Source organism: Micromonospora sp. CA-263727 (genome assembly GCF_050942455.1).
In the GTDB taxonomy this organism is placed as follows: domain Bacteria; phylum Actinomycetota; class Actinomycetes; order Mycobacteriales; family Micromonosporaceae; genus Micromonospora.
Map to the genome: position 1 here is coordinate 2004217 of NZ_CP192031.1, position 115343 is coordinate 2119559.

Annotated in this window: 95 protein-coding genes, 1 tRNA gene and 4 pseudogenes (1 of these 100 running past the window's edge); 60 read left to right on the plus strand and 40 right to left on the minus strand. The window is 70.2% G+C overall.

Annotation, left to right across the window (positions count from 1 at the left end; all coding sequences use genetic code 11):
- Positions 1-98 precede the first annotated feature (98 nt).
- Positions 99-737: a response regulator gene (locus tag ACQPYA_RS09145; protein ID WP_433532186.1), complete on the plus strand. Its 639-nt coding sequence runs from the start codon at positions 99-101 to the stop codon at positions 735-737.
- Between the two features lie 22 nt (positions 738-759).
- Here the strand turns inward: ACQPYA_RS09145 and ACQPYA_RS09150 are convergent, their stop codons facing one another.
- The 5 genes from ACQPYA_RS09150 to ACQPYA_RS09170 form a co-directional block, all read right to left on the minus strand.
- Positions 760-2433, minus strand: a complete 1674-nt coding sequence (locus ACQPYA_RS09150) for a GAF domain-containing protein (protein ID WP_433533438.1) — start codon at positions 2431-2433, stop codon at positions 760-762.
- 71 nt (positions 2434-2504) lie between these two features.
- Complete coding sequence (locus ACQPYA_RS09155) at positions 2505-3512, minus strand: Acg family FMN-binding oxidoreductase (RefSeq protein ID WP_433532187.1); 1008 nt, start codon at positions 3510-3512, stop codon at positions 2505-2507.
- Between the two features lie 18 nt (positions 3513-3530).
- Entirely contained in the window at positions 3531-4409 is an 879-nt protein-coding gene (locus ACQPYA_RS09160) for a universal stress protein (RefSeq protein WP_433532188.1), read from the minus strand.
- A gap of 10 nt (positions 4410-4419) precedes the next feature.
- On the minus strand, positions 4420-6813 hold the full coding sequence (locus ACQPYA_RS09165; RefSeq protein ID WP_433532189.1) for a phosphoketolase family protein: 2394 nt from the start codon (positions 6811-6813) through the stop codon (positions 4420-4422).
- A 117-nt stretch (positions 6814-6930) separates the two neighbouring features.
- Complete coding sequence (locus ACQPYA_RS09170; protein WP_433532190.1) at positions 6931-7758, minus strand: universal stress protein; 828 nt, start codon at positions 7756-7758, stop codon at positions 6931-6933.
- Positions 7759-7884: 126 nt separating this feature from the next.
- Here ACQPYA_RS09170 and ACQPYA_RS09175 point away from each other — a divergent pair, with 126 nt between their 5' ends.
- From ACQPYA_RS09175 to ACQPYA_RS09185, 3 genes are all read left to right on the plus strand, one after another.
- Positions 7885-8121, plus strand: a complete 237-nt coding sequence (locus ACQPYA_RS09175; RefSeq protein WP_111218248.1) for an HTH domain-containing protein — start codon at positions 7885-7887, stop codon at positions 8119-8121.
- On the plus strand, positions 8121-8699 hold the full coding sequence (locus ACQPYA_RS09180; protein ID WP_433533439.1) for a Clp protease N-terminal domain-containing protein: 579 nt from the start codon (positions 8121-8123) through the stop codon (positions 8697-8699). The genes ACQPYA_RS09175 and ACQPYA_RS09180 overlap by 1 nt, the downstream gene beginning before the upstream one ends.
- A 109-nt stretch (positions 8700-8808) precedes the next feature.
- On the plus strand, positions 8809-9756 hold the full coding sequence (locus tag ACQPYA_RS09185) for a diacylglycerol/lipid kinase family protein (protein WP_433532191.1): 948 nt from the start codon (positions 8809-8811) through the stop codon (positions 9754-9756).
- A 182-nt stretch (positions 9757-9938) separates the two neighbouring features.
- Here ACQPYA_RS09185 and ACQPYA_RS09190 read toward each other — a convergent pair whose 3' ends face one another.
- Positions 9939-10901 (minus strand): TIGR03557 family F420-dependent LLM class oxidoreductase, encoded by a 963-nt coding sequence (locus ACQPYA_RS09190; protein ID WP_433532192.1) that lies wholly within the window; start codon positions 10899-10901, stop codon positions 9939-9941.
- 364 nt (positions 10902-11265) lie between these two features.
- Between ACQPYA_RS09190 and ACQPYA_RS09195 the strand changes: the two genes are divergently transcribed.
- Positions 11266-12639 (plus strand): cellulase family glycosylhydrolase, encoded by a 1374-nt coding sequence (locus tag ACQPYA_RS09195; protein WP_433532193.1) that lies wholly within the window; start codon positions 11266-11268, stop codon positions 12637-12639.
- A gap of 123 nt (positions 12640-12762) precedes the next feature.
- Here ACQPYA_RS09195 and ACQPYA_RS09200 read toward each other — a convergent pair whose 3' ends face one another.
- Positions 12763-14004 (minus strand): RNA polymerase sigma factor, encoded by a 1242-nt coding sequence (locus ACQPYA_RS09200; RefSeq protein ID WP_433532194.1) that lies wholly within the window; start codon positions 14002-14004, stop codon positions 12763-12765.
- Positions 14001-14393, minus strand: a complete 393-nt coding sequence (locus ACQPYA_RS09205; RefSeq protein ID WP_433533440.1) for a YciI family protein — start codon at positions 14391-14393, stop codon at positions 14001-14003. The genes ACQPYA_RS09200 and ACQPYA_RS09205 overlap by 4 nt, the downstream gene beginning before the upstream one ends.
- Before the next feature lie 324 nt (positions 14394-14717).
- On the opposite strand from ACQPYA_RS09205, the gene ACQPYA_RS09210 reads away from it, so the two are divergent.
- Complete coding sequence (locus ACQPYA_RS09210; protein ID WP_433532195.1) at positions 14718-15821, plus strand: sporulation protein; 1104 nt, start codon at positions 14718-14720, stop codon at positions 15819-15821.
- Between the two features lie 66 nt (positions 15822-15887).
- Here ACQPYA_RS09210 and ACQPYA_RS09215 read toward each other — a convergent pair whose 3' ends face one another.
- On the minus strand, positions 15888-16268 hold the full coding sequence (locus ACQPYA_RS09215) for a hypothetical protein (RefSeq protein WP_433532196.1): 381 nt from the start codon (positions 16266-16268) through the stop codon (positions 15888-15890).
- 458 nt (positions 16269-16726) lie between these two features.
- On the opposite strand from ACQPYA_RS09215, the gene ACQPYA_RS09220 reads away from it, so the two are divergent.
- Positions 16727-17122, plus strand: coding sequence for a hypothetical protein (locus ACQPYA_RS09220; RefSeq protein WP_433532197.1), 396 nt, complete (start codon positions 16727-16729; stop codon positions 17120-17122).
- A gap of 60 nt (positions 17123-17182) precedes the next feature.
- Here the strand turns inward: ACQPYA_RS09220 and ACQPYA_RS09225 are convergent, their stop codons facing one another.
- From ACQPYA_RS09225 to ACQPYA_RS09240, 4 genes and pseudogenes are all read right to left on the minus strand, one after another.
- Positions 17183-19405, minus strand: coding sequence for a HelD family protein (locus tag ACQPYA_RS09225; RefSeq protein WP_433533441.1), 2223 nt, complete (start codon positions 19403-19405; stop codon positions 17183-17185).
- A gap of 220 nt (positions 19406-19625) precedes the next feature.
- Positions 19626-20231, minus strand: a complete 606-nt coding sequence (locus ACQPYA_RS09230) for a hypothetical protein (protein ID WP_433532198.1) — start codon at positions 20229-20231, stop codon at positions 19626-19628.
- A 317-nt stretch (positions 20232-20548) separates the two neighbouring features.
- A pseudogene (locus ACQPYA_RS09235) lies at positions 20549-21535 on the minus strand (tetratricopeptide repeat protein); the annotation flags it as partial.
- A gap of 68 nt (positions 21536-21603) precedes the next feature.
- Positions 21604-22065 carry a MarR family winged helix-turn-helix transcriptional regulator gene (locus ACQPYA_RS09240; RefSeq protein ID WP_433533442.1) on the minus strand — a complete coding sequence of 154 codons (462 nt, stop codon included), beginning with the start codon at positions 22063-22065 and terminating at the stop codon, positions 21604-21606.
- 50 nt (positions 22066-22115) lie between these two features.
- Here ACQPYA_RS09240 and ACQPYA_RS09245 point away from each other — a divergent pair, with 50 nt between their 5' ends.
- Both ACQPYA_RS09245 and ACQPYA_RS09250 read left to right on the plus strand, forming a co-directional pair.
- Positions 22116-22637: a VOC family protein gene (locus ACQPYA_RS09245; protein WP_433532199.1), complete on the plus strand. Its 522-nt coding sequence runs from the start codon at positions 22116-22118 to the stop codon at positions 22635-22637.
- A gap of 44 nt (positions 22638-22681) precedes the next feature.
- On the plus strand, positions 22682-23545 hold the full coding sequence (locus ACQPYA_RS09250; protein WP_433532200.1) for a hypothetical protein: 864 nt from the start codon (positions 22682-22684) through the stop codon (positions 23543-23545).
- 54 nt (positions 23546-23599) lie between these two features.
- Here ACQPYA_RS09250 and ACQPYA_RS09255 read toward each other — a convergent pair whose 3' ends face one another.
- Entirely contained in the window at positions 23600-23779 is a 180-nt protein-coding gene (locus ACQPYA_RS09255) for a DUF4236 domain-containing protein (RefSeq protein ID WP_433532201.1), read from the minus strand.
- Between the two features lie 219 nt (positions 23780-23998).
- Between ACQPYA_RS09255 and ACQPYA_RS09260 the strand changes: the two genes are divergently transcribed.
- From ACQPYA_RS09260 to ACQPYA_RS09270, 3 genes are all read left to right on the plus strand, one after another.
- Positions 23999-24076, plus strand: coding sequence for a putative leader peptide (locus ACQPYA_RS09260; protein WP_433533443.1), 78 nt, complete (start codon positions 23999-24001; stop codon positions 24074-24076).
- A 79-nt stretch (positions 24077-24155) separates the two neighbouring features.
- On the plus strand, positions 24156-25490 hold the full coding sequence (locus tag ACQPYA_RS09265; RefSeq protein WP_433532202.1) for an LLM class flavin-dependent oxidoreductase: 1335 nt from the start codon (positions 24156-24158) through the stop codon (positions 25488-25490).
- On the plus strand, positions 25487-26149 hold the full coding sequence (locus ACQPYA_RS09270) for a malonic semialdehyde reductase (RefSeq protein WP_433532203.1): 663 nt from the start codon (positions 25487-25489) through the stop codon (positions 26147-26149). The genes ACQPYA_RS09265 and ACQPYA_RS09270 overlap by 4 nt, the downstream gene beginning before the upstream one ends.
- Positions 26150-26185: 36 nt before the next feature.
- Here the strand turns inward: ACQPYA_RS09270 and ACQPYA_RS09275 are convergent, their stop codons facing one another.
- A complete protein-coding gene (locus ACQPYA_RS09275; protein ID WP_433532204.1) occupies positions 26186-26641 on the minus strand; it encodes an RrF2 family transcriptional regulator in 456 nt (151 codons plus the stop codon).
- 27 nt (positions 26642-26668) lie between these two features.
- On the minus strand, positions 26669-27568 hold the full coding sequence (locus ACQPYA_RS09280) for a helix-turn-helix domain-containing protein (protein WP_433532205.1): 900 nt from the start codon (positions 27566-27568) through the stop codon (positions 26669-26671).
- A 207-nt stretch (positions 27569-27775) separates the two neighbouring features.
- Between ACQPYA_RS09280 and ACQPYA_RS09285 the strand changes: the two genes are divergently transcribed.
- Positions 27776-28552, plus strand: a complete 777-nt coding sequence (locus ACQPYA_RS09285) for an SDR family oxidoreductase (protein WP_433532206.1) — start codon at positions 27776-27778, stop codon at positions 28550-28552.
- A 96-nt stretch (positions 28553-28648) separates the two neighbouring features.
- Here the strand turns inward: ACQPYA_RS09285 and ACQPYA_RS09290 are convergent, their stop codons facing one another.
- Complete coding sequence (locus ACQPYA_RS09290; RefSeq protein WP_007457244.1) at positions 28649-29080, minus strand: SsgA family sporulation/cell division regulator; 432 nt, start codon at positions 29078-29080, stop codon at positions 28649-28651.
- Between the two features lie 295 nt (positions 29081-29375).
- On the opposite strand from ACQPYA_RS09290, the gene ACQPYA_RS09295 reads away from it, so the two are divergent.
- Complete coding sequence (locus ACQPYA_RS09295) at positions 29376-30056, plus strand: TIGR02611 family protein (RefSeq protein ID WP_433532207.1); 681 nt, start codon at positions 29376-29378, stop codon at positions 30054-30056.
- 50 nt (positions 30057-30106) lie between these two features.
- Positions 30107-30181: transfer RNA gene (locus ACQPYA_RS09300), tRNA-Val, on the plus strand.
- A 232-nt stretch (positions 30182-30413) separates the two neighbouring features.
- Here ACQPYA_RS09300 and ACQPYA_RS09305 read toward each other — a convergent pair.
- Positions 30414-30779, minus strand: a complete 366-nt coding sequence (locus ACQPYA_RS09305; RefSeq protein WP_433532208.1) for a hypothetical protein — start codon at positions 30777-30779, stop codon at positions 30414-30416.
- A gap of 623 nt (positions 30780-31402) precedes the next feature.
- Here ACQPYA_RS09305 and ACQPYA_RS09310 point away from each other — a divergent pair.
- The gene (locus ACQPYA_RS09310; protein ID WP_433532209.1) at positions 31403-31864 is read left to right on the plus strand and encodes a hypothetical protein; all 462 of its coding nucleotides are present in this window, start codon (positions 31403-31405) and stop codon (positions 31862-31864) included.
- Positions 31865-32029: 165 nt separating this feature from the next.
- Positions 32030-32443, plus strand: coding sequence for an ankyrin repeat domain-containing protein (locus ACQPYA_RS09315; protein WP_433532210.1), 414 nt, complete (start codon positions 32030-32032; stop codon positions 32441-32443).
- A 210-nt stretch (positions 32444-32653) separates the two neighbouring features.
- On the opposite strand, the gene ACQPYA_RS09320 is transcribed toward ACQPYA_RS09315, so the two are convergent.
- The 3 genes from ACQPYA_RS09320 to ACQPYA_RS09330 form a co-directional block, all read right to left on the minus strand.
- Positions 32654-34054 (minus strand): IS4 family transposase, encoded by a 1401-nt coding sequence (locus ACQPYA_RS09320; protein WP_433528160.1) that lies wholly within the window; start codon positions 34052-34054, stop codon positions 32654-32656.
- Positions 34055-35024: 970 nt separating this feature from the next.
- Positions 35025-36149: a serine hydrolase domain-containing protein gene (locus ACQPYA_RS09325; RefSeq protein WP_433533444.1), complete on the minus strand. Its 1125-nt coding sequence runs from the start codon at positions 36147-36149 to the stop codon at positions 35025-35027.
- A 255-nt stretch (positions 36150-36404) separates the two neighbouring features.
- The gene (locus ACQPYA_RS09330) at positions 36405-36845 is read right to left on the minus strand and encodes a hypothetical protein (protein ID WP_433532211.1); all 441 of its coding nucleotides are present in this window, start codon (positions 36843-36845) and stop codon (positions 36405-36407) included.
- A 184-nt stretch (positions 36846-37029) separates the two neighbouring features.
- On the opposite strand from ACQPYA_RS09330, the pseudogene ACQPYA_RS09335 reads away from it, so the two are divergent.
- From ACQPYA_RS09335 to ACQPYA_RS09350, 4 genes and pseudogenes are all read left to right on the plus strand, one after another.
- Positions 37030-37544, plus strand: a pseudogene (locus ACQPYA_RS09335) (DUF6879 family protein).
- A 1045-nt stretch (positions 37545-38589) separates the two neighbouring features.
- Positions 38590-40392 carry a reverse transcriptase domain-containing protein gene (locus ACQPYA_RS09340; RefSeq protein WP_433528270.1) on the plus strand — a complete coding sequence of 601 codons (1803 nt, stop codon included), beginning with the start codon at positions 38590-38592 and terminating at the stop codon, positions 40390-40392.
- Between the two features lie 74 nt (positions 40393-40466).
- A complete protein-coding gene (locus ACQPYA_RS09345) occupies positions 40467-41612 on the plus strand; it encodes a transcriptional regulator (protein WP_433532212.1) in 1146 nt (381 codons plus the stop codon).
- 40 nt (positions 41613-41652) lie between these two features.
- Entirely contained in the window at positions 41653-41850 is a 198-nt protein-coding gene (locus ACQPYA_RS09350) for a hypothetical protein (RefSeq protein ID WP_433532213.1), read from the plus strand.
- Between the two features lie 278 nt (positions 41851-42128).
- Here ACQPYA_RS09350 and ACQPYA_RS09355 read toward each other — a convergent pair whose 3' ends face one another.
- The gene (locus ACQPYA_RS09355; RefSeq protein WP_433532214.1) at positions 42129-43019 is read right to left on the minus strand and encodes a phosphotransferase family protein; all 891 of its coding nucleotides are present in this window, start codon (positions 43017-43019) and stop codon (positions 42129-42131) included.
- Positions 43020-43183: 164 nt separating this feature from the next.
- On the opposite strand from ACQPYA_RS09355, the gene ACQPYA_RS09360 reads away from it, so the two are divergent.
- From ACQPYA_RS09360 to ACQPYA_RS09375, 4 genes are all read left to right on the plus strand, one after another.
- Positions 43184-43516 carry a hypothetical protein gene (locus ACQPYA_RS09360; protein ID WP_433532215.1) on the plus strand — a complete coding sequence of 111 codons (333 nt, stop codon included), beginning with the start codon at positions 43184-43186 and terminating at the stop codon, positions 43514-43516.
- Positions 43517-43673: 157 nt separating this feature from the next.
- A complete protein-coding gene (locus tag ACQPYA_RS09365) occupies positions 43674-44018 on the plus strand; it encodes a hypothetical protein (RefSeq protein WP_433532216.1) in 345 nt (114 codons plus the stop codon).
- 18 nt (positions 44019-44036) lie between these two features.
- On the plus strand, positions 44037-44972 hold the full coding sequence (locus ACQPYA_RS09370; RefSeq protein ID WP_433532217.1) for an inositol monophosphatase family protein: 936 nt from the start codon (positions 44037-44039) through the stop codon (positions 44970-44972).
- Positions 44973-45109: 137 nt separating this feature from the next.
- The gene (locus tag ACQPYA_RS09375) at positions 45110-45688 is read left to right on the plus strand and encodes a hypothetical protein (RefSeq protein ID WP_433532218.1); all 579 of its coding nucleotides are present in this window, start codon (positions 45110-45112) and stop codon (positions 45686-45688) included.
- On the opposite strand, the gene ACQPYA_RS09380 is transcribed toward ACQPYA_RS09375, so the two are convergent.
- Complete coding sequence (locus tag ACQPYA_RS09380) at positions 45588-46142, minus strand: tetratricopeptide repeat protein (RefSeq protein ID WP_433532219.1); 555 nt, start codon at positions 46140-46142, stop codon at positions 45588-45590. The genes ACQPYA_RS09375 and ACQPYA_RS09380 overlap by 101 nt on opposite strands.
- A gap of 190 nt (positions 46143-46332) precedes the next feature.
- On the opposite strand from ACQPYA_RS09380, the gene ACQPYA_RS09385 reads away from it, so the two are divergent.
- From ACQPYA_RS09385 to ACQPYA_RS09415, 7 genes and pseudogenes are all read left to right on the plus strand, one after another.
- On the plus strand, positions 46333-47730 hold the full coding sequence (locus tag ACQPYA_RS09385) for an IS1380 family transposase (RefSeq protein WP_433528891.1): 1398 nt from the start codon (positions 46333-46335) through the stop codon (positions 47728-47730).
- Between the two features lie 152 nt (positions 47731-47882).
- The gene (locus ACQPYA_RS09390) at positions 47883-48353 is read left to right on the plus strand and encodes an NUDIX domain-containing protein (protein WP_433532220.1); all 471 of its coding nucleotides are present in this window, start codon (positions 47883-47885) and stop codon (positions 48351-48353) included.
- Positions 48354-48474: 121 nt separating this feature from the next.
- A complete protein-coding gene (locus ACQPYA_RS09395; protein WP_433532221.1) occupies positions 48475-49257 on the plus strand; it encodes a transposase family protein in 783 nt (260 codons plus the stop codon).
- A 27-nt stretch (positions 49258-49284) separates the two neighbouring features.
- On the plus strand, positions 49285-49581 hold the full coding sequence (locus ACQPYA_RS09400; protein ID WP_433532222.1) for a DddA-like double-stranded DNA deaminase toxin: 297 nt from the start codon (positions 49285-49287) through the stop codon (positions 49579-49581).
- The gene (locus ACQPYA_RS09405) at positions 49578-49994 is read left to right on the plus strand and encodes an Imm1 family immunity protein (protein ID WP_433532223.1); all 417 of its coding nucleotides are present in this window, start codon (positions 49578-49580) and stop codon (positions 49992-49994) included. Before ACQPYA_RS09400 ends, ACQPYA_RS09405 begins: the two co-directional genes overlap by 4 nt.
- Positions 49995-50480: 486 nt before the next feature.
- Positions 50481-50651, plus strand: a pseudogene (locus tag ACQPYA_RS09410) (asparaginase); the annotation flags it as partial.
- Positions 50652-50767: 116 nt separating this feature from the next.
- Positions 50768-50914, plus strand: a pseudogene (locus tag ACQPYA_RS09415) (DUF296 domain-containing protein); the annotation flags it as partial.
- A gap of 198 nt (positions 50915-51112) precedes the next feature.
- Here ACQPYA_RS09415 and ACQPYA_RS09420 read toward each other — a convergent pair.
- Positions 51113-51493 (minus strand): PPOX class F420-dependent oxidoreductase, encoded by a 381-nt coding sequence (locus tag ACQPYA_RS09420; RefSeq protein ID WP_433532224.1) that lies wholly within the window; start codon positions 51491-51493, stop codon positions 51113-51115.
- Positions 51494-51853: 360 nt separating this feature from the next.
- Here ACQPYA_RS09420 and ACQPYA_RS09425 point away from each other — a divergent pair, with 360 nt between their 5' ends.
- Complete coding sequence (locus tag ACQPYA_RS09425) at positions 51854-52573, plus strand: VOC family protein (RefSeq protein WP_433532225.1); 720 nt, start codon at positions 51854-51856, stop codon at positions 52571-52573.
- A gap of 490 nt (positions 52574-53063) precedes the next feature.
- On the opposite strand, the gene ACQPYA_RS09430 is transcribed toward ACQPYA_RS09425, so the two are convergent.
- The 3 genes from ACQPYA_RS09430 to ACQPYA_RS09440 form a co-directional block, all read right to left on the minus strand.
- The gene (locus ACQPYA_RS09430; protein WP_433532226.1) at positions 53064-53906 is read right to left on the minus strand and encodes a hypothetical protein; all 843 of its coding nucleotides are present in this window, start codon (positions 53904-53906) and stop codon (positions 53064-53066) included.
- Positions 53907-53932: 26 nt separating this feature from the next.
- On the minus strand, positions 53933-54997 hold the full coding sequence (locus ACQPYA_RS09435; protein ID WP_433532227.1) for a hypothetical protein: 1065 nt from the start codon (positions 54995-54997) through the stop codon (positions 53933-53935).
- A gap of 74 nt (positions 54998-55071) precedes the next feature.
- Positions 55072-56874: a reverse transcriptase domain-containing protein gene (locus ACQPYA_RS09440; protein ID WP_433528270.1), complete on the minus strand. Its 1803-nt coding sequence runs from the start codon at positions 56872-56874 to the stop codon at positions 55072-55074.
- Between the two features lie 1038 nt (positions 56875-57912).
- On the opposite strand from ACQPYA_RS09440, the gene ACQPYA_RS09445 reads away from it, so the two are divergent.
- The 5 genes from ACQPYA_RS09445 (at position 57913) to ACQPYA_RS09465 (ending at position 63758) form a co-directional block, all read left to right on the plus strand.
- The gene (locus ACQPYA_RS09445) at positions 57913-59106 is read left to right on the plus strand and encodes an FAD-binding oxidoreductase (RefSeq protein ID WP_433532228.1); all 1194 of its coding nucleotides are present in this window, start codon (positions 57913-57915) and stop codon (positions 59104-59106) included.
- A gap of 1 nt (position 59107) precedes the next feature.
- Positions 59108-59809 carry an N-acetyltransferase gene (locus ACQPYA_RS09450; RefSeq protein WP_433532229.1) on the plus strand — a complete coding sequence of 234 codons (702 nt, stop codon included), beginning with the start codon at positions 59108-59110 and terminating at the stop codon, positions 59807-59809.
- 241 nt (positions 59810-60050) lie between these two features.
- Entirely contained in the window at positions 60051-61508 is a 1458-nt protein-coding gene (locus tag ACQPYA_RS09455) for an APC family permease (protein WP_433532230.1), read from the plus strand.
- Between the two features lie 325 nt (positions 61509-61833).
- Complete coding sequence (locus ACQPYA_RS09460) at positions 61834-62547, plus strand: hypothetical protein (RefSeq protein ID WP_433532231.1); 714 nt, start codon at positions 61834-61836, stop codon at positions 62545-62547.
- Positions 62548-62594: 47 nt separating this feature from the next.
- Entirely contained in the window at positions 62595-63758 is a 1164-nt protein-coding gene (locus ACQPYA_RS09465; protein WP_433533445.1) for a histidine decarboxylase, read from the plus strand.
- A gap of 303 nt (positions 63759-64061) precedes the next feature.
- On the opposite strand, the gene ACQPYA_RS09470 is transcribed toward ACQPYA_RS09465, so the two are convergent.
- Positions 64062-65093, minus strand: a complete 1032-nt coding sequence (locus tag ACQPYA_RS09470) for a LacI family DNA-binding transcriptional regulator (RefSeq protein WP_433532232.1) — start codon at positions 65091-65093, stop codon at positions 64062-64064.
- A gap of 314 nt (positions 65094-65407) precedes the next feature.
- Here ACQPYA_RS09470 and ACQPYA_RS09475 point away from each other — a divergent pair, with 314 nt between their 5' ends.
- From ACQPYA_RS09475 to ACQPYA_RS09495, 5 genes are all read left to right on the plus strand, one after another.
- Entirely contained in the window at positions 65408-66469 is a 1062-nt protein-coding gene (locus ACQPYA_RS09475; RefSeq protein WP_433532233.1) for a sugar ABC transporter substrate-binding protein, read from the plus strand.
- A gap of 96 nt (positions 66470-66565) precedes the next feature.
- Positions 66566-67606, plus strand: a complete 1041-nt coding sequence (locus ACQPYA_RS09480) for an ABC transporter permease (RefSeq protein WP_433532234.1) — start codon at positions 66566-66568, stop codon at positions 67604-67606.
- Between the two features lie 85 nt (positions 67607-67691).
- Positions 67692-68468 carry an ATP-binding cassette domain-containing protein gene (locus ACQPYA_RS09485; RefSeq protein ID WP_433532235.1) on the plus strand — a complete coding sequence of 259 codons (777 nt, stop codon included), beginning with the start codon at positions 67692-67694 and terminating at the stop codon, positions 68466-68468.
- A 12-nt stretch (positions 68469-68480) separates the two neighbouring features.
- Entirely contained in the window at positions 68481-69461 is a 981-nt protein-coding gene (locus ACQPYA_RS09490) for a carbohydrate kinase family protein (protein WP_433532236.1), read from the plus strand.
- A gap of 62 nt (positions 69462-69523) precedes the next feature.
- Positions 69524-70765, plus strand: coding sequence for a glycoside hydrolase family protein (locus ACQPYA_RS09495; RefSeq protein ID WP_433532237.1), 1242 nt, complete (start codon positions 69524-69526; stop codon positions 70763-70765).
- Here the strand turns inward: ACQPYA_RS09495 and ACQPYA_RS09500 are convergent.
- Entirely contained in the window at positions 70762-71433 is a 672-nt protein-coding gene (locus ACQPYA_RS09500) for a TMEM175 family protein (protein ID WP_433532238.1), read from the minus strand. The two genes, ACQPYA_RS09495 and ACQPYA_RS09500, sit on opposite strands and share 4 nt — an antisense overlap.
- 199 nt (positions 71434-71632) lie before the next feature.
- Between ACQPYA_RS09500 and ACQPYA_RS09505 the strand changes: the two genes are divergently transcribed.
- The 11 genes from ACQPYA_RS09505 to ACQPYA_RS09555 all read left to right on the plus strand — a co-directional run bounded on the left by ACQPYA_RS09505 (position 71633) and on the right by ACQPYA_RS09555 (position 91325).
- The gene (locus ACQPYA_RS09505) at positions 71633-73015 is read left to right on the plus strand and encodes a transaminase (RefSeq protein ID WP_433532239.1); all 1383 of its coding nucleotides are present in this window, start codon (positions 71633-71635) and stop codon (positions 73013-73015) included.
- 126 nt (positions 73016-73141) lie between these two features.
- Complete coding sequence (locus ACQPYA_RS09510; RefSeq protein WP_433532240.1) at positions 73142-73888, plus strand: FadR/GntR family transcriptional regulator; 747 nt, start codon at positions 73142-73144, stop codon at positions 73886-73888.
- Positions 73889-74267: 379 nt separating this feature from the next.
- Entirely contained in the window at positions 74268-75218 is a 951-nt protein-coding gene (locus ACQPYA_RS09515) for a LacI family DNA-binding transcriptional regulator (protein ID WP_433532241.1), read from the plus strand.
- A gap of 464 nt (positions 75219-75682) precedes the next feature.
- Complete coding sequence (gene araA, locus ACQPYA_RS09520) at positions 75683-77191, plus strand: L-arabinose isomerase (protein ID WP_433532242.1); 1509 nt, start codon at positions 75683-75685, stop codon at positions 77189-77191.
- A gap of 123 nt (positions 77192-77314) precedes the next feature.
- Positions 77315-78613, plus strand: coding sequence for an ABC transporter substrate-binding protein (locus ACQPYA_RS09525; protein WP_433532243.1), 1299 nt, complete (start codon positions 77315-77317; stop codon positions 78611-78613).
- Positions 78614-78722: 109 nt separating this feature from the next.
- Entirely contained in the window at positions 78723-79646 is a 924-nt protein-coding gene (locus ACQPYA_RS09530) for a carbohydrate ABC transporter permease (RefSeq protein WP_433532244.1), read from the plus strand.
- Between the two features lie 4 nt (positions 79647-79650).
- On the plus strand, positions 79651-80568 hold the full coding sequence (locus ACQPYA_RS09535; RefSeq protein ID WP_433532245.1) for a carbohydrate ABC transporter permease: 918 nt from the start codon (positions 79651-79653) through the stop codon (positions 80566-80568).
- A 2-nt stretch (positions 80569-80570) separates the two neighbouring features.
- The gene (locus ACQPYA_RS09540) at positions 80571-82493 is read left to right on the plus strand and encodes a glycoside hydrolase family 127 protein (RefSeq protein WP_433532246.1); all 1923 of its coding nucleotides are present in this window, start codon (positions 80571-80573) and stop codon (positions 82491-82493) included.
- A gap of 165 nt (positions 82494-82658) precedes the next feature.
- The gene (locus tag ACQPYA_RS09545) at positions 82659-87395 is read left to right on the plus strand and encodes a galactose-binding domain-containing protein (protein WP_433532247.1); all 4737 of its coding nucleotides are present in this window, start codon (positions 82659-82661) and stop codon (positions 87393-87395) included.
- A 68-nt stretch (positions 87396-87463) separates the two neighbouring features.
- On the plus strand, positions 87464-90667 hold the full coding sequence (locus ACQPYA_RS09550) for an OmpL47-type beta-barrel domain-containing protein (RefSeq protein ID WP_433533446.1): 3204 nt from the start codon (positions 87464-87466) through the stop codon (positions 90665-90667).
- 25 nt (positions 90668-90692) lie between these two features.
- Positions 90693-91325: a hypothetical protein gene (locus ACQPYA_RS09555; protein WP_433532248.1), complete on the plus strand. Its 633-nt coding sequence runs from the start codon at positions 90693-90695 to the stop codon at positions 91323-91325.
- A gap of 64 nt (positions 91326-91389) precedes the next feature.
- Here ACQPYA_RS09555 and ACQPYA_RS09560 read toward each other — a convergent pair whose 3' ends face one another.
- From ACQPYA_RS09560 to ACQPYA_RS09575, 4 genes are all read right to left on the minus strand, one after another.
- A complete protein-coding gene (locus ACQPYA_RS09560; RefSeq protein ID WP_433532249.1) occupies positions 91390-92070 on the minus strand; it encodes a GntR family transcriptional regulator in 681 nt (226 codons plus the stop codon).
- 87 nt (positions 92071-92157) lie between these two features.
- Positions 92158-93537: an aldehyde dehydrogenase family protein gene (locus tag ACQPYA_RS09565; RefSeq protein WP_433532250.1), complete on the minus strand. Its 1380-nt coding sequence runs from the start codon at positions 93535-93537 to the stop codon at positions 92158-92160.
- A 17-nt stretch (positions 93538-93554) separates the two neighbouring features.
- On the minus strand, positions 93555-94565 hold the full coding sequence (locus ACQPYA_RS09570; protein WP_433532251.1) for a proline racemase family protein: 1011 nt from the start codon (positions 94563-94565) through the stop codon (positions 93555-93557).
- 14 nt (positions 94566-94579) lie between these two features.
- Positions 94580-95476 carry a dihydrodipicolinate synthase family protein gene (locus ACQPYA_RS09575; protein WP_433532252.1) on the minus strand — a complete coding sequence of 299 codons (897 nt, stop codon included), beginning with the start codon at positions 95474-95476 and terminating at the stop codon, positions 94580-94582.
- Between the two features lie 78 nt (positions 95477-95554).
- Between ACQPYA_RS09575 and ACQPYA_RS09580 the strand changes: the two genes are divergently transcribed.
- From ACQPYA_RS09580 to ACQPYA_RS09590, 3 genes are all read left to right on the plus strand, one after another.
- Positions 95555-96811, plus strand: coding sequence for an NAD(P)/FAD-dependent oxidoreductase (locus ACQPYA_RS09580; protein WP_433532253.1), 1257 nt, complete (start codon positions 95555-95557; stop codon positions 96809-96811).
- Positions 96812-96887: 76 nt separating this feature from the next.
- Complete coding sequence (locus tag ACQPYA_RS09585) at positions 96888-97157, plus strand: (2Fe-2S)-binding protein (protein WP_433532254.1); 270 nt, start codon at positions 96888-96890, stop codon at positions 97155-97157.
- Entirely contained in the window at positions 97154-98638 is a 1485-nt protein-coding gene (locus ACQPYA_RS09590; protein WP_433532255.1) for an FAD-dependent oxidoreductase, read from the plus strand. The genes ACQPYA_RS09585 and ACQPYA_RS09590 overlap by 4 nt, the downstream gene beginning before the upstream one ends.
- On the opposite strand, the gene ACQPYA_RS09595 is transcribed toward ACQPYA_RS09590, so the two are convergent.
- Positions 98621-99811, minus strand: a complete 1191-nt coding sequence (locus ACQPYA_RS09595) for a cytochrome P450 (protein WP_433532256.1) — start codon at positions 99809-99811, stop codon at positions 98621-98623. The two genes, ACQPYA_RS09590 and ACQPYA_RS09595, sit on opposite strands and share 18 nt — an antisense overlap.
- A 313-nt stretch (positions 99812-100124) precedes the next feature.
- Here ACQPYA_RS09595 and ACQPYA_RS09600 point away from each other — a divergent pair, with 313 nt between their 5' ends.
- Together ACQPYA_RS09600 and ACQPYA_RS09605 are read left to right on the plus strand one after the other, a co-directional pair.
- Complete coding sequence (locus ACQPYA_RS09600; RefSeq protein ID WP_433532257.1) at positions 100125-103508, plus strand: beta-L-arabinofuranosidase domain-containing protein; 3384 nt, start codon at positions 100125-100127, stop codon at positions 103506-103508.
- A 374-nt stretch (positions 103509-103882) separates the two neighbouring features.
- Positions 103883-104914 carry a LacI family DNA-binding transcriptional regulator gene (locus ACQPYA_RS09605; protein ID WP_433532258.1) on the plus strand — a complete coding sequence of 344 codons (1032 nt, stop codon included), beginning with the start codon at positions 103883-103885 and terminating at the stop codon, positions 104912-104914.
- 10 nt (positions 104915-104924) lie between these two features.
- Here ACQPYA_RS09605 and ACQPYA_RS09610 read toward each other — a convergent pair whose 3' ends face one another.
- The 3 genes from ACQPYA_RS09610 to ACQPYA_RS09620 are packed head-to-tail and all read right to left on the minus strand — an operon-like array spanning position 104925 to position 109959.
- Positions 104925-108329 carry a discoidin domain-containing protein gene (locus ACQPYA_RS09610; protein WP_433532259.1) on the minus strand — a complete coding sequence of 1135 codons (3405 nt, stop codon included), beginning with the start codon at positions 108327-108329 and terminating at the stop codon, positions 104925-104927.
- Positions 108326-109768: a glycoside hydrolase family 43 protein gene (locus tag ACQPYA_RS09615; protein WP_433532260.1), complete on the minus strand. Its 1443-nt coding sequence runs from the start codon at positions 109766-109768 to the stop codon at positions 108326-108328. Before ACQPYA_RS09615 ends, ACQPYA_RS09610 begins: the two co-directional genes overlap by 4 nt.
- A 59-nt stretch (positions 109769-109827) precedes the next feature.
- A complete protein-coding gene (locus ACQPYA_RS09620) occupies positions 109828-109959 on the minus strand; it encodes a hypothetical protein (RefSeq protein ID WP_433532261.1) in 132 nt (43 codons plus the stop codon).
- Between the two features lie 210 nt (positions 109960-110169).
- Between ACQPYA_RS09620 and ACQPYA_RS09625 the strand changes: the two genes are divergently transcribed.
- The gene (locus ACQPYA_RS09625; RefSeq protein WP_433532262.1) at positions 110170-111219 is read left to right on the plus strand and encodes a LacI family DNA-binding transcriptional regulator; all 1050 of its coding nucleotides are present in this window, start codon (positions 110170-110172) and stop codon (positions 111217-111219) included.
- Here ACQPYA_RS09625 and ACQPYA_RS09630 read toward each other — a convergent pair.
- From ACQPYA_RS09630 to ACQPYA_RS09640, 3 genes are all read right to left on the minus strand, one after another.
- A complete protein-coding gene (locus ACQPYA_RS09630) occupies positions 111199-112221 on the minus strand; it encodes a LacI family DNA-binding transcriptional regulator (protein ID WP_433532263.1) in 1023 nt (340 codons plus the stop codon). The two genes, ACQPYA_RS09625 and ACQPYA_RS09630, sit on opposite strands and share 21 nt — an antisense overlap.
- Before the next feature lie 376 nt (positions 112222-112597).
- Complete coding sequence (locus tag ACQPYA_RS09635; protein ID WP_433532264.1) at positions 112598-114760, minus strand: DUF6055 domain-containing protein; 2163 nt, start codon at positions 114758-114760, stop codon at positions 112598-112600.
- A gap of 149 nt (positions 114761-114909) precedes the next feature.
- Positions 114910-115343: the 3' end of a cellulose binding domain-containing protein gene (locus ACQPYA_RS09640; RefSeq protein WP_433532265.1), read on the minus strand. 805 nt of this gene lie beyond the right edge of the window; only the last 434 of its 1239 coding nucleotides appear in the window; its start codon lies beyond the right edge, outside the window; the stop codon is at positions 114910-114912.

Consider the following 115343-nt stretch of genomic DNA (forward strand, 5'->3'; position numbering starts at 1 on the left):
CGGGATCGGGCCCGTTGGAGACGCAAACTTCTTGATCAACCGAGAGGAGGGACTTTCGGCCCGTGCGGGGGGTGGGTGGGAGGGGGTAGAAAAGGGGGATGATCCGGGTGTTCTTGCTCGACGACCATGAGGTCGTCCGTCGTGGCCTCGCCGACCTGTTGCACGCCAGCGGCGACATAGAGGTGGTCGGTGAGTCCGGCTCGGCCCAGGAGGCGGCCCGCCGGATCCCGGCGTTGCGGCCCGACGTGGCGATCCTCGACGCCCGGCTGCCCGACGGCAACGGCATCGACGTCTGCCGCGACGTGCGGGCGGTGGACTCCTCGATCAAGGGGCTGATCCTCACCTCGTACGAGGACGACGAGGCGCTCTTCGCGGCGATCATGGCCGGCGCCTCCGGGTACGTGCTCAAGCAGATCCGCGGCACCGACCTGGTCGACGCGGTCCGCCGGGTGGCGGCCGGCCAGTCGCTGCTCGACCCGGCGATCACCACCCGGGTCCTGGAGCGCATCCGCAGCGGCGTGGAACAGCCCCGCGAGCTACAGTCGCTCACCGAGCAGGAGCGGCGGATCCTGGAGTACGTCGCCGAGGGGCTGACCAACCGGGAGATCGCCGGCAAGATGTTCCTGGCCGAGAAGACCGTCAAGAACTACGTCTCCAGCGTGCTGGCCAAGCTCGGCCTGGAACGGCGCACCCAGGCCGCCGTCCTCGCCACCCGCCTGCTCGGCAAGGCCCACTGACGCACCGCCACCCCGCGAGGATTCAGTCCCGCAGCGGGACCGACCAGTGCAGTTCGGTGCCGTGCGGCTGGGCTGGGCGTACCTCGAAGGTGCCGCCGTGGCGCTCGGCGCGTTCGCGCAGGTTCACCAGCCCGCCCCGGGCGGCGGCCGGATCGCAGCCCACCCCGTCGTCGGTGACCACCACGGTGACCGTGGTGGCGTTGACGGTGATCGCCACCGACACCGCTGACGCCTCGGCGTGGCGTACGGCGTTGGAGAGCGCCTCGCGGAGCACCGCGGTGAGGTCGGGGCGGACCGGGTCCGGGACGGCGCTGTCGACCGGCCCGGTCAGCTCCAGCCGGGGCCGGAAACCGAGCGACTCCGCGGCCACCTCCACCGCCTCGCGGATCTCGGTGCGCAGCGCCGCGCTCACCGGGCTGCGCAGCTCGAAGATGGTGCGGCGGATGTCCTTGATGGTGGCGTCCAGGTCGTCGACCGCGGCGTTGACCCGCTTGGCCACCTCGGGCTTGCCGGCCAGCGGCACCGCGTTCTGCAACTGTAGGCCGGTGGCGAAGAGCCGCTGGATGACCACGTCGTGCAGGTCCCGGGCGATCCGTTCGCGGTCCTCCAGGACCACCAGCTGCTCCCGTTCCTCCTGCCCACGGGCCCGCTCCATGGCCAGCGCGGCCTGCCCGGCGAAACTGCCCAGCAGCACCACGTCGTCGTCGGTGGCCCCGCCATGCTCGGTCCCGTACGCGATGACCAGCACGCCGTGCAGCGTGTCGGCGGTGGCCAACGGCGAGATCACCGCCGGCCCGGTGTGCAGCACCGCCGGCCAGGGCGCGGCGTGGGCGAGGTCGTCCACCGAGTCGTGCCGGCCCTCGGCGATCGGGCCGGCGAAGCTGGTGTCCGCCGCCGGCAGCACCGTGCCGACCAGCGCGCGGGCCTGGCTGCCGGCGCCGTCCACGACCTCCACGGTGAAGTGGTCGGCCTCGTCGTCGTAGAGCAGCACCAGGGCCAGCTCGGCCTCGGCGACCTCCCGGGCCCGGCGGGCCACCAGCGTCAGCGCGTCGGTGCGCCGCACCTCGCCGAGCAGCAGCGAGGTGATCTCCGCGGTGGCGGCCAGCCAGAGTTCCCGCCGGTGGGCCAGCGCGTAGAGCCGGGCGTTCTCGATCGCCACGCCGGCGGCGGCCGCGAGCGCCACGACGATCTCCTCGTCGTCCTCGGTGAACTGGACGCCGCCCTGCTTCTCGGCCAGGTAGAGGTTGCCGAAGACCTGCTCGCGGATGCGCACCGGCACGCCGAGGAAGGTGTGCATCGGCGGGTGGTTCGGCGGGAACCCGTAGGAGCGCGGATGCTGGGTGATGTCCGGCATCCGCAGCGGCTTCGGGTCGTCGATCAGCAGGCCGAGCACGCCCCGGCCGTGCGGCAGGTCACCGATCTTCGCGTGCAGCTCCGGGGAGATGCCGTGGGTGATGAAGTCGTGCAGCATCCGGTCGGGACCGATCACGCCGAGCGCGCCGTACCGGGCGCCGGCCAGCTCGCAGGCCGACTGCACGATCCGTTGCAGGGTGCTGCGCAGATCCAGGTCGGTGCCGATCCCGACGACCGCGTCGAGCAGCGCCCGCAGCCGTTCCCGGCTGGTCATCACCTCGCCGACCCGGTCCAGCATCTCCTGAAGCAGCTCGTCCAGGCGGAGCCGGGACAGCGGACTCAGCCCGAGCGACGGTGGCTCGTGCCGGGGATTCGGTGCGCCGTCGGTCACCCGGCGATGTTATCCGGCGTCCGTCACGCGCCGCCGCCCTCCACCGCCGAGGTGTCCACCACCTGCTCGCGGGGCAGTCGCGGGGTGTGCGGCGGGCCGGCGTGGGCCGGGTCCGCGATCCCCAGGCGCAGCACGAGGTACGGGTGGCCGAGCCCGGCCAGCACCTGGCGCAGCGTCTGCCGGGTCGCCGGCACCTCCACCACTCCGCTCAGCGGCACCGCCGAGACACCCAGCCGGGTGGCGGTCAGCCAGGCGGCGGAGAGCGCCTCACCCGCGCGCAGCCAGCCGGCCGGCTCGTCCTGGTCGCCGTAGAGCAGCGCGTACGCCGCCGTCTGGTCGTGCCCCGGCCCGACCGGCAGGGTGCCGGGGCGGCCGAAGTCCCGGCCCGGGACGGTGGTCTGCGGCGGCTGCTCCGGCAGCACCTCCGAGGTCAGCCCCAGCCCACCGGCGCGGCTGGTCCAGTAGTCCAGCTCCTCGCGCAGCCGCGAATCCTCCGCCTCGACCGTGGCGGCCTGCGAGGCGGAGGCCGCCAGTTGCAGCACCTGGTCGCGGTCGAGAAGCTCCAGCCGGGCACCCTCCTGGCCGGCGGCCGACGCGATGGCGTTCAGCGTGTCGCCGGCGACCGGATCGTCGCTGACCGGTCGCCGGTCGGTGTGCCGCACCTGCATGCACTGCACCATCCGCATCGCGTCCGGGTCGACGCCGGTGGGCTGCGGGTCGGTCAGCCGGGCCAACAGGTCGGGGTCGGCCGGGTCGGGCATCCGGTGGACGGTCGTCGTCCAGCCCTCGGCGGCCAGCGCCAGCCGGGCGTGGTGCAGTGCCGCGCCGCAGCTGAGGGTGAGCAGCTCGCCCTCCGGGTCGGTCGCCGCCAGCTGGCGGTCGCGGGCCACCCGCAGCTCCAGCGCGTCGGGGAGCACCCGCCAACGCCACGGCTGGGTGTTGTGCACCGACGGCGCGTGACCGGCCATCGCGGCGGCCTCCGCCAGGGCGGTGGTCAGCGGGCGGTGCGTAGCCGGCGTCTGGTGGCTCATCGTCACGACCTTCCCGTTTCAGCGTTGCCGGATCACTGCCACGGGGCAGTGGGCGTGTTGGATGAGCTGCTGGCTCACCGAGCCGAGCAGCATACCGCGCAGCCCGCCGCGGCCCCGGGTGCCGACCACCATAAGTTGCGCGTTGCGGCTGGCGTCGATCAACAGGCCGGCGGGGGCGGCGGTGGCCGTCTCGACGGTCACCTCCACCTCGGGGAAGGTCTCCTGCCAGCGGCGCACCGGCTCGTCCAGCTCGGCGGTGTGCTCGGCGACGGCCGCGTCGCGGGCCCGCTCGCCGGTGAGGTGCCACTGCTCGCGGCGTGGCTGCCAGGCCCGTACCACGTGCAGCGGCACCCGGCGCAGGGCCGCCTGCTCGAAGGCGTAGCCGAGGGCGAGCAGGGACTGTTCCGAGCCGTCCACGCCGACCGCGATGTGCCCGGTCCGGGTAGCGCCGGCCGTTTCGCGGCGGACCACCACCACCGGGCAGTGCGCGTGCGCGGTGACGCTGACGGCGGTCGAGCCGGCGAGCAGACCGGTGAAGCCGCCCTGCCCGCGGCTGCCCAGCACGAGCAGTCCGGCCTGGGCCGAACCCTCCTCCAGCACCAGGGCGGGCGGGCCGTCCAGCACCTCACCCCGGACGGTCAGGTCGGGATGCGCGGCGGCGGCGTCGGCAGCCGCCTTGCCGACCAACTCCTCGACCTGCTGGCGGGCCTGCTCGTCGGGCCACATCCCCGGCATCACGCCGGGGCCGACCCAGCCGGCCACGGTGAGCCATTCGAAGACGTACGCCAGCCGGACCTCCCGGCCGTCACGGCGGGCCTGATCCAGCGCCCACTCCAGGGCCGCCGCCGCGTCCGGGGAGCCGTCGTAGCCCACCAGGATCTCCGCGTCAGTCGCCATCGGAACCTCCTCAGGGGTTGGTCTGGTCGGTCGGACGGACCCAACGCCACTCGGCCACCCGGGGGTCGTCCTCGCCGTACCGGCGGGTGTAGTCGCGGCTGGCCTGGCGGGCGTCGCTCATCTCCTGCCGCAGGTGCGCGGCGCGGGCGGCCAGCCCGGGCACCCGGTCGATCACGTCGATCACGAGGTGGAAGCGGTCCAGGTCGTTGAGCATCACCATGTCGAACGGCGTGGTGGTGGTGCCCTCCTCCTTGTAGCCGCGCACGTGCAGGTTGTCGTGGTTGGTGCGGCGGTAGGTGAGCCGGTGGATCAGCCACGGGTAGCCGTGGTACGCGAAGATGATCGGCTTGTCCCGGGTGAACAGCGTGTCGAACTCCGAGTCCGGCAGGCCGTGCGGGTGCTCGCTGGAGGGCTGGAGGCGCATCAGGTCGACCACGTTGATCACCCGCACCTTCAGCTCGGGCAGGTGCTGGCGCAGCAGCTCCGCCGCGGCGAGGGTCTCCAGCGTCGGTACGTCACCGGCGCAGGCGAGGACGACGTCCGGCTCGCTGCCGTCGTCGGTGCTGGCCCAGTCCCAGATGCCCAGGCCGCGCCGGCAGTGCTGGACGGCCTCGTCCATGGTCAGCCAGTTCGGTGCGGACTGCTTGCCGGCCACCACCACGTTGATGTAGTGCCGGCTGCGCAGGCAGTGGTCCATGGTGGAGAGCAGGGTGTTCGCGTCCGGGGGCAGGTAGACCCGGACGACCTCGGCCTTCTTGTTCATCACGTGGTCGATGAAGCCCGGGTCCTGGTGCGAGAAGCCGTTGTGGTCCTGCCGCCAGACGTGGCTGGAGAGCAGGTAGTTCAGCGACGCCACCGGCTGCCGCCAGGGGATGGCCCGGGTCACCTTCAGCCACTTGGCGTGCTGGTTGACCATCGAGTCGACGATGTGGATGAACGCCTCGTAGCTGGTGAAGATGCCGTGCCGACCGGTCAGCAGGTAACCCTCCAGCCAGCCCTGGCACAGGTGCTCGGAGAGGACCTCCATCACCCGCCCGTCGGGGGAGAGGTGGTCGTCGCCGGGGACCGTGCCGGCCGTCCAGGCCCGGTCGGTGACCTCGAAGGCCGCCTGGAGCCGGTTGGAGGCGACCTCGTCCGGGCCGAAGAGGCGGAAGGTCTGCGGGTTGGCGGCGATCACGTCGCGCATCCACTTGCCGAGTTCGCCGGTGGCGCTGGTGGCCGTCGCGCCGGGCCGGGGCACGTCGACGGCGTAGTCGCGGAAGTCCGGCAGGACCAGGTCGCGCAGCACCTGCCCACCGTTGGTGACCGGGTTGGCGCTCATCCGCCGGTCGCCGCGGGGCGGCAGCGCGGCCAGCTCGGCGACCGGGGCGCCGGTGGCGTCGAAGAGTTCCTCCGGCCGGTAGCTGCGCAGCCAGCGCTCCAGCTCGGCGAGGTGCGCCGGGTTGGTGCGCACCTCGGACAGCGGCACCTGGTGGGCGCGGTAGGTCCCCTCGACCTGCTTGCCGTCGACCTCGCGCGGGCCGGTCCAGCCCTTCGGCGTGCGCAGGATGATCATCGGCCAGCGGGGGCGCGTCACGGCCGCGCCCGAGCGGGCCTGACGCTGGATCTCGGCGATCTCGTCGAGCGCCCGGTCGAGGGTGGCGGCGAGCGTCTCGTGCACGGCGGCCGGCTCGTCACCGGCGACCACGTACGGCTGGTAGCCGTAGCCGCGCATGAGGTCGAGCAGGTCGGACTCGGGTATCCGGTCCAGCACGGTCGGGTTGGCGATCTTGTATCCGTTGAGGTGCAGGATGGGCAGCACCGCGCCGTCGCGGGCCGGGTTGAGGAACGCGTTGGACAGCCAGCTGCCGGCCAGCGGCCCGGTCTCCGCCTCCCCGTCGCCGATGACGCAGGCGACCAGCAGATCCGGGTTGTCGAAGGCGGCGCCGTAGGCGTGGCTCAGCGCGTACCCCAGCTCGCCGCCCTCGTGGATCGAGCCCGGCACCTCCGCCGCGACATGGCTCGGGATGCCGCCGGGGAAGGAGAACTGCCGGAACAGCCGGGCCATGCCGGTCTCGTCGCGGCCGATGCCGTGGTAACGGTCGCTCCAGGTGCCCTCCAGCCAGGTGTTCGCGACGACCGCCGGGCCGCCGTGACCGGGGCCGGCGATGAAGATGGCCGGCAGGTCGCGGGCGACGATGACCCGGTTCAGGTGGGCGTAGACCAGGTTCAGGCCGGGGGAGGTGCCCCAGTGGCCCAGCAGCCGGGGCTTGACGTGTTCGGGGGCGAGCGGTTCGCGCAACAGGGGATTGTCCAGCAGGTAGATCTGCCCGACGGTGAGGTAGTTGGCGGCCCGCCAGTAGGCGTCCAACCGGCGCAGTTCGTCATCGGTCAGGGTGCTTGGCAGGTCTACGGCGGTGTCCATACCGAATGAGCCTCTCGCGGGTCGGTGGATCCTGCATCCGCAACACGCGGTTTCCAGTTTCAGCTTTGCCGGAACGTCGGGCGTGGATCAGGGCCGTTGGTCCCGCCGTCGTGGGTGTCACGACCCGTCGGCCGGCGGGCCGGTGGCGCCGCGGACCACGATCACCGGCGCCGGTGAGTGGTAGAGCAACGACTGGCTGACCGCGCCGAGCATGCCGCGCCACGGCTCGTCGCCCCGGGCGGCGACCACCACCAGCTGCGCCGAACGCGACTGCTCGACCAGTACGTCACCCGGCTCGCCCCGAATGACATGACACTCGACGGCGATGTCGGAAAGCCCGGGGGTGTGGCCGGCGACCAGGTCGTGCAGCCGGCCGGTGGCCGACTCGATCGCCGCCTCCGTCTCGACCACCCAGATCGCCAGCAGCCGTGACCGGTGCCGGCTGGCGCAGGCCAGCGCCCAGCTCAGCGCGATCTCGGCGGACGCCGAGCCGTCGACCCCGACCAGCACCGGGCCCTGCGGTGGCGGGTCCTGCCGGGCGACCAGCACCGGGCACTCGGCGCGGGCGGCCACCTGGAGGGCGGGGCTGTCGGCCGGGATGCAGTCGTCGCAGTGGGCCATCCCGCCGTCGCCGATGGCCACCAGGAAGGCCGATTCGGACTTGCGGACGAGGGCCATGACCGGGGAGCCCTCGACGATCTCGGTGCTGACCGGGGCGTCCGGCTCGCTCTGGTTGGCCGCCGCGATGGCCTCGGAGAGCAGTCGCTCGGCGTCGGTCCGGGAAGCGGTGACCGCCGGCGCGTCGGGGGTGGCCCAGTTGAACGCGTGCAGCAGGTGCAGCCCGCGGCCGTGGGCGGCGGCCACCCGCGCGGCGAGCCGGGCCACCGGCAGGCCGCCTTCCGCACCGATGCCGACGAGCACCGGCGCGTCGCTGGCTGCGGCCATCCGACATCACCCCCGCAGTCGCGCCACGCTCTGAGGCTATCCCTGCTGCCGCGACCCCGGGGCGCGATCGTGGCACTCGTGTCAACAAAGGTTGACGGGCGGCGGCTGTCAATGTAAGTTGACAGCATGAGTCAGGCGACGGAACTCGCGGCCGCGGCCGGCAGCACCGACCCCCGGGTCGGCCTGCGCGCGGTCCGCGCCCTGCGCCGGCTGCTCGAACGACTTGAGGTGGTCCAGGTGGACAACGCCCGACGACAGGGCTGGTCCTGGCAGGAGATCGCCGATGCGCTTGAGGTCAGCCGGCAGGCAGTCCACAAGAAGCACGCCGGGCGACCGGCGGTCGGATCCTCCTGGGAGGCATGATGTTTGAACGGTTCACCGACCGCGCCCGCGCCGTGGTGCGGCGGGCACGCGACGAGGCCCGGGCCGAGGGGCGGCGCCCGGTCGGCACCGAGCACCTGCTGCTCGCCCTCCTCGCCGACGGCGACGGCCTGGCGGTCCGGGTGCTCCGCGACACCGGCGTCACCGCCGACGACCTGCGCGAGCGGATTCGTCGGCACACCGAGGCCGACGGCAGTGGCCTGGCCGAGGCCGACGCCGCCGCGTTGCGCGAGATCGGCATCGACCTGGCCGCCATCGTGGCCCGGATCGAGGACTCCTTCGGCCCGGACGCGCTGCGCGAGGCCGGGTCGGCGCCACGTCGCCGCTGGGGTCGCCGCCGGCAGCTGGGCGGCCCGTTCTCCGCCCGCGCCAAGAAGGTGCTGGAACTGTCCCTGCGCGAGGCGCTGCGGCTGCGCCACAAGCACATCGGCACCGAACACATCCTGCTCGGCCTGCTGCGCGAGGGCGACGGGCTCGCCGCCCTGGTGCTCACCGAGGCCGGAGCCGACCTGACCGACACGCGCCGCCGGGTGGAGGCCGCCCTGCGCGCCGCCGCCTGAGTGGGCGTCCGGAAACCCGGTGGGGTGGATACCCCCGCGGTGACGCTCGGGAGCCGGCCGTCGCCCTGGCCGAGTCGCTGAACCCCGCGCCGTGCCGCACACTGGCGGCGTGGAAGCTGGACCGCACGGTCGGCCGCTGCGCAGCGCGGTGGTGGTCAACCCGGCCAAGGTGGCCGACCTGGGCGTGGTGCGCCGCACCGTCGGCGACACGCTCGCCGCCGCCGGCTGGCCCGAGCCGTTGTGGTTCGAGACCACCGTCGACGACTCCGGGCGGGGTCAGACCGAGCAGGCCATCGCGGCCGGCGTCGAGGTGGTCTTCGCCTGCGGCGGCGACGGCACCGTGATGGCCTGCCTCGGCGCCCTGGCCGGCACCGAGGTGGCGCTGGCCGTCCTGCCGCAGGGCACCGGCAACCTGCTCGCGGCCAACCTCGGGCTGTCGAACGACCTGGCCGCCGGGTTGGCGGTGGCCGTCCAGCGCGGACGGCGGCTGCTCGACGTCGGCGAGGTGGACGGGCAGCACTTCGCGGTGATGGCCGGCATGGGGTTCGACGCCCACATGCTGGCCGCCACCAGCGAGACGACCAAACGGCGGATCGGCTGGCCGGCGTACCTCGCCGGGGCCGCCCGGCACCTGCGGGACCGGCCGATGACCGTGTGGATCCGGCTGGACGACCAGTCACCGCTCCGCCGCCGGGCCCGCTCGGTGCTGGTCGCCAACGTCGGCCGGCTCCAGGGCGGGGTACGCCTGCTCGCCGACGCCGAGCCCGACGACGGCTACCTCGACATCGCCGTGCTCACCCCGCGTACGCTGCGGCACTGGCTCGCCCTGGCGTGGGCCGTGGTACGCCGACGCGAACGCGTCCCCCGGATGGAGGTGTTCCGCGCCCGGCACGTCGAGATCACCAGCAACCGCGCCCAGCCGCGCGAACTCGACGGCGACCTGATCGAACCCGGCCACACCCTCCGGGTGCGGATCCGCCGCCGGGCACTCTGGCTCTGCGTACCCCGCCCCGCGGGATCCTCCGACCTGACGACCTCCACCACCCCGTCCCGTTGACCAGGAAGTCCCGGTCACGAGGTCGCGGTCGCGATGGCCGTCAGATGAGGAGGTTGAGCAGGACGGTGAGGACGATCGAGGCGACGATCGAGAAGAGGATCATCAGGAGGCAGCCGGGGCCGCCGCCGGCGGGCCGGATCTCCGTGTTGCCGATGCGCATCAGGAAATCACACCCCGTCCGCTCACAGCTCGCGTAGCCGGGGCAGCAGCTGCTCCTGTGCCCAGTCCAGGAACATCGGCTGGCGGTCGCCACCGATCTGGACCAGCGCCACATGGGTGAACCCGGCGTCGACGTACTTCTTGAACGCCGCCACGTGCCGGTCCACGTCCGGCCCGCAGGAGATCCCCTGCGCCACGTCCTCCTCGCGGACGGCCCGGGTGGCCGCCTCGAACGACTCCGGGCCGGGCAACTCGGCGTTGACCTTCCAGCCCAGCCCGAACCAGCGGAACTGGTCGTGCGCGATCTTGCGGCATTCGGCCTCGTCGGGGCCGTAGCAGATGGCCACCTGCCCGTATCGGGGCCGGCCGGCGCCGCCGGCCCGCTCGTAGAGCTCCACGATGTGCGGATCCGGCTCGGTGGAGACCAGGCCGTCGGCGTACTCGGCGGCGAGGGTGACCGACTGCCGGCCCGACGCGGCCACCGCCATCGGTACGGGAGAGTCCGGCCGGTCCCACACGTACGCGTCCGGCACGTCGAAGTGGTTGCCGGAGAAGGTCAGCGTCTCGCCGCCCAGCAGCGGCCGGATGATCTGCAACGCCTCCTCGAACATCTCGTGCCGCTGCTGCACGTGCGGCCAGCCGCCGACCACGTGCTCGTTGAGGTTCTCCCCGGCACCGAGGCCCAGGGTGAACCGGCCGTCGGAGAGGACCCCGATGGTGGCGGCCCGCTGCGCCACCACCGCCGGGTGGTAGCGGCGGATCGGGCAGGTCACGAAGGACATCAGCGCCGCGCGGGAGGTGGCGTGCGCGACCGCGCCGAGCACCGACCAGGCGTACGGTGAGTGACCCTGCGACTCCAGCCACGGGTAGTAGTGGTCGGAGATGACGAGCTGGTCGAAGCCGGCCGCCTCGGCCCGTACCGCGTGGTCGACGAGCTGCTTCGGGCCTGTCTGCTCGCAGAGCAGGCTGTAGCCGATGCTGACCATGACGCCTCCTTGGCCGGGCCCGGTGGACCGTTCCGGATACCCAGGTCGGGTCCGGTCAACCATCGACGATGCTTGACGCTTCCGGGCACCCTGCCTACCGTTGTCCTGAACCGGTTCAGATGCCGGCGTGATGCACATCCTGTGGTGGGGATGTCCGCCCCCGTGACGGCTCGGTTCTCACGGGCCGTCACGGGTCGGCGGCGCGCCCCGGTCGTACTGAACCGGTTGTTTTCGGAAGGCCATCGGCCTACGCTGATGCCTGCCTCGCCGGGCCCCGGGCAGCGGCTGTCGGGCTGCAGTCGCGACACCTGCCACTCACCGCACCCCCCTGGGCACGGGGGAGAAACCTCCTGCGAGGAATGCCATGAGAAAACTGTTCGCGGGCGTGGGCGCCGTGCTGCTGGCGACGGTCGCCGCAGTGTTCGCCTTCGGCCCGTCGGCGCACGCCGCCACCGGCTTCACGGTCAGCGGCGGCAAGCTCTACGACGCCAACGGCAACGAGTTCATCATGCGCGGGGTCAACCACGCGCACACCTGGTACACGAACCAGACCAGCTCCTTCGCCAACGTCAAGGCGCTCGGCGCGAACACCGTGCGGGTCGTGCTCTCCAGCGGCGACCGCTGGACCCGCAACAGCGCCGACGACGTGGCCAACGTGATCCAGCTGTGCCGGACCAACCGGCTGATCTGCGTGCTGGAGGTGCACGACACCACCGGCTACGGCGAGCAGAGCGGGGCCGTCACCCTGAACCGCGCGGTCGACTACTGGCTCAGCATCGCCAGCGCGCTCAACGGCCAGGAACGGTACGTGATCGTCAACATCGGCAACGAGCCGTACGGCAACCAGAACTACTCGTCCTGGGCCACCGACACCGCCAACGCGATCCGGCGGCTGCGCACCGGCGGCATCGGGCACACGATCATGGTGGACGGCCCCAACTGGGGTCAGGACTGGTCCTTCACCATGCGCGACAACGCCACGACGGTCTTCAACGCCGACACGGCCCGCAACACCGTCTTCTCCATCCACATGTACGGCGTCTTCAACACCGCCGCCAAGATCAGCGACTACCTGGGCCGCTTCCGCAGCGCCGGGCTGCCCATCGTGGTCGGCGAGTTCGGGCACTACCACTCCGACGGCGACCCCGACGAGGACGCCATCCTCTCCTACAGCCAGGCCAACGGCATCGGCTGGCTCGGCTGGTCGTGGAGCGGCAACGGCGGTGGCGTGGAGTACCTCGACATGGCGACCAACTTCAACCCGAACCAGCTGACCAGCTGGGGTCAGCGGCTGTTCAACGGCGCCAACGGCATCCGGCAGACCTCGCGCGAGGCCAGCGTCTTCGGCGGCACCCCGCCCACCACGCCCCCGCCGACGACCCCTCCGCCCACCACGCCCCCGCCGACGACTCCGCCGCCGACCACCCCGCCGCCGGGCGCCGGCTGCACGGCGACGTACGCGATCACCGGTCAGTGGCAGGGCGGCTTCCAGGGTGACGTCCGGGTGACCGCCGGCAGCAGCGCCATCACCGGCTGGACGGTGCGCTGGACCTTCGCCAACGGCCAGTCGGTGACCCAGTCCTGGAACACCACGATCACCAGCAGCGGGGCCACGGTGACCGCCCGCAACGTCGACTACAACGGCCGGCTCGGCGCCGGGGCCAGCACCAACTTCGGCTTCCTCGGCAGCTGGACCGGCACCAACTCGCCCCCCACCCCCACCTGCACCGCCAGCTGACCACCCCGGCCGTGTCGATCATGGAGTTGTGGTGCCCCGTAAAACGGGCGTAGGCATACCTTCTGCCCACCACAACTCCATGATCGGCCGGGGCGGGCGGCGGGTGGGGCCCGTGCGGGTGGGTCAGGTCAGGCGGGCGGCGCGCATCAGGAGGTAGCGCTGCTCGGGGAGGCTTGCGGTGAGGGCGGCGGCGGTCTGGTAGTGCGTCACTGCGCGGTCGTGGTCGCCGGCCATCTCGTGAAGGTGGGCGCGGGCGGCGTGGAGGCGGTGGTGACCGACCAGCCGGGCGTCGGCGTCGAGCTTGTCGAGGGCGGCCAGGCCGGCGGCCGGGCCGCGCGCCATGGCGAGGGCGACCGCCCGGTTCAGGGCCACCACCGGGCTCGCCGACAGGCCCGCCAGCACCTCGTAGAGGGCGAGGATCTGCGGCCAGTCGGTCTCCTCGGCGGTCGGCGCCTCGTCGTGCAGCGCGGCGATGGCGGCCTGCACCTGGTACGGCCCGACCGGGCCCCGGGGCAGCGCCCGGGTGACCAGCGCGACGCCCTCGGCGATCGCGGTCGCGTCCCACCGGCCGCGATCCTGTTCGGCCAGCGGAATCAGCTCGCCGGACGCCCCGGTGCGCGCCGCGCTGCGGGCCTCGGTGAGCAGCATCAGCGCCAACAGGCCGGCGACCTCGCTGTCGCCGGGTAGCCGGGCGTGCAGCGCGCGGGCCAGCCGGATCGCCTCGCGGGCCAGGTCGACCCGGTGCAGCCGGTCGCCCGAGCTGGCCACGTGACCCTCGGTGAAGACCAGATAGAGCACGTGCAGCACCGACGCCAACCGGACGGGCAGTTGCGCCGGCTCGGGCATCCGCAACGGCGTACCGGATGCTCTGATGCGTTGCTTGGCCCGGCTGATCCGCTGCGCCATGGTGGCCTCCGGCACCAGGAACGCGCGGGCGATCTCGGCCGTGGTCAGACCACCGACCGCCCGCAGGGTGAGCGCGATGGCCGAGGCGGGCGACAACGCCGGATGACAACAGAGCAGGAGCAGCACCAGGGTGTCGTCGCGGTCCGCGGTCAGCAGCGCGTCGACCGCCGGTACGCTGCGCCGGTCTGCCGGCTCCCGCCGGGCGGCCAGGTCCTCCCGGGCCCGACGGGCCTGCTCGGCCCGGACCATCTCGATCATCCGCCGGTACGCGACCTGGATCAGCCAGCCGCGCGGGTTCTCCGGCACCCCCTCCTGCGGCCACTGGGTGGCGGCGGCCAGCAGGGCCTCCTGCACCGCGTCCTCGGCGGTGGCGAAGTCGCCGAACCGGCGGGCGAGCACGCCGAGGACCTGCGGCGCGAGTTCACGCAGCAGGTCCTCGGTCAGCGGATGACCCGTCACACGTCCTGCGGCGGTGCGGACATCACCGGGTGCACCTCGATCGGCATGTTGAGCGGCCTGCCGCCCGGCCCGGGCGCGGCGGAGACCCACGCGGCGATCGCCACCGCCCGCTCGGGACTCTCGACGTCGACGATCCAGAAGCCGGCGAGGAACTCCTTCGTCTCGGCGAACGGCCCCTCGGTCACCACCGGCGCGCCGCCGGCCCCCGCACGTACGATCTTCGCCTGCGCCGGCCCGGCGAGCCCCTGCCCGTCGACCCACTCACCGTCGGCGACCAGCTTCGCGTTGACCTCGCCCATGAACCCGATGTGCGCGCTGATCTCCTCCGGCGTCCAGGTGTGGATCTGCGGGAAGTCGGTCCCGGCGGCGCTGAACTGCATCAGCAGCATGTACTTCACGGCTGTCTCCTCACGGCCACGCACCCATCATCGGTGCTCTCACCCCCAGGTAGAAGCCAACAACATCCTCCTCGACACCCGACCCCAAAAAACCCGAACCCGCGACCGCCGTCATCCCACCCCACCCCCGCCCGCCTGTTGGCACGATCCTCTACTCGTCTAAGGAGTGGACGGGGTTTCTGCGGGGCGTGAAGACGCTTTCCTTCGGCTGACCGCTGGCAGCTTTCAGCGATCTCACAGGCCCGCTCGATAGCGTGCGGCGGTCAGCGTCCGCTCCTATAGGGAGCCCGGGCACCAGACCCCGCAGGAGTACCGATGGTCTTCAAGAAGATGTTGAGCGCTTTGGGTGTGGGCGGTCCCAGTGTGGATACCGTCCTGTCCAACCCGAACACCCAGCCCGGTCAGACCCTCGGCGGTCAGGTCAACCTGCTCGGCGGAGAGGCCGCGGCGAGCATCGAGCAGATCGTCATCGGCCTCGTCAGCCGGGTCGAGGTCGGCGAGCAGGCCGGTGTGATGGAGTTCCACCGGCAGGTGGTCAGCGGTGCGTTCCAGCTCGCTCCCAAGCAGGCGCTGGCCATCCCGTTCCAGCTGCCGCTGCCGTGGGAGACCCCGATCACCGCGGTGTACGGCCAGCGGCTGCACGGCATGACGCTGGGGCTGCGTACCGAGCTGGCGGTGGCCCGCGCGGTCGACAAGGGCGACCTGGACGAGATCCACGTGCATCCGCTGCCGGTGCAGGAGCGGATCCTGGAGGCGTTCCTCCAGCTCGGCTTCCGGTTCAAGAAGGCCGACCTGGAGCGGGGCGTGATCCACGGCGTGCCGCAGACGCTGCCGTTCTACCAGGAGATCGAGTTCTTCGCCGCGCCGCAGTACGCGCAGACCGTGAACGAGCTTGAGCTGACCTTCGTGACCAACCCGCACGGCGTCGACGTGGTGCTGGAGTGCGACAAGCGCGGCGGCTTCCTCACCCCGGGGCACGACGTCTTCGGGCGTTACCAGGTGGCGCACACCGACGCCGAGCGGTCGGACTGGGTGCAGGTGGTCGACGGCTGGATCCAGGAGACGATCGGGCGGTTCGGCGCGTTGCGGGCCCAGGCGTTCGGCCCTCAGGGCTACGGCGCGCCCGGCTTCGGCCAGCAGGGCTACGGCGCCCCGCAGGGCTACGGCCAGCCCGGGTACGGCGCGCCGAACAGGTACGGCCACCCGCAGCAGCGCCGTGGTGGCGTCGGCATGGGGGGAGTCGTGGCCGGCGCGGCGCTCGGTGCCGCCGGTGGCATGCTGGCCGGTCACCTGATCGGCAACGCCTTCGAGGGCGGCGAGGAGCAGATCGCCGAGGCGGCCGGTGACCTCGGCGGCGCCGCCGAGGACTTCGGGGGCGACTTCGGTGGCGGGGACTTCGGCGGCTTCGAGGAGTTCTAGGCCGTCGCAACAGGACGTTGGCCCTCCGGGATGCTCCCGGAGGGCCAACGTGGTTACGCGCGGAGGTCAGCGCCCGCGCTGACGGCGCTCGGCGAAGGACCGCCGCTGGCTACCGGCCTTGGCCAGACCGCGGCTGACGAGGTAACCGATCGTCAGCAGGGTGATGAAGAACCACGACTGGGTCGGGTTGTTCAGGTTCAGCCCGTTCGCGGTCGTGCCCTTCCAGAAGGCGGAGATCACCACCAGGGCGACGGCTGCCGCGTAGATCCAGAATTCCGTGGTCAGGAACGACTGCTTGGTCTCCGTACCCGGCGACGGCATCTGTTCCCGGTGTCCGTCGTGCATTGCCGGCATCGGACGGGTCGGTGCCTCTTGCATGGCCTGGCGATGCTGCATGTCCTGCTGCGGACGGTTCGCCGGCCTGGTGGATGCAGCCTGCGTGCTCATCTGTCCTCCTCAGGATGTGATGAGTCGTAACCTGCGACCCTCGCCCCGCTACCGCGTGTCGGCCACGGCACGGTTCGCGCACTTGGCGGGGGCACCACGGGTCTACCCGTTGCCTCGGGGGCAGTAACACCGGCTCGCCCGACGGAATCTCGACGGCGGGCGGCGCCCTGGGTGGCCACCGCGCGTGGAGTAAGCAGGTAGCGAGCATCTTGCGGGGGCGTCGCGAGGGCGCGTTTCGTGAGAACTGGCCGGCCTGCGGCGGGCCCCAGCCGACGGCCGGCGGCGTTGCGCGCCCCAGACATCACCGGGGCCGGGAACGGACGCTTAAGGGTCGTACGTCTGGTTCGTAGCGGTATGCCGGGCTGGGTGCCGCTGCCGGGCCGGAGCGGCGGGCGCGGGTTTGGCCCACCGGCCACCGGGCACGCAGAGTGACCAACGCTTCTGCGAGGTGATGGATCGTGCGTGAGGACGACATCCGACAGGACGCCGCCCGCCGGGCCGAGGAGCGGATCGCCGGCGGCGTGTACGGCGAGGGCGCGGTGGACGAGGTGACCGTGCCGCCCACCGATGTGGAGAGCGCCATCCAGCGTGACGATGTGGACGATCCGGCGCACGTGCCGATCGATCCCACCGTGCTGCGCGACGGTGGACCCACCCGTGGTCAGGGCGCGATCACCACGACCGGCGGTACGGCCGGCCCGGCCAGTGTCCGCCGGCTGGCCCGCCAACCGGAGCGCCACCGGGGCAAGGTGGCCCCGACCACCACCGGTGACGCCACCACCGGCGGCCTCAGCACCCCCTCCGCCGGCAGCACCAGCGACCAGTCCACCCACCCGCCCCACCCACCCCGTTGATCATGAGGTTGGCGGCGGATTCGCAGATCGAGGTCGCCGCCAACCTCATGGCCAACCCGGTCAGGGGGTGGGGGCAAGGGTGGTCAGGCGTTGGGTGGCGCGGGTCAGGGCCACGTAGAGGTCGCTGCGGCCCCGGGGGGACTCGGTGATGATGCGGTCGGGGTCGACCACGATGACCGAGTCGAACTCCAGGCCCTTCGCCTCGGCGACGGTCAGCACCACGACCCGGCTCTCCAGGTCGGGCTGCTCGCCGACGGCCGCCTCGGGCAGCGCGGCGGTCAACGCGGCCCCGAGGTCGTCGACGTGGGCGGCCGGCACGATCACTCCGAGCCGGCCGTCGGCCAGCCCGGCCGCCTCCGCCGTGGCGACCTCGACCAACTCCGCCGCCAGCCGCTGCGCCGGCATGCTGCGGGAGACCGGCGGGAAACCGCTGGAGCGGACGGCGCGGGGTGGGCGCAGCGCCGGGTCGATCTCGGTCAGTACGCCGGCGGCCACCGCCATGATCTCGGCGGGGGTGCGGTAGCTGACGGTCAACTCGGCCAGCCGCCACCGGTCCGCCACGTACGGCGCGAGCGCATCGGCCCAGGACGGCGTGCCGGCCAGCGCCCCGGTCTGCGCCACGTCGCCCACGATGGTCATCGAGCGGCTCGGGCAGCGGCGCATCAGCAGCCGCCAGGCCATCGGCGACAACTCCTGCGCCTCGTCGACGATGACGTGGCCGAAGGCCCACGAACGGTCGGCCGCCGCCCGTTGCGCGGTGGTGAGCCGGTCCGCCTCCTCCTGCCGTTCCAGCAGCTGGTCGGCGTCGAGCAGGTCGGTCACGCCGAGGATCTCACCGCCGTCGGCCTCGTCCTCGACGTCGATCGAGCGGGAGCCGCGGGCGATCTCCAGCACGCCCTCGGCGTACTCGCGTTGCAGGGCGCGGATCCGCTCCCGGCGGGCGGCGGCGGCCCGGTCGTCCTCGCCGAGCAGCTCCGCCGCCTCGTCCAGCAGCGGCACGTCCGCCGGGGTCCAGCCGCCCGGTTCGCGGTGCAGCGCGGCCCGCTCGGCGGCGGTGAGCATCGGCGCGGCGGTGGCGATCCGGTCGGTCGAGGCGTACAGGTCGGCGAGCAGGCGTTGCGGGGTGAGCACCGGCCACAGCTCGTCCAGCGTCGCCCGGACCTCCGGCTCCTCGCGCAGCTCGCGGCGGATCTCGGCGATGTCCGCCTCGTCCAGCAGGTTCTCGCCGCCCAGCGGGTCGGCGCCGATCCGCTCGGCGACCTGGTCGGCGAGGGCGTGGACGATCTCGATGTCGAAGACCGCGCGGGCCAGGTTGTGCGGCCGTCCGCTGCGGCGGGCCTGGTCCCGGGCCGACCGCACGGTCGCCGGATCGAGGACCAGCAGCTCCCGCTGCGGCAACTCGATCTCCAGTGGCTGGTCGGGCACCCGCTGCCGGTCGCGTACCGCGTTGGCCAGCACCTCGACCAGCACGGACCGTCCCTTGAGGGCGGCGGTGGCGGCGGGCTCCGCGCGCCGGGCGTTCACCCCGGGGAAGAGATCGCCCTGGGTACGCAGCAGCACCCCCGTCTCGGCCAAGGTGGGCAGCACCTGCGAGATGTAGCGCAGGAAGGTGACGTTCGGCCCGACCAGCAGCACACCCCGGGTGGAGAGCTGCCGGCGGTGGGTGTAGAGCAGGTACGCGGCCCGGTGCAGCGCCACCGCGGTCTTGCCGGTGCCGGGGCCACCCTGCACCACCAGCACCCCGGGCAGGTCGGCCCGGATGATGTGGTCCTGTTCGGCCTGGATGGTCTCGACGATGTCGCGCATCCGGCCGGTGCGGCCCGCGTTGAGCGCGGCCAGCAGCGACGCCTCTCCGGTCAGCTCCTCGTGCGCGGTGGGCGAGGCGGCGGCCAGGTCGAGCACCTCGTCGTTGAGGGCGATCACCTTGCGTTGCCGGGTACGCAGGTGCCGACGCCGCCGGATGCCCTGCGGGTTGGCGGCGGTGGCGAGGTAGAAGGCGCGGGCGGCCGGGGCACGCCAGTCCATCAGCAGCGGGTCGTAGTCACCGTCGGTGTCGAAGATCCCGATCCGGCCGACGTAGTGGCGTTCGCCGTCGTCGGTGTCCAGCCGGCCGAAGCACAGGCCGTTCTCCACCGCCGAGAACTGTTCGACCTGGTCGGCGTACATGCGTACCGCGCTGTCGCGCTGGGAACGGGCCTGTAACGTGCCGCCGGTCGCCCGCAGCTCGTCGGTCAGCCGCCGGGACGCCTGCTCCCGCAGGTCGTCCAGGCGCTGGTAGAGCATCGAGACGTACTCCTGCTCGCGGCCGATCTCGTCGTCGGACGGCGAACCGCCGGAGTGCCTTGACAATCCGTCTCCCAATTGGTTAGAGTTCGGTTTCAGGACGGCTTTTCTGGGCCGTTCTTTTTTGTGCCTGAACTCGTAAAGATACCGCGTGGCGAACGGCGGAACCAGGCAGCATCGATCCCGTCACACCACCGTGCGCTGACCTTGCCGGTCACGGTCAGCGACGCTCGGTGCAGACCTCGCCGGAGCGGGCGACGGTGTCGGTGGACCAGGCGACGGCGACCGTGAAGCAGTAGTCGAGACTGCGGTTCAGGCCGTAGACGACGAAGCTCTCCGTGCCGGCGGGCAGGTCGGCGAAGGGGCCGGGCGGCTGGCCGGTCCGGCCGCCGGAGACGATCACCGGCCCCTCGCTGCCGGCCGGGTACCGCCAGCTCAGCGTCACGCTGTCGCGATTGTCCTGCAAGGCGACCCGGGCGGGTGGTGCGCCGGGGAAGGCGGAGGTCGTGCCGGGGGCGGAGGCCGTCGCGGCCGGCGGGCTGCTCGGGGCGTCGCTCGCGCTGGGCGGGGCCGGGCTGCCGCCCCCGCCGACCCGGGACACTCCGGCGATCACCGCGGCGGCACCGAGCAGCACCACCACGATGCCCGCGATGATGATCGGCGCCAGGCGGTTGGCCTGCTGGGGTGCGGTCGGGGTGATGCGGCGTACCGGCACCGGGAGCAGCCGCGACGGCTGCTCCGGCTGCTGCGGGTCGATCCGGCGCAGCCGGTACACCCCGGGGGCCTGCGGTGACGGGCCGGTCAGCCCGACCACGCTCGGCGGCACGGAGGTCGACTGGTCGGCGTGCGGATACCCGGTCGACTGGTCGGCGTGCGGGTGTGCGGCCGGCTGGTCGGCCTGTTGATACCCGGCCGGCTGGTGGGCCGGTGGGTGGGTGGCCGGGCGGTCGCCGGGGTGCGGATCCGGGGCGGGCTGCTCGTCGGCGGGCCGGGTCCACCAGTCCTCCGGTGGGCCGGCCGGGCCGTCCGCCGGCTGCCGGGGGTGGGCACCGGATGGGCCGCGCCGGCCGCCGGGTGGTAGCCGTGGCTGGGGTGGTAACCCTGCGCGGGATGCTCCTCGCCGACCGGATGCGACGACGCGAGCGGGTCGGTTTCCGCGTCGGCCGGGTGCGGCGGGTCCGACCAGGCGGGGTCCGGCCAGGCCGATGCCGGCGAAGCCGGGTCCGGTGGCCCGGAATCCGGCCAGGCCGGTGCGGGTGTGGCAGGGGCCGGCGGGGCCGGGTCCGGTGCGGGTGGGGCGGGATCCGGTGGCCCGGGGGCGGGCCAGGCCGGTGCGGCCGGGTCGGGCCAGGCGGGAGCCGGCGGGGCGTCGCCGGGGGGCGGGATCCGGGCGGCGGGCACGACCGGATCCTGCGCGCTCACCGGTGGCGCGTCGGCACAGAGGTGGTCCGGGTTGGCGGCGGCTCGGGCCAGCGCCGCGACCTGCGTGGTCAGCGGGTCGTCCGGGGCGAGGTGCTGGCGGGCCAGCTCCCGGGCCAGGGCCAGGGTGTCGTGCGCCTCGGCGAACTGCCCGCAGTCGCGCCGCATCGACCCGAGCCGGGCCAGCATCTTGATCCCGCTCGGGTGCCCGTCGCCGTAGACCTCGCGGTGCAGTTCCCAGGCGTCCAGGAGCCGGTCACGGGCCACCTGGCACTGGCCGCGGGCGTACTCCACGGTGGCCAGGTCGGCGTGGGCGGCGAGCACCCGCAGCGACTCCGGCCCGTCCGCCGCGGTCAGCTCGATGATCACTTCCTGGTACAGCCGGGCGGCCCGGGACCAGCTGCCCACCCGGTGCAGCACCGCCGCCAGGGTCGCCGCGGCGGCCACCGTACGCGGGTCGGAACGGCCGTGCAGCCGGCCGGCGGCGGCGTACGCGAAGGCGGCCCAGCCCCGCGCCGAGTGTGGTTCGCCGAGCGCGACCAGCACCCGCGCGTGCAGGCCGGCCGCCTCGGCCAACTCCGGTGTCGCGTTGGCCGGGCGCGGATCGGCGCCGTTCAGCGCGTCGGCGAGCAGCCGTTGGGCACCGGCGAGATCGCCGGCGGTAACCAGGTCGTGCGCCTGATCAGTCAGTTCACCGAAGCCGGAGGGCACGCCCCATCGTGCTCATCCGACGACGTTATGTACAAGACCCGCGCCGGAGTGGTTCGGTCAGGATCTGGTCAGCGCTGGGTCAGGTGTTCGGTCAATGCCTCGCTGATCCGGCGTAACTGGTCGACCTGGGCGGGGCTGAGCGCGTCGAACAGATGCCGGCGTACCCCCTCGACGTGGCCGGGTGCGGCGGCGGCCAGGGTGGCGAAGCCGTCGTCGGTGAGCAGGGCGAGCTGGCCGCGCCGGTCGGTCGGGCAGTCCTCGCGGCGGACCCAGCCGGCGGCTTCCAGCCGGGCCACCGCGTGCGAGAGCCGGCTGCGCGAGGAGCCGGTCGCGTCGGCCAGTTCGCTCATGCGCAGCCGGCGCTGCGGCGCCTCGGAGAGGCGTACCAGAAGCTCGTAGTAGGCGTGCGGCATCCCAGCGTCGCGTTGCAGCTCGCGGTCGAGGGTGTCCATCAACGCCCGGGAGGCGGCCAGGAACGCCCGCCAGGTGCGTTGTTCTTCCGGGTCGAGCCAGCGGGTCATGACGACCATCATAGCGGCAATAGTTGAACGCTCAACTAAAGCGGGCTAACCTCGACGGCATGGGAATCCATCGCCTCAACCACGCCGTCCTCTACGTCAGTGACCTCGACCGCAGCGTCGCGTTCTACCGCGACGTGCTGGGCTTCCGCCGCGTACCGATGACCCCGGAGGGGTTCCGGGGCGCGGCCTTCCTCCAGGCCCCCGGCTCCACCAACGACCACGACCTCGGCCTCTTCGAGATCGGCGGGTCGGCCGGCCGGTCGACCGCCGGCCGGGCCACCGTCGGCCTCTACCACCTGGCCTGGGAGGTGGACACCCTCGACGAGCTGGCGGCCACCGCCCGGCGGCTGACCGAGGCCGGCGCGCTGGTCGGCAGCTCCGACCACGGCACCACCAAGAGCCTCTACGGCCAGGACCCGGACGGGTTGGAGTTCGAGGTGGTCTGGCTGGTGCCGGCCGACCGGCTCGACGACGCCGCGCTCGCCGCCCGGACCAGGATCGGCCGGCTCGACCTGGCCGGCGAGATCCGCCGCTACGGCGGGGACACCCGCGGCGGCGTCGGCATCTCGGTGCCCGCCTGAGCGCCGCTCCCCGCCGGGGGCGGGGAATGAGGTAGAACGGCAGGATGTCTACCGATGCCGTGGGGCACATGCTGTTCGTGCGACACCTGGAGAGCTGGCTGCCGGCCGCGCTGCGCCGCGTCCGGCGGGCCACCGTCGCCCTCGGGTACGACGGCGTCGACCCCCGCCCGGCCGCGGAGACCCTGCGGGTGGCCGGCGAGCACGCCGGGCGGCTGCGCAACTGCCGGCTCACCGTGCTGGTGCTCGCCGACGGCAGCGAGGAGCTACCCACCCGGCTCGGTGCCGCCGAGGCGAGGTTGCCGCCCGAGGTGGCGGTGCACCTGATGCCCGGCCCGCCGAGCCGGCTGCCGGTGGCGCTGCGGGCGGCCGGGGCTGCCGGCGCGCCCGTGCTGTCCTACCTGGAGGCCGTCGACACCGTGGACCCGGTGGCGCTCTGCGCCGCCGCGGCCGGCCGGCACGCCGAGGCGCTGGTGCTCGCCGGTGCGGGCACGCCGCTGCGGCCGGCGCTGGCCGACGCCGGGTTCCCGCTGGCCACCGACGTCGAGCTGGCCGACGCCGGCCGGCGGATCGGCTTCGGCACCGGCTCGGACCGCAGCCTGGAAACGATGAAGGAGAGCCTGTGGGCGGCCGGGGTCCGGTACCGCGACCCGCACGGCGTGCCGCTGTCGCCGGCCCCGGAGGTGGATCCGGAGCCGCTGGGCCGGGCGCTGCTGGCCGAACTGGCCCGGCAGGGTCCGCGTACCGTCACCGAGCTGCGCCGGTACGCCGTGACCGGCACCGCGTACCGGGCCGTGGACGCGCTGCGGGCGCTGACCGTGCTGCTCGACGAGGGCCAGGTGACCCGCGAGCCGGAGCACGGCCGGCTCGGCGGCGACGTGCTGGTCACGGCCGCCCGGCGAGCTGTCTGACCAGTGTCGAGCGGGACGCCGGTGTGCTCCGGCGTCCCGCTCGGGCTCGGGCGCTCAGGCCCGGGACTTGTCCTGCTTCCAGGAGAGCGGGCCGGGCAGGTCCACCCGGTGCGCCCTGGCCCGCGAGTTCCAGGACCATCGACCGATCTTGATGCTCCAGGACGAGAAACCGTTCTCGGTGAAGTTCAGGATGAGCGGACCGAACCTCTTGCGCTTGCGGAACATCAGACCCATCGCGGGCCTCCCTTCGTCGCAGTCCCTGCGAGCATCGAAGATGCCCACCACGTCGCTGCGCCAAACCTGCGCCTCCGTCCGTCGGGTATCCCATCCACCAGATAGGCATTCCGGGCGGATCAACCCTGGTTGAAGCGATGGACGAAGAGTCGAGGCGCATGTATCTCATTCTTTGGAAGATCGTTGACCGGGTGGTCGGACGGCCGGCAGCATGAGCCCATGTCGCAGCGGGGCCCGCTTCTCCTCACCGCTCGCGTGCACGTCGACCTGGTCCGGCACGCCAGCGCCCTCTGTTGAGCCGACCCGCTCCTCCGGACGTCTTCCGGCGCCGCTTCTCCACCTGACGCGTCGATGTCACCGCCTGAGAGGAACCCCCATGCACCGGACCCTGCATCTCAACGCGTTCCTGATGGGCGTCGGCCACCACGAGGCCGCCTGGCGGCACCCGCGTACCGACCCGCGCCGGATCGGCGACGTGCGGCACTTCGTCGAACTGGCCCGCATCGCCGAGCGGGGCAGGCTCGACTCGGTCTTCCTCGCCGACGGTCTCGCCGTCGGGCCGGGCGTCCGGCACAACATCCAGGCCGTCTTCGAGCCGCTCACCCTGCTCGCCGCCCTGGTCACCGCGACCGAGCACATCGGATTGATCGCGACCGTCTCCACCACCTACAACGAACCGTTCAACGTGGCCCGCAAGTTCGCCTCGCTGGACCACCTCAGCGGCGGGCGGGCCGGCTGGAACGTCGTCACCTCGGCGCAGTCCCGGGAGGCGTGGAACTTTAACCTCGCCGAGCATCCGGCGCACGCCGACCGGTACCAGCGCGCCGCCGAGTTCGTCGAGGTGGCCGGCAAACTCTGGGACAGCTGGGAGGACGACGCCCTGCGCCTGGACGCCGCCGCCGGCATCTTCGCCGACACCGACCGGGTGCACGAGATCGACCACAGCGGGCCGCACTTCCAGGTGCGTGGCCCGCTGAACACACCCCGCCCGCCGCAGGGCCGGCCACTGCTGGTGCAGGCCGGCTCCTCGCCGGACGGCATCGCCTTCGCCGCCCGGTACGCCGAGGCCGTCTTCACCGCCCAGCAGACCCTCACCGACGGGCAGGACTTCTACGCCCGGCTCAAACAGGCCACCGCCGCCGCCGGGCGCGACCCCGCCCTGGTCAAGGTGCTGCCCGGGATCGCACCCGTGATCGGCGGTACGGAGGCCGAGGCGCGTACGCTGGCCGACGAACTGGAGGCGCTGATCGTGCCCGAGCACGCCCTGGCCCAACTCTCCGGGATGACCGGCGTCGACCTGACCGCCCTGCCGCTGGACGGCCCGTTGCCGGAGCTGCCCGAGGTCGCCACCGTGCAGGCCCACCAGAGCCGCTACCAACTCGTCGTGGAGCTGGCCCGCCGCGAGCGACTGACGCTGCGGCAACTGCTCGGCCGGCTCGGCGGCGGCCGGGGGCACCGGGTCGTCGCGGGTACGCCGGAACAGATCGCCGACCAGATCGAACTGTGGTTCACCGAGGGCGCCGCCGACGGCTTCAACATCATGCCGCCGCTGCTGCCCAGCGGGCTGGAGGTGTTCGTCGACGAGGTGGTGCCGCTGCTGCGTGCGCGCGGGCTGTTCCGGCACGAGTACACCGGCCGCACCCTGCGCGAGCACTACGGCCTGCCCCGCCCGGCCAGCGGCTACGCGACCGGCGCGCTGGCGACGGCATGAGCACCACGCACCGGTCCCACACCGCCGGGCCCCGGCAGCAGCCGCAGAGGGCGTCCGCCCCGCCCGGAGGGCCGCTCGCGCTCGACCGGGCCGCCCAGGACCTGCTGTTCCGGGCGGCCCGGACGGCGAACGCCTTCACCGACGAGCCGGTCGGCGACGAGCAGGTCGCGGCGATCCACGACCTGGTCCGGTACGCCCCGACCGCCTACAACGGGCAGCCGCTGCGGCTGCTGCTGGTCCGCTCGCCGGGGGCCCGTGACCGGCTGCTGCCGCACCTGTCGAGCGGCAACCGGGCGAAGACGGCCCGCGCGCCGCTGGTGGTGCTGGCCGCCGCGGACCTCGACTTCCACGAGCGCCTGCCGGAGCTGTACCCGCACCGCCCGCAGGCCCGGGACTGGTTGGCCGACCCGGCGAGCCGCGCCGCGCAGGCCCGGTTCAACGCCGCACTCCAGATCGGCTTCCTGCTGGTCGGCGTCCGCGCCGCCGGGTTGGCCGCCGGGCCGATGGCCGGGTTCGACGCGGCCGGCGTGACGCGCGAGTTCTTCCCCGACGGCCGGCACGAGGCGCTGCTGGTGATCAACGTCGGCCGGCCGGGCCCGCAGGCGTGGGGAGAGCGGCTGCCGCGGCTGCGCACCGAGGAGGTGATCCGGGAGATCTGACCGGCGGGCGCCAGCCGGTCTCCACGCGGGTGGGCCTCAGCGGGCTTCCCAGGCGTCGGGCAGGGCGGTCAACCGCCGGACGTGGGCCGGCAGCCGGCCGTTGACCACGTCCGCGAGGCTCACCTCGTCGACCACCCGCCGGAGCGAGGCGCGCACCGCGACCCAGAGCCCCGGCAGGTGCTGCGCCACCCCGTCGTAGTGGGTCTCCTCCGGACGCAGACCCCGTACGCCGGCCAGCGGCCCCTCCACCGCGCGCAGCACCGCCCCGATGGTCACCTCGCGTGGCGACTGGGCCAGGGCGTAGCCGCCCTCCGCGCCGCGCTGGGCGCGGACGATGCCGGCCCGGCGCAGGTCGGCCAGGATCGCCTCAAGGAACTTGCGAGGCATGTCCTGCTCCATGGCGATGGTCTGAGTGGACAACAGCGTCGGGTGCGCGGCGGCGAGGCTCAGCGCCGCCCGTACCGCGTAGTCGCCACGCGCGGAGATCTGCACCCTGACATCATGCCCAACGGGCGCCGGTCAGGCGCGACGCACCTGCGGGGCCGGGTCGGCGGGTGTGCGGGGCCGCACGACCGGAGGCGTTGCGGGCTGCTCGCGGGCGGCCCGGAACGCGCCGGGGCTGACCCCGACCTCGCGGGCGAAGAACCGGCCGAAGTTGGTCGGCTCGGAGAAGCCGAGCTGCCAGCCGATCCGGGCGATCGGTTGGTCGGTGGCGGCCAGCAACCGGCTGGCCTGGAGCGCGACCCGCTCGTCCACCACCTGCTTGGCGCTGCGCCCGGTCACCGCCAGACAGGCCCGGGTGAGCGTACGCACCGAGCAGCCCAGCCGGTCGGCGTAGTCTTCGACCCGGCGGGTGCGCTGGTAGTCGAGCTCCACCTCGCGGCAGAGCCGGCGGAAGGTGTCCTCTTCCGGGCCGGCCGCCCGCCGCGCGTCGGACCGGAGCATGCTCAGCCGCAGCAGCAGCACGGTCAGCTGATGGCGCAGCAGGCTGCGGGCGGCCGGGACGTCCCGGTGCCGACGGGAGTCCACGGTCAACTGGCTCACCTCGTTGATGATCGCGTCCTCGTCCTCGCCGGCGAGCTGCACCCAGGTGGGGGCCTCCTCGGCGTCGACGTCCAGCCCGTGCAGCGCCTCCGGATGCCAGCGGATCACGGTGGCGTCCAGCTGGGGCGGCGCGCAGCGCAGCACCTGCCCGGGCCGTACCCGCAGCAGCGTTCCGGGTCGGCAGGGCAGCGCGCGGAAGTCCACCTCGGCGAAGCCGTGTCCGCCCGTGGCCAGCATGATCAATTCTCGGTCCAGCAGCACCGGGCGTCGCCACCCAGGGTCGGGCGCAAGATCGCAGAGCGTGATCGTGTCGATCTCCACGGAGCCGGCGGCAGCGTCGGGCAGCGCCGCGGCGAGGTGACCGGAAGGGACCATCACCTGCGACGTTAACCCGGCGACCGGCCGGTACGCATCCTCCCCGGCCTGCGCGTTCGTCGCTCAGGCGGGCGGGCCGGGTTGTCGGGAAGGGGGCCGGCGGATAGGTTACCGATTGGTAGTGATCTGGTCACCGTGGCCAGTTGAGCGGTTTGTGTCGGCGTCCCGGCATCCGGCCGGTCCGGCCGGATTGGTGGGGGGATGGGCATGAACGATCTGTTCTCGGTCGACGGCAAGACGGTCCTGGTCACCGGCGGCTCGCGGGGAATCGGGCTGATGATCGCCCGTGGCTTCGTCGCGGCCGGTGCGCACGTGATCATCTCGTCCCGCAAGGCGGACGTCTGCGCGGCCGTGGCCGAGGAGCTGTCCGCGCAGGGCAGCTGCGAGGCGATCCCCGCCGACCTCAGCCACGACGAGGGCGCGCAGCTGCTGGCCACGGCCGTCCGGGACCGGGTCGACCAGCTCGACGTGCTGGTCAACAACGCCGGCGCCACCTGGGGCGCGCCGCTGGAGAGCTACCCGGAGAGCGCGTTCGACAAGCTCTGGGCGGTCAACGTCAAGGCGGTCTTCCGGCTGACCACCGAGCTGCTGCCCAGCCTGCGCGCCGCCGCCGGTGCCGACGACCCGGCCCGGGTGATCAACATTGGCTCCATCGACGGCATCCGAGTGCCGTTCATGGAGGTTTATGCGTATTCGGCCACCAAGGCGGCGCTGCACATGCTGACCCGCAGCCTGGCCCACCAACTGGCCGGCGAGCGGATCACCGTCAACGCGATCGCGCCGGGGCCGTTCGAGAGCAAGATGATGGCGTTCGCGCTGGACGACCCGGCGTCCCGGGCGGCCATCGAGGGGCAGGTGCCGCTGGGCCGGATCGGCCGCCCCGAGGACATGGCGGGCACGGCGATCTACCTGGCGTCCCGGGCCGGCGCCTACCTGACCGGCGCGGTGATCCCGGTCGACGGGGGCGTGACCACGCACGGTTGAGCGCGTGGCGCAGGGGTGGAGGCTGTCCGCGTACCTCCGGGACAGGCCGGGGCCGCGCGGACTCGGCAGATCCGCGCGGCCCCGGCGTCGTCGTGGTCAGCGCCCGGCGAGCAGCCGGTTCACCGCCGTGTCGACGTCCAGGTGCTCGGCCTCCCGGCCGCGCGGGACGACGACGTAGGTCCGCCGCAGGAAGCGCACCAGGACGCTGCGCGGCACCTCGAAGAGGGCGTTGCCGTCCGGCGACGACAGCGCCAGGGCGACGAAGTCGCCGCGCGGCGTGGCCCAGGGCCAGACCCGCACGTCGCCGATGCCGGCCGGCTCGTCGAGCCCGGTGACCAGCAGCTCGCGGGCGAAGGACCAACTCACCGCCTCGCCACCGGCCGATTCGGCGTGGAACAGGACATGGACCGCATACGGGTCAGCAGGGTCGTAGCGGAGACTGGCACGCACCGGCAAGGCGGTGGCGTCAGGCGCGACGAGCCTTAGCGACGTCTCGACCTCAACGGTCGTCGGTCGGATGACACTCATGGACGTTCTCCCCCCGGCACCGCGTGCGGAACGCGCGTGTCCCGCTTTTCCCATACTCAGCCGCTACTCCTGGCTACGCTCCGCCATACGCTGACTTCACCCAGTGGTGGGAAGGGGGTCGGAAAGGCCACGTGAATGTGAAAATTCATCTAGGATTTCCGGTCTGCCCAGTGCGTTGATCCGGCCCGGCATCGGGTGGTTCAGTCGTCGACTTACTCCGGTAACGTCCAGTCGGCCATTACAGTGACGGGCCCGCGCAACACTGGGGGGTGAAATGGTCAAGAAGCGATCCTCAGTGGATCAAGTGGCGGCGCCGGACCCGTCGAACGTCGCGGTCCGGGCAACCGAAAAGCGGGGGTACGGGGTGCCGAAGGAGCAAACAGGCCGGCCCGGTCGGTCGGTGGTCGACCGCGGTCCGTCCGCCGACCCTCGGGCCGGCCGCAACGGACATGATCCGGCCCGGGGGAACGGCGCCGCCGGCCGAGGCGGCCAGCCGGGGCACGGCGACGACGCCGAGAAGAACGGCGGCGCCACGGAGCGTGAGGGGGATGGTGCCGCCATGCCCGACCGGCGCGACCCACCGCGCTGGCGTCGACGGATATCCACCACCCTCGCCCTGATCCGGGCCAACCCCACCGGCCGCCTCGCCCTCAAGATCGTTATCGGGGCGCTCGGCGCCCTCGTGGTCTCCATCGGCATCGTCCTCATCCCGCTGCCCGGCCCCGGCTGGCTGATCGTCATCGCCGGCCTCGGCATCTGGGCCGTCGAGTTCCACTGGGCCAAACGACTGCTCGGCTTCACCCGCCGCCACGTCCAGGGCTGGGCCAACTGGGTGAAGAGACAGTCACTCGCCGTACGCTTCGTGATCGGCTCGGTCGGCATCCTCTTCGTCGGCGCCGTGGCCTGCCTCTCGATCAAGTACGGCCTCGGCATCGACGTGATCGCCCAGGTGCTGCGTCACCTCGCCACCAACTGACCCCGGGTTCGCGGTCCGGTCGCCCGATCGGGTAGAGTCATCCGCGCTGAGGGCGATTAGCTCAGCGGGAGAGCGCTTCGTTCACACCGAAGAGGTCACTGGTTCGATCCCAGTATCGCCCACCAATGAAACAGCAGGTCAGAGGCCGGACGGGACACCCCGACCGGCCTCTTCGCTACCCGCCACCGAAGATCATGAGTCACCCGTGAGTCGCGGCCGTCGAGTCGTCGACAGCGTGGGCACGCCGACGAGGACGCCTGAGCGTGTTTGCGGTTGATAGCAACCGTGACAGCAGCTAGGCAAGACGGCAGGGGCCAGCGACAGCGGTCCGCCCGACGTCGCCCAGCGTGTGAGGGGTTATGAGGCGTCGGGCCCTTGCCGCGACCGCCTCAGCCGACCCAGGTCGACACCGTAGGCGAGCGCGGTGGCGAAGGTCAAAGCCCCGCCGGCCGTGGCTGCCAGCCAGAACCAGATACCGCGCAGGTCGAGGCCGCGGCCGTTGGCGAGGGCAGGATCGTACGGCGGCGGAAAGAGTCGTTGAAATGCGGGAGCGCCGAAGAGAATGATCGCCCCGGACGTGACGGTGCCGCCGACCACGAGGAGCCACAGGGACCGTTTGCCGAAGTCTCGCTGCCGGATCAGATTGGCGACCAGGCTCAGGCTGATCGGTCCGCCGAGGAAGAAAGCCCCACAGCCGATGAGCGTTGCTGTTCCGTACGTCACGGGCCGATGCTACGTACAGCCGGCACCCTGCACCGCCCTTCGTCGGCCGGACGAGGCAGCCGGCCGAAGTACAGCAACTGTGCCAGCCGAACCCGACCGGGACGAGCGCCACCAGGCCGAATGACCTCGCATCGAGCCTGATCCGACCGGCCTCCCGGGAGTTCAGACCGAAGAGGTCACTCGTTCGATCCCAGTATGGTCCACCGATAGTCCCTGACCTGGGGATACGCGAGCCCGTGGTGGGCAGTGCGCGAACCGCCTCGGCCAGATGTGCGGCGGGCTGGGGAATCGTGTTTTGCGGTGCGGGTCCGCGTATCGGTCGCGTGGTTCAAAGTCGGTGCGGTGGCCGTCTGCCTCCTACTCGGCCAGCTTTGATCTCGCTGCTCTCTGTCTTCACGACGGACCCGAGTCCGGACGCGACCCAGGACGTCTGGTCTCGCCCGATCCGGCGTCAGCGGTAGTCTCGCCCGAGGCTGGCAACCGGAGCACAGAGTCGGCTGCACTGGCGGCCGGCACCCGCGCTTTGTCAGCGGCATGTGCGGATGTTCGGAAGCTTGCTCAACTGATCGACAAGACTTTACGTCTGGAGTTCGGGGTTTGCTCGGCTTTGCCACCCTGAGCGCGTGAAGCCGAACCTGGAGAGGATTCCCGGGGACCGCGACTGGGTTGCCCAGGCAATCCTGGCACGGGCACCGCAGTGCGTCGGTCAGGGTTTCCTCGACTCTCTTGACCCCTCCGCCTCGCTTGCCCTCGGGCGCTACGGCGTTCGCCTCGCGACGCTCGCACTGAGGAAGAACTCCACCGACCTGGTACGCCGTTCCTTGTTGGCAACGGGACTCTCCCGGTGTCTACGACACGATGATGACCGAGACGTGCTGGTCAGTCTGGCGTTGCCATGGATAGTGGCGCAGCAGATTGGAGCATCTCCGGCCACGATGTTCGCGGCGGTCGCGGATGGTCTCCCCGACGGCCCGATCCCCAGGTTGCTGAAGGATTTCGGTGCCCGATCAGATGTTAGTTTGGCCGCATTTGGTTGGGAGGCGGTGACCTCCGCCGACGGTCCGGACTTCCGCCCACTGTCCTGACCAGACACGAAAACTGTCAATATCAGCAGCCACCCTCGTGTGAGAACCCGCCCGCTACAGCTTGCATGAGGCGCGGCTGTAGCGCACACTGCGCGGCATGACCGGACGTCCAGGCGCTGTGCGCTGAACTGCTCCTGATGAACCGGACCGCCTATCCTGATGCTGGTGAACGTCCGACAGCGCAAGAAGCTCACCGCCCGCCTGATGGCGTCGCTGTTGCGTGACGATCTTCCGGCCGTGCGGGCGCTGTTGCGCGCAGGGGCAGACCCCAACGCGGCAGACCGTGACGGCACGACGCCCCTCTATCTGGCCGCGCTGCAGAACCAGCGCGCGGCGGTGCGGATCCTTATGGACGCCGGTGCGGATCCGAACATCGAGAGCGGGCGCGGCCAGGAGGGGACACCCTTGACGGGAGCAGCAGCGTGGGGGCACGCCGATCTCGTCAGTGAACTCCTTGCACGGGACGCAGATCCGAACCTCCGCGAAGACCACGGCAGCGGGCTATCGCCCCTCGAATGGGCCGTCCGCAACGACCACGCCGAGACGGAAGCATTACTCAGAGCCGCAGGCGCCACGTGAGTGACGAGGGCGCTGCGAGCCCATACGCCTGCAGCCCTTCGGCGCTGGGCTTGTAGCCCGCTACCAACGCACGGACGGCGGCAAAGGCGCGTATCGGATCAGCAAGTCTGATGCCGGGTCCATGTCCGGCTTCAAGATCGCACTGGATACCGGATCGAGGGGCTGTTTCTGCGCTTCGATGCCACTCGATCATGGACAACGTTGTTGCGTTTAGCGTTTTGTGCGGGGGTCAAGTCCTTTTTCGAAGATTGTGATGGTGGCGTGGAAGGTGTAGGTCTGTGTGGTTGCGGGGTGTTGGCCGGCGTTGGGGCCGTATTTGCTGGTGGGGTTTTTGCGGGTGCGGGCTTTGACGCGTCGGGGACGTCCGGTGGGTAGGAGATGGGTCAGTGCGGCGTGGCCGATCGGGCCGATCAGGGTGGTGGGGGTGGTGGGTAGGACTGCGGTGGCGGTGGTGATGGTGTCGGCGGCGGTGGTGAGCAGGGTGGTGAAGCTGATCCGGTCGGTGTCGAGTCCGGGTTGGGTGTAGACGGTGTCCGCGGCGGTGCGGATGAGCGTCTGGTAGACGGTGAGTAGGGCGTAGACCTCTTGTTCGATGCCGGGGATGCTGCGGGAGCGCAGGACACGGCCGTGGAGCATGGTGGCTTTGATGGAGTAGTAGGTGGTTTCGCTCTGCCAGCGTTCGTGGTAGAGGTCGATGAGTTCGTGGGCGGGGTAGCGGGTGTGGTCGGTCAGGCTGGTGATCAGCCGCCAGGGTTCGTGGCGGACGGTGCCGTCGGCGAGGGTGACGGTGACCTGCGCTTCGATGATCCGCACGAGCATGAGGGCGGGTAGTTTGCCGTAGCCGATGCGGGTCAGGTAGGAGCCGTCGGGTAGGCGTTGGCCGATGACGGGGCGGCGGCAGGCCGTCGAGCGGACCAGGAAGTGTGCGCCGTGTTCACCGACGGCGTGCAGGAATGCCGCGTCGTCGAAGTTGGCGTCGGCCAGCAGCAGCATCGGGGAGTCCAGAGCGTCCAGCAGCTGGCGTCCGTAGACCGGTTCGCCGTCGCTGTCGGGGCCGAACGCGCAGGCGAGCAACGCGCGGGTGCCGCACTCGATCAGCACGAGCAGCCGCAGCAGCGGATAGCCGGCCTCGCGCCGGCCTACCCGTTTGCGATAGCAGCGGGTGATCTGTTCCCGCTCGGGTATGTGCAGATACGTGCCGTCAACGGCCACGGTGCGTAGGCCCCGGTAGAACACGCCAGGCTGACCAGGCAGCCCCACGACACCGGCCAACGTCTCGAACAACCGACGCAACGGCGCCGGCCCGACCCGACGGCGGGCCCGCGCAAGCGCCGACACGCTCGGCCGGACAAGCCCCAACCCGGCCAGAGCAGCGGTCAACTTCCCCCACGTCGCCCGATACGAACAATCCTCGAACACCGCGAGCGCGAGCACGAAATACACCACCACCCGAGACGGCAACAGCCGCACCCGCTTCTCCCGCACCCCCGTCTCCTGCACCACCGCGTCCACCAGGTCGAAATCGATGACCTGCGTCAACTCACCCAGATGCCCCGGCGCGTACACACCCCCGGCCACCTCCACCAACCTGGTGATGACAGACTTCTCCATGACGGGACTCCCGATGATCGCCTTGCTCGACACAAGTTGATCTACCAGGAGTCCCGTTCCCGCTACCCGGCAGGGGTTGACCCACCGACCACACCGCTAACGCAACAACGTTGCGATCATGGATCGAGCGTGATCTTGCGCGGGCTGAGGCATGCGCTCTCATCGGCTACTTGTTTCATTGACCTGCGACCGTGGCCATGAGCGCGCGGCTTTCTGTTCTTCCGGAGGGCTGGGCACCTGCGCGCACTGTGATCTCGTCTGCAGGGCGGCCACCTGGTGATGGTGGATCGAGGTGGCTGCCCCCAGTCGTGACGACTGGGCGGATCAGACCTGCGCTTACGTATTGCTGTAACCGTTACGGTCGGTCCCTGAGCTGCGGGGATGTGGTTCGGATTCTGCCAGTATGGTCCACCGATGGCCTTGACCTGGGCAAACGCGAATCGGTGAGGGCCTGCCAGAGCAGCACGATGTCCAGCCATCGCGCCTCGGCCTGGGTCAGTGGCTGCACAGGCTGGTAGCCGGCGAGGAACTGGGTGTGGACCTCGACCGGTACCGCCGCCAGTTCGCCGCCTCCGAGATGACTGGCACGGCTGAGGGCGGGTGGCGAAAGACACGATGCTCGCGGCGCACAGTCACACCCTTGCTTACGCACGAGGCGGCCAGTTACCTCTGGATTGCGGCGGCATCCGAAAGTCAAGATCGCTTGTGTCGTCGGCGCACAGCCTGTCGGGGCCACGGCCGCGCCGCCCGGCGGCCGACCTGCACATCGCCCATTCTAGAGCGACCGGCACGAGGGCTGGCGGGGCTACGGCGTGCCCTGGCAGTTCGGTTGGCGGCGTCGTCGTCGGCCATGCAACACCGGCATGGCCTCCTGCTTCGCCTTGCCATCCTCGACCAGGACCCGCCTCGCCTCCACCGCCCTGTTGCCGGCCGCTCTTACTTGCATCCCCGCGGACTTTTGCCACCGACGCTAGGGCACCGCCACCGCCGCGTCGTTGCCCGGCATCCGGGTCACACTGGGCAGCAGCGGCACTGCCTTTGTTGAGCGGCTGTTCGTCTCGCTGGCCGGGCACATCGCGGTGAGCAGGAAGGTATGCCAGGCGATGTCGATCGGGTGCGGATCGGGCAGGCCGACCTGGTAGTGGCTGATGTTGATCCCGGACGATACCTGGCGAGCACCGTTCCGACTGTGCATCGAGAATGTCAGGTGACCGATCACCGCGCCGTCGTGGCCCCAGAACACGCCGCACGGGGTGGGCAGCGAGTAGATGCCGAGACCGTAGCCGCCGGCCTGGGGCATCTCCGGCAGCATCGGCACTGCGTTGAGCATCTCGTCGAGGGTGGCCGGGCTGAGCAGGTCGCCGCTGAGCAGCGCCCGGAAGAACGTGTTCAGGTCCGCCGTGGTGGCAATCATCTCGCCCGCCGTCCACGCCCAACTCATGTTGAACTCGCTGAGGTCGCGAATCCCGAACGGGGCGAAGTAGGCGCCACTGTGCGGGCTGCGGATCGTCGGATCGTTGCCGGGGAAGGACGTCCCGGTGAGCCTCAGTGGCCGCAGGATGCGCCGCTGCACCTCGGTTGCCGCACCGTTGCCGGTGACCGCTTCGATCAACAGTCCGGCCAGCACGTAGTTGGTGTTCGAGTAGTTGAACCTGGCGCCGGGGACGTTGGTCGGCGGCATGGCCAGGCCCATGGCGGCCAGGTCCGCCGGAGCGTACGTGGTGACCTGCATCTGGTTGATCGACGCGTACGAGTCGATCATCGTGTTGGTGTAGTTGCCGATACCGCTGGTGTGGTTCAGCAGCATCCGGATGGTGACCTGGGAGCCGAGTTCACCCGGCACGATGTCGGGCAGCCACTGCCCGATCGGGTCGTCGAGACCCAGCCGGTCCTCGTCGACGAGTTGCAGCACGGTGGTGGCGACGAACGTTTTGGTGATGCTGCCGATGCGGTGTCGCATCTGTGGCTGCATCGGTCGGGGCCTGGTCAGAAACGCCTGGCCGGCAGCGTCGCGCCAGTCATGCCGGCCGTCGCGCACGGCGGCCAGCACGCCTGGGACGCCGGCTTCGGGCACCGCGGCGAGCGCGGCGCGCAACTCGGCGCGAGGTAGCCCGCCGGCGGCAGGACCGTCGGAGGACGGTCCGCGGGCTGGCCCGGCCGACGGGCCGGGCTGCGCGGCGGCGGATCCGGGTACGACAGCGATCGAGACCACCAGTGCCGCGCTGGTCGTGACGATCTTCAGTGTCCGAAGAAGACTAGACATACTTACATGCTTGGTGTGTCCCAGGCTGAACTCATCCTGCTCAGGCGCGAGATTCGACTCCCACTGCGGAGGGAGGCGGAGTCAACATCAGTGGCTGCCACCGAAGGAAATGCCGCCGTGGATGTCGTGCGCCTGCACCATCGAGCCGCTGATGTCGCCGGAGACGGTGTTCGTGACGTGGTCTGGACTGGCCGCGATGATGGCCTGTATGTGCGTGAGTCGAGTCCGGAACTGATTGTCGAAGGTCGGGTCCCGTCGGGCTTCACGTTCGAGCAGTACGGCGAGGCGTCGGGCGGTGTCCGGGTCGGGTTTGCTCAGGGCGGCTTCGACCGTCTCCTGGGAGGATCGGTCGTGGCGGAACCGGTGCCGGAGAATCTTGGTCAGGTCGACGACGGCCGATCGGGCGCTCTCGGCAAGATTGGTGGTGGCCCAGGCGACCAGTGTGGTCGCCGCGGTCAGCATGAACGGGTCGTCCATCCGCACTCCCTGGTCGCCGCACTGTCCGATGCAGCTGTACTGCACCGTCATTCAACACCCTAAATGTTACTGCTAGTGTTCGACCCCGCACGCCTTCGGGGAGGTTGTCGTGAACACACGTCGCTGGGAAGCAGATCCGTCTGCCCAACTCCGCCGCCGTTGGGGCAAGTCGTCACATGAGCTGGGCAACACGTCCCTAATTCGACCATGATCGCGGCGAAGGTGGACATTCCTGATGCGTGAACTCCTCGGCGGAGATCCGGGCGAATTGTTGGACCTCGACGACTACTGGGTTGACTTCGACCAGCGGTTCTGGAAGACCGGCCCGCCTGGTTTCTGGAAGCTCGAACGGCAACAGTCGTTCAAGGAGCCCTCCGACGAGGGCTGGCAGGCGTTCGCTCAGGGCCGATCGGAGGAGTCGTTGAGGGTTCTCGACGCCCGGCGTCCCGAATTCGAGGACTATTACCGGCGCATCGCCGACAGCGGGTTCGCCACTCGTCGGGTGCGGGTGGTCCAGGAACCGCTGACGCCGTATCTGCAATGGGAGCGCACGTGTTGCGGCTCCGCCATGAGTACGGCGGCCTGACCCGGGTCATCGACACCGCCCGGGTCGCCGGCGCGGAGGTCGGCGGTCCGCTGCCGGAGATCTACACCCTCGGCACGGATGTGATGTACGAAGCGGTCTACGACGCCGACGGCGTGCTGGAGGCGGCCCGACGGTGGCGCAGCCCAGCGGTGGTGGCGCGGTGATCCGGTCCCCGCCGGGTGGTGCACCACCGCGCCGACCTGGACGTCTCCCGACGGTGATCAGGCCGGGTGTCTCGGAACGAACCGCACCCGCGATGAACTCTGGGGCAACCTGCTGATCGAGGAACGGCGCCTCACCGAGTACGCCTGAAACGATCACTCAAAGTGAACGCAGAGAAATACCGACCTGCGGTTCGACCTCACCGCCGGTCCGTGTCGCTTCCGGACGCCCCCGTACGAGAGGTGAATGATGTGCTTGGTCGGTGGCATAGTCGGCAGGGCCGACCTGGGTTGAGGGGAGGGGTAGTGCCTCGCCATCCGGATACCTTGATCAGTCCGAACACCGCGCTCAGGGCTGCTCGGCAGCGGCTGCGGTCACCGAGGCGTCCTGGTCAGTGCATGTCCCGCGCGGAGTTGGCCGATGCGGTCAACGTGGCGCTTGACGCCGTGTACCCGGGTCGCGACGTCAGCGCTCACTACGTCGATTTCCGTTGGGTGGGGAAGCTGGAACGCGGCCGTGCGCCACGAGGCGCCTGGTTGTATCCCCGGCGCAGCCGGGAGGAACTCGGAGGGAGGTTCCTGGGTCCGATGGCTTACCTGGATCCGAAAGGTGAAGGGGACCGCAGCATGCCAGGAAATCAGCGGCCGGGTCCAGACGTTGGGGACGGTGCGTTGAGGGACCCGCACGATATGGCGAAGGCTGGATGGCCTGAATCCCAATCTCCAGAAGAGGAAAGTTCCCCTCCGCCGGAAAGACGTCTGAAACCGGTGCCAGCCCTGCGGCCAAGTTCGCCTCAGTACGCCGCAACCTTCGGGGCCATGGAGCGATGTCCAGTGAGGGCATTCAAGGAGATGAGTGGGACGCCTACGTCGTGCTCGTACGTATGACCAGGACGAACGTGGGATCGCCTACGGGACGCGAGTCCTATGGCGACGGAGGCCCAGTAGTAGTCGCCGGAGTTACGCCCGGCCGAGGAGGACGGGAAAGCCGTCCGCAGGGCGAAGTGGGCCAGGTGATCGGGTGTCTTGATGCCGGGAGGTATGCGTAATGCAGAACGCCGAAACGGTGCTGGATGTCCTGCGTGAGCGCGGTAGGCGTGGCCTGCCGCTGGAGCAACTGTATCGGCAGATGTTCAACCCGCAGTTGTATCTGTTGGCTTACGGCCGCGTCTACGCCAACAAGGGTGCGATGACGGCCGGGGTCACACAGGAAACCGTGGACGGCATGTCGCTGGGCAAGATCGACCGGATCATCGAGGCGATGCGCTTCGAGCGGTACCGGTTCCGCCCGGTGCGGCGGGTGCCTATCCCGAAGAAGTCGGGGAAGGGCAAGACGCGCCCGCTTGGCCTGCCGACGTGGTCGGACAAGCTGGTCGGTGAGGTCGTGCGCCTGCTGTTGGAGGCGTATTACGACGTCCAGTTCTCCGACCGCTCCCACGGGTTCCGCCCACGGCGCGGCTGTCACACCGCTTTGCGGGAGATCGCCAACACCTGGAGCGGAACAACCTGGTTCATCGAGGGAGACGTCTCCGACTGTTTCGGGTCGCTCGACCACACGGTCATGATCGACACGCTGGCGGAGAAGATCCACGACAACCGGTTCCTGCGGCTGGTGCGCGCCATGCTCACCGCCGGGTACCTGCAGGACTGGGTCTGGCATGAGACGCTGTCGGGCGCCCCGCAAGGCGGCGTCGCTTCGCCGATCTTGTCGAACATCTACCTGCACCGCCTCGATCAGTTCGTGGAGACGGTGCTGATCCCGCAATACACCCGAGGGAAACGCCGGGAACGTAACCCGGCCTACCGTCAGGTGGAGTACGCGCTCGTGACGGCCCGCCGGCGGGGTGACCGCGCACACGCGCGTGATCTTTACCGGCGGTTGCACAGCCTGCCCAGCCAGGACCCTCGGGACCCCGGCTACCGCAGGCTGAAGTATTGCCGTTACGCGGACGACACCTTGCTCGGGTTCGTCGGACCGAAGGCCGAAGCCGAGGAGATCAAACAGCGTCTGGCGGCGTTCCTGCGAGACGAGCTCAAGCTCACCCTCTCGCAGGACAAGACGCTAATCACCCATGCCCGTAGCCAGCGGGCCAGGTTCCTCGGCTACGAGATCCGCGTCGCTGCCAGCGACCGCAGGACCCGACGACCGTCGGCAACCGATCGGCGTAACCGCCGGTCGGTCAACGGTGTCGTCGCCCTGCACGTGCCCAGAGACGTGATCACCGCCAAAAGTGCCCACTACATGGCCCGCGGCACACCCGCCTGCCGCTGCCCACTCGTCAACGAGGGTGACTTCACCATCGTGGCGAAGTACGGGGCCGAGTACCGGGGCATCGTCCAGTACTACCTGCTGGCCGGTGACGTCATGCGGCTACACCGGCTGCGCTGGGTCATGGAGACATCCATGCTCAAGACCCTGGCCCGTAAGCACAAATCGACGGTGTCGAGAATGGCCGCCAGACACAAGGCCAAGACCGTCACACCGTACGGGCCGCGCACGTGCTTCGAGGCCCGCCTCGACCGCGACAGCAGGAGTTCACTGGTCGCACGGTTCGGCGGGATCCCGCTCAAACGACAGAAGACGGCGACCCTCGTCGACCGTCAGCCGACCCGGCCGATCTACGCCCACAAGGAACTCATCCAGAGACTCCGTAAGGGCAGATGCGAGCTATGCCAACAATCGGAAAACATCCAAGTGCACCATATCCGAGGGTTGGCTGATCTCACACCGGCCGGACCGGCACAGCCCGCATGGGAAAAGATCATGACAAACAAGCGCCGCAAGACCCTCGTGGTCTGCGACCACTGCCATGACCTCATCCATGCAACGCCAACCGAACTCACGCCATGATCACTGGAGAGCCGGGTACTCGGAAACGGGTCCGCCCGGTTCGGAGGGAGGCCGCACGGAAAAGGACCTGCTCGATGAGCAGGCACCTCGCCGGGCGGCCCACCCTACAACATCGCTGGCCCAGCGCCGAACGGCGAGCAGCTCTGCGGCGCGTCCTGGGTGCCGCCACTGACAGCGGTATCGGCCTTTACAGCCCTCGACGTACCGGCGCGCCTACACCTGTTGACCACAACCGCGAAGCTCTGGACGGTTCACGGTCCGACCTGCTTCCGATTGGCGACCTGTTCGATCAGGAAATGCCCACAATCGGGCGGCGAATCGGCCGTTCCGCCATCAGTGAATTGGCTGCCCGAGTCCACCGACTCCGGCTCGCCGACGATGTACTTGCCGGCGGCGATCTAGTCGGGCCGGCGTATCGCGAACTACGGGCAGCCGCGAAACTGTACCGGGAGTCATCCCACACTGAGTCCGTCGGGCGCGGGTTGCTGGTCCAGTTCGGAGAACTGGCGCAAATCGCTGGCTGGATCGCCTCCGACGCAGGACTCAGCGAGTTGGCCGAGCGGACGTACCAACTAGGCGCATCGGCAGCCCGACAGGCTGGCGATCGGTCGCTGGCCGCAAACCTGATCGGGTCGCTGGCCTACCAGCACTCGAATACAGGACGCGAAAGGGAGGCGGTTCATCTGGCCCAAGCCGCTGTTGACGAAGCTGGTCTGGAGGCGCCTGCCGAGACCCGAGCGCTGTTCCTGGACCGCCTGGCCTGGACTTACGCACGCGCCAACGAACCGCAGTCCGCACTACGATCGCTCGGAGAAGCACACGACGCACTCCTTGCCGGCGACGGTGAAGCACCACAGTGGGCATACTGGGTTAATCAGGACGAACTTAACGTCATGGATGCCCGAGTGCTGACCGAGATCCATCGGCCGCGCGAGGCACTGCCCCTACTGTCGAAGGCCCTAGACGGATACGACGCGACCCATGCCCGTGAGGTAGCGCTCTATCTGTCGTGGCTGGTAGCCGCCTACGTCGATGCCGACGAGCCAGAGGCGGCGGCACACGCCGCATCGCGCATGCTTGATCTCGCAAGGGGTCTGCCAAGCGCGCGAGCCACCGAACGGGTGCATCTTGTCATGACGAAGATGGCTCCCTTCCGCAAAATTCCCAGTGTCTATGCCCTACTGACCGAACGCCGGGAGCCGGGCTCACCTGCGGAGTAGATGACTGGGTCACCCGAAGGCCGCGGCGCAGGTGGTCGCGTTGTCAGACGAAGTGCTGCCACTGTTGCGTGGGCAGGCCACCGCTGCCACGTGCGGTCTGCTTGCCGGGCAAGCACCGGCACTCTCCCTTGCCGGACGGCACTCGGAAGCGGTGGAAACGGTGGAGCAGCTGGCCGAGCAGGCGGAACGACTACCGGCAAACGTGATCAACAATGTCTACGCGAAACTCGCGAGCTGAAGATGGTCGCCGCCGCCGTGCCACTGCTCGCCTCCGGGCCAGGCGTCGCGCAGGAATTCGCTATCCGCCTGCGATCCATCAAGAACCGCGATGACTCCACGCGCTGGACGCCGTTCGCGGAACTCAAGCGGTGGTGTGAGTGACTTCCGCGCACGCCCGACTTACCGACGTCCGATCCCACGAGCCCCTTATCCCAGAGTGTGCGGGCTGGACTCATGCCCCTCGAAACGATCTGACGGCGGTTTAGCCCGGCTTCGTGAGATCGTCGGTTCGCAGTTCTAGAAGCCTGTCCAGCCAGCCGGAGCCGATCCGTCGCGCAATGTGCTCAGCCGATGCGTCAACTGTCGTCGTCGCTGGGCATCAGTGCCCGCCGACTGCGCCAGCCACAAGGTCATCCGCAGCATGCGGATCTGCCGAAGGACCGGCCACGCGGAGCCGAGGCGGACGTCGTAGCCGTAGGTCTCCGCGAACGTCGCGTACTCGTGCTCAGTGAACCACCCGCACTCGTAGTAGAGAGCGCTGAGAGTCAGATCCCACTCCGGCGGCCCGACACACACGGTCTCCAGATCCACGAAGGCCCGCCGACCGTCGACCGTGACGAGAAGGTTCTCCATGTGCGCGTCGCCGTGCAGCACGGTCTCCCCGAGCGCGAACGTCGTCTGCTCCCACTGCGCCGCGAGACGATCGCGACGCTCCCGCAGAAACGCCCGATCCCCGGCACCCAGAGCGGCACCCCTGTCCAACTGCTCACCGAACCTCGCGAACGGTGACAGGCGAGGCAGCAGCCCCACCGGCCGGGGAACACCGTGTAGTAGACGCAGACTCTCAGCAAGCGTCACCAGGTCAGCCGCGCGACCATCCGGCAGATACCCCCAAAACGAGACCACGTAAGGACCAACCACGACCGGGGCCGGCCTGACCGGCCGTGTCGCCGGCACCTCCTGCGAGGCGAGCCACGCAGCGACCTCAAGCTCGCGCCGCACGTGGTGAATAGCCTCAGGGCCACGAACCACTCGCGCCAGCACCCCAGCATTGGGCAACAGGACGACGCCATTCTCACCGACGCGGACGACCGCCGGGTCCGCAGCCGGCACACCTACCTGTGCAGCAGCCAAGGCCGCCGCCCGGATCGCCTCATCCGTCTGCACGCCACCATCCTCCTCCAGCATCACGTCCGTGGTGCGCTTGGCTGCCCAACCTCCCCTGGTCGTCCGGCGAGGTGTGTGTCGGAAGGAGGGTCCCTCATCGGTGGTACAAACCGTCGCCTCCGCGACACCACCTTTGATTGACAATCATCACGCCGTGGTGACATCCCGGTGACAACATGAACCGGATGGACCTGCTCCCGATTGCCAGCAACACCGACATCGCCACTCGCGCACCCCAGATGGCGGTCCTGCTGCCCCTTGGCAGCTTCGAGGCAACACGGCCCGTGCGGAGCATCGTGCTCAACACAGTCGGCCTGTGCAGCGCACTCGCCCTGGCCAACGAGCCGGATCGGGCCAGCACCGTTGGCGGCTCAGTGATCCATCACGGCCAGCGCTTGACCTCACGGCGACTCCGGGACCGCATTCGCAACCTGAGCAGAGACATCCCCAGAGATGCCCGACACAGCGGTCTTGCCGACCTCCGACACACCGCGATCCGCGTCTTCTCCGCCGCATGACCCGCAGCGGCACTGACGGCCAGAACCTGGACGGCTTGCGCGGCAGTGACCCGGCCGAGCGACACTCGAAAGGCAGGCCGACGCGCCTCGCTGTTCCTGGCACCAACCACTTGAGTATGCGGCCACATTCCTGGCTTCAGCCCAGTTCTCTCGCTGCATGATAGGCTACTTCCGCTGCAACAAGATTCGCGACAGCATCGCCCTCGACTCGGCCTCCTTCTACCCTGAAGCTGGCGAGTCCCCAACGATCCTCATTTGCGACTTTGAAGTTAAGCACGCGGATGTCGTCGGATTCGTCGCCAGAGAACTTCGGCTCAGATACCCGGGCGCCTTGCTCTATTTTGCAGTATTCGGCGCGATGACCAAAGGTTCGGACCTACAGGTGACGAGCTTCGACGATCTAATCGGCGCACAGATCATGCGGGCAGCCGACTTTTCGGCTGTATTTATAGCCGCAACAATGAACCCACCGGGCATAGAGCCACCCCTTGAATTACGTTGATCCCCAACGGGAGGTGCCATGAGAAGCGCAGCCGACCTGCCAGAGCTGGCCAAGCGCACGGCGGAAGTAGTCGAAACCCTCATCCTTGAGATCCGCCCAAAGCTAATGAATGCCGCCTTTTCCGGAAATTCCGGCGAGAGCGAGAACGCACGGCACTCGGACAACTTCCTGTCCGTTCACGACATGTGGATGCATGACAGATATCGCGAACTGATTAGCGAATATATCGATTCGTTCGTATACGCCTCCGAAGAGGCGGATCCACAGGTCATCGGCAACGAGAGCGACCCGGACCTGTGCGTTCTTGTCGATCCACTCGACACCAGCGAGTTGGCCGTACGGGGACTTCTTGGATACACACACGTGATGATCTACTCGCGGACACTGGCGCGGCCAATCGTATCCGTAGTCGGTGACATCTATCATCATGTCCGGCTATACGTCGCCGCTCGTCACGCCGACGGCGAGGACCACGCTTACGCACATACCACCGACGGAGACTGCTACAGACTGGGCCAGCGAGTGACGAGGGGTTTGTCGGAATCCCTTCTAACGAACTTCCTCATGCGCCCTGGCGAGCGCCTTCTTCCGTTGAGTCGGCAGAACCGGCTGATCGGTGCCTTGGACCGCCCGGATGCGGGTGGCAGGCGACGAGGACGGATCGGGGTTGATTTTGGCTCGGTGAGTCTTTGCCACGTCGCGGCAGGATTCACCGAGGGCGTACTGGAATTTGCCAAAGGATTCGCGATATGGGATCTTGCGCCTGGGCACTACATCCTGCACTCGGCTGGCGGAATCGCTCTCGATCTTACGGGGGATCCCATCTCCCTCGACTACAATCTGAATTCGTTGTCCGATATTTCAGGAGCGATGGATCGAAGGCAAAAGTTCGTCGCCGCCGGCACTCTCGGATTGGCTCAGGAAATCTTGAGTCACCTTGACCTGCCCGAATGAACCGAACGGCCAATCGCAGAGGCACACAGACAGCGAGTGCCGGAGAGCCGTCGTCGTCACTATTTCCAGCGACATCACCGCCTCGCACCGGGTTTCATGGAGACATCAAAACCCCGGGGCTTGACAGGTCCGCAGCTATGCTGAATCTTGCCATGCGTATGCAACGAATCGGCTTGGTCGCAGCAGCCAGCTTCCTGGCGGCGACAGCAGGGTGCGCCGGATCCGAAGCCAATGATCTTGGACAACCGGCGGGGCCGACACCCGCCCAAACCCGGGAACTTTTGACGACGCCCTCCACGACTCTCGGTGACACACCGCGAGAACTGCTGATCCGGGACGCCGAACGCACCTATCCCACCAACTCGTACTCAGGCATGAGCATCGATGGAGCGGCGCTGGTGGTCCACCGCGTGCCAGTGCCACGAGTGGACGAACTCGACACCGGTCTGCGCCTTCGACACCCGGAACTCCAGTTGGCCTTCGCCGACGCGCAACATCCACGCACCGTGCTCAACGAGGTGTCGGACAGCATCAAGAAGGACATCCCGTACTGGCAAACCGAAGGAGTGGCCGTCGCGGCAGTGGCACCCCGCGCCGACGGGTCCGGCGTCATGGTCATGGTCGACCAAGCGACCGCGGACCTGGTCGCTGCCATGCGGGAACGATACGAGTTCCCGAACGTCGAGCTGACTCAAGGCGGGATCGCCCCCGCCTGACGCCCCTTGGAGCGTTCCTTGGCGTACCGCTGCACGTCGTCGACAAGCTGAGCGTCATGCTCAGGAAGAACAGCGAGTTGCCTTCCTGCCCTCGGTCGCCGATGTCCCGCTGGATGGTGAGCGCCTGCTCCAGCAGCGGTACGGCTTCGGACAGGTCACCGAGTTCGTACCGGGTCTCGGCGAGATTGCTGAGCAGCAGCGCCCGCAACCGCCGGTCGTTGCGGCGGCGGAAGATGTCGACGCTCTCGCCGAATCGGGCCAGGGCATCGTCGAGACGACGGTGCCGCAGCGCCAGCAGACCCAGTGCGTTGATCGACACGGCTGTGCCATGCTCGTCGCCGATCTCCCGCCGAATTGCCAGCGCAGCCCCGTGGTGCTCGGCCGCCTCGGCCAGTTCACCACACGCGCCCGTGATGCACCTGCGCAAGCTCAACGGCGGAGACCTGTTCCGCACCTACTCCGACAGCTTCGACAGGGTGCTCCACGCATCGAAAGCGCAGCCAGGCGGTGTAGTGGCACCCTAGCCTCGGCCCTTCGTTAAGGGGTGTCCAAGGACTGGGCCGGAATCGCAGAAGTGCCTTCTGATCAGGGAAAATAGGGCTTGTCGAGAGTCCTGTTAACCCGTCACGGAAGGCACTTGCTGGGTGAAGGCTACCGCAACGCGTCCGAAGATCACGGTGACCGGGGGCGGGCGGGGCGTGGTCGGTCACGCCGGTGCCCGGCTGCTCGCCGATCTCGCCGACGTTACCGGCCTGAGCAGCGCGTTCGAGCAGGCCCTGGCCAGTCTGCGGCGACGCCAAGGCGGTCATGACCCGGGACGGATCGCGGTCGATATGGCGGTGATGCTCGCCAACGGCGGTGTGGCCATCGCCGATCTTGCGGTACTGCGTGACCAGCCCGGCCTGTTCGGGTCGGTCGCGTCCGACCCGACCGCGTGGCGGCTGTTGTCGCAACTCGACGCCACGATGCTGGCCGAAGTGCGGTCCGCCCGGGCGCAAGCGCGTGAGATCGCCTGGGCCCAGTACGCCGACACCTACGGTGACCTGCCGCAGCCGATGGTGGCCGGCCAGCAGGTAGAAGGCCTGGTCCTGGACATCGACGCGACCATCGTGATCTGCCATTCCGAGAAGGAGTCGGCGACCCGTACCTGGAAGAAGACGTTCGGCTTCCACCCGTTGCTGTGTTTCCTGGACAACACCGGCGAAGCCCTCGCCGGGCTGCTGCGGGAAGGCCGGGCCGGATCCAACACCACCGCCGACCACATCACCGTGCTCGACCAGGCCCTCGCGCAGATCCCCGACGCGGTCCGGCACGGGACCCCGATCCTGCTCCGCTCCGATTCAGCCGGGTCCAGCCACGGGTTCCTCGCCCACATCCGCGGCTTACGCGAGCAGCATTTGGACATCCGATTCAGTGTCGGCGCTGCGATCACCGAACCAGTGCGTGAGGCGATCCGGGCGGCAACCGGCTGGGTCCCCGCCGTTGACACCGATGGTGAACTGCGCGAGCACGCCGAGGTCTGCGAGATCACCGGCCTGTTCGATCCGGCCGGCTGGCCGGAGGGCACCCGGTTCCTGGTCCGCCGGGAACGCCCGCACCCCGGCGCTCAACTGTCGCTGTTCGACACCGTCGAAGGTTGGCGGCATCAGATCGTGGCCACCGACACGCCCGCCGGCAACGGCAGCATCCAGTTCCTGGAGGCCCGGCACCGGGCACACGCCCGCGTCGAAGACAGCATCCGCTGCGGCAAGAACACCGGCTTCGGCCGGTTCCCGTCCCGGCACTTCGCGATCAACCAGGCCTGGCTTCAACTCGCCCTGACCGGCATCGACCTGCTCGCCTGGACCCGGAACCTCCTCCTGGACGGCGACCTCGCGGCCGCCGAGCCGAAGAAACTGCGCTACCGGCTGCTGCACGTCGCCGCCCGGACCACCCGCACCGCCCGGCGGACCCGCCTGGCGATCGCCGCCAACTGGCCCTGGACCGACGCGCTGACCAGCGCATTCAGAAGACTCGCCTCGCTGCCCCAGCCCACCGGCTGACCTCGCCGCTCACGCCCCGACCAGCAACACGGAGGAACCCGGCCCCGCGTCGGGTTTTCGACATGCCCTCAAACCGGTGGCAAACATGCAAACCGGATTCATTGAACGGCAGCTATGAGGCAACGCTCAAGTGAAAGACCGAGGCTAGGCACATGACAAGGACCGAGCACTACCACGACCCGAACGCGCCGAAGGCCAACAGCATCGTCGTGGCCGTCTCCGTCTTCGTCAGAGACGAGCACGGCGGGGTGTTGCTCATCCAGCGCACCGACAACGGCCTGTGGTCCCTACCCGGCGGTGGCCAGGAGATCGGCGAGTCGGTCGCAGAGACAGCGGTCCGGGAGACCCTTGAGGAGACCGGCATCACGGTCGAGGTGACCGGCATCGTCGGCATCTACTCCGACCCTCGCCACGTTGTCGCCTACTCAGACGGCGAGGTCCGGCAACAGTTCTCGCTCTGCTTCCGTGCCGTATCCGTCAGCGGCACCCCGACCCCGAGCGACGAGTCACGCGACGTCCGGTGGGTGGCCCGCGACGAGCTGGCCGTGTACGACATCCACCCGTCGACCCTGCTCCGCATCACCCACGGCTACGAGGAACGCCCGCAGCCCTACATCGGCTGAGCCTTTTCCAAGCTGATCTTGCAGCTCGGCGGGTGTGGCGGACCCGGTGATCGATGAGCGCGAGGCTCCAGGTAGGACAGCAAATCGACCAAAACCCGATGCCCCGACCGGGAGCCCCGCCATGCTGTCCTACCCCGCCACGATCCCGTTGTCCAACCGGACCCTGAACCACCTCGCCGACCGCATCCGCGCCCACCGAAAGCAGCGCCGATCCCGCTGGCGGCGACTGAACCCAGGCCGGCAGGCCCTACTCGCCCTGGCCCACCTACGCAACGGCGACACCTACACCCGCCTCGCCGCCGGCTTCGAGATCGGCGTGGCGACTGCCTGGCGCTACGTCCAGGAAGTGATCGCCCTGCTCAGCGCAGCCACCGAAGACCTCGACACCGCCATGCAACGCATCCGGCTGCTGGCCTACACGATCCTGGACGGCACCCTGATCCCGATCGACCGCGTCGCCGACCAGAAGCCGTACTACTCCGGCAAGCACAAGCGTCACGGCGTGAACGTGCAAGTCACCGCCGATGCAGCCGGTCGACTCGTGTGGGCCTCACCAACCCTGCCGGGTTCGACCCACGATCTGACCGCTACCCGCGATCACGGCATCATCGATGCCCTGACCAGCGCAGATGTGATGACCTTCGCGGACAAGGGGTATCAGGAAGCGCGCGGTAGCGTGCGAACACCGTTCAAGCGGCGCCGCTTCCGGCCGAAGCTGTCACGCCGGCAGAAGGCCGTGAACCGGGCGCACGCGAAGATCCGTGCTCGCGGTGAACGCGCGATCGCCACACTCAAGACCTGGAAGATCCTGACCAAGCTGCGCTGCTGCCCACACCGCGCGACCGCGATCGTGCAGGCCATCCTCGTCCTGCACCACGTCGAAGCCAACCGCTACGCAGGATGAAAACGGCTCAATGGACAGCGGATACCCATGAAGTCTGGCCGTGACCCGGCCGCCGCCGTCGACCTCAAACCGGCCTACCAGCTCATCGCTACCACGACCGACCATCTGGAGGCCAAGCTCGCCGCCCGGATGCGCCGCGAACACGTCATCCAGGCGGTGGTGGTCACGAACAACCCGCCCTGCGACTACACCCCCTACGGCTGCGAGAAAATCCTTCCCCGGTTGCTGCCAGCCGGCGCGCAGTTGGACGTCTACGTACGCGACGATGACGGGCAGGTACGCCACTGGCGTACCTACACCGGCAACGGAAAGGCGATCGCATGAAGGTGACCTGGACCTACGACCGGGGCGACCACCGCGACAACCACGAAGCCGACCTGACCGACCCCGCCGCGCTGGAGGCCCTCCTTCGCGAGATTCACCAGGCCGGCGAGCCCGTCGTCGTCACCATTTTCAGTGACGTCACCGATGACCCCGACGATCTGCCACCCGGCATCCAGATCGGGCTCGGCCATACCATCCACGCCTTCGCCGTCCACATCGCCGACGGCGGCGGCTACCTCGGCGACCCCACCGTGCAGCCTCTGGACGAGGGACTCCACTTCGACCTTGGTGGAGTGCCCACCGAATACGCTGTCGAGCAGCTTCGGCTGCGACCGGACACGGCCATACAGGTAGCGGGCACCTTTCTAAAGACTGGCGGCAAACCACCGCACGTACCCGCTGTCAGTGAATAGCCGCGTGGCGTGATGCCGGGGCGGTGCGGTTCCGGAGCCCTGCTGCTCGGACAAGCCGCCCGACCGCCCCGCCCCAGCCACACCCCGGGACTGCGAGCCCTTGCTGCCAGAGCAGGAGTACAGGACTCATGAGCACAGCCAACCCAGCCCTTCTGCTCATCGTGTGCGCGGCACCACCGGCCACCGCCGTGACCGAGTTGGCCGAACGACTCCTACACGACGGCTGGGACGTGTACCCCGTGCTGACGCATTCCACCAGCGGAGCCGCCTCCCGTTCGCCGGATACCGGCCCCATCGGCTACGTCATGGAGGGCACCGTCCGGCTGCTGACCCGCGTACCGCAGCGGTTTACCATCCCTGCCCCGAGCCGGAACGCACCCGTACGCGTGGGCCTGTGCACCGTCAGCCTCGACGACGACCCCACCCTTCTCGACGCCATCGGTGCCCACTGCGACGGACTCGTCGTCGCCGGATTCGGAGTCGGTCATGTACCCAAGCCCCCTCGTCGACACCCTCACCCACCTGGCCGCGCGGATCCCCGTGGTCCTCGCCTCCCGAACCCCGGCCGGGCCAACGCTGACCCACACCTGCGGCTTCCCCGGCTCCGAGCGCGACCTCCTCACCCGAGGACTCATCCCCGCCGGCTGGTTGCACCCCTGCAAGGCACGTATCCTGCTCCACGCTCTCCTCAGCACCGACAGCAGGCGGAAGGACATCGCCCCCGCGATCGCCGTCGCCGGCAACCTCGACGGACCTGACTCATGGCCATGGCACACACCGCCACCGCGCACACCAGTCACCTGCTGGACGCCAGCGTCCAGTTCCTCACCGAAATGCTCATCATCGAGATCGAATCACCGGCCATGCGCCGGCTACCGAACACCGGCCTGTACGACGTACCGCAACTACACCTCGGCTAACTACTGCGTTCAACCGCAACATCAACCTGCTTGCTGAGGCCGTGGCCCGCCTCTCGCCGCAGCCAGGACGGCCCGGGGCCGGCTCGCCGGCCAGGTCGTCCCTCGCCGACAAGCCGGCGGCGCACGTGGCGCGTCGGTCCTCTTGCTCTGGCCGGCGAAGGCGAACTGAGTGGCGTTCCGGTCGGAAAGCCGGGTCGATCAGAACGACACAATGATGCCGACCATCGGGGGGCGGCGTAACCGCAGCAGGCGAGCGATCCAGTTCCCTGCCCGTGACATGACGTATCGGCGGGCCAGCAGCGTGCGGGCCAGCGCCGTCCCGTCGCCGTCCAGCAACCGGGCCGTTCCCGTCACGCTCGGCGCATCCGACGCCACCGTCCCGCGTAGTGAGCACGGCTGCACACGCACGTGCGGGTTGTTCCGGATCCGCTTGACCTTGCCCGAGCCCGCTTCGGTCACGATCCAGAGTTCAGCACCGTGCGGTACATGCCAGACCGGCGTGGCCACCGGGGTGCCGTCCTTGCGGTAGGTGGTCAGACTGACGTACCGGCTACGGACGATCTCATCGGCCACGGTCATTGTGTCAGCGTAGCGGGCCGCGCCCTGGCCGCGCGCGCAAGGTCGAGAGCAAGTGGCCGGCAGGAAGGCTTGCCTGCCGGCCAACAGGCCGGCGCAAGCGGCTAGCCCAGGCCCGACATGCTGATCAAGCCAACAGAGGCAGGCCCCTTCGAACCTTACGGTCCGTCACAGCCATCACCGCCCTCGGCGCGGCAGATCCGGGCACCTGATCTTGGCGATCCGTATGGCAGGCAGGAAGGCACCGCCGAGGGCTCGGCTCGGCGGCGTCGCGTTCCGGGTCATCAGCCGATCAGATGGCGGAAGGCGATGATCGGCTATTTCCATGGGCGACGGACACCCTGCGACGTCTAGGAAGGAGGCATGACCAACGAGGTGACCGTTCCCCTGCTGCCGTGTGCATCCATTGACGACATAGAGACCTTCTACGGAGTTCTCGGCTTCCGCACCACGTACAAACAGCGCAAGCCCAACGCGTGTGTGGCGGTGCAGCGGGAAGACCTGCATCTCCAGTTCTTCGAGATCCCCGGATTTGACCCGGAGCAGTCCTATGGTTCCTGTCTCGTACTCACCACGGACATCGAGGGACTACACCGGGCATTCGCCGCCGGCATGCGCGCCGCGTACGGCAAGGTACTGGTGTCCGGAACGCCACGGATGACCCGGCCCAGGGCGCGGAAGAACGCCGACGGGTTGGGCGGGTTCACTGTCATCGACCCGGGCGGCAACTGGATCCGCGTCTTCCGGAACACCGCCACCGCGCCCATGCCGGCCACCACGCCTGCCGGGCGGCTGGCCAAGGCCCTGGCGAATGCTGTCGTGCAGGCCGATTCCAGGGGAAGCGTCGGACAGGCCGTTCGGATCCTCGACAGCGCGTTGGCCCGCCCGCAAGCCGACGACGACCCGGTCGAGCAGGTAGAGGTCCTGGTCTACCGCGCCGAACTCGCGATGGTGCTGCACGATCCACAGACCGCGGCCGAGACGCTGGCCCGCGCCCGGTCCGTCACGCTCACGGAAGACGAATCCGAAAGGGCGGCGCCCGCGTTCGACAACGCTGCCGAACTCACAGCAGCACTGCGGTGACTCACCAAACGAAGCCCCCTCATCCTCGGCTACGTCCGGACGCTGGGTTGGCTCAGGAGCAGCCACCGCGTGACACACGGTCGGCGGCATGAGCGAGCAGTAGAGCTCTCCGGGTAAGGGCGTGCGGCGCTGCGTAGTTGCCTGGCCTGGCCTCGTGGAGGCTGTGGCAGTGGGAGCCGGTGGAGATGTGGTGTCAGCTGTCCGGACGGCCGTGATTTCACACCGAAATAACTATTTCTCAGTGAAATCACGGCCGTGGGCAGAAGCCACCTCGGTGGAGGTGGTTGGCGGACGGGACACTGTGGACGGTCGATCGCACTGGATCCAGGTTCGAGTGGTCATCTTGGAGCTTCGATGCCACTCGATCATGGATCGAGCGTGATCTTGCACGCGCTGAAGCACGCGCGTTCATCGGTAGATCCGGATGGCGATGGTGTGGCTTTGCGGGACGTTACGTTAGGCAACGTCACCTCCTCGATCCATGTACACCTCACCTGCGCGCCCGAAGGCGGGCCACGATGCCCGTGCTGTGGGAGAAGATGCCAGCGATTTCGAAGCCCGCTGGCGCGATATCTCGGGTGATCGGCAAACGATCACCTGTCGATGGTGGTCCGATAGTGACCGCTATCGCATCAACGGCGTCCAGGTTGTGGCGGAGGAGGTCGGCGTATCGGTTTCCTACAGCGAGGATGGTGCGCGTACCGGTGGTGTAGCAGGTGGAGAGCCATTCTCGGAGGTCGGCGGAAGGGGTGTTGGGCAGCGTGAAGTGTTCGGGAGCGTGGCCGCCCCGGATGCCCTCGTCGATCGTCTGGTCGTTGAGGACGAGGTCTGCCGGTCGGCGTAGGTCCGCGATCAGCCCTTCGGTGATATCGCGGCTGTTCTCGCCGAGACCGTAGGCCCAGGTCAGGTGGGGGCGGCGGCGTCGGGTGGCGGTGAGCCAGGGGTCGAGGACGGTGAGTGTCTCGTCGGGGATCACGTTGGTTTCGACGTCGATGCCGTGGGCGGCGAGGACGGCGGCACCGCCGTCGCCTCGGGAGGTGGGGTCGATGACGCTGATGACGACGCGGACGATGCCGGCGTTGATGAGTTCCTGGCGGCAGGCGGGGGTGACGCCGACGTGGTTGCAGGGTTCGAGAGTGACGACGGCGGTGCCGCCGTGCGCTGCGGCGCCGGCTGCGGCGAGGGCATTCGCCTCGGCGTGGGGTTGGCCTTTCCGCTGGTGGTAACCGGTGCCGACGGTGTGGCCGTAGCGGTCGAGGATGACGCAACCGACTGGCGGGTTGGGGCTGGCGGTGCCCAGACCGAACGATGACAGGGTGATGGCCTGCCGCATCGCGGCCAGTTCGACGGTGGAGGCCATCAGCCGCCCACTGTCAGGTCGTCGAGGTAGGCGCGGACCTCTGGCAGGTGCTGGTGCCGGTTGATCGTCGTGCTCAGGTGCGCCAGCTGGCGCAGAATGCGTCGGGATCCTGCCCGTCGTGCGATCGGTAGGGCCTGGTGTGCGGTGGCCGCCGCTCGGTCGGGCTGGTTCGCTGCGGCGTGGGCTGCGGCCTTGTTCAACAGGGCGGACGCGAAGTCCTGACGGTGCCGGGGCGGGATCGTGGGAAGGGCTTGCTCCAGCACGGTGATCGCTTCGTGTGGCCGGTGTGCCAGTCGAAGGCACGCGCCACGGTGGACTTCGATGTAGCCACTGGTGCAGTAGGAGCCGTGTTCGCCCTCGGGTTTGCCGGGGCTGCGGTCGGCGGCCCACCGATGGGCGTCGTCGAGCAGGCGCATGGCCGCCCGGTGCCGTCCGGTGGCGGCCATGGCGTGGGCGTGTTGGACCCGCAGTGCCGCCCGCATGGGCCCGGGAAGCGTCCCGTCGTAGCGCAGCGCCACTTCACTCTGTTCGACGGCTTGGGTGGCGTGTCCGCTCGTCAGGCGTTGTTGGCTACCGCGGTAGGTGGCCCAGGCGGTCATGATCGGGTCGTTGATCTGCCCGGCCCAATCGAGCGCCTGCTGTGTCCACCGGCGGCCCGCCGCATGCTCATCGAGGGACTGGTGGAGCCAGGCGGCGGATTCGGCGTACTGCGCGGCGACACGGACGGCGGTAGGGCGTAGTGGTGGTGGCAGTTGGGGTAGGAGGTCCTCGATCGCGGACAGCTGCCTGGTGACACCCATCAGGGCGTACTCGGGGCCGAACATCTTGTCGTTCTGCACCAGCAGGTGCCACTGCTCCCGGAGCAGATGAATGGTCTCGTCCCAGCTGCCCGGTCGAGGCGCGACCACCTCGCCGGCCACCCACGTGCCGTCGCTACGCCGGGGACTGTAGAGGTCGAGTTCCGAGTCGCAAGCGACACCGAGCACCTGGCGCAGTGCTGCCCGACGCAGTTCGTTGGGCCAGCGATGCTGTAGGGTGGGCCGCCCGGCGAGGTGCCTGCTCATCGAGCAGGTCCTTTTCCGTGCGGCCTCCCTCCGAACCGGGCGGACCCGTTTCCGAGTACCCGGCTCTCCAGTGATCATGGCGTGAGTTCGGTTGGCGTTGCATGGATGAGGTCATGGCAGTGGTCGCAGACCACGAGGGTCTTGCGGCGCTTGTTTGTCATGATCTTTTCCCATGCGGGCTGTGCCGGTCCGGCCGGTGTGAGATCAGCCAACCCTCGGATATGGTGCACTTGGATGTTTTCCGATTGTTGGCATAGCTCGCATCTGCCCTTACGGAGTCTCTGGATGAGTTCCTTGTGGGCGTAGATCGGCCGGGTCGGCTGACGGTCGACGAGGGTCGCCGTCTTCTGTCGTTTGAGCGGGATCCCGCCGAACCGTGCGACCAGTGAACTCCTGCTGTCGCGGTCGAGGCGGGCCTCGAAGCACGTGCGCGGCCCGTACGGTGTGACGGTCTTGGCCTTGTGTCTGGCGGCCATTCTCGACACCGTCGATTTGTGCTTACGGGCCAGGGTCTTGAGCATGGATGTCTCCATGACCCAGCGCAGCCGGTGTAGCCGCATGACGTCACCGGCCAGCAGGTAGTACTGGACGATGCCCCGGTACTCGGCCCCGTACTTCGCCACGATGGTGAAGTCACCCTCGTTGACGAGTGGGCAGCGGCAGGCGGGTGTGCCGCGGGCCATGTAGTGGGCACTTTTGGCGGTGATCACGTCTCTGGGCACGTGCAGGGCGACGACACCGTTGACCGACCGGCGGTTACGCCGATCGGTTGCCGACGGTCGTCGGGTCCTGCGGTCGCTGGCAGCGACGCGGATCTCGTAGCCGAGGAACCTGGCCCGCTGGCTACGGGCATGGGTGATTAGCGTCTTGTCCTGCGAGAGGGTGAGCTTGAGCTCGTCTCGCAGGAACGCCGCCAGACGCTGTTTGATCTCCTCGGCTTCGGCCTTCGGTCCGACGAACCCGAGCAAGGTGTCGTCCGCGTAACGGCAATACTTCAGCCTGCGGTAGCCGGGGTCCCGAGGGTCCTGGCTGGGCAGGCTGTGCAACCGCCGGTAAAGATCACGCGCGTGTGCGCGGTCACCCCGCCGGCGGGCCGTCACGAGCGCGTACTCCACCTGACGGTAGGCCGGGTTACGTTCCCGGCGTTTCCCTCGGGTGTATTGCGGGATCAGCACCGTCTCCACGAACTGATCGAGGCGGTGCAGGTAGATGTTCGACAAGATCGGCGAAGCGACGCCGCCTTGCGGGGCGCCCGACAGCGTCTCATGCCAGACCCAGTCCTGCAGGTACCCGGCGGTGAGCATGGCGCGCACCAGCCGCAGGAACCGGTTGTCGTGGATCTTCTCCGCCAGCGTGTCGATCATGACCGTGTGGTCGAGCGACCCGAAACAGTCGGAGACGTCTCCCTCGATGAACCAGGTTGTTCCGCTCCAGGTGTTGGCGATCTCCCGCAAAGCGGTGTGACAGCCGCGCCGTGGGCGGAACCCGTGGGAGCGGTCGGAGAACTGGACGTCGTAATACGCCTCCAACAGCAGGCGCACGACCTCACCGACCAGCTTGTCCGACCACGTCGGCAGGCCAAGCGGGCGCGTCTTGCCCTTCCCCGACTTCTTCGGGATAGGCACCCGCCGCACCGGGCGGAACCGGTACCGCTCGAAGCGCATCGCCTCGATGATCCGGTCGATCTTGCCCAGCGACATGCCGTCCACGGTTTCCTGTGTGACCCCGGCCGTCATCGCACCCTTGTTGGCGTAGACGCGGCCGTAAGCCAACAGATACAACTGCGGGTTGAACATCTGCCGATACAGTTGCTCCAGCGGCAGGCCACGCCTACCGCGCTCACGCAGGACATCCAGCACCGTTTCGGCGTTCTGCATTACGCATACCTCCCGGCATCAAGACACCCGATCACCTGGCCCACTTCGCCCTGCGGACGGCTTTCCCGTCCTCCTCGGCCGGGCGTAACTCCGGCGACTACTACTGGGCCTCCGTCGCCATAGGACTCGCGTCCCGTAGGCGATCCCACGTTCGTCCTGGTCATACGTACGAGCACGACGTAGGCGTCCCACTCATCTCCTTGAATGCCCTCACTGGACATCGCTCCATGGCCCCGAAGGTTGCGGCGTACTGAGGCGAACTTGGCCGCAGGGCTGGCACCGGTTTCAGACGTCTTTCCGGCGGAGGGGAACTTTCCTCTTCTGGAGATTGGGATTCAGGCCATCCAGCCTTCGCCATATCGTGCGGGTCCCTCAACGCACCGTCCCCAACGTCTGGACCCGGCCGCTGATTTCCTGGCATGCTGCGGTCCCCTTCACCTTTCGGATCCAGGTAAGCCATCGGACCCAGGAACCTCCCTCCGAGTTCCTCCCGGCTGCGCCGGGGATACAACCAGGCGCCTCGTGGCGCACGGCCGCGTTCCAGCTTCCCCACCCAACGGAAGTCCACGTACTGCGTCGCCATGTTCCGGGAGGGGTAAAGGGCATTCAACGCGACGTTGACTGCGTCGGCCAGCTCCGCGCGGGACATGGATTGACCAGGCCGCTGCGGTGAGGGCAGACGGTTTCGCGCGCTTCGAAGCGCCGTGTTCGGCGTGATCACGGTATCCGCGTGGCGAGGCATGGCTTCCCCTCTGCGCCAGCAGCAGGCCGACGTCGATAACCCGAATGGCTTCCGCAAACGATGTCGATCCTACGCGGTAACTGGTGGCAGATCCGTGGGCGACACTGCGATGGTCCGGCGGATAACCGCCCACCGCATCGTCGTATTGCTGTAGCTGGCGAGTATCTGCTGGCCAGGTGCCGGTCGGTCCGCAAGTCGAACTGCGCTGGTCGGACCGCAGGTCGGCGTTCCCAGTTGCCCGCTATTCCGTGATCGTTGAATCGCAACCAGCCATACGTCCAGGAACTGCCGGAGCCATGACTGATCACGTACAACCGCTGGTCCCCGTCCTCGATACGGGTGGCCGCGCCGCCGACCACTTCTGGGCGTACCTGGAGGACCGTAGTGTGCGGTTCCTGCCGTACCAGCTTGCGCCGATCTTCTTCTCGACGCTGCGTGAGTTGGTCGCGGGGCGAAGTGATCCGGCGGCCCGGCGGGCGGGCCTGGCGGTGTTGGCCAGGATGTACCGCCGGTTCGGTCTGCAGCTGTATCACGACACGTGTATCGCGGCGGCGATGGTGGACACGGTCCGGCGGTTCCCCGACGACCGGTGGGGCCAGGCCCCGGCCGGTGCCTGGGAGCGCGGGTGTCGGCGGGCGTTGCGGTTGGCGGACCGGGCCGCGGGTGTGGTGGGGGAGGGGCCGCAGGTCACCGTCGGTGAGGTCGAGGCCCGCGAGTCGCCGTCGGACGGTGTCGCGGTGCTGACGGTCCGGCCGATGCAGCGGCTGCGGTACCTGCCGGGTCAGGCGTTGCCGGTGGGTACGCCCCGCCGACCTGGGCAGTGGCGGTGGCTGTCCCCGGCCAACGCGCCGCGTCCGGACGGGAGGGTGGACTTCCACGTCCGCGCGGTGACCGGCGGCCGGGTGTCGCCGCTGCTGGTGCAGCAGGTCACGGCGGGGGAGATGCTGTGGTTGGGGCCGGCATGTGACGTCGGGTTGTCGCTGGCGGCTGCCGGCGACGCGGATCTGCTGCTGGTGGCCGGTGGGACCGGGTTGGCGCCGCTGCGGGCCCTGGTGGAACAGGTCGCGGTCGCGCCGGGTGGGCGGCGGGTGACGCTGGTCGTCGGGGCCCGCACGGTGCTCGACCTGTATGACGCGGTGGCGGTGGACCGGCTCGCCAACACCCATGCGGACTGGCTGACAGTGGTGCTGGCCTTCGCCGACGACCCGGATGTCGAGCCGGCCGTGCAGGGCGACGTGCTCAGTCTGGCCCTGTATCACCACCGGCGGGGGCAGGCGATCTACGTCTGCGGCCCACCCCAGCTGATCAGAGCCGCGCGGCAGCGGCTGCCACTGACCGGGATCCCCGCCGGCGACCTGCACCTGGCCACCACCTTCGACCGGGCACTCGGCACGGCGGTGTGGGCAAGCCGGCAACGCGACCTGGCGTCGGGTCGGCCGGCGTCGCCCACCGACGACACCCCACCTGCCGACGGATCCTCGGGAAGCTGACATGCGGCCGACGAACCCTGCTCTCCGACCCGCCCACGGCGGCGACGCCGCCGCCCTGGCCACCCTGCTGGCCGAGCAGCTGCACCGCCAGCGGCTGGGTGCCTGGCTGGTGCCCGACCCGGCCGAACGCCGGGCGGCGCTGCACTCCTACACACGGCTTGTCGTCGCCCACGGGCTGGCGCACGGCCAGGTCGACACCACCGACGACCATGCCGCCGTGGCCATCTGGCACGTCCGTCCGGCGGCGACCTCGACCGCCGGCAACGACGACCTGCCCCGGCTCGGCGCGCACCAGGGCCGCTTCGCGTTGCTGCACACCTACATCGAGACGGTCCACCTGGACACACCCCACCACCACCTGGCCCACCTGGCCGTCCGCGCCGACCGCCACGGCGCGGCAGCCGGACACGCACTGCTGGCCCACCACCACCGGCGTACGGACGAGCAGGGACTGCCGTCGTACGCGGACGTCAGTACCGACCGACCCCGCGACGGACTACTCGGCCGCCTCGGCTACCTACCCCGCGCACCGATCCTCCTGGAACCTGGCGGACCGGTGTTGTGGCGGATGTGGCGGCTACCCCAGGTAGCCCGGAATACCCATCCGGACGGTGCGGAGTTGCCGCGCCGAATCCGTGTCCATCGTGCCGCGACACCGTTTCGCGGCGCCGTGCTGTTCACGGCCGCCCCACGGTCTCCCTGACCCGACCCCGCCGGTCACCTGCTGGCGCGTGCGTCGCGCCACCCCGTCACACCCACATTCCCGCAGGAGGATCCCTTCCCATGCTGCCTACAGCCGACCCCTACGCCACAGCCGCTCTCCGCAGACGCAGCCTGCGGCGGTGCGCGACCACGCCGACCAACGAGGCCACCGTCAGCCGGCATCCGGTGCACGGGTGTCGCAACGGCTTGTGCCCCGACTCGCCGGATCGGGAGCAGGGACGGTGACGGGACAGGTGCAGGTGGCGTTGGCCCGCCGGACGTTGAGCCCGGTCGGCCTGTGGGTGTTCGGTGCGGCGGCGTCGGCGCCGATGGTGGTCCTCGCCGGAGGCATCCCCGCGATCTACGCCACCACCGGCGTGGTCGCGGTCCCGGTGACATACCTGTTGGTGGCGGCCGGGGTGGCGGTGCTCGCGGTCGCGTACACCGCGATGGCCCGGCAGGTCGGACACCCGGCCGCCTACTACGGCATCCTCGCCCACGGCCTCGGCCGGGGCTGGGGTGTGGCCGCCGGAATGGTCGCCCTGGTCGCCTACGGGGCGATCCAGACCAGCCTCTACGGCCTGATCGGGGCGACCCTGACCGCGCAGTTCGGCGGCGTGTGGTGGGTGTGGGCCGGCATCGCCGTCGCGGTGGTCGGTGTGACGGGGGTGCGAGCGATCATGCTGTCGACCCGGCTCCTGGCCGTGGTGCTGGCCGGGTCGCTGCTGCTCGTCGCCGTGTTCGTGCTGGCCGCCGTGACCGGCCCGGCCGGTGGTGCGGTGAGCTGGAAGGGTTTCGACGTCTCCGGGCTGGCGGTCACCGGAATCGGTGGTGCGGTCGCGTTCTGCGTCGCCTCGCTGATGGGCATCGACGCGCCGGCAAGTTTCGCCGAGGAGGCGGTGGATCGTCATTCGATCGGCCGCGCCACGGTCGCGGGTGCGCTGCTGCTCAGTGGGGTCTATGCGGTGGCGGCCTGGGCGATGGGCGTAGCGGTCGGCCCCGATCTGGTCGCCCGGACCGCTGCTGACCCAGCCGCCGGGCTGCCGTACTCGATCCTGCAAGGTGCCGGTGGCTGGTGGGTGCCGGTGGCGGGAGTGATGCTGGTCTTCGCGATCGTCACCTCGATGCTCGCCTTCCACAGCGTCTTCGCCCGGTACGTGTTCGCGATGGCGAGGGAAGGGGTCCTGCCGGCCTGGCTCGCCGGCGCCGGTGGTGGGACGCGGGTCACCGCGCCGCGCGGCGGGTCGGTGACGCAGACCTGCGTGGCGGCGGTGACGGTCGGTGGGTTCGCGGCAGCCGGGGCGGACCCGGTGACCGCGATGTTCACCTGGCTGTCGAGCCTCGGCGCGATGGGTCTGCTGGGTCTGCTGCTTGCCGCTTCGATGGCCGCACTGACCGCCCCCGCCGCGGTGCGCGGCACGCAGGCCGGCATGTGGGAATGGCGCATCGCCCCCGCCCTGGGCATCCTCGCCGGTAGTGCGCTGCTGGTGGTGATGGTCGGTAACGCCGGATCGCTGCTCGGTGCCGCACCCGGATCGGTCTACCCGTACCTCCTACCGGCGATCCTCGCCGGCACCGCCGTGCTGGGTGGGATGTGGGCGGCCCATCTGCGCCAATCACGCCCCGACATCTACGCCGGCATCGGCCGGGGCACTCCGTCGACCCACGCCGTGCCCGACGCCATCACCATCTCCATCTGAGGGGCCGACGATGATGACGCACGCCGCCACACCCGCCGGGCACCACCGCCACGACCCGCTACACCCCAGCTGGCTGCCGGAACACCAGCCACCGGCACCACCCACCCCACACCGGTTGCCGCCCACTGACCACGAGCCACCGCCGGCCCACCGGCCGCCCACCGGCTACGGACCGCCGCCTGCCCACGGCCCGGCCCACCCGGGCTACCAGCCCGTCCCGCACCCACCGCCGGCGCCTGCACCGGGGCCTGCGTCCTCGCCTACGGCGACACCATCCGAGGACACGCGTGGCGGTGGGGCCGCTGCCGTCGAGGCGCGGTGGTGGGTGGACCTGCGCCGGCAGGTGGCCTACCGGTCCAAGCGGTTGAACCACGGTCACCTGGTCGAAGCCGACCTCCGGTACGGCACCCGGGAGGCACTCGGCCCGCACGCGGTGATGCTGTTCTTCACCTCGCCGGGCCCCTCCGAGCCGCACGGTTACCGGCTGCACACCGGCTACCGGCTGTTCCTCGCCTCACCCGAGTCCGACGACCTTCCCCGGCTCCTCGCCGACCTCACCGCCGTGGCGGAGAGCAACATCGCCCGCTCGGCCGCTGCCGGGCGCCGGTGGCATCCCCTCGGCCCGCACGCAGCAATGGTCAACGGCGGAGACATGACCCTCCCACCCCACGCCCACTACGTCGGCGCCGGTGTCTCCACCCTCGACTCCGACGACGGCCGCTGGGACCAGCTCGCCCGTAGCCTGCGTAACCCCGCAGCCACCGGCCTCCGCCGCTCCGCGTGGGACCTCAAAGGACAGTGCTTCGTCCTGCTGGTCGACGGCACCGCCATGCACATCGAGCGCAATCCCCACGCCCGCCTCGGTGACGACGGCATCCGCAGCAGCAAGCCCCTCGACCCGAACTGGAACACCTGCTGGCACAACCCCAACGCCGGCCTGACCGAGCAGGGCGACCACACCGCCCGCGAACGGTGGCGGCACCTCACCGCCCTGCATACCATCTTCACCACCCACCTGCACGCAGGACGCCCGGCGTGACCCACACCCACAGCCTCGACCTCGCCGCTGCCGTCGACCTGCGGCGGATGCCGATCGACGTCACCGCCGTCCTCGACCAACTCGTCGCCGACGCCACGGCCGCCGCGCCGACGAGCATCGGGTACCCGGGCGCGGTGGACCTCGACCACAGCGCGGTCATGACCCGCCTCGGCGCCCGGCTCTGGAACAACATCGGCGACCCCGCCGACACCGGCGGCACCGCCCATACCCGGATCCTGGAACGCGCGGTGGTCGACTGGATCGCCGACCTGGTCGCCATGCCCGCCGACGACCGATGGGGTTACGTCACCACCGGCGGCACCGAAGGCAACCTGTCCGCCCTGCACGCCGCCTACCGGTGCTGGCCGACCGCCCGCATCTACCACTCCACCGCCGCCCACTACTCCATCCCGAAGATCGTGGACATGCTCGGCGCTCGCGCCGTCACCGTCCAGGCGGGCCCCGACGGCGAGATGGCCTACGACGACCTGGCCGCACAACTGCGCAGACGGCGGCGCTGGCCCGCCATCGTCGTCGCCACCGCCGGCACCACCATGACCGAGGCTGTCGACGACACCACCCGCATCCACGCCATCCTCACCGAGTACGGCATACCCGGGCACACGCACGTCGACGCCGCCCTGTCCGGGATACCCCTCGCCCTCGATGGAGCGCTGCGTCTCGACGACAGCAGCGGCATCGGCTCCATCACCATTTCCGGCCACAAGTTCCTCGGCATCCCCACCCCCTGCGGCGTGGTCCTCATCCGCGACCACCTCCGCCGTCCCCACCTGCGGCACGTCTCCTACACCGCCGCCGCGGACACCACCATCACCGGCTCCCGCTGCGGCCTCGCCGCCGCCCTGCTCTGGCACGCCATCGCCACCCACGGCCGCGAAGGACACCGCTGGCGCACCGCCGAAGCCCGCCGCCTCGCCGCCCACGCCGTCGACCAGATCCGCGCGACCGGCTGGACCGCCTGGCGCCACCCCCACGCCTTCACCGTGGTCCTCCCCACCCCACCCCCAGCCGTACGCGCCAAATGGCTCCTCGCCAGCGACGGACCCGTCAGCCACCTCATCTGCATGCCCGGCATCAGCGAAGGACAAGTCCGCGCCTTCGCCGCCGACCTCGCCACCGCCGTCAGCACACCGGCGCTCTCCCTGCCACGGCCCCGCACACCGACTCCATCGGGCGGAGCCACCCCGTGACCACCGTTCTCCAGCCGATGCTTGACCTCAGCGACATCTGAACCCTGGCCCGGATCAGGGAGACCCGACTCCCCACGGTCCGGCCCACCTGGGTGGCCGCCGTCATGTGTGGCTGCCCCGGCCGGCCGCCGCTCAAGCAGAGACGACGGCCGGTCCGTGGCCGGCGGCAGCGACTTCCTCCGGCTCCTGCCGCCGGCCACCCCTCCACTCATCACAAGGAAGTCCCGTGCCACCCACCGCACTCAAGATCTTGGTCGTTGCGATCGTCATTCCACTCGTCCTGGCGAGCCCGGCAGGATCTGCCTACAGCGAGTCGGCCAACCTGTCGCCGATCACGTGGGCGGCAGGCGGCAGCTCACCCGAGCCGCGGCGGATGAGCGTGGTGGGAATCCAATGCTTACGCGGTGGGCTGTCGTCACCCTCGATGCGGCTGAACAGGGCCTGGGCGGCGATGCGTCCCATCATCGCCGGGTCCTGGGCGATGACGGTGACCGCGGGTTCGAGCAGGTCGGCAAGTGGAAAATCATCGAAACCGATGAGCGCCACCGTACGGTGCAGGCCGAGGCGGCGCAGTGCCCGGACGGCGCCGATCGTGACCAGGTTCTGCCCGGTGAACAGGGCCGTCGGCGGATCCGGGCGGTGCAGTAGGTCCATCACCTTGCTCTCGGCCGCGGGAGTGGTGTGCAGGTCCGGGATGATCAGGGCGGGGTCGGGTTCGAGGCCGGCTTCCCGCATCGCGGCAAGGAACCCCTGATGCCGCTGACGTGCGGTGGAAATGCGGGTGTAGTCGCCGAGGTAGGCGATCCGGCGGTGCCCGTGGTCGATGAGGTGCTGGGTGGCCTCGGTGGCCCCGATGACGTTGGTGGCCAGGACGGTGTCCGCGGAGATGCCGTGTCCCGGGCGATCGACGAAGACGACCGGGGTGTCGCCCTGGAACTCGCGGACCAGGTAGCTCTGGTCGGCGCTGGCCGGGGCGATGATGAGCCCGTCGGCGCGACGCATGGTGAAGGCGCGGGCCAGTTCCCGTTCGCGTTGGGGATCCTCGTCGAGGCTGCCGGTGAGTACCTGGATGCCGCGAGCGCGGGCCTCGTCCTCCACCGCCCGGTGCAACGCCGACGAGAACGGGTTGCTGACATCCTCAAGGAGAAGGGCGATCCTCCCGGTCCGGCGGTCGCTGCGGCGCAGGGTGCTGGCGTCGATGTCGGGGCGGTAGTTGAGGGCCTCGATGGCTTCGCGTACCTGCCCGGCGAGCACGGGGTTGACGCTCTGCACGCCGTTGACGACCCGCGAGACCGTCTTGATGCTCACCCCGGCGGCACGGGCGACGTCGTTCATCCGTGCTCGGCCGGTCCTACCGGCGTCGGACGTCGGTTCGCTTGCCACGCTGCTCCTAGTGGGCCTGGTTCGGGAGGCGCAGCGTACCAATGTCCCCGTTTCGAGACAACGATGTCTCAGCCGTGTCCGCTCACGACGGTGGCGGTCGGAAAGCAGGTGGCGGTGAATCTTCCCAGAGCGCATGACATCGGTAGGAAACCCGAGCGACACCCGGTGTTGACAACCTCTACGCCGGGGCGTCTACTCCAGACAACGTTGTCTCCGACGCGTTGAAGACGCACACCCCCGCTCCCGCATAACTCCTGGAGGCATTGATGCCCCGTGCACTCGTGACCGGCCGCCGGCTCGCGGCAGTAGGAATGGTGGCCGCGCTGAGCCTGTCGTCTGCGGCCTGCGGCGGCTCCGACACCGCGGACGGGTCCGGCGACAAGCCGATCGTCGGCCTGATCACCAAGACCGACACCAACCCGTTCTTCGTCAAGATGAAAGAGGGCGCGCAGCAGGCCGCCCAGCAGCAGGGCATCGCGTTGCAGACCTTCGCCGGCAAGCAGGACGGTGACAACGAGGCCCAGGTGCAGGCGATCGAGAACCTGATCTCCGCCGGTGCCAAGGGGTTCCTGATCACCCCGAACGACTCGAAGGCCATCGTCCCGGCGATCGACAAGGCCCGTCAGGCGGGCCTGCTGGTGATCGCCCTGGACACCCCGACCGACCCGGCCAGCGCCGTCGATGCCACCTTCGCCACCGACAACTACCAGGCCGGCCTGCTCATCGGACAGTGGGCGAAGGCCAAGTTCGCCACCGACGGCAAGCAGGCGAAGATCGCCATGCTGGACCTGAACGCGAACCAGATCTCCGTCGATGTCCAGCGTGACCAGGGCTTTCTGGAAGGCTTCGGTATCGACGTCAAGGACCGGACAAAGATCGGCGACGAGGCCGACCCGCGGATCGTCGGGCACGACGTCACCGACGGCGCGGAGGACGGTGGACGTACCGCGATGGAGAACCTGCTGCAGAAGGACCCGTCGATCAACCTCGTCTACACCATCAACGAACCCGCCGCCGCCGGCGCGTACGAGGCCCTCAAGGCCGCAGGCAGGGAGAAGGACGTCACGATCGTCTCGGTGGACGGCGGCTGCCCCGGCGTCGACAACGTGAAAGCCGGCGTCATCGGCGCCACCTCCATGCAGTTCCCGCTGAAGATGGCATCCCTCGGCGTCGAGTCGATCGCCAAGTTCGCCAAGGACGGCACCAAGCCCACCACCACCGAGGGCAAGACCTTCACCGACACCGGCGTCCAGCTCATCACCGACCAGGCGCAGAGCGGCATCGACAGCAAGGACTCCACCTGGGGCAAGGAGAACTGCTGGGGCTGACCGGCGTCCCATCGACCCGCGGATGGCCGGTGGGCCGCCCACCGACCATCCCCGCCCCTTCCCTGAGGAGTGCCGATCTTGGCTACCCAGTCACCCATGGGGAACCCGCTTCCCGCCCCCGCCGATTCTCATCCCGCACCCGACTTCGAGGTGACCGGCGCCGACTCCTGGGGTATGCGGCTGCAGCACCTGATGCACGCCAACCCGACCCTCGGACCGTTCACCGTCCTGATCGCGGCGATCGTCGCGTTCAGCGCCATGAGCCCACGATTCTTCTCCGCACCGAACCTGTCGCTGGTGCTGGCCCAGGTCACCGTGATCGCCGTCCTCGCGCTCGGTCAGACGCTGGTGATCCTGACCGCCGGCATCGATCTGTCGGTCGGTGCGATCGCCGTCTTCTCCTCGATCCTGATGGCGTACTTCGCCACCAAGGCCGGCCTGCCAGGCGCACTGGCCCTGGCCATCGGCCTGGTTCTGGGCACCGCGATGGGCGCCCTGAACGGCGTGCTGGTCACCCGGATCAAGCTGCCCCCGTTCATCGTCACGCTCGGGACCCTGACGATCTTCTTCTCGCTCAACTCGGTGGTCAGCAGGAGCGAGACGGTCCGCGGCTCCGACATGCCGGACCTGATGACCTGGACCGGCACCACGATCCCGCTCGGCGGGTTCCGGCTCACCTACGGCTCGATCATCATGCTGCTGTTGTTCGCCGTGCTGCTGTATGCGCTGCGTTCGACGGCCTGGGGCAAGCACGTCTACGCCACCGGCGACGACGCCGAGGCGGCCCGCCTCGCCGGCATCCGCACCAACCGGGTCCTGCTGTCGGTCTACACCGTCGCCGGTGCCGTGTACGCCGTCGGCGCCTGGATCCTCATCGGTCGCCTCGCGTCGGCCAGCCCCAACGTGGGCACCGACTACAACCTCGACTCGATCACCGCGGTGGTGCTCGGCGGCGCCAGCCTCTTCGGGGGCCGTGGTGGCGTGATCGGCACGCTGATCGGGGCCCTGATCGTAGGCGTCTTCCGTAACGGCCTGCAACTGGCCGGCGTCGAGGTGGTCTGGCAGGGCTTCGCGATCGGCCTGCTCGTGCTGGTCGCGGTCTCGCTCGACCAGTGGATCAGGAAAGTCAGATCATGACCGACCGTACCGAGCGGCAGCCCACGGTGATCGGGCCGCCGCCCTGCCGGCACCGGCCGGCCGAACACGACCGAGGGGGTCCAGCGTGAGCACACCGGTGTTGCAGGCGAAGGGGCTGACCAAAAGGTACGGTCGCGTCGTCGCGATCGACGGCAGCGACCTCGAACTCCACGCGGGCGAGATCCTGGCCGTCATCGGCGACAACGGGGCGGGCAAATCCAGCCTGATCAAAGCGCTGTCCGGCGCGCTGGTCCCGGACCAGGGCGAGATCTACCTCGACGGTGAGCGGGTGCACTTCCGTAGCCCGATGGACGCCCGCGCTGCCGGCATCGAAACCGTCTACCAGACCCTCGCCGTCGCCCCCGGCCTCGACATCGCCGACAACCTTTTCCTGGGCCGGGAGAAACGGCGGCCCGGCATCCTCGGCTCCGTCTTTCGGATGCTCGACCACAAACACATGCGCGCCGAAGCCACCCGGCACATGAGCGAACTCGGCGTCGCCACCCTGCAAAACATCAGACAGGCCGTCGAATCACTCTCCGGCGGCCAGCGCCAAGCCGTCGCGGTCGCCCGATCAGCGGCATTCGGCAGCAAAGTGATCATCCTCGACGAGCCCACCGCCGCACTCGGGGTCAAGGAGGGCAGCCGCGTACTGCAACTCATCCGCGACATCCGCGACCGCGGACTGCCGGTCATCCTGGTCAGCCACAACATGCCGCACGTCTTCGACGTCGCCGACCGAATCCACATCCAGCGCCTCGGACGCCGGATCGCGGTGATCACCCCCAAGACCCACTCCATGTCCGAAGCGGTAGCCATCATGACCGGCGCGGCCCCGGCGCCGTCACTGCCGGTCCAGTAGACAAGGAACCCCATGCGATACGCCGCGGTCCTGGGCGAAGCCCTTGTCGACCTTCTGGAAACCCCGACCGACACTGGCCAGATCTACCGCAGCGCCATCGGCGGCGCCCCGCTGAACGTGGCGGTCGGCGTGCGCCGCCTCGGTGGCGCCGCCCACTTCATCGGCGCGCTCAGTGACGACCTGTGGGGCGACCGGATCGCCGCGTTCCTCACCGACAACGGCGTCGAGACCCGAGGCGTACGGCGGGTGACAGCCGCGAGCACCCTCGCCCTCACCACCTTCGCCGGTCCCGAACCGCAGTTCCGGTTCTACGGCGCGCCCGCCTCGTACGCCCAACTCCGGACGACCGACCTGGACCCGGCCCTGCTCGCCGGCGCCGCCGTTCTCTACACCGGATCCATCAGCCTGCTCGCCCAGCCGATCCTCGACGCCGCCCGCCATGCCTGGGCGCGACCCGGACCGCTGCGGGTGCTCGACCCCAACGTCCGCCCGGCGCTGCTGCCCGACCGCGCCGCCGTCGTTCACCTGCGCGACCTCATCGAGCACTTCGCAGCAACCGCCGACCTGGTCAAACTCAGCGAGGCCGACGCGGCGGTGCTCTACGACGGCGCCAGCGCCGCGCAAGCGGCGACCCGCCTGCGGACGATCGGCGCCGCGGCGGTGGTCGTCACGCTCGGTTCTCGTGGCGCATGGCTCGACGCCTACGACGAGACCACCTCGATCGCGGCACCCGCGGTGACCGCCATCGACGCGACCGGCGCCGGCGACTCGGTGATGGCCGCGCTGATCTCACGACTTCTGGACACCGGAGTACCCGACGCCGCCGCCGGCTGGAGGGACGACATCCGCTTCGCGCTCCACGTCGCCGGCCTGGTCTGTGAACGTCCCGGCGGTGCGGCCGCGATGCCCACCCGAGCCGAGGTACGACAGCGCTGGGGCATGGTCGTGCCGAATTCCGGCGATCTACGTCGGACGAGGACCGCGCGTCGGTGAACCGTGGCCGGTCGCGGGCCGTGGTACCCGCAACCAGCCATGGATATCGAGGAGCACCGTTCATGACCTCACCACATGTGGGCCGCCGGCGGCTTGTGCGGGTTGTCGCGACCCTGACCTGTTCGGCGGCCGTGGCCGGCCTGGCCGCCGAGCCGTCGGCGATGGCCGATGTCAGCGCACCGATCGTCGGGGTGGCCGGGAAGTGCGTCGACGTCCAGTGGTCCGGGACCGCGAACGGTACGACCGTCTGGCTGTGGGACTGCAACGGCACCAACGCGCAGAACTGGGCCGGGGGCGGGGATCGGGGCACGCTCCGTGCGTTCGGCAAGTGCCTGGACGTGGCCGGTGGCTCTCACAGTGACGGTGCCCGCGTGCAGCTGTGGGAGTGCAACGGCACCGAGGCGCAGAGCTGGCTGGTGGACGACGGGCAGCTGGTCAACACCGGGTCCGGCAAGTGCCTGGACGCGTTCGGTGGGGCGGCGACCGGGACGGAGTTGCAGATCCGCAGTTGCTCCGGCACCGCCACGCAGGCATGGGCACCGGGCGGCGGCCCGGCGTTTGCCGGGCCGGCGGCGAAGAAGGGCGTGGCCACGTGGGCGTTTCCGCCCGGCAGCGACGGGATCCGCGACGTGGGCGCGGCCTGGTACCACGACTGGTCCACCTCGAACAGCGACGTGCCGGCGGCGGCCGAGTTCGTGCCGATGATCTGGGGCGCCGCGTTCGTCAACGACGCCGAGCTGGCCGCCGCCCAACGGTCCGGCCGCACGCTGCTCGGCTTCAACGAGCCGGACCTGTGGTTTCAGGCGAACATGTCGGTCGAGCACGCACTGGACCTGTGGCCCCGACTCCAGGACACCGGCATGCGGCTGGGCAGCCCGGCCGTCGCCTTCGGCGCCGACACCCCGGGCGGCTGGCTGGATCGGTTCCTCGACGGCGCCCGTCAGCGGGGGCTACGGGTCGACTTCATCGCCCTGCACTGGTACGGCTCGGACTTCGGCGACGACGCCGCAAACCACCTCATGCAGTACGTGCACGCGGTCTACGAGCGCTACCGCCTGCCGATCTGGGTCACCGAGTTCGGCCTGATCGACTTCAGCGAGGAACCGCCCCGCCATCCGACGCCGCAGCAGCTCGTCACGTTCGTCGGCAAGGCGACCGCCGCACTGGAGGCCACGCCGTACGTCGAGCGGTACGCCTGGTTCGCCCTGCCGGCCACCGGGGAGCACGCGCCGCACGGTCTGTACCGCGAGGACGGCACCGCCACCGAGGCGGGCGCGGCCTACCGGGTGGCCGGTCGTTCCTAGGGTGCGCTCCTGCGACGGGGTGGTCCGGCGGGCCGGGCGGCGAAGAACTGCGCCAGCGGCAGGCCGGCGAGCGCCAGCAGCCCGACGGTCGGCGAGGCGAGCGCGGCCAGGGTGGCGACCGCGAAGGTCACGCAGAGCGCGACGGGCGGTGTCAGCGCCCGGGTGGTCACCGGGTTCGACGGCGCTTGCAGGTCGGGGCGGCGGGTGACCCACCAGGCCTGGGCGAGCGCGAGGAGGCTGATGACCAGCATGTTGCTGAGATAGAGGACCGCCGAGTCGGTACGCAGGCGCGTCTCGACGAAGAGCCGTGCGGTGGGGAACGGCAGGAAGACCACCGCCATCAGCCACGCCGTGTTGAGGAAGAGGAGGGGCTCGTCGTAGTCGACGAGCTGTTCGTAGAGGTGCCGGTGGGTCCGCCAGAACAGCGCGATGACGAGGAACGACACCGCGAAGGAGAGCACGTCTCCGAGATGGTCGGCGAACAGTTCCGCCACCGACTGCCCGGCCGTGCTCTGGTCGGCGAAGTTGACCAGCGGAAGCACCAGCAGGGTCAGCGCGATCGCCACGCCGCCGTCGGTGAACGCGGTGATCCGTTGCAGCGTTCGCTGGCGGCGTTCGTGCACGTCGGCGCAGTGCCGTTGGTCGGTGCCGACGGGCTCCTCGGTCATGCCCTGATTCTGGCGAACGCGGCGCCGGCACCTTCCGATTCCGGGTTTTCCCGACGGCCTCCTACCCGAGGCGGGAGACAAGGCGGCCGTCGCCCGGCTCGTCCGGTATTCGGCGTCGCGTTGACACACCCGCTGCAAATGATAGGAATCAGTCGCCTGACCACTGGTTGGAGGCTAATCTCGTTGGTACTGTCGCCGAATGCCGACGGATTTCGTAGCTGACCGCATCGATCGTGCCCGCCTGGAGAGCCTGCTGGAGCGGGAGCGGGGCGCGTTCGTCGACCGGCACCCCCGGTCGGCTGCCGCGTACGCGGGCGCAGCGCACCTGTTCGGCAAGGTGCCGATGACCTGGATGAACAAGAACGCGGCCGGGTTCCCGGTGTACCTGGACCGGGCCCGCGGGGCCCGACTCACCGACATCGACGGCAACGACTACGTCGACTTCTGTCTCGGCGACACCGGGGCGATGGCCGGGCACTCCCCGGCACCGGTCGTCGCCGCGGTGACCCGGCGGCTGGCCGATCTCGGCGGGGCCGCCACGATGCTGCCCACCGAGGACGCGGCGGCGGTCGGGGCCGAGCTGAGCCGTCGCTTCGGGCTCCCCGCCTGGAGCTTCACGCTGACCGCCACCGACGCCAACCGGTGGGCGATCCGGCTGCTGCGTGCCGTCACCGGCCGGCCGCGCATCCTGGTCAACAGCTACTGCTACCACGGTTCGGTGGACGAGTCGCTGATCGTGGTCGGGCCGGACGGGCGCGCGCGCAGCCGGGAGGGGAACGTCGGCGCTCCCTGCGACGTGACCCTGACCAGCCGGGTCGCCGAGTTCAACGATCTGGACGGGCTGGCCCGCGAACTCGCCCACGGCGATGTCGCCGCGGTGCTGATGGAGCCGGCGCTGACCAACATCGGCATCGTCCTGCCCGAGCCCGGCTACCTCGACGGGGTCCGCGCGCTCACCCGGCAGCACGGCACCTACCTCGTCAACGACGAGACACACACGTTCTCCGCCGGAGCGGGCGGCGCCACCGCCGCGTGGGGACTGACGCCGGACGTGGTCACCATCGGCAAGGCCATCGGCGGCGGGATCCCGGTCGGCGCGTACGGGCTCTCCACCGAACTCGCTTCCGCGTTGACCGCTCGTGCGGACCTCGACCTGGTCGACATGGGCGGCGTGGGAGGGACCCTCGCCGGCAACCCGGTGTCGATCGCGGCCACCCGGGCCACCCTTCAGGAGGTGCTGACCGAGGAGGCGTTCGCCGGCATGATCGAGGTGGCGACCGTCTTCGCCGACGGGGTCCGCAAGATCTTCGAGGAGTACGCGCTGCCGTGGTCGGTCAGCCAGCTCGGCGCACGGGTGGAGTACCGGTTCGCCGCTCCGGCCCCCCGCACCGGCACCGAGTCGGCCCGCCGCGCCGATCCGGGGCTGGAGGACTACCTGCACGTCTACCTGATCAACCGGGGCATCCTGATGACGCCGTTCCACAACATGGCGCTGATGTGCCCGCAGACCACCGTCGAGGACGTCGCCCGGCACCACGAGGTCTTCGCCGAGGCGCTCCACGAGCTGCTGGACCGGGCCTAGGGCGGGCGACGAGCCGGCCAACCGGCCCGGCGGGCCGGCGTTCGTCCTGTTTGGAGTCGCTGCCGGTGGGTGGCGGCCAGGGCGCGCGTTAGTCTCTCCGCAGGGCGGAACGATCGGGGTTCGTTGATGAGCAAGGCGACTCGTGGCGCGGCGCGGGCTACGGCGCCGGTGTTACACGACGCGGTGCTCGCCATCCTCGGGCCGGAGATCACCAGCGGGGAGCATGCCCCCGGCACGGCGCTCACCCTGGAGCAGTTGCAGCAGCGCTTCGGCGTCTCACGCACCGTGATGCGGGAGGCGATGCGAATCCTGGAGTCGCTGCGCCTGGTCGACTCCCGTCGCCGGGTCGGGCTGGTGGTGCAGCCGATGCGCCGGTGGCAGGTGCTCGACCCCCGGGTCATCCGCTGGCGTCTGGACGGCCCGGGCCGCGCCGACCAGTTGCGCACGCTCACCGGGTTGCGGGTCGCGGTCGAACCACTCGCCGCGGCGGACGCGGCCCGGCACGCCGATGCCGCCGACCGGGAGCGGCTGCTCACGCTGGCCACGCGGATGCGACAGCTCGGCGAGGCGGGTGAACTCGACGCCTTCCTGCGGGCCGATGTCGAGTTCCACGCACTGCTCCTCCAGGCGTGCCGCAACGAGATGTTCACCGCGTTGACCGGCGTGATCGCCGAGGTGCTCGCCGGCCGGACCGAGCACGGCCGGATACCGCCGCCCGGGTCCGTGGCGCTCGACCTGCATGAGCGCGTCGCGCGCCGTGTCGCCGAGGGCGACGTCCGCGGTGCCGAGGCCGCCATGCGCGAGCTGGTCGAGGAGGTACGCGACGCGATCAGCGGCGCCGCGCCGGACGGCGTCGGCGCGGGATCCCCTTAGAACGACCGGCAACGGGCGTCCTCGCTGCCGGTAACGGCTCGGGCACCGTGGGTCCGGTTACCGGGGCGTACCTCCAGGCCGTGCGGGAGGTGGGCGAACCGTTATTACCACACAAAGCCAAGCCTCGCAGTCCCCAGTTCGTATGTTAGCGTTACCGGACGCATGAGCTGGAGGAGTTCAGTGGTCGCGCCGGCCGACCGTGAGGGGGCCGGGCTCAAGGCGGGCGAGGCGAGTGCGGCGCGAGTGCGGCGGCGGTGCGGGACGGGCTCTCTGGCCCGGCCCGCCCGGGACGAGGGGAAGCATGGTCGACGTGAGCGTGGCTAAGAGTCGGCGTTTGCCGGTCATGGGGGATGTCGCGCGACTGGCCGGCGTGTCGCACATGACCGTGTCCCGCGTCCTGAACGAGCCCGAGTCGGTGCGCCCGGAGACCCGCGAGCGGGTCCTGCTGGCCATCAAGCAGCTCGGCTACCGGCGTAACACCGCCGCGCGGAGCCTGGTCACCCGGCGTTCGCAGACGCTCGGCGTGGTCTGCTTCGACACCACGCTGTACGGGCCGGCGTCGATGCTCAACGGCATCGTGCAGGCCACCGAGGAAGCCGGCTACGCGGTGAGCGTGGCAAGCCTGCGCCGGCCCACCGCGGCGGCGGCGACCCAGGCGGTCCAGCGGCTGGTCCACCAGTCGGTGGAGGGGCTCGTCCTGATCGCGCCGCAGGCCGCCGAGGCGATGGCGTTCGTCCGGGCGCTGCCCACCGACATCCCGGTGGTCGCCGTGGAGAACGCGCTGCCGAGCGTCACGAGTGTCTCGGTCGACCAGGTGCTGGGCGCCCGGATGGTCACCGAGTACCTGCTCTCGCTCGGCCACGAGACCGTGCACCACGTGCGGGGGCCCTCGGACTGGAGCGAGGCCAACGGGCGGGTCGACGGCTGGTTGGCCGCGCTGGAGGAGAGCGGCCGGCTGGTGCCTCGGGAACTCGTCGGTGACTGGAGCGCCAAGTCCGGCTATCTCGCCGGCCAGAAGCTGGCCCGGGACCGCCGGGCCACCGCGGTCTTCGCGGCGAACGACTCGATGGCGCTCGGCGTGCTGCGGGCGCTGCTCGACGCCGGGGTGCGCGTGCCGGAGGACGTCAGCGTGGTGGGCTTCGACGACATTCCCGAAGGGGCCTTCGTGACGCCGCCGCTGACCACGGTGAGCCAGCCGTTCCGGGAGGTCGGTCGGCGCAGCATCGAGATCCTGCTGGGCGAGATCGACGGGGGCGAGGAGCGCGGAGTCTCGTCCGTTATCCCCCCTGAACTGGTGATTCGCACCAGTACGTCCGGCCGGCGCCCGTAGCGCGTCCGCAGGGACCTGGTACGCAACCTCTCGGAAACAATCTCTTCTTCAAGTCTTGACGGCGCTCTAGTTAACGCTAACATCGTGCGTGACTCCGCTCACAAAGGTGCGGAATCCCTCGTTGGCCTCGCGCCCGCCTGCTTGGAGGAGCCTCGATGCGGTCCCGCACTGTTATCGCTCACTCCCATCAATACGTGGGGAGTGTCGACTCTGGCCCATGGTCGGCCGGGGCCGTGGTGGTCCGCGTCCGCGACGGTGCGGTGGTTGGCTCCGCTCTGCACAGGTACGCGCATGGTGCCACGGACGCGTTCCCGGCCGCTACGGGTGGACGACTGCCACGCGTCGCGGACGCCTTCCACGCACACCAGCCCGACGAGCAGCGCGCCGCGCGCCACGACGCGCGCTGCCGTCCCGAGAACGCGTACGGCCAGCCTGGCCGGTCCGTTGGAACGGAGTGACAAGCCGTGTCGACACTGGACGAAACCGGAGAGATCTGGTTCCTGACGGGCAGTCAGGCGCTGTACGGCGAGGAGGTCCTCGAACAGGTCGCGGCGCAGTCCCGCCAGGTGTGCGAACTGGTCGCCAGCGGTCTCGGCGCGGGTGCCCGGGTGGTCTGGAAGCCGGTGCTCACCACCGCCGACGCCATCCGCCGTACCTGCCTGGACGCCACCGGGAACGACGCGGTGATCGGTGTCGTCACCTGGATGCACACCTTCTCGCCGGCGAAGGCCTGGATCGCCGGCCTCTCCGCGCTGGGCAAGCCGATGCTGCACCTGCACACCCAGGCCAACCAGGCCCTGCCCTGGGCCGAGCTGGACATGGACTTCATGAACCTCAACCAGGCCGCCCACGGCGACCGTGAGTTCGGGTACGTGCAGTCACGGCTGGGGGTGGCCCGCAAGACCGTCGCGGGCTTCGCCGGCGATCCGGCGGTGCTGGCCCGGATCGGCGACTGGGCCCGCGCGGCGACGGGCTGGCGGGCGGCCCGGTCGCTGCGGCTGGCCCGCTTCGGCGACAACATGCGAGACGTGGCCGTGACCGAGGGCGACAAGGTCGGCGCCCAGGCGACCTTCGGTGTCTCGGTCAACGGCTACGGGGTGAACGCGCTGGTGGCGGCCGTCGACGAGGTCGCGGACGCCGACGTGGACAAGCTCGTCGTCGAGTACGGGGAGCGCTACGACGTGGCGGCCGAGCTGCGCCGGGGCGGTGAGCGTCACGAGTCCCTGCGGTACGGCGCCCGGATCGAGATCGGACTCCGCCAGTTCCTCGAAGCCGGCGGCTTCGACGCCTTCACCACGAACTTCGAGGACCTGGGCGGTCTGCGGCAGCTGCCCGGCCTGGCCGTGCAGAACCTGATGGCCGACGGCTACGGGTTCGGCGGCGAGGGCGACTGGAAGACGGCGGCGCTGCTGCGGATCGTGAAGGTGATGGCCGGAGACGCCCCCGGCGGCACCTCGTTCATGGAGGACTACACCTATCACCTCGGGCCCGGCGAGCCGAAGATCCTCGGCGCGCACATGCTTGAGGTCTGCCCGAGCATCGCGGCCGACCGGCCGAGCCTCCAGATCCACCCGCTGTCGATCGGCGGTCGTGAAGACCCGGTCCGCCTGGTCTTCACCGCCGCGCCCGGTCCGGGCATCGTGGTCGGCCTCGCCGATCTGGGTGGCCGGTTCCGCCTCACCGCCAACGAGATCGACCTGGTGGATCCGGACGAGCCGCTGCCCCGGCTGCCGGTTGCCCGGGCGGTCTGGCAGCCCCGCCCCGACCTTGCCACGTCGGCCGAGTGCTGGCTGCTCGCCGGCGGGCCGCACCACACCGTGCTCAGCACCGCGGTCGGCCGGGAGCCCCTCGCCGACTTCGCCGACATGGCGGGCGTCGAGCTGGCCATGATCGACGACTCGACCGACAACCGGTCCTTCGCCAACCACCTCCGCTGGAACAGCGCCTACTACCGCCTGGCGCAGCGGCTGTAGGCCGCCCGCAGCGGCGACAGGCCGCCGCCTCAACGCAGAACGAACCGACAACCAGAAGATCCTCGGCTCGCTGGGACCGCACCACGGCTCCCGCCGGACGACGAACCCCTAGGAGAAGGAACCATGAGAAGAATCTTGGGCAGGCGGACTGTCCTTCGTTCGCTGGCCGGAGCCATGGTGGCGACGCTGGCTCTCAGCGGGGCAGCCTGTAGCAGCGACGAGCCGAGCGGCCCCAGCGCGGCCGACGCCGGACCCAACGGCATCGACGACGGCAGCGAGCTGACCCTCTGGACCCGCGCCCCGCTGGAGAAGCAGGCGAAGCTCCTCGTCGACGCCTACAACGCCAGCCACCAGAACACGGTCAAGCTGACCGTCGTTCCCAACGACGACTACGTCGCGAAGGTCGGTGCGGCGGCCGGCTCCAACGGCCTTCCGGACCTCTTCGCCGCGGACATCGTCTACGTGCCGAACTGGGTGAACCAGGGACTCTTCCAGGATCTCACCTCGAACATCAACGGCCTCGACTTCAAGGACTCGATCAACAAGGGGCACCTCTCGGCCGGCACGGTCGACGGCAAGGCGCACGTGCTGCCCTTCGTGCTGGACCTGTCGATGCTCTTCTGGAACAAGGACCTGTTCCGGGAGGCCGGGCTGGACCCGGAGAAGGCCCCGGCGTCGCTTGAGGAGTACGCCGCCGCCGCCAAGGCGGTCCAGGCGATGAAGAAGGACGGCGTCTACGGCACGGCGGCCGGCCTGAACTGCGGCGGCTGCCTGGTCTTCACCTGGTTCCCGTCCATCTGGGCCGGCGGCAGCCAGGTGATGAGCCCGGACGGCACCGAGTCCAAGCTCGCCGACGACACCGCCCAGAAGGTCTACAGCACCTGGCAGGACCTGTGGAAGTCCGGCGCCGTGCTGCCCTCCTCGGCCGGCGAGACCGGTCCGACCTGGACCGCCGGATTCACCGAGGGCAAGGTCGGCCTGATGTTCTACCCGGCGACGCTGCTCTCCTCCACCCCGTTCGACGTCGGTGTCGCCGGCATCCCCGGTCCGGGCGGCGGCGCCTCCACCTTCGTCGGCGGCGACGGCCTCGGTGTCTCGAAGGACTCGAAGAAGGCGGCCCAGGCCTGGAACTTCCTGAGCTGGATGATGTCCGAGGACGCCCAGGTCGAGGTGCTGGCGAAGAACAAGGACGTGGTGTCGCGTGCCGACCTCGCCAACAACAAGTACGCCGCCGAGGACCCGCGCCTGGTCACCATCAACGAGGTGGCCGGCAAGGGCGACACCCCCGTCGCGCTGAACTTCCAGCAGGCGTTCAACGCGCCGAACAGCCCGTGGCTGACCCTCATCCGCAACCAGGTGCTGACCGGCAGCGGCGATCTGCAGAAGGACAACGACGAGATCACCGCGGTGCTCAAGCAGTAGGTCCAGGCCGCGGGGGGTGTGCCGGCCGACCGGATCCCGGGCCGGCACGCACCCGCGGCGGGACGCGCGCCAACGATCAGCTCGCCGGTCGACGAACGAGAGGGTTCCCATGAAAGTCACCGCACCGTCTCGCCCGCCCAGCGTGGCGAAGCGGGGCCGGGCCCGCGCCCGCCCCCGTGGCCGTCAAGCCCTGCTCGGCTGGCTCTACGCGACGCCGACGGCGGTCTTCGTGGTGGCGCTCTTCGCGATCCCGCTGCTGCTCGTGCTCAAGATGTCGGTGTCGAGGTGGCCGCTGCTCAGTGGCGACCAGGGATTCAACGCCCCCGACAACTTCGTCAAGGCGATCAACCACCGGTTCTTCACCGACTCGGTGGTGTTCACCATCAAGTACACCGCGCTCGCGACCGTGCTGCTGCTGGCTCTCGGGTTGGGGCTGGCCCTGCTGGTGCAGGAGTCGAGCCGGTGGAACAACCTGCTCCGGGCGTCGTTCCTGATCCCCAGCGCCCTCGGGCTGGCCTCGGCGTCGCTGCTGTTCTACGTGCTCTACTCGCCGTACGCGAGCCCGATGGCGCCGGTGATGGAACGCCTGGGCATCACCTTCCTCGGCTCACCGAACGCGGCGCTGTTCTCGACGACCTTCCTCATCGTGTGGCGCTACGCCGGCTTCTACATGGTGCTCATGCTCGTCGGTTTGCAGGGCATCCCGGCGGACGTGTACGAGGCCGCCCGCTCGGACGGCGCGAGCCGGTGGCAGACCTTCCGGAAGGTCACCCTGCCGCTGTTGCGCCCGACGCTGGCGTTGACGACCGTGCTCTGCGTGACCGGCTCCCTGCTCGCCTTCGAGCAGTTCTACATCCTCACCAAGGGCGGCCCGGACAACAGCACGATCACCGTCGTCCAGCTCATCTACATGGTGGCGTTCCAGGGCCAGAACGACCTCGGTGTGGCGGCGGCCATCTCGGTCATCGTGCTGCTCGCCCTGGTCGTCATCAACGCGTTGCAACTGCGCGCCTTCCGGTCCGAGGAGAACTGACGCGATGGCCATCGATTCCACCGCCACCCCGACCGCCGAGGCCGGGCCCCCACCGCCGCCCTCCGCGGGACCGGCCGGCCGGAAGAAGCCGGACGGGGTCACCATCGCCGGCATCGCGCTGCGCACGCCGTACTGGGTGTTCACCGGGGCGGTGGGGCTGATCTTCCTGGCTCCGCTGCTCTGGACCGCGGTCGCCTCGGTCTCCCCGCAGGCCGGCACGAACCAGGTGCAGGGCTGGGGGTTCGGCAACTACGAGACGCTGGGCGCCTATCAGGCGGGCGTCTGGCGCTACCTCGCCAACTCGACGTTGGTGTCGCTGCTCACGGTGACCCTGACGCTGCTGATCTCCTTCCTCGGTGGTTACGCGTTCGCGCGGTTCAAGTTCCCCGGCAAGAACATCCTGTTCCTGGTGACGCTCGCCATCCTCATGGTCCCGTACGCGACCCTGCTGATCCCGCTCTACGTGCTGCTCAACCAGGTCGGGCTACAGAACTCCCTGGTCGGGGTGGCCCTCGTGCTCACGATGTTCCAGCTGCCCTTCTCCACCTTCCTGATGCGGATCTCCTTCGAGGCGGTGCCCCGGCAGCTCGACGAGGCCGCGATGGTCGACGGCTGCTCGACCTTCGGCGCGCTCTGGCGGGTGCTGTTGCCCGCGGTGAAGCCGGGCCTGATCACCGTCGGGCTGTTCGCTTTCCTCGCCGCCTGGAACGACTTCATGGCGCCGCTGATCCTGATCAACGACAGCGAGCGGATGACCCTGCCGCTCGCCGTGTCCAACCTGCGCGGCCAGGTCCAAGGTGTCGTCGACTACGGGGCGACCGAAGCGGGCGTCGTGGTACTCGCCCTCCCGTGCATCGTCCTGTTCCTCCTGCTTCAACGACACTACGTGCGCGGCTTCATGTCCGGCGCGCTGAAGGGATGACCATGAGCGGCACCGTACCTACGGCCGCGCCGGTCCTGCCGATCCGTGGGCAGCTCCGGCCACTCGGGTTGGGCGACGTCCGGATCACGGGCGGATTCTGGGCCGAGCGTCAGTCGACCAACGCTCTCGCCAGCCTCGATCACATCGGGTACTGGCTTGAGCGGGAGGGCTGGATCCGGAACTTCGACCTTGCCGTGCAGGGCGACCTGGCCCGCGAGCGCCGGGGGCGCGAGTTCTCCGACTCGGAGGTCTACAAGTTCCTTGAGGCGATGGCGTGGGAGATCGGCCGCAGCGACGACGCGGGGCTGGAGTCGAGGTTCCGCGCCGTGGTGCGGCGGGTGGCCGCCGCGCAGGAGCCGGACGGCTACCTCAACACCAGGTTCGGCCGGCGCGGGCAGGCGCCGCGCTGGTCGGATCTTGAGTGGGGCCACGAGCTCTACTGCATCGGTCACCTGCTCCAGGCCGCGGTGGCCCGGGCCCGGACCCGTCCGGGCGCCGACGACGGGCTGGTCGAGGTCGCCCGGCGGGCCGCCGACAACGTGTGCGAGACCTTCGGGCCCGACGGCATCGACGGGCTCTGCGGGCACCCGGAGATCGAGCCCGCGCTGGCGGAGTTCGCCCGGGTCACCGGCGACGACCGCTACCTCGCCCAGGCCGCGCTCTTCGTCGACCGGCGGGGCCACGGCCGGCTCAGCGACGTGGAGTTCGGTCGGGAGTACTTCCAGGACGAGACCCCGGTCCGGCAGGCGACGGTCCTGCGGGGGCACGCGGTGCGGGCGAACTACCTCGCCGCGGGTGTCGTCGACGTCGCGGTCGAGCTGAAGGACGCCAGCCTGCTGGAGGCGGTACGCCACCAGTGGAAGAACGCGGTGGCGCGGCGTACCTACGTCACCGGTGGGCAGGGCTCCCGCCACCAGGACGAGGCGTTCGGCGGGGACTGGGTGCTGCCTCCTGACCGGGCCTACTCCGAGACCTGCGCCGGTATCGGCTCGGTGATGCTCGCCTGGCGGCTGCTGCTCGCCGACGGGGACCCCCGGTACGCCGACCTCATCGAGCGGACCCTGTTCAACGTCGTGGCGACCTCGCCGTCGGCCGACGGGCGGAGCTTCTTCTACACCAACACCCTGCACCGCCGCGAGCTGGGCACCGTTCCCGACGCCGACCGGCCCAGCCTCCGCGCGGCGGCGTCGTTGCGGGCCCCCTGGTTCGAGGTCTCCTGCTGCCCGACCAACGTGGCCCGCACCCTGGCCAGCCTGGCCGCGTACGTCGCCACCGCCGACGACGAGGGCCTCCAGCTGCACCAGTACATGCCGGGCACGGTCGGGCACCGCCTTGCCGACGGGCGTGACCTGTGCGTCTCCGTGGCGACCGGGTACCCCCGCGACGGCGAGATCCGGGTGCGGATCGACAGCGACGACGACCGTCCCTGGTCGCTGTCGTTGCGGGTGCCGGGCTGGGCGGCCCGGGGCGCGACGGTGACCGTCGACGGCGACACCCGGCCGGTCGCCCCGGGCGTGGTCACCACGCGACGGACGTGGCGGCGTGGCGACGAGGTCGTCCTGTCGCTGCCGCTGACGCCCCGGTTCACCTACCCGGACGATCGCATCGAGGCGCTCCGTGGCTGTGTCGCGGTGGAGCACGGCCCGCTCGTGTTCGCCCTGGAGTCGGTGGACGTCCCGGGCATCGAGACCGTCGACGAACTGCGCGTCGACACCAGCCAGCCGCCCCGGCTGGTCGACGGTCAGGTCACCGTGCGCTGCCGCCGGGGGCGTCCGCGCGACCACGACTGGCCCTACCGGGCCGACCCGGCCGAGTCGGCACCCGCCCTCGGCGAGCAGCTGGACGAGGTGCCGCTGGTGGCCTACCACGCGTGGGCCAACCGCGGGCCGTCGACCATGCGCGTCTGGCTGCCCACCAACGACTGATCACCCGAAATGCGCTAGAGGGCGGGGCTTGATGTTAACGCTCACGTCGATGACCTGAATGTCCGTCCCGCCGTCCAGCAAGCACAACCACATGCCGCTCGAAATCACCACCAGAGGTGCGGTGCTGCGAGGTCCAGCCGTACCGATAACAAGGAGGAAAGAAAGATGAGCCGTAGACGCGTGCGGAGGGCGCCCCTCTGGGCCGCCCTGGCCGCGCTAGTGGTGGGGGGAGTCGGCGTGCCCTCCCCGGCCCACGCCGCCAGCCCGATCCTGCCCGGCAACGAGGGTGACGTGGGGGTCTACACCAACGGACAGAACCACGTCATGGAGATCGGCGACCCGGTCTACAGCAACGTCGGCACCGTCGCCAACCAGCTCCTGCCCGGTGTGCCGTTCACCGCGGGAAACATGCACCAGTCGATCTTCGACAAGGACCTGGCCGCCGGTGGCACGGACTACTACCTCGACCGCATCCTGGGGGTGAGCGGAACCCTCGGGTCAGCGGTGCTGATGACCCGAGGCCGCTCCCTCTACATGCGCGGGGCGAGCAACAACAACTTCACCATCATGGGCTTCGCGGGCAGCGCCTTCGTCGGCGGGCCCAACAACCTCGGCAACCTGTACACGGTCACCGTGCCCGGGCAGACCGTCGCCGAGGTCAACGCGAACCGGTTCAACGCGCCGAGCCACGCCAAGAGCCGCTACACGATCGGCACCACCGGTGTCAGCGCCGATCTGACCAAGTTCATGACCTACGACAACGTCGCGGTCACGGCCATCGACTTCACCAACCCGGGCAGCTCGGCGGCCACCTTCACCGTCCGCGCCGCCTCGCCCCTGGCCACCCAGGCCGGGCCGGGCACGAACTCGCTCACCGGCAGCCGCACCATCACCAGTGGCTCCAACAACGGGCTCGTCGACACCGCGTGGGACACCATCAAGATCGACCTCACCGGCGCCGGCTTCACCCGCAGCGGCAGCAACCTCGACCGCGAGATCACCGTGCCCGCCGGCGGCACGGTGTCGCTCTCGGTGGTCGGTGCGGTCTCCTCGGCCACGCTGCCCGAGACGGTGGAGAGCTACCAGGAGTACGCCGCGATGTCGCCGGCCACCGCCGTGCGTACCGGCATCACCGCCTTCAACCGCCGCTGGGCGCAGGACGTCCCCTACATCAACGTCCCCGACCCGGCGCTGGAGAAGGCGATCGTCTACCGCTGGTGGGGCGAGCGCTACAACAGCCTCGACGCCAACGCCTCCGGCCACGTCTACCAGTACCCGACGACGATCGAGGGGGTGAACCTCTACCAGAACGCCGTCGCGCTGACCCAGCCGATGCACCTTCAGGACACCAAGTGGCTGCGTACGCCCTACCTGCCGTACGGCCAGATCCTCAACATCGGCGAACTCTCCGGCTCCTCGGCCTTCCTGGACAGCCCCGGTCACACGAGCTGGAACAACCACTACTCGCAGTACATCGGCACCGCCGGGCTTGAGGCGTACAACGTGCACGGTGGTGGCAAGGAGATCGCCCGCAAGTTCGCCAACTACTTCGAGGGCGACGGCGTCGGCCAGCTTGAGCACTACGACGGCAACAACGACAAGCTGATCGCGTACGACACCAACTACATGCCGGGCAACGACGCGGACGCGATCACCTTCGGCTACCCGAAGAGCAACGCCTCCGCGCCCGGCGCGCGGACCATCGAGCGCCCCGAGTCGGCGTACGTGTGGGGCGCGTTCGACGCGGCCCGGCAGCTCTACGAGATCTCCGACGCGGACCAGGCCAAGGTCGACGAGATGACGACCAACGCCGACGCGATCCGCGACGAGATCCTCGACCGGCTGTGGAGCCCGGACATGCGGATGTTCCTGGCCGCCACGTCGCACGGCGCGACCAGCGCGGCCAGCTCCAACGGCCGGGCCAACCCGCTGCCCGTCTCGGCCCGTAACCTGATCCCGGCCAAGGAGTCGAACCTCTACGACATCTACGCCGAGAACCTGATTCCGGCCGACCAGTGGCAGAAGTACGTCGACGGGTTCCGCTTCCTGACCTACGGCGACAACTTCCCGATCTTCCCGTTCTACACCGCCAACCAGTACGACCGGTCGGCCTACGGGATCGGCGGGTCGAACAACTTCTCCAACATCAACTTCACCGTGCAGTACCGCGGTGTCCGCTCGGCGCTGCGCCACTACGACCCGGAGCAGAAGTACGTCACCCCGGCGTACGCCAAGCGGCTGCTGGACTGGATGGCCTGGAGCATCTACCCGAGCGCGGACATGCGCGTGGCGAACCAGGCGGAGTACTACTCCAACTGGAACGCGACCGCGAAGACCTACAACCGCAACAACCCGAACCACATCATGCTCGGCAACATGAACTACATCTTCATCGAGGACATGGCGGGCATCCAGCCGCGTTCCGATGACAAGATCGAGCTGTGGCCGATCAAGTTCGGCTACGACCACTTCATGGCCAACAACCTGCGCTACCACGGGCAGGACGTGACCATCGTCTGGGACCCGGACGGCAGCAAGTACGGCCTGGGCGCGGGCTACAGCCTCTTCCTCAACGGCGAGAAGAAGGTCAGCACCGACCAGCTCGGCAAGCTCACCTACGACCCGAACACCAACCAGGTGCAGGCCGAGGAGGGGCTGACCGTCACCTTCACCGCGGCGACCGGGAGCAGCTTCCCGAGCGCGGTGGACACCCGGATCTCCGACGACCGCGTCGTCAACTACCTCAAGACGGCCGGCATCGACCTCACCGAGGACGCGCCGAACCTGGCGAAGGGCGCCACCCTCAGCTCGTCGTACACCCAGCAGGGGGTGCGGCCGACGCCGTGGCGGCAGTTCCACACGCCCGGTTGGAGCACCACCTCGATGAACTACACGCCGGGCGCGATCAAGGAGACCGAGCGGCCGGTGTCGCTGGCCGCGGTGACCGACGGCGTCACCGCCAACGAGCCGTACTGGGGCAACTACGGCACCACCGACCGCAACGGCTACGTCGAACTCGACCTGGGCTCGGCCAAGTCCTTCGACAACGTGCAGGTGTACTTCGTCAGCGACCGGCAGTCCGGTGGCTACCGCGAGCCCGCCCGCTGGTGGGTGCAGGTGCCCAACGGCAGCGGTGGCTGGAAGGAGGTGCCGGACCAGTTCAAGAACCCGACCGTCCCGTCGGCGAAGTTCAACGAGGCGCTGTTCGAGACCGTGACCTCGAACAAGGTGCGGATCGCCTTCACCAACAACCCGACCTTCTACACCGCGATCACCGAGATCCAGGTGTTCGACTCGGGACGGGACGTGCCGGAGGTCTCCAACCAGGCGCCGGTCGTCACCGCCACCCGGGACAGCGCGGGCGACGGCAACCTCTCCACCCGGCTGGTCGCCACCGCCACCGACGACGGCATCCCGTACGACAGCGAACTCTCCTTCGGCTGGGAGACCGTCTCGGCGCCGGAGGGCGCGGGCGTCATCTTCGCCGACCCGAGGGCGCTGACCACCCGGGTGACCGGCACGATCGCCGGCGACTACGTGTTCCGGTTCTTCGCCAACGACGGGGAGAAGCGGTCGGAGGCGACCGTGGCGGTGACCCTCGCCAAGCGGGAGGTCTCCGCGGAGTTCGGCTCCTCGGCGACGATCACCACCAGCGGCACCGCGTCGTGGGAGAACCACTCGCGGGTCAACGAGTCCACCACCCCGAGCAGCTCGAACCCGGGTGCCGGGAACGGCTGGGGCAACTGGGGCCAACCGGCCAACGGCACCAGCGTCGCGAACACGGCGTGGATCCAGTACCGGTGGAGCGCGCCGGTGCGGCTCTCCTCGACCGACATCTACTGGTACGACGACAACGGTGGCACCCGCCGGCCCACGGCGACCACCTACGCCATCGAGAGCTCCACGAACGGCACCACCTGGACGCCGGTCACCCTCAACGGCGGGTCGACGTACGCCGGTGGGCTGGCCACCAACACCTACAACAAGTTCAACTTCGAGCCGATCACGGCCAGCTACCTGCGCATCCGCATCTGGGGCGTGCAGGGCAGCGGGGCGGGCACGGGCGTGCTGCGCTGGCGCGCCAACGGCGAGACCGTCGACTCGGTGCGCTCGCCGGTGCTGATCCGGACCGGGGTGGGCCAGGTGCCGACCCTGCCGAGCGCGCTCGACGCGATCTACGCCAGTGGCGCTCGCGGCAACGTGACGTTCAACTGGCAGGAGATCACGCCCGAGATGGTCGCGGAGACCAACGTCGACCCGTTCGTGGTCTACGGCACGAACGACGCGTACGGCCTGATCGCCGAGGCCCGGATCTACGTGCGGCCGGAGATGTCCACCGGCGGCATCTCGATCCAGGGCGCCGAGAGCTTCGAGCAGAAGGTCGAGGTGGGCGAGCTGCCCTACCTGCCCAACAAGGTGGAGGTGTCCTACAACGACGGTTCCCGGGACAACCAGTCCATCGGTGTCAACTGGCGGTTCGACCCGAGCATCGTCGACACCGTCGGCCGCTACACGATCATCGGTGACCTGATCCTGCCCGACTACGTCAGCGAGGCCGGCGCCACCCGTACCACGCTGACCCTCACCGTCGGTGACCCGCCGGCGGCCCCGACCTGGGACGTCGAGGTGCAGGCGCGCACCCAGTGCACCGGCGCCAACGTCTACGTCTCGGTCAACGCGCGCAACGCGGAGGACGTGCCGCTCACCATCGAGCTGGTCACGCCGTACGGGTCGCGCAAGGTGTCCGACGTCGCCCCCGGGAAGTCCGCCTTCCAGTCGTTCAACACCCGGGCCAAGACGGTGCCGGCCGCGACCGCGACGGTGAAGGTGACCGGAGCGTTCAACGGCGAGCAGACGACCGTGGAGATCCCGGCGCCGTTCGGCGCGCTCAGCTGCGGCTGACCAATCGTGGTGGCGGCGCCCCGCACCGGCGCCGCCACCACCCCTCCCCCCTGCGCAACAGTGAGGAGATCGACACCGTGAACACCACCGTGGGACGCGCCGCCGCCCCACCAGCCCTCCGGTCGCCGGGCCGGTTCCGCCGGATGCTCTCCGTGGCGGCGGTCGCCGGGCTCGTCGCCGGCGGCCTGGTCGGGGTCGCCGCCCCGGCCTCCGCAGCCGAACCCGAGTCGCGCACCTTCACCAACACCGTCAACCCGATCCTCGGCGACGGCAGCTACTACTCGGCCGACCCGGCGCCCGTCGTCGTCAGGGCCGGTGCTCCGGGAAACACCAGCGGCACCGACCAGCTCTACATCTACACCGGCCACGACCAGGCCGGACCGTCCACCAACGACTTCATCATGAACGAGTGGGGCGCGTTCCGGACCACCGATGTCGAGGCCGGCGAGTGGACCCACTTCCCGTCGCTGATGCGTCCGGAAACGGTCTTCGCCTGGGCCACCGCGGGCCGGGCGTACGCGGGTCAGATGGTCCAGGGCGTCGACGGTCGCTACTACTGGTACGTCCCGATCCACGAGCGGGACAGCCCGGCGTCCGACAAGTTCGCCATCGGGGTGGCGGTCTCGGAGAGCCCGACCGGCCCGTGGAGCGACCACGCGGGCGGGCCGATCATCTCGCAGCGGGTGCCCACGGCCAACACCATCCACAACATCGACCCGACCATCCTCGTCGACGGGCAGGCCCCCAACCAGCGGGTGTACGTCTGGTGGGGCTCGTTCAGCAACCTGCGCATGCTGGAACTCCAGCAGGACATGAAGACCCCGATCGGCACCCCGCGCACCGTCACCGGCCTGACCGGCTTCTTCGAGGGCGCCTGGATCTTCAAGCGCAACAACACCTACTACATGGCGTACGCCGGCAACAACGCCGGCCCGACCTCACAGTGCACCCCGGCGAACTACCACGCCTGCATCGCCTACGGGACGGCGTCGTCGCCGGAGGGGCCGTGGACCTACCGGGGGACCATGCTCCGGCCGGTCTCCTCGACCACCAGCCACCCCGGCATCCTGGAGTTCAACGGCACGTGGTACCTCGCGTACCACACCGCCGACGCGGTGGGTGGCGGCCACTTCCGCCGCTCGGTGGCGATCGACCCGGTCGAGTGGGACGACACGCAGACCCCGCCGCGGATGAAGCTCGTCACCCCGACCCCGGCCAGGGGACGCGACCTCACCCCCCGGCCGAACATCGCCCAGGAGGCCCGGGTCACCGTCTCCAACGAGCCGGTACCCACCCAGTACTGGGTGAAGGCGCTCAACGACGAGATCGTCCGGTCCAACCCGCTGCCGCCGGACATGTGGGGGACCTGGACCGGCAACAACCCGCCCCAGCAGTGGGTGCAGTACACCTGGGACCAGCCGATGCGGATCTCCGGTTCGCAGATCGACTTCTGGAACGACCAGCCCCAGGGCAGCGGCGTCGGCGTCGCCGCACCGGCCCGCTGGCGGATCCAGTACTGGAACCTCGACACCGGACAGTGGGTCGACGTGCCGAACCCGAGCGGCTACCCGACCAGCACGCAGGGCTTCCAGAACACCACCTTCGACGCGGTCACCACCACGCAGGTCCGCGCGGTGTTCGACGCGTCGACCAACGGCAGCACCTACTCCGCGGTGGCGGTCGAGGAGTGGAAGATCCTCGCCGCGCAGCCGACCGCGGCCGTCACCGCACCCGCGATCACGGTCGAGGTGGGCGAGACCGACCTGCCCGACACCCTGCCCGTCTCGTTCGGCAGCGAGACGCTGCGGGTGCCGGTCTACTGGGACGCGGTCGAGCCGGAGGATGTCGCGACACCGCGGACGTTCACCGTCCAGGGCACCGTGCTCGGCTACGCCGCCGGGCGGGTCTCCGCGCAGGTCACCGTCATCTCGCCGGACGACACCGAGGGCGACGAGACCGCGCCGACGGTGACGCTCACGCCCAGCGGCAGCGCCGGCAGCGCCGGCTGGTTCCGGTCGGCGGTGCGGGTGCGGGTCGCCGGTGTCGACGACCGGGGCGGCCGGCTGACCATCTCCGCGCAGGTGGACAACGGCGCGCCGACCGTCGCGACCGACGTGCGATTCGCCGACGTCACCGTCTCCGGGGACGGCCAGCACAGCGTCACGGCGACCGCGACCGACCGGGCGGGCAACGTCTCGGCACCGGCCGACCTCGCCGTGCGCATCGACGCCACCGCACCGGTCAGCACGGGCACGGTGAACAGCACCACCCGGTCGGTCACGGTGACCGCGACCGACGCCACCTCCGGGGTCGCCCGGATCGAGTACGCCATCGGCACCGGTGCGTGGACCACGTACACCGGCGCCGTCACCGCGCCCGACACGAACCGGCACACCGTGTCGTTCCGGGCGCTCGACGTGGCCGGGAACCTGGAGACCGCCAAGACGGTCGTCCTCCCGGCGGACCTGTCCGGGCCGCTGTCGGGCAACATCGCGCCCATCGCGACCCCGACCGCCTCCTACACGGCGAGCTGGAACAGCATCACCGCGCTCAACGACGGCGCCGACCCGGCGAACCCGAGCCAGGCGCAGATCTGGGGCACCTGGTCCGGCACCCGCCCGGCCACCCAGTGGGTCCAGTACGACTGGGCCCGCCCGGTGCGGATCGTCGGCACGGAGCTGAAGTTCTGGCGGGACTCCAACCAGGGTTCCGGCGAGGGTGTCGCCCAGCCCGACGGGTGGGTGTTGCAGTACTGGGACGAGGCCGGCGCGGCCTGGCGTGACGTGACCGGCGCAGGCAACTACGGCACGAGCACGACCTCGTTCAACAACGTCACCTTCGACCCCGTCACCACCTCACGGGTGCGGGCCACGATCCGGGCCAACGGCAACGGCACCACCTACTCCGCGGTGGCGATCACCGACTGGCGGGTCTTCGCCGACGACCCGGGTGTCCAACCCGAGTTGCCCGTCACGGTAACCGCGCAGGCGAGGTGCGTCGCCGGTAGGGCGTACGTCGCGGTGCAGGCGCGCAACGACCACAACGCGGCGGTGGAGATCGCGCTGGAGTCGGCGTACGGCGAGCGGTCGTTCGCGGGCGTCGCGTCGGGCGGGAACGCCTTCCAGCAGTTCGCCACCCGGGCCGCCTCGGTCCCGGCCGGATCGGCGACCGTCCGGGTCACCGGATCTGTCGACGGCAGGGACGTGACGACCGTCGTCACCGAGCAGTACCCCGGCGTCAACTGCGCCGCAGACCCCCGTCAAGCCCAGTAACCACGAGAGATAACGGAGCATCGAGATGAACACAGGGAATCGTAGGCGGTTGCTGGCGGCGGGTGCCGCCGGTGCCCTGCTGGCCGGGTCGGTGGCGATGGCGTCGCCGGCTCTGGCGGAGCCGGGTGACGAGTCGGACGTGCAGGTGACGGTCGACATCGAGGAGATCCGGGAGCCGGGTGTGCTGGCCATGTCGGTGGCGGCGGATTCGGTGGCGTTGACCGAGGACGGGTCGACGTTGCTGGTGCGTCAGTTCGTCGGGACCCTGCCGACGGTGACGGTGACCGATACCCGGACGGCGGATGAGGTGCCGGAGGGTGCCGCGTGGGCGGTGTTGGGCAGCGCCACCGATTTTGTCGGTAGTGCGGGTCAGGCCCCGATCGGTGCGGGGCATCTGGGGTGGAAGCCGCGTCTGATCGATGGCGGCGATACCGGCCTGGTGTCTGAGGGTGAAGAGGTGGTGACGGTTCTGGACGAGGCGACGCAGCCGGGTAACAACGTGGGTCTGGTTGACCAGGAACTTCTGGTGTCGACGTTCGATTCGGGTGCGGTGGCGGGTGACGCGTACTCGGTGAACGCGGATCTGTTCCTGCGGACCCCGGGTGATGTCGCGGCGGGCGCCTACACCTCGACCCTGACCCTGTCGCTGTTCGAGTGATGGACTGGTGGGGGGCCAACTCGCCGTGGCCCCCCACCACCTCACCGCGTCGAGGGCCCCGGCGTCACTCGCCGGGCTGTTCCGCCCGGCCCGCCCAGCGGCCCCGCACGTGCCCGATGTGCGCCCGGATCAGCCGCTCCAGGCCCTGCCGGTCGCCCGCCTCGATCAGGTCGAGCATCGCGACGTGCTCCTGCGCGGACGGCACCAGCTCCCCGGTCTCGGCCAGCCGGGTGAGCCCGAACAGCCGCGACTTCGCCCGCAGCTCACCGACCAGCGTGACCAGATGGCTGTTGCCGATCAGGGAGAGCAGTTCCAGGTGGAACTGCCGGTCGTGCTCGATGTACGCGATCAGGTCCTTCTCCTGGGCCACGTCCACGATCCGCTGGGCCATCGGCCGCAACCGGGCCAGATCCTCGGCGGTGGCGACGTCGATCACCCGGACGGTGGTCGGCACCTCGATCAGCTGCCGGATCTCGGTGAGGTTGTCGAGTTCCTGCTCGGACAGTTCGGTGACCCGGAAACCCTTGTTCCGTACCGTCTCGACCAGGCCCTCCTTGACCAGATCGAGCATCGCCTCGCGGACCGGGGTGGCGGAGACACCGAACTGGGCGGCGAGGGTGGGCGCGGAGTAGACCTCGCCGGGGCGCATCTGGCCGGCCACGAGCGCCGCCCGGAGGGCGTGGGCGACCTGCCCGCGGACGCTGAGTCGCGCCCCCAGGGCCGGCAACTCCAACGAATCAGCCATCACGCCCCACTCTCCATAGCCGGGGATGGTATGCGAGGCCGCCGAACCCGGCGTACGCCAAACGGTCGGACGCCGACGCCGTGAGGGTCAACGTCCCGCCGGAGCGACGGTCACGGTGTGCAGGGCGGTGTAGAAGTCCTGAGCCGCCTTACCCTGCTCGCGCCCGCCGAAGCTGGAGTCGCGCTCGCCACCGAAGGGCAGATGGAAGTCGACGCCCGCGGTCGGCGCGTTGACCTTGATCTGTCCGGCCGCGAGCCCGTCGGCGAACCGCAGCGCGGCGTCCAGGTCGGCGGTGAAGACCGAGGCGGCGAGCCCGTACCGGACGTCGTTCGCGGCGCGCAGCGCCGCGTCGACGGTGTCGACCCGGCTGAGCGTGCAGATCGGCCCGAACACCTCCTCCCGGTTGAGCAGGTGCTCCGCCGGCAGGTCGGCCAGCACCGTCGGGGCCACGAACCAGCCCGGCCCCTCGATTGCCCGGCCGCCGGTGAGGACCCGGCCACCGGCGACGACGCCGCTGTCCACCGCGTCGAGCACCCGTGCCCGCGCCGCCCGCGCGATCACCGGCCCCACCACGGTCTCCGGCGCGGCGGGGTCACCGCAGGCCAGTGCCGCGGCGGTGGCGACGAAGGCGTCGATGAAGTCGGTCGGGTCACCCACCACGATGATCCGCTTGGTGGCGGTGCACTTCTGCCCCGCATACCCGAACGCCGCGTAGGCGACCTGCCGGGCGGCGGACTCGACGTCGACGTCCGGCAGGACCACCGCCGGGCTGTGGCCGCCCATCTCGCACTGCACCGGCACGCCACGGGCCGCCGCGGCCGATCCGACGGCGGTGCCCACCGCAGCGGATCCGGTGAACGAGACGACGTCACCTGCCGCGACGACCGCCCGGCCGGCCTCGGCGTCGCCGGGAAGCACCGCCAGCAGCCCCTCGGGCAGGTGCGGAGTGATCAGCTCGGCCAGTCGCAACGCGCACGCCGTGGCCGGCGGTGCCGGCTTGAGCAGCACGGCGTTGCCGAAGGCGAGCGCCGGCGCGGCCTTCCAGAGCGGGATGGCCAGCGGAAAGTTCCACGGGGTGACCAGGGCTGCGACGCCGCGCGGGCGGCGTCGGGTGTACGCCAACCCCCGGCCACCACTCGGCTCGTGCACCGCACCGGTCGGGTCGTAGACCTGCTGGGCGTAGTACCGCAGCAGGGCCGTGGACCGGGCCACCTCACCGCGTGCCTCGGCGACCGGCTTGCCGACCTCACGCACGGTCAACTCGACCAGCTCGGCCGCGGCGGCGGCCACCGCGTCGGCCGCCGCGTGCAGGGCGGCGGCCCGTTCCCCGGGCGGCGCGGCGGCCCAGCCGGGCTGCGCCGCCCGAGCGGCCTCGGCGGCCTTCACGACGTCTCCGGCGTTCGCGGCGGCGACCGACACCACGACGTCGTCCGGGTTCTGGGGTGATACGGACTGCACCACGGACATGGGAACTCCAGTGCTGGTCAGAGCAGGAAACCGGTGGGGAACGGGTCGGTCGGATCGAGGAAGTACTGGGCGGTGCCGGTGATCCAGGCCCGGCCGGTGACCGTCGGGATCACCGCCGGCCGGTCGCCGACGGTGGCGCGGTCGAGCAGCCGGCCGACGAAGCGGCTGCCGATGACCGATTCGTTGACGAAGTCGGTGTGCAACGCGAGTTCGCCCCGGGCGTGCAGCTGGGCCATCCGGGCCGACGTCCCGGTACCGCAGGGGGACCGGTCGAACCAGCCCGGGTGGATGGCCATCGCGTGCCGGGAGTGCCGGGCGTCCGAACCGGGTGCCGCGAGGTAGACGTGGCGACAGCCGGCGATCTTCGGGTCCTCCGGATGGACCGGCTCGATCTGCTCGGTCACCGCGTCCATGATGGCCAGCCCGGCGTCGAGCATGCGCTGCCGGACGCGCCGGTCGCTCGGCGTGAAGGGGATGTCCAGTTGGTCCAGGTCGAGGAGGGCGTAGAAGTTGCCGCCGAAGGCGAGGTCGAGGGTGACCGGGCCCAGCCCGGGCACCTCGACCGTCGCGTCCAGCTCCTGCACGAAGGCCGGCACGTTGCGCAGCGTCACCGACTCGGCGCGCCCGTCGCGGACCGCCACCTCGGCCGTCACCAGCCCGGCGGGGGTGTCGAGCCGGATCACGGTCACCGGCTCGGTGACGGTGACCATGCCGGTCTCCACGAGGACGGTGGCCACCCCGATGGTGCCGTGCCCGCACATCGGCAGGCACCCGCTCACCTCGATGAAGAGCACCCCCCAGTCGGCGTCCGCCCGGGTCGGCGGTTGCAGGATCGCCCCGCTCATCGCGGCGTGCCCGCGCGGCTCGCACATCAACAGGGTGCGGATGTGGTCGAGGTGGGTGATGAAGTGCCGGCGGCGTTCGGCCATCGACGCGCCGGGGACGACACCGATGCCGCCGGTGATCACCCGGGTCGGCATGCCCTCGGTGTGCGAGTCGACCGCGTGGAAGACCCGGTTGCTGCGCATCCCCTACCGTCCCCTCACCGGCCGCCGGCCGCGACCGCCTTTTCGGTCGCTTCCCGGACGACGCGGGCCTGCTCCTCGGTGAGCGGCACCCGGGGCGGCCGGCACAGCCCGCCGTACCGGCCGACGAGGTCCATGGAGAGCTTGATCGCCTGCACGAACTCGGTCTTCGAGTCCCACCGCAGCAACGGATGCAGCGCCCGGTAGAGCGGCAGCGCGGTGGCCAGGTCGCCGTCGGCGGCGGCGTCGAACAGCCGCACGCCGGTGCGGGGCAGGGCGTTGACGTAACCCGCGATCCAGCCGGGCGCACCGGCGATGGCCAGCTCCAGCACGACGTCGTCGGAGCCGGCGAGCACGTCCAGGCCGGGTGCCACCTCGGCGATCTCGTAGCTGCGCCGGACGTCGCCGGTGAACTCCTTGACGCCGACGATGAGCCCCTCGCCGTGCAGGCGGGCGAGCATGGCCGGGCCGAGGTCGACCTTGGTGTCGATCGGGTTGTTGTACGCCACCACCGGCAGACCGGCCTTCGCGACCTCCCGGTAGTGCGCCAGCACGGACCGCTCGTCGGCCCGGTACGCGTTCGGCGGCAGCAGCATCACCGCCGCGCAGCCGGCCTCGGCGGCGTCCTCGGCCCAGCGCCGCGCTTCCAGCGCGCCGTACGCGGCGATGCCGGGCATCACGGTGAAGCCCTCCGGAGCGGCGTCGACCGCGACACGGACCAGCGCACCGCGCTCCTTCTCGGTCAGGGTCTGATACTCCCCGAGTGAACCGTTCGGAGTCACCCCGTCGCAACCCTCGGCGGCCAGCCATCCGACGTGCTCGGCGTACCGGTCGAAGTCGATCGCCAGGTGGTCGTCGAACGGCACCGCCGTCGCGACCAGCACGCCGTGCCATGGCTTCAATCGCGCGCGCATCGAGTGCTCCTTGTCATCCGCTCTCAACGGGTCCGGAACGACCGTCACGGGGGAAGGTGCGGCAAGCGGGGAGGTGCAATGTCACACTATAACAGCGCCAGCAAGCGCTCTCACTCGCGCCGCCGCCCCGACGAGGTGCACATGCCCGACTCCGCCACCGCCACCGCCACCGCCCCCGACCTCGTCGTCGTCGGGGCCGGGATCGTCGGTGCGGCCTGCGCCCACCAGGCCAGCCGGGCGGGACTGTCAGTGACCGTCGTCGACAGTGGACCGATCACCGGCGGGACGACCGGGGCCGGCGAGGGAAACATCCTCCTCTCCGACAAGGAGCCCGGACCCGAGCTCGACCTCGCGCTGCTCTCCAACCGGCAGTGGCGGGGCCTGGCCGAGATGCCGCTGGACGGCAGCACGTTCGGCCGGCTGGTGGAACTCGAAACCAAGGGCGGCCTGGTGGTCGCCACCGGCCCGGCGGCCCTGGCCGGATTGACGCGGCTCGCGGCGCGGCAACGGAGACTCGGGGTCGAGGCCGTCGCGGTGCCGGGGGACCGGCTGCGGGAGTTCGAGCCGCACCTGACCGAGGACGTCGCCGGTGGCTACCGGTACCCGCAGGACATGCAGGTGCAGCCGATGCTCGCCGCCGCGCACCTGCTCCGGCTGGCCCGCCGGGCCGGCGCCACCGTGCTGACCCACGAGCCGGTCACCGGCCTTCTGCGCGGCGCCGGGCGGGTGACCGGGGTGCGTACCGTCCGGCGGGACATCCCCGCCGGCGCCGTGCTCAACGCCGCCGGCAGCTGGGCCGGCGAGATCGCCGCCCTGGCCGGCGTCCGGGTCCCGATCGCGCCCCGGCGCGGCTTCGTCCTGGTCACCGAGCCGCTCCCGCCGCTGATCCGGCACAAGGTGTACCTCGCGGACTACATCGCCGACGTGGCCAGCGACTCGGCCGCCCTCCAGACCTCGGCCGTGGTCGAGGGGACGGGAGCCGGCACGGTGCTCATCGGCGCCAGCCGGGAGCGTGTCGGGTTCGACCGGGCGATCTCGCTGCCGGTCCTACGGCAGCTCGCCGCCGGTGCGGTACGCCTCTTCCCGGTCCTGCGCGACGTCGCGGTGATCCGCGCGTACCGCGGCTTCCGGCCGTACTGCCCCGACCACCTCCCGGTGCTCGGCCCGGACCCGCGCGCACCGGGCCTGCACCACGCCTGCGGCCACGAGGGCGCCGGCATCGGTCTCTCCCTGGGCACCGCGCGACTCGTCACGCAGAGCCTGACCGGCGAACCACCCGAGATCGACCTGCACCCGTTCCGCCCCGACCGCTTCGGCCCGGAGGTGCCCCAGTGAGCGAGCGACAGCGAGTGAATCGGCAAGGCAGCGCGGAAAAGGCTCAGGTCGACGCCGAGCGGAGCGAGGTGGCGGCGTGAGCCGCCCACCCGAGTTCGAGATCCTTTTCGACGGCACCCCGCTGCCCTGCCGGGACGGCTGGACCATCGGCGCGGCGCTCACCGCCGCCGGGGTGCGGTCCTGGCGGACCACCCGCCACGGCCAGCGGCCCCGGGGGCTGTTCTGCGGCATCGGCATCTGCTTCGACTGCCTGGTCACCGTCAACGGGCAACCCGCGCTGCGGGCCTGCCTGGTGCCCGCCAGCCCCGGCGACGACGTCCGCACCCAGCCGGGAGCGGATAGATGACCGACCATCGGGTGGACCTCGCGGTGATCGGCGCCGGACCGGCCGGCATGGCGGCGGCCCTGGCCGCGGCCGAGGCGGGGGTACGGGTGGCGGTCATCGACGCCGGCGTACGCCCCGGCGGGCAGTACTGGCGCTTCCCGGCGCCCGGCGCCGGCCCGTTCCGGCCGGCCACCCTGCACCACGGGTGGCGCCGGTTCACCTCGACCGACACCCGGCTCACCGAACTGGCCGGCACCGGCCGGGTGCTCCGGCTGGCCGCGCACCACGTCTGGTCGATCCTGCCGGTCGGCGAGCAGTGGGCGGTGCACTGCGCGCGGGGCGCCGAGCCCCGGCAGCACGGCACCGGCTCCCCCGTCGCCGTGCACGCCGCGCGGCTCGTCCTCGCCACCGGCGCGTACGACCGGCAACTGCCCTTTCCCGGCTGGGAGCTACCCGGCGTGATCACCGCGGGTGGGGCGCAGGCGCTGCTCAAGGGGAACCTCGTGGTGGCCGGTCAGGCCGTGGTGGTCGCCGGCACCGGGCCGTTCCTGCTGCCGGTGGCCGACGGGCTCGCCCGGTACGGCGCGCGGGTGGCCGCGGTCGTCGAGGCGAACAGCCCGCTCGGCTTCGCCCGGTTTCCGCGCGCGGTGCTCGGCGCGACCGGCAAGCTCGGCGAGGCGACCGGGTACGCCGGACGGCTCCTGCGGCGCCGGGTCGCGCTCCGCCACCGGCAGGTCGTGCTCCGCGCCCTCGGCACGGACCGGCTGACCGGCGTGCTGGTCGGCCGGCTGGGCCGGGACGGACGGGTGCGGGCCGGCACCGAACGGCAGATCGAATGCGATGTGCTCGCCGTCGGCTGGGGCTTCACCCCACAGCTTGAGCTGGCGCTCCAACTCGGCTGCGCGACCCGCGTCGACGCGGATCGGAGCCTGGTCGTGACCGTCGACGACGACCAGGCGACCAGCGTCGCCGGGGTGTGGGCGGCCGGCGAGGCGACCGGGGTCGGCGGGGCCGACCTCGCGACGGTCGAGGGCCGGATCGCCGGCCTCGCGGCGGCCACGTCGCTTGGTGCCGACGTCGTCCCGGACGGCCGGGCGCTGCGCCGACGGCGGGGCTCTCTGCGCGGCTTCGCCGCCGCCATGCGCCAGGTCTATCCGATCCCGGAGGCCATGCTGGCGCGGTGCTCCGACGAGACCCTGGTCTGCCGGTGCGAGGAGGTGGACGCGGGCCGCATCCGGCGGGCCGTGGTGGAACTCGGCGCGACCGAGGCCCGCATCGTCAAGCTGCTCGCCCGGCCCGGCATGGGCTGGTGCCAGGGCCGGGTGTGCGGGTTCGCCACCGCCTGCCTGACCGCCCGGCACGCCGGGCGGGCCGTCGCCGAGCCGGACCTGCGGGCCTTCGCGGAGCGGCCGATCGCCACGCCCATGCCCCTGGGCCAGCTGGCCACGCCGCCCGGCGACGTCGCGGCGGACGGCGAGCCGGGGTCAGACCTTCAGTGGTAGGCCGTGTTGATGCAGGCGGAAGCCGTCAAGAGCAGCGGGATCGGCCGCGAGGCGCAGGTCGGGTAGTTGCTGCGCGATCCGCTCGAACATGATCCGGCTCTCCAGCCGGGCCAGGTGGGCGCCGAGGCAGAAGTGGATCCCGTGCCCGAAGGCGATGTGCCGGCGGACGTCGGTGCGGTGGATGTCGAAGACGTGCGGCCGATCGAAGACCGCCGGGTCCCGGTTCGCTCCCCAGAGCGACAGCGCCACCCGGTCGAACGCGGGGATCCGCCCGCCGGCGATCTCGACCTCCTCGAAGGTGAACCGCGGTGGCACGATCTCGACCGGTCCCCGGAACCGGAGCGTCTCCTCGACCACCGCCGCGGCCAGTGACGGATCGTCTCGCAGGGCCTGCCACTGGTCGGGGTGGGTGAGCAGCAGGCGGAGACCGTTGACGATCATGTCGACGGTGGTCTCCTGACCGGCGACGAGCAGCAGTTGCACCAGCGCCACCAGCTCGTCGCGGTCCAGCCGGTCGCCGCGCTCCTCGATGGCCACCAGCTGCGAGATCAGGTCGTCGGCGGGGACCGCCCGACGCCGTGCCGCCAGCTCGTCGAGGTACGCCCCGAACTCCAGGGTTGCCGCCGGGCCGTCGATGCTGGCCGACACGATCGCCGCCGACCAGGCACGGAACCGTGGCCGATCCCGCTCGGGAATGCCGACCAGCTCGGCGATGACGTTGACCGGCACCGGGTCGGCGAGGTCGGCGATCCCGTCGATGTGTCCCTGCTGGCGTGCCCGCGCGACCAGCCGGTCCGCGAGGTCGCCGATCCACGGCTCCAACCGGGCCACCGCCCGGGCCGTGAACCCGCCGCTGACCAGCCCCCGCAGGCGGGTGTGGTCGGGCGGGTCGAGGTTGATGAGCTGGCGCGCCTCGATCCTCGCCACCTCCGACAGTTCGTGCCGGGCGGGCTGCCACATGTCGGGGGAGTGCCGGTGCACCTCGTGCCCGATCGCCGGGTGGCGCAGGGCGTCCAGGACATCGGCGTGTCCGGCGATCACCCAGAACCGGTTGCCCGCGGGATCGACCTGGCGGACCGGAGCACCGCTGGCTCGTACCCGGTCGTAGAACCCGTGCGGGTCGCGGCGGACGGCCGGATCCCACAACTCTGATACGCCGAACTCGGCGGTCACGTCTCCCCCTCGAACCAGAAGTCCACTGTGCCCTTCGGGCGCCCTGCTCAAACGCCCGGCCGACCAGGAGGTTGAGCGCTAACATAGGTATGTTTCTGGGATGTGTCAATGTGGTCACCTTACCCGGCCGTAGGGGTTGACGACCCTCGCGTTAACGCTCACACTCGCTGACAATCACGGATCCTGTGACCGACGACTCGGCCCCTTCCACGGTCGCTCAGGGCGCCGACTTCTGCGGACCAGCGCCATGGTCCTATTGAAGAGGCTTGATGTATTGCGGCCGGCGGACACCACCGGGAAAGGACGATCCTAAGTGGCCCAAACCGAAAAGTTTCCCGTCAGTCGACGGCAGGTCCTTCAGGCATCAGCCATCGGCGTGGCCGCGGTGGCCGCCGCGGGCGCGCTCCCGGCGACCGCTGCCCAGGCGGCGACCGCCACCGGGACGACAGCCGGCCGGACCGGGCTCGACCCGGTTCCGACCGATCTCGGTCCCGGCGCCACCGCCCCGGTCCGGCCGTTCCCGCTCCGCGACGTACGGCTGGGCGACGGCCTGCTCCAGGAAAAGCGCGACCGGATGAAGAGCTACCTTCGGCAGCTCGACGAGCGGCGCTTCCTCGTGCTCTTCAACAACCAGGCCGGTCGGCCCAACCCGGCGGGCGTCACCGCCCCCGGCGGCTGGGAGGACGGCGGCCTGCTCAGCGGCCACTGGGCCGGCCACTTCATGACGGCCCTGGCGCAGGGCTACGCCGACCTGGGCGAGCCGATCTTCAAGACCAAGCTCGACTGGATGGTCGACGAACTCGCCGCCTGCCAGGCCGCGATCACCGCGCGGATGGGCAACGGCGGTCCGGGCGGTGGGGACCCGGAGGAGCCGGAGATCGGTCGGGTCGCCGGCCGCTTCGGCAGCGGGCTCCGCCTGAACGGCCCGAGCCGGGCCGAGCATGTGGCCCTTCCGCAGGAGGCGATCAGCCAGCTGACCGACTTCACCATCGCGGCCTGGGTGAATCTCGCGGCCACCCAGAACTGGAGCCGGCTGTTCGACTTCGGACAGAACAGCACGATCAACATGTTCCTGACCCCGCGCTCCGGCGCCACCGGCAACGCGCCGAGGTTCGCGATCACGGTCAGCGGTAGCGGCGGCGAGCAGCAGATCAACGGCACCACGGCGCTGCCCACCAACCAGTGGGTGCACCTTGCCGTGACGCTCACCCAGAACACGGGCACGCTCTACGTGAACGGCCAGCAGGCGGGCCAGAACACGAACATGACCCTCAGCCCGGCCAACCTGGGCAACCCGGGCAACCGGTGGATCGGCCGCTCGCAGTACGGCGATCCGATGCTGAACGCGACCGTCGACGAGTTCCACATCTTCGACCGGGCACTGAGCCTCCAGGAGGTCCAGTCGCTCCAGGACTCGCCGGCCGGCAGCACCAGCGGCGGCTCGATCGCCTGGTACCGGTTCGAGGAGGAGGGCGGCTCCACGATCCGGGACTCCTCGCCCAACGGCCGTGACGGCGGCATCGTGCCGACCCAGAGCGGCGGGACCGAGCTCTGGGTCCCGACCCACCCGGGTTACCTGGGCGCGATCCCGGAGGACGCGGTGCTCCGACTCGGCCCGCCGCGCTGGGCCGTCTACGGGAGTAACGCCGCCACCAACACCTGGGCGCCCTGGTACACCCAGCACAAGATCATGCGCGGCCTGCTCGACGCGTATTACCACACCGACAACGAGAAGGCCCTCGACGTGGTCACCAAGATGGCCAGCTGGGCGCATCTCGCGCTGACCGTCGGCGACAAGAACCATCCCGCGTACCCCGGTCCGATCACCCGCGACAACCTGAACTACATGTGGGACCTCTACATCGCCGGGGAGACCGGCGGGGCCAACGAGGTGTTCCCCGAGATCTACGCGCTCACCGGCGACGCCAAGCACCTGGCGACCGGCAAGCTCTTCGACAACCGGGAGTCGCTCTTCGACGCCTGCGTGGAGAACCGCGACATCCTCGTCACCACGCCGCAGACCCGGCCCGGCCGACGCCGGCCGGAACGGCTGCACGCCAACTCGCACGTGCCGCAGTTCGTCGGCTACCTGCGGGTCTACGAGCACAGCGGTGATGCCGAGTACCTCCAGGCCGCCAAGAACTTCTTCGGCATGGTCGTGCCGCACCGCATGTACGCCAACGGCGGCACGAGCGGCAACTACCCGGGCTCCAACAACAACATCGAGCTGTTCCAGAACCGGGGCAACATCGCCAACTCGATCGCCGCGGGTGGCGCCGAAACCTGCACCACCTACAACCTGATCAAGCTGGCCCGCAACCTGTTCTTCCACGAGCACGACCCGGCGTACCTGGACTACTACGAGCGGGGCCTGCTCAACCAGATCGCCGGCTCGCGGGCCGACAACACCAACGTCAGCAACCCGCAGGTCACCTACTTCCAGCCGTTGACCCCGGGCAACGCCCGCGGCTACGGCAACACCGGCACCTGCTGCGGCGGCACCGGCATCGAGAACCACACCAAGTACCAGGAGACCATCTACTTCAAGTCGGCCGACGGCAGGGCGCTCTGGGTCAACCTGTACGCGCCGTCGACGTTGACCTGGGCGGAGAAGGACTTCGTCATCACCCAGGAGACCCGGTACCCGCGGGAGGACCGCACCCGGCTGACCGTCGACGGCAGCGGCCCGCTCGACATCAAGCTGCGGGTGCCGGGCTGGGTGCAGAAGGGCTTCTTCGTCACCATCAATGGCGTCAGCCAGGACGTCGCCGCCACGCCCAGCAGCTACCTGACGCTGAGCCGGACCTGGTCGCCGGGCGACACCATCGAGATCCACATGCCGTTCAGCATCCGGATCGAGCGGGCGATCGACCGCCCCGACACGCAGTCGATCTTCTGGGGGCCGGTCATCCTGCAACTGCTCGGGAACCCCGGGGGCGGCAACTTCCGGGAACTGTCCCTGTACCGCCACCTGAAGCGGGACGGCGACTACGCCCGTGCGGCGGTCACCCACACCGGCACCACGGCGGCCGGTGACCCGCTCTTCACCACGCAGGGCCTCAACCTGCGGCCGTACTACGTCGGCGACACTCAGGCCGCCTCGACGTACTTCCGGCGGGTCGAACCGACGATCGTGTTCGGATCCGTCGACAGCGGCGTGCCCAACCGCAAGCGCAACGACGGCCTGCCGAACTACGACATCCCCGTGACGGGCATCCCGTCGCCCGGCACCGACGGCCCGACCTTCCTCGACCTGGTCTGGGACCAGGCGCCCTTCGCCAGCCACAGCCAGTTCGTGTCGACCGTCACCCAGACCGCCGAGGCGTTCGTCGCGGCGGGCGTCTTCAGCACGGCGGAGAAGGATCTGATCGTCTCGCACGCCGTCCAGGCGCGGCAGGAACTCGACCCGCCGCACGCCTGGGATGTCGAGGTCGAGGCGCGCACGCAGATGATCGGCGCCAGCGCCTACGTCTCCGTCAACGCCCGCAACACCGACGACGTGCCGCTCACCATCGAGCTGGTCACCCCGTACGGCTCGCGGACGGTGCCCGGCGTCGCCCCGGGCAAGGCCGCCTACCAGGCGTTCAACAGCCGCAGCGCGTCCGTGCCGGCCGGCACCGCGACCGTCAGGGTCACCGGAACGGTCGACGGAGAGCCGGTGACCGTCCAACTCGAAGTGCCGTACGCCGCTTCCTAGGCCACAAGCCCCCCACCACCGACGGTGGCGGCGTCCTACCGGACGCCGCCACCGCCGTTCTGGCTGCCCGACAGGGGAGCACGGCCCCCGCCGGCCCGCTGCCGCGCCAGCCCGTGGCCGTTCACAGTTTCGTAAGATGTTTCGGGCCGGGGTGGCGGTGGCCCTGGTTCCGTCACAGTCCGGCGGAAGCCGCACGGGGTATTCTTCAGCGGTAGTGAGGGGACCGGCGGTGTGCCAGTGGGCCGAGACCGCACCGAAAAGTCGCCGAAAAGGCTTGCACGCGTACTGTCGCTGGGGATGTCGTCACCGACGCTCGGGCGGCGGCCCGTCGCCGCGCACCACGAAGGTGCCGGGTCGCTGGGAGGGAGCTTCAGATGACGACCGAGCCCGAGGTCCCGGCCAACCGCACGGCCACCCTCACCGACGTCGCCCGGCTCGCCGGGGTGTCGGTCGCCACCGCCTCCAAGGCCATCAACGGGCGCGGCGAGGTGAAGGCGGCCACCCGGGTACGCGTGCTGGAAGCCGCGGAGCTGCTCTCCTTCGCGCCGAACGCGCTGGCCCGCAGCCTGCTCAGCGGCCGGACCGGGACCGTCGGCCTGATCACCAGCGACCTGGAGGGGCGCTTCTCGATTCCCATCCTGATGGGCGTGGAGGACGCCTTCGGGGCGGGTCAGGTCTCGGTCTTCCTCTGCGACGCACGAGGTGACGCGATCCGGGAGCAGCACCACGTACGGGCGCTGCTGTCCCGGCGGGTGGACGGTCTGATCGTGGTGGGCTCCCGTACCGACCACCGCCCGCCGCTGGCCGGCAACATCCCGGTGCCGGTCGTCTACGTCTACGCCCCCTCCGCGAACCCGGCCGACATCTCGATCATCGTCGACAACGTGGGCGGCGGCCGGCTCGCCATCGAGCACCTGCTGTCGTGCGGCCGGCGCAACATCGCCCACATCACCGGCGAGGCCGGCTTCCAGGCGGCCCGGGACCGCGCCGACGGCGCGGCGGCGGCGCTCGCCGACGCCGGCCTGCGGATGATCGGCCACCGGCCGTACTTCGGGTCGTGGGACGAATCCTGGGGGCGCGCCGCGGCACACATGGTCGTCGAGCAACACCCCGAGGTCGACGCGATCTTCTGCGGCAGCGACCAGATCGCCCGCGGCGTGCTGGAGACGCTGCGCGACCTCGGCCGCGACGTGCCGAGCACCACCTCCGTGATCGGCTTCGACAACTGGGACGCCATCGCCGCGCACTCCCGCCCCCGCCTGACCAGCATCGACATGAACCTCAAGCGCCTTGGCGCGGTGGCCGGCCAACGGCTCTTCGCGGCCATCGACAGCACCACCGCGCCCAGCTCGGAGGAGTTTCCCGGCCGCCTCGTGATCCGCGAGTCGACCGTGCCCGTCGGCTGAGATTCGGAGATCAGCCGCTGCGCAGGCGCACGGTTGCGGACCGGCCCAAGGTCACGCTCGATCCACGATTGAGTGGCTTCCTTGGCCCGTCGATGCCACTCGATCCCGGATCGAGCGTGGCCCCGACCATCGCGCCGCTGGTTGCTTTGATCTCCAACAGCCCTACCGAGGCGGCGTTGGACTGCAACACCACCCGTAGGCGGGATGTGCTCACCGTCGGGAAGGTGACGCGGTTGTACTGGTTGATGGCGGTCGGGTAGCCGCTGGCGCCGGGGACGTCGGCGTAGGCGGCGCCGGTCCAGTACTGCAACCGCCAGGACGCCGGCAGCCGGACGCCGCCGTTGTCGTCGAAGAAGTAGACCTCCGCCGCGCTCAGCGTCTGCGCGGAGGGCCAGGTCAGCTCCGCCCACTGTTGGCCCTGGTTCGGCCAGGTTCCCCAGCGGGGGTTGACCGTGTCGTTCGACGACGGCGGGTCGATGCCGTCGTTGAGCGCGGCCACCGACTCCCAGGGTGAGGTGTACGACGCCGAGGGGGTCGCCGAGCCGGCCAGGTTCCCCGACGGTGGCGGGCTGCCGCCTCGGGCGTACAGCTTGACCTCGGTCAGGCCGGTGCGGAAGCCGGCGGCGTGGGTCACCTGCACCCGGAGGCGCTGGGTGCTGACCGGGGCGAACTGGACCCGGTTGTAGTTGGCGCGCGCCGCCGCCGGTGTCCTGACCTGCGAGGCGGCGGTGATCCAGGTGCTGCCGTTCCAGTACTGGACGGTGTAGGACGCCGGCGCCCGGTAGCGGTTGCCGGCGCGATCGTCGCGGAAGTACAGCCAGGCGTCGTCGACGGTCCGGGCCTGGCCGAGGTCGACCTCGTACCAGTCGGTGGCGTTCGGCGACCCGAAGCTGCCCCAGATCGGCGCGTTGGTGGGGAAGCCGTCGACCGCCGCGCCGGTCGAGGTGCCCGAGGCGGTGTACGACGCCGACGTGGTGGCGCCCTGGGCCAGGTTCGGCGTGGTCGAGGTCAGGTCGACGCCGGCCTTGGCGAACATGTCGACCATCCGGGCGCTGGTCTGGCTGACGTTCTGCGGCAGTTGCAGCCCGGAGAACGCCGCGCTGAAGGTGGTGGTGCCACCCGCCGGCAGGGTGACCGCCCCGGTCGCCGGGTTGTAGAGCACCCGGGTCAGCCGGTCCACGGTGACCACCCGGTTGCCGTTGAGGTAGATGGAGTAGCCCTGCGGGACACCCGGGTAGCGGGTGATCCCGTCGGCCGGGTCGTCCCAGACCACGCTCAGGTTGGCGTTGCGGTACCGCAGGTTGTTGACCGCGAAGTGGGACCAGCCGATGTTGATCGGCGACAGCTCGATGGTGTTGTCGGTGCGTGGCCGCAGGCCGGCCACGTCCTCGACGATCGTCCAGTTGCTGCTGCCCAGGATGTTGTGGTGGATCCAGGACCGGTAGGTGATCGACGAGCCGTTCCAGTTGGACCAGAACTCGTTGGCGTCCGGCCACTGGGTGTTGCCGTTGACGTACTGCGCCCAGACGTTCCAGTAGAGCAGCTTCTTGTAGTGCTCGGCGGTCATCCACTGGTTGGGGTAGTTGCGCAGCACCGAGGAGTAGAGCCGGAACTGCACGGTGGAGTTGATGGTGGAAAAGTTGTTGCTGCCCGGGTTGCCGGCGGCCGCCGCGGCGGCCTTGTCGCGCTGGTTGGCGGTGTAGAAGGGGAAGATCGGATATTCGGCCGGGTCGTCGAAGAGCCGCAGCGCCTCGCGGTAGGTGGCGGTGTTCGGCATCAGCCCGACGGCGTACGGGTAGTAGTTGTTGATCTCCTTCCATGGCACGTGGGTGTTGGTGGCGACGTGCCGGTGCTCCAGCAGCTGCCGGCTCGGGTTCCACAGCACGTTGACGATGCCGTCGCGGACCCGGTTGGCCAGGGTCTGCATCTCGGTGGCCTTGGCGGTGTTGCCGAGCACCGTGTACGCCTGCGCGGCGGCCAGGGCGTTGCTGTAGACGTACGCCCCCTCGGCGCGGTCGAGGTTGCCGGAGCGCCAGTGGAACGACACCGCGTCGGCGTCGTTGCCGGTCATCGCGCCCCAGTTGTACTCGATGACCCCGTTGTTGTTGGTGTCGTAGGTGGCCAGCTGGCCCTTGACGTCCATCTCGGCGTACCGGGCGAAGTTGTGCAGCATCGCCGGCTGCCCGCCGTGCAGCTGGTACGCCCGCCAGGCCGCCTCGGAGAGGTACTGCGTGTAGCTGTTCGACCAGTTCTCGGGGTCACCGGGGTTGTCCATGAACCGGCCGTTGGCCGAGGACTGCCCGACCGACAGCCACGGCCCGTACGAGTAGATCGGGTTGCGCAGGTACTTCAGGTCGTCGACGTGCATCGGCTGGGTCAGCACGATGGCGTTGTTGTACCCGGTCACCCCCTCGATCGAGGTGGGGAACTGGAAGTCCTGGCCGGGGATGTCGGCGTCCAGGTGGTTGAAGCGCATCAGCCACCAGCGGTAGTAGATGTTCTTCTTGATGGCCGGGTCGGGCACGTCGAGGTAGGGCACGTTCTCCGCCCACCAGCGGTTGTAGTCGCGTACGTGGCTGGCGCTGGCGCTGGCCGGGGTGGCGTTGCGGTAGCTGGTGTACTCGGTCAGCGACTCGGGGATCTCGTCGGTGACGAAGCCGAGCTGCACCTTCGTGGTGACGCTCTGCCCCGCGCCGAGGGTGACCGAGCGGTTCAGGCCGCCGCTGCTGACGGTGAAGCCGTCCCCGGAGAGCCGCGGGCGGATGGTGGTCAGGTTGTTCTTCACCTGCCGGCTGCCGGTCAGCTCGCTGCCGCTGCCCGAGGCGGCGTACGGCGAGGTGGCCCGCAGTTGCACGGTGCTGCTGGCCGAGCCGGTGTTGGTGACGGTCAGGTTGGTCACCGCGACGTTCTGGTGGGTGATGAACTTGGTGACGTCGACGCGGAGCGAGCCTCCGGTGTGGACGCTGCGCCAGTGGCTCGGCGCCTGCCAGCGCTGCGCCACCTGCTCGGTGAGGGTGCCCGAGCCGACCGTGATGGTGTAGGCGCCCTGGCTGCTGATGTTGTCCCAGTAGGCGGTGTTGCCGCCGAAGCCGATCACCGACGGGTTGTGGGTGTACATGAACAGCCCCCGGCCCCGGCTCATCAGCCAGGTGCCGGCCGGGTCGTTGCCCGGGCGGGCCAGCAGCCGGTCCATCCAGAAGTCGGTGCCGGCGCTCTCCGCGTCGTAGATGGCCTGCATGGTGTTGCCGGTGGAGTAGCCGACCGGCGGCGTCGGCACGGCCGGCCCGGAGAAGGTGGGGTAGCCGATGGTCTGCTCGGCCTGCGCCGGCGCGCCGGTGACCACCAGGGCGCCGGCGGTCAGGGTCGCGGTGACGAACGCGGCCAGCGCCGCGCGTACGGGCTGGATTCCGCTCATGACTGGAACGCCATCCATTCCAGGACTCCGGTGGAGTAGCCGGCACGGGAGGTGATGTTCAGCCGGAGCCGGGTCGTGCTGACCGGGCTGAACGTGGTGACGTTGTAGGTGTCACCGGCCACGCCGCAGGTCGACTGGTTGGGCACGTTGACGTATGCGCTGCCGTTCCAGTACTGCACCTGGCAGGAGGCGGGCAGGTCGATGCCCTGGTTGTCGTCGAACCAGTAGGTGGCCGTGCGGTTGATGTTCTGCGCGGCCGGCCAGCGGTACTCGATCCACTGGGTGCCCTGCTGCGGCCAGTTGCCGTACGCCAGGTTGCTGCGGTCGGCGGAGTTGGTCGGCACGCCGCCGTTGTTGATCGCGGCGAGGCTCTCCCAGGCGGAGACGTGCGAGGTGGAGGCGGTGGCGCTGGTTGCCAGGTTGGTGCCGGCCGGCGGCTGGACGCCGCCGCCGGGGTTGGGCGGCGGACCGGTGCTGGTCTGCACCACCGGCTGGATGGTGCCGTCGGCGTTGAAGTACATCCGGTCCACCGCGACGGAGCGGCGGAAGTTGCCGCCGCCGGGGGCGTTGGCATTGTGGTACACCATGTACCACTGGCCGTTGAGCTGCGCCACCCCGGCGTGGTTGGTGGTCGAGGAGACCTGGCCGAGCACGACGCCCCGGTGGGTCCACGGTCCCATCGGGTTGGTGGCGGTGGCGTAGCGCTGGCAGGCGTAGCTCGACGAGGTGACGCAGCCCTGGGTGTCGTTCGCCGCGTAGATCATGTAATAGAGGCCGTTGCGCTTGAACATGAACGGGGCCTCCCAGAAGTTGGTCAGCCCCTGCGGGGTGACCACCGAGCCCACCGTGTCGATCATGTTGCTGGCCAGCCGGACCGCCCGGGCGCCCCAGTAGCCGCCCCAGTACAGGTACGCCTGGCCGTCGTCGTCGACGAAGACGGTGGGGTCGATGTTCAGCGGCGAGGAGTTCGGCGTGCTGTCGCTGATCAGCGGCCCGCCCTTGGCGTCGGTGAACGGGCCGAGCGGGCTGTCGGCGACGGCGACGCCGATGTCCATCCAGCCGGCGCCTCTGCCGTTGACCGAGGTGTACCAGTAGTACCGGCCGTTGCGGTACTCGACCTCGCTGGCCCAGGCGTCGGCGCCGGCCCAGGGAAAGGTGCCGATGTTCGCCCGAGCGCCGTGGTGGGTCCAGTTCGCCGCGTCGGTGGAGGAGAGCACGTGCCACTCGCGCATGACGAAGTTGTTCGTGCCCACCGGCGCTTCGTCGCGGCCGGCGTAGATGTACATCGTGTTGCCGACCACGAGCGGCGCGGGATCGGCGGTGTAGATGGTGGTGATGACGGGGTTGGCGGCCGAGGCCGGGGAGGCGAGGGCCGGGCCGGCGGCCAGCACGGCGGCGCAGCCGGCGGCCAGGACGCGGACAAGGGGTCGTCGTCGCACGGGGGTCTCCTGTCGGGGGAGCGGGACGGGCGGTGCCGGCACCCCGGAGTTGGTGCCGGCTACTGACTGGTGGGGTGCGGGGCGGTGGTCCTGGCCGCGGAGAGCGCGCGGGCGTACCCGCGGAAGCCGCCGACCGTGGCGTTCCGCTGGGCGGTGCCGGCGTCGCCGGCCAGGAGGGGAGTGGACGGCATCGCGTCCTCCGAGATAGTGATTGGCATCACTGCCTGCCGTCACCCTGCCGTACGAAAACCTTTTCGGCAAGATGTCAGGCAGGTAAACTTCACCCCCGCCCGGCACCCGCCGTCGCCTTTTCCCGGGGCAGCCCACGCACTACCCTGGCCGGGGGCGCGGGGTCCGGCGAGCAACCGCTGTTGCCCGGAGAATGGCGCGAAAGGCTTTCGGTGGGCCGACGACGATCGCAGTCAGTGACGCTGAGCGATGTGGCGAACCGTGCCGGCGTCTCGGTGGCCACCGCCTCCAAGGCGCTGAACAGTCGCGCCGAGGTCGCCCCGGCCACCCGGGAACGGGTGCTGCGCGCCGCCGCCGAGCTCTCCTTCCAGCCCAACGCGTTGGCCCGTGGACTGATCTCCGGACGCACCCGGACGGTCGGGCTGCTCACCGACGAACTCGGCGGGCGGTTCGCCATACCGATCCTGCTCGGTGCCGAGAACGCCCTCGGCAACGGGCAGATGTCGGTGCTGCTCTGCGACGCGCGCGGCGACGCGATCCGCCGCCAGCACTACATCCGTACCCTGCTGGCCCGCCAGGTCGACGGGTTCATCGTGGTCGGTGACAGCAACGACCTGCGCCCGTCGTTGACCCAGGACATCCCGGTCCCGGTGGTCTACGCCTACGCCGAGTCGACCGACCCGCGCGACCTGTCGATCGTCGCCGACGACGAGGGCGGCGCCCGGCTCGCCGCCGAACACCTGGTGACCCAGGGCCGGCGCCGGATCGGGCACATCACCGGGCCGGAGACCTACCGCGCGGCCCGCGACCGGGCGGCCGGGCTACGCGCCGTGCTTGCCGAGGCGGGACTCGCCCCGGCCGGCGAGCCGATCTACGGCGAGTGGTCGCAACGCTGGGGCCGGCACGCCGGACGCCTGCTGCTGGCCGCCCGGCCGGACGTGGACGCGATCTTCTGCGGCAACGACCAGGTCGCCGCGGGGGTGGCCGACGCGCTGCGCGACCTCGGCCGGCGAATCCCGGACGACGTGGCGATCGTCGGGTACGACAATTGGGAGTTCTTCGCCGCGGACTGCCGCCCGCCGCTGACCACCGTGGACCTCAACCTCGAACAGCTCGGCGCGACCGCGGTCAAGCACCTCTTCGCCGCCCTGGACGGCAGGAGCGACGCCGGCGTGATCCGGCAACCCGGCCGCCTCGTGATACGCGACTCCACCAGCCTGGCCTCCGGCGTTCCTGGTATGTCACCGCCCCGGGAGGGGTAGCTGCGTACCAAGATCCGTGAAGGCGGCAGTGCTACGTCGGGTGATCAGTTCGGGGAGCAGAAGGGTCCGGCGGAGGATCGGCGGGGCCCCGATCGGGTCCAGTTGCGAGAGCAACAGAGCCAGGCTGCTGCGACCGAGTTCGGCGAAGTCCTGCCGCACCGAGGTCAGTGGCGGCAGGTAGTGCGCGCCGTCCGGGGTGCCGTCGAAGCCCACCACGCTCACCTCGTCCGGGACCCGCCGGCCGGCCTCGTGCAGCGCCCGCAGCACGCCGAGGGCGAGCTGGTCGCTGGCACAGAAGACGGCCGTGACGGAGCGGTCGCGGGCCAGCTCCCGGCCCTGCTCGTATCCCGCGTCGGCACTCCAGTCACCGGGCAGCACCGCGGGTATCGGCGCACCAGCGGCCCGGAGGGCGTTGCGCCAGCCGTAGACCCGTTCGCCCGCCTCCGGCCAGTCGACCGGACCGGCCACGTGGTGCACGGTGGCGTGCCCCAGGTCGAGCAGGTGGCGGGTGGCCAGCCGCGCGCCGGCGGCGTTGTCGATCTGGGCGCTGGGAATCGCGTCGGTGCAGCCGCCGCCGACGGTCACGCAGGCCAGTCCGGCCGACGGCTGGGTCAGCGCGCTGGCCATGCTGGCCTTGGGCGCGATGGCGATGATCCCCTCGACCGACTGGCGACGTAGCCAGTTGACCGCGTCGAGCACCGACCGACGGTCGAGATTACGCACGCTGGCCACGCTGACGAAGTAGCCGGCGGCCCGCGCCGCGCCCTCGATCGCGTACAACATGGAGGTCGGCCCGTAGAGCGGGCTCTCGTAGCCGACGATCCCGAGCGTGCCGGAGCGCCGGGTGACTAGCGCGCGGGCGGCCGGATTCCGTTGGTAGTCCAGCGCCTGCATGGCGGCCAGCACCCGCTGCCGGGTGTCGTCCGCGACGTACGGATGTTCGTTGATCACTCGGGAGACCGTCTGGGCGGACACCCCCGCCAGCTCGGCGACGTCGCGCATGATCGAACCGCCGGGGCGTCTGGCCAGCCGGTCGGCGCGGCTGCTGTGCGACGTGGCGGATCGGGCCGGCCGTGGGCCGCCCGCCGTTGCGCGGCCATTGTTCTCGATCACAACCTGCCCCCCTCATCCAGGAGCCCCTCGGCGTACGCGGACGCGCCGCCGAGGGGCTGTTGCTCCCTCGTCGAGCCTCGATCGACCCGGTGGCCTGGCCTTCGACAATGGACGTCGAAAACGATTTCGGCAATGCCCTACCGAAAATCATGGTGCTCACCAGGCACGGGAGCGTGGATCTTCGTCGCGGCCGGCCGGCACATCGAAACGGGTCGTCGCGGCGGGCGGACCGGAGGAGGCCCGGCCGGCCACCGGCCCGGACCGGTCAGCGCGCCTGGCAGGTGAGGCTGGGCGCGGTGTTCGCCGCCCCGGCCGACCCGATGAAGCCGAAGCTGGTTGTCGCACCGGCGGCGAGGTTGCCGTTCCACGCCGCGTTGGTCGCCGTCACGCTCGCCCCGTTGCCGGCCACCGCTGCGCCCCAGAACTGGGTGACCGTCTGACCGTTGGTGAACGTCCAGGTGACGGTCCAGCCGGAGATGGCGGCGTTGCCGGCCCGAACGGTGACCTCGGCCTGGAAGCCGCCCTGCCACTGTCCGGTCACCGCGTAGCTGGCCGTGCAGCCGCCCGGTCCCGGGGTCGGGGGCGCGCTGGTCGGGGTGGGCGTGGTTGTCGGCGGCGTCGGGCTCGGCGTGGCGGTGGGGGTCGGGGTGGGATTGGTGCCGCCGAGCGCCAGCTGGGCGTCGGTGAACAGGGTGTACGACGGGTTGATGTCGGTCTCGCCGGGGCCGCCGTCGCAGCGCCGGTCCGGGTTGAAGATCAGGTAGGTGCCGGAGCTGCACGCCGTCGCCGGCTCGGCGTCGCCGCCGATCACGACGGAGCCGCCGAGGTTGGCCCCGCCCTGGACGAGCGCGTTGTTCTTGACCACCGCGTTCCCGCCGACGGTGGCGCCGCTGTTGACCCAGGCGAGGTCCTCGATGCGGGCGTTGCCGTTGACGGTGCTGTTGCCGTAGACGGCGGCCCGCGGCCCGACGTAGGCGGTCGCGGCGACGGTGGCGCGCGCATCCACCCAGCCACCGCCGTTGCTGTGCCAACGGCCACCGCCCGGGGCGGCCGGCCGGACATGGCCGGGTTCGTGGCCGGACGGGATGGCCCCGCTGACCCGGAACTGGTACGGGTAACGGTAGTTGCGCGGGTAGCCCTCCAGGAAGGCGTACCGGTGCACCACCCCCGGCGCGCCGGTGACCACCAGGTACACCTCCCGCTCGCCGGGCTGGGTCTGGAAGCTGATCTCGGCGTCGGTGGCCACGGTGAGGGGTCCGTACCGGGGCACGCCGTTGCGGACCGCCACGAAGCCGAAGGTCCAGCCGGAGTTCGCGGCGGCGTTGACGTGCCCGCGCAGTCGCAGCCGGATCAGGCCGCCGTCCTGCTGCGGCACCAGCTTGATCTTGTTGTAGCCGTAGTCGGACGGGGCCAGGGCGTCCGGGATGCGGAAGTGGCCGGCGGCGGCGTTGACCGCGTCGACCGGTACCCCGTTGTAGGCGGTGATGAACGGGTAGAGGCGGTTGATGAACGGCATGAAGTCGGCGCGGTTGGTGTAGTCCCAGGTGACGTTGCGCTGGGCGTACTCGCCGACCCGCCGGTTCAGCTCGGCCTGGCTGATCCCGGTGATCCGGCGGTACGTCTCCAGGGGATGTTCGGTGTTGCGGGCCTCGTTCCACAGCCGGTTGAACATCGCCAGCCCGTCCCGGTCCTTGATGTACTGCGGCAGCATCCAGGCCCCGTAGTGGTGGCGGCTGCTGCTGTAGGCCAGGTTCTCGGTGCGGATGAACCGGGTGAGGTCGCCCGCGGCGGTGGTCGGGTAGACCTGCATGGCCATGAACTCCGCGCTGGCCTCCCAGAAGGTGCCCGCCGACGGGTGGGTGAAGCCGTAACCCGATCGGCCGAGGAACGTGTAGTTCTGGAAGACGTGGGCGAGTTCGTGGGCCAGCCCCCAGGAGCCGGGCTGGGCGGCGCCCGGGGCGATGTTGATCACGCCGACCCGGCCGTCGGTCGACCCGCCGGTGGCCCAGGCGTCCAGCGGGGCGTTGGACCAGGTCCGGGTGACGATAACGACGATCTTGTGTTGCGCCAGCAGCCCGGTCTCCGGGGTGAAGCGCATGTCGTTGACGTAGAAGGAATACAGGCGTTCGAGCTGGTCGAGAATGTTCGCGGGGTCGAACCGGTACTCGCCGGCCGCGTTGCGCGGATCGGTGCCGGAGCGGTCACCCCAGAGCAGGATGAAGTTGGCGGACTCCCGCGTCCGCTCCGGAACCCACGGCACCTCGCCGGTCTGCGTCCACCGTGCCGGGATCCACACCGTCTTCGCCGCCGCGACGGCCGGCGACATGTTCGGCAGCCCGAGTGGAACCGCCAGCGCCAGCGCGGCGACGATCACCAGAAGCAGGCGGGGCCAGCGGAAGCCGGCCCGACCCTGCCGGGTCACAGTCATCTCAACGCACACTCCAGACATGGATGGTCGAAACAGTTGGGATCGACGCCCGGACCGGGCGCCGCGGGCGGCCAGGCGCACCGACGCCGACCGGACGCCCACCTGACCGAACCGCCCCGGCCCGTTCGGGCCAGGGCGGGAGCGCGGGGTCAGTAGCCGTAGCGGCTCTTGAGGTGCCGCCACCAGTCGCGGAACATCCAGGCGTCGAACTCGGTGATCGAGGTGGCGCTGCCGGCGCGCATCAGGAAGCCGCCGACGCCGCTGGGTGTCCAGTCGTAGAAGTCGTCCAGGCCGAAGGTGTGGCCGATCTCGTGGAGCAGGATGTGCATGTTCTCGGTGTTGAGGTTGGACATGAAGTACTCGCGGCCCATCCGCTGGCCCCAGTCACCGCCGGCTCCGCCACCGAACCCGTCGGTCAGCCACAGTGACTGGTCGTAGTGGCGGGCGGCGCCGCCGGGGCAGTTGGGGTACTGCCCGTTCTGGTTGAAGAACCGGCCGCAGGGCTCGGAGCACTGCGGGGCGTTCTCCCGGATGTTGTTGACGTAGATGTCGACGGAGTTGTCGCTCCACTGAAGCTGGTTGC

Bases quoted from the DNA above. Each gene is read 5' to 3' on its own strand.
- ACQPYA_RS09365 (WP_433532216.1), top strand. From the start codon at position 43,674: ATGATAGGCTACTTCCGCTGCAACAAGATTCGCGACAGCATCGCCCTC.
- ACQPYA_RS09270 (WP_433532203.1), top strand. From the start codon at position 25,487: ATGAGCACCACGCACCGGTCCCACACCGCCGGGCCCCGGCAGCAGCCG.
- ACQPYA_RS09530 (WP_433532244.1), top strand. From the start codon at position 78,723: ATGAAAGTCACCGCACCGTCTCGCCCGCCCAGCGTGGCGAAGCGGGGC.
- ACQPYA_RS09545 (WP_433532247.1), top strand. From the start codon at position 82,659: ATGAGCCGTAGACGCGTGCGGAGGGCGCCCCTCTGGGCCGCCCTGGCC.
- ACQPYA_RS09165 (WP_433532189.1), bottom strand. From the start codon at position 6,813: ATGGACACCGCCGTAGACCTGCCAAGCACCCTGACCGATGACGAACTG.
- ACQPYA_RS09435 (WP_433532227.1), bottom strand. From the start codon at position 54,997: ATGAGCAGGCACCTCGCCGGGCGGCCCACCCTACAGCATCGCTGGCCC.
- ACQPYA_RS09205 (WP_433533440.1), bottom strand. From the start codon at position 14,393: ATGCTGCTGATGCAGTTCAGCGCCGCCGGGACCGACTTCCCGCAGATC.
- ACQPYA_RS09320 (WP_433528160.1), bottom strand. From the start codon at position 34,054: ATGGAGAAGTCTGTCATCACCAGGTTGGTGGAGGTGGCCGGGGGTGTG.
- ACQPYA_RS09260 (WP_433533443.1), top strand. From the start codon at position 23,999: ATGTCGCAGCGGGGCCCGCTTCTCCTCACCGCTCGCGTGCACGTCGAC.
- ACQPYA_RS09290 (WP_007457244.1), bottom strand. From the start codon at position 29,080: ATGAGTGTCATCCGACCGACGACCGTTGAGGTCGAGACGTCGCTAAGG.
- ACQPYA_RS09180 (WP_433533439.1), top strand. From the start codon at position 8,121: ATGTTTGAACGGTTCACCGACCGCGCCCGCGCCGTGGTGCGGCGGGCA.
- ACQPYA_RS09620 (WP_433532261.1), bottom strand. From the start codon at position 109,959: ATGCCGTCCACTCCCCTCCTGGCCGGCGACGCCGGCACCGCCCAGCGG.
- ACQPYA_RS09405 (WP_433532223.1), top strand. From the start codon at position 49,578: ATGAAGGTGACCTGGACCTACGACCGGGGCGACCACCGCGACAACCAC.
- ACQPYA_RS09250 (WP_433532200.1), top strand. From the start codon at position 22,682: ATGTCTACCGATGCCGTGGGGCACATGCTGTTCGTGCGACACCTGGAG.
- ACQPYA_RS09425 (WP_433532225.1), top strand. From the start codon at position 51,854: ATGACCAACGAGGTGACCGTTCCCCTGCTGCCGTGTGCATCCATTGAC.
- ACQPYA_RS09540 (WP_433532246.1), top strand. From the start codon at position 80,571: ATGAGCGGCACCGTACCTACGGCCGCGCCGGTCCTGCCGATCCGTGGG.
- ACQPYA_RS09525 (WP_433532243.1), top strand. From the start codon at position 77,315: ATGAGAAGAATCTTGGGCAGGCGGACTGTCCTTCGTTCGCTGGCCGGA.
- ACQPYA_RS09175 (WP_111218248.1), top strand. From the start codon at position 7,885: ATGAGTCAGGCGACGGAACTCGCGGCCGCGGCCGGCAGCACCGACCCC.
- ACQPYA_RS09605 (WP_433532258.1), top strand. From the start codon at position 103,883: ATGACGACCGAGCCCGAGGTCCCGGCCAACCGCACGGCCACCCTCACC.
- ACQPYA_RS09265 (WP_433532202.1), top strand. From the start codon at position 24,156: ATGCACCGGACCCTGCATCTCAACGCGTTCCTGATGGGCGTCGGCCAC.
- ACQPYA_RS09495 (WP_433532237.1), top strand. From the start codon at position 69,524: ATGACCTCACCACATGTGGGCCGCCGGCGGCTTGTGCGGGTTGTCGCG.
- ACQPYA_RS09330 (WP_433532211.1), bottom strand. From the start codon at position 36,845: ATGACGGTGCAGTACAGCTGCATCGGACAGTGCGGCGACCAGGGAGTG.
- ACQPYA_RS09470 (WP_433532232.1), bottom strand. From the start codon at position 65,093: ATGAACGACGTCGCCCGTGCCGCCGGGGTGAGCATCAAGACGGTCTCG.
- ACQPYA_RS09475 (WP_433532233.1), top strand. From the start codon at position 65,408: ATGCCCCGTGCACTCGTGACCGGCCGCCGGCTCGCGGCAGTAGGAATG.
- ACQPYA_RS09500 (WP_433532238.1), bottom strand. From the start codon at position 71,433: ATGACCGAGGAGCCCGTCGGCACCGACCAACGGCACTGCGCCGACGTG.
- ACQPYA_RS09560 (WP_433532249.1), bottom strand. From the start codon at position 92,070: ATGGCTGATTCGTTGGAGTTGCCGGCCCTGGGGGCGCGACTCAGCGTC.
- ACQPYA_RS09445 (WP_433532228.1), top strand. From the start codon at position 57,913: ATGACTGATCACGTACAACCGCTGGTCCCCGTCCTCGATACGGGTGGC.
- ACQPYA_RS09375 (WP_433532218.1), top strand. From the start codon at position 45,110: ATGCTGAATCTTGCCATGCGTATGCAACGAATCGGCTTGGTCGCAGCA.
- ACQPYA_RS09155 (WP_433532187.1), bottom strand. From the start codon at position 3,512: ATGAGCCACCAGACGCCGGCTACGCACCGCCCGCTGACCACCGCCCTG.
- ACQPYA_RS09480 (WP_433532234.1), top strand. From the start codon at position 66,566: ATGGGGAACCCGCTTCCCGCCCCCGCCGATTCTCATCCCGCACCCGAC.
- ACQPYA_RS09575 (WP_433532252.1), bottom strand. From the start codon at position 95,476: ATGCGCGCGCGATTGAAGCCATGGCACGGCGTGCTGGTCGCGACGGCG.
- ACQPYA_RS09355 (WP_433532214.1), bottom strand. From the start codon at position 43,019: ATGCTGGAGGAGGATGGTGGCGTGCAGACGGATGAGGCGATCCGGGCG.
- ACQPYA_RS09210 (WP_433532195.1), top strand. From the start codon at position 14,718: ATGGTCTTCAAGAAGATGTTGAGCGCTTTGGGTGTGGGCGGTCCCAGT.
- ACQPYA_RS09490 (WP_433532236.1), top strand. From the start codon at position 68,481: ATGCGATACGCCGCGGTCCTGGGCGAAGCCCTTGTCGACCTTCTGGAA.
- ACQPYA_RS09535 (WP_433532245.1), top strand. From the start codon at position 79,651: ATGGCCATCGATTCCACCGCCACCCCGACCGCCGAGGCCGGGCCCCCA.
- ACQPYA_RS09555 (WP_433532248.1), top strand. From the start codon at position 90,693: ATGAACACAGGGAATCGTAGGCGGTTGCTGGCGGCGGGTGCCGCCGGT.
- ACQPYA_RS09280 (WP_433532205.1), bottom strand. From the start codon at position 27,568: ATGGTCCCTTCCGGTCACCTCGCCGCGGCGCTGCCCGACGCTGCCGCC.
- ACQPYA_RS09610 (WP_433532259.1), bottom strand. From the start codon at position 108,329: ATGAGCGGAATCCAGCCCGTACGCGCGGCGCTGGCCGCGTTCGTCACC.
- ACQPYA_RS09630 (WP_433532263.1), bottom strand. From the start codon at position 112,221: ATGCGCGACGTCGCCGAGCTGGCGGGGGTGTCCGCCCAGACGGTCTCC.
- ACQPYA_RS09430 (WP_433532226.1), bottom strand. From the start codon at position 53,906: ATGCGGCAGGCCATCACCCTGTCATCGTTCGGTCTGGGCACCGCCAGC.
- ACQPYA_RS09160 (WP_433532188.1), bottom strand. From the start codon at position 4,409: ATGGCGACTGACGCGGAGATCCTGGTGGGCTACGACGGCTCCCCGGAC.
- ACQPYA_RS09635 (WP_433532264.1), bottom strand. From the start codon at position 114,760: ATGACTGTGACCCGGCAGGGTCGGGCCGGCTTCCGCTGGCCCCGCCTG.
- ACQPYA_RS09370 (WP_433532217.1), top strand. From the start codon at position 44,037: ATGAGAAGCGCAGCCGACCTGCCAGAGCTGGCCAAGCGCACGGCGGAA.
- ACQPYA_RS09440 (WP_433528270.1), bottom strand. From the start codon at position 56,874: ATGCAGAACGCCGAAACGGTGCTGGATGTCCTGCGTGAGCGCGGTAGG.
- ACQPYA_RS09450 (WP_433532229.1), top strand. From the start codon at position 59,108: ATGCGGCCGACGAACCCTGCTCTCCGACCCGCCCACGGCGGCGACGCC.
- ACQPYA_RS09145 (WP_433532186.1), top strand. From the start codon at position 99: ATGATCCGGGTGTTCTTGCTCGACGACCATGAGGTCGTCCGTCGTGGC.
- ACQPYA_RS09465 (WP_433533445.1), top strand. From the start codon at position 62,595: ATGCCGATCGACGTCACCGCCGTCCTCGACCAACTCGTCGCCGACGCC.
- ACQPYA_RS09340 (WP_433528270.1), top strand. From the start codon at position 38,590: ATGCAGAACGCCGAAACGGTGCTGGATGTCCTGCGTGAGCGCGGTAGG.
- ACQPYA_RS09345 (WP_433532212.1), top strand. From the start codon at position 40,467: ATGAGCAGGCACCTCGCCGGGCGGCCCACCCTACAACATCGCTGGCCC.
- ACQPYA_RS09515 (WP_433532241.1), top strand. From the start codon at position 74,268: ATGACCGTGTCCCGCGTCCTGAACGAGCCCGAGTCGGTGCGCCCGGAG.
- ACQPYA_RS09255 (WP_433532201.1), bottom strand. From the start codon at position 23,779: ATGGGTCTGATGTTCCGCAAGCGCAAGAGGTTCGGTCCGCTCATCCTG.
- ACQPYA_RS09225 (WP_433533441.1), bottom strand. From the start codon at position 19,405: ATGCTCTACCAGCGCCTGGACGACCTGCGGGAGCAGGCGTCCCGGCGG.
- ACQPYA_RS09215 (WP_433532196.1), bottom strand. From the start codon at position 16,268: ATGAGCACGCAGGCTGCATCCACCAGGCCGGCGAACCGTCCGCAGCAG.
- ACQPYA_RS09170 (WP_433532190.1), bottom strand. From the start codon at position 7,758: ATGGCCGCAGCCAGCGACGCGCCGGTGCTCGTCGGCATCGGTGCGGAA.
- ACQPYA_RS09240 (WP_433533442.1), bottom strand. From the start codon at position 22,065: ATGGTCGTCATGACCCGCTGGCTCGACCCGGAAGAACAACGCACCTGG.
- ACQPYA_RS09190 (WP_433532192.1), bottom strand. From the start codon at position 10,901: ATGGTCAGCATCGGCTACAGCCTGCTCTGCGAGCAGACAGGCCCGAAG.
- ACQPYA_RS09565 (WP_433532250.1), bottom strand. From the start codon at position 93,537: ATGTCCGTGGTGCAGTCCGTATCACCCCAGAACCCGGACGACGTCGTG.
- ACQPYA_RS09195 (WP_433532193.1), top strand. From the start codon at position 11,266: ATGAGAAAACTGTTCGCGGGCGTGGGCGCCGTGCTGCTGGCGACGGTC.
- ACQPYA_RS09510 (WP_433532240.1), top strand. From the start codon at position 73,142: ATGAGCAAGGCGACTCGTGGCGCGGCGCGGGCTACGGCGCCGGTGTTA.
- ACQPYA_RS09360 (WP_433532215.1), top strand. From the start codon at position 43,184: ATGGACCTGCTCCCGATTGCCAGCAACACCGACATCGCCACTCGCGCA.
- ACQPYA_RS09395 (WP_433532221.1), top strand. From the start codon at position 48,475: ATGCTGTCCTACCCCGCCACGATCCCGTTGTCCAACCGGACCCTGAAC.
- ACQPYA_RS09590 (WP_433532255.1), top strand. From the start codon at position 97,154: ATGACCGACCATCGGGTGGACCTCGCGGTGATCGGCGCCGGACCGGCC.
- ACQPYA_RS09570 (WP_433532251.1), bottom strand. From the start codon at position 94,565: ATGCGCAGCAACCGGGTCTTCCACGCGGTCGACTCGCACACCGAGGGC.
- ACQPYA_RS09390 (WP_433532220.1), top strand. From the start codon at position 47,883: ATGACAAGGACCGAGCACTACCACGACCCGAACGCGCCGAAGGCCAAC.
- ACQPYA_RS09400 (WP_433532222.1), top strand. From the start codon at position 49,285: ATGAAGTCTGGCCGTGACCCGGCCGCCGCCGTCGACCTCAAACCGGCC.
- ACQPYA_RS09285 (WP_433532206.1), top strand. From the start codon at position 27,776: ATGAACGATCTGTTCTCGGTCGACGGCAAGACGGTCCTGGTCACCGGC.
- ACQPYA_RS09420 (WP_433532224.1), bottom strand. From the start codon at position 51,493: ATGACCGTGGCCGATGAGATCGTCCGTAGCCGGTACGTCAGTCTGACC.
- ACQPYA_RS09505 (WP_433532239.1), top strand. From the start codon at position 71,633: ATGCCGACGGATTTCGTAGCTGACCGCATCGATCGTGCCCGCCTGGAG.
- ACQPYA_RS09580 (WP_433532253.1), top strand. From the start codon at position 95,555: ATGTCACACTATAACAGCGCCAGCAAGCGCTCTCACTCGCGCCGCCGC.
- ACQPYA_RS09245 (WP_433532199.1), top strand. From the start codon at position 22,116: ATGGGAATCCATCGCCTCAACCACGCCGTCCTCTACGTCAGTGACCTC.